The 113,687-nt window shown below is 72.5% G+C and carries 107 protein-coding genes and 2 pseudogenes (1 of these 109 running past the window's edge); 41 read left to right on the top strand and 68 right to left on the bottom strand.

Annotated elements, in window-relative coordinates:
• The 8 genes from QE359_RS00545 to QE359_RS00510 all read right to left on the bottom strand — a co-directional run.
• Positions 1-309, bottom strand: partial view of an isochorismatase family protein gene (locus QE359_RS00545; protein WP_071295724.1) — the 5' portion only. 315 nt of this gene lie to the left of the window's left edge; 309 of the gene's 624 nt are visible here — the first part of the coding sequence; it begins with the start codon at positions 307-309; its stop codon lies off the left edge, out of view.
• Positions 310-421: 112 nt separating this feature from the next.
• Complete coding sequence (locus tag QE359_RS00540) at positions 422-1,879, bottom strand: MFS transporter (protein ID WP_309776802.1); 1,458 nt, start codon at positions 1,877-1,879, stop codon at positions 422-424.
• A gap of 43 nt (positions 1,880-1,922) precedes the next feature.
• Positions 1,923-3,575, bottom strand: a complete 1,653-nt coding sequence (locus QE359_RS00535) for an amidase (protein ID WP_309776801.1) — start codon at positions 3,573-3,575, stop codon at positions 1,923-1,925.
• Positions 3,572-4,480 (bottom strand): carbon-nitrogen hydrolase family protein, encoded by a 909-nt coding sequence (locus QE359_RS00530; RefSeq protein ID WP_309776799.1) that lies wholly within the window; start codon positions 4,478-4,480, stop codon positions 3,572-3,574. Before QE359_RS00530 ends, QE359_RS00535 begins: the two co-directional genes overlap by 4 nt.
• Entirely contained in the window at positions 4,477-5,589 is a 1,113-nt protein-coding gene (gene rutA, locus QE359_RS00525) for a pyrimidine utilization protein A (RefSeq protein ID WP_309776797.1), read from the bottom strand. Before rutA ends, QE359_RS00530 begins: the two co-directional genes overlap by 4 nt.
• A gap of 31 nt (positions 5,590-5,620) precedes the next feature.
• Complete coding sequence (locus tag QE359_RS00520) at positions 5,621-6,658, bottom strand: ABC transporter permease (RefSeq protein WP_071303008.1); 1,038 nt, start codon at positions 6,656-6,658, stop codon at positions 5,621-5,623.
• Entirely contained in the window at positions 6,658-8,289 is a 1,632-nt protein-coding gene (locus QE359_RS00515; RefSeq protein ID WP_309776795.1) for a sugar ABC transporter ATP-binding protein, read from the bottom strand. Before QE359_RS00515 ends, QE359_RS00520 begins: the two co-directional genes overlap by 1 nt.
• Positions 8,286-9,467 (bottom strand): sugar ABC transporter substrate-binding protein, encoded by a 1,182-nt coding sequence (locus tag QE359_RS00510; protein ID WP_309776794.1) that lies wholly within the window; start codon positions 9,465-9,467, stop codon positions 8,286-8,288. Before QE359_RS00510 ends, QE359_RS00515 begins: the two co-directional genes overlap by 4 nt.
• 641 nt (positions 9,468-10,108) lie before the next feature.
• Between QE359_RS00510 and QE359_RS00505 the strand changes: the two genes are divergently transcribed.
• Entirely contained in the window at positions 10,109-10,624 is a 516-nt protein-coding gene (locus tag QE359_RS00505; protein ID WP_070418021.1) for an NADPH-dependent FMN reductase, read from the top strand.
• A complete protein-coding gene (locus tag QE359_RS00500; protein ID WP_070418022.1) occupies positions 10,621-11,124 on the top strand; it encodes a flavin reductase family protein in 504 nt (167 codons plus the stop codon). The genes QE359_RS00505 and QE359_RS00500 overlap by 4 nt, the downstream gene beginning before the upstream one ends.
• A 32-nt stretch (positions 11,125-11,156) precedes the next feature.
• Here the strand turns inward: QE359_RS00500 and QE359_RS00495 are convergent, their stop codons facing one another.
• Positions 11,157-11,906, bottom strand: a complete 750-nt coding sequence (locus tag QE359_RS00495; protein ID WP_309776791.1) for an SDR family oxidoreductase — start codon at positions 11,904-11,906, stop codon at positions 11,157-11,159.
• Between the two features lie 160 nt (positions 11,907-12,066).
• On the opposite strand from QE359_RS00495, the gene QE359_RS00490 reads away from it, so the two are divergent.
• Positions 12,067-12,657, top strand: a complete 591-nt coding sequence (locus tag QE359_RS00490; RefSeq protein WP_309776790.1) for a TetR/AcrR family transcriptional regulator — start codon at positions 12,067-12,069, stop codon at positions 12,655-12,657.
• 75 nt (positions 12,658-12,732) lie between these two features.
• Here the strand turns inward: QE359_RS00490 and QE359_RS00485 are convergent, their stop codons facing one another.
• The 4 genes from QE359_RS00485 to QE359_RS00470 form a co-directional block, all read right to left on the bottom strand.
• The gene (locus QE359_RS00485) at positions 12,733-13,809 is read right to left on the bottom strand and encodes an ABC transporter permease (RefSeq protein ID WP_309776788.1); all 1,077 of its coding nucleotides are present in this window, start codon (positions 13,807-13,809) and stop codon (positions 12,733-12,735) included.
• Positions 13,806-14,687 (bottom strand): ATP-binding cassette domain-containing protein, encoded by an 882-nt coding sequence (locus QE359_RS00480; protein ID WP_309776786.1) that lies wholly within the window; start codon positions 14,685-14,687, stop codon positions 13,806-13,808. The genes QE359_RS00485 and QE359_RS00480 overlap by 4 nt, the downstream gene beginning before the upstream one ends.
• Before the next feature lie 137 nt (positions 14,688-14,824).
• Positions 14,825-15,505 (bottom strand): response regulator transcription factor, encoded by a 681-nt coding sequence (locus QE359_RS00475; protein WP_309776784.1) that lies wholly within the window; start codon positions 15,503-15,505, stop codon positions 14,825-14,827.
• A complete protein-coding gene (locus tag QE359_RS00470; RefSeq protein WP_071295733.1) occupies positions 15,487-16,752 on the bottom strand; it encodes a sensor histidine kinase in 1,266 nt (421 codons plus the stop codon). Before QE359_RS00470 ends, QE359_RS00475 begins: the two co-directional genes overlap by 19 nt.
• 64 nt (positions 16,753-16,816) lie before the next feature.
• Here QE359_RS00470 and QE359_RS00465 point away from each other — a divergent pair, with 64 nt between their 5' ends.
• Positions 16,817-17,155, top strand: coding sequence for a hypothetical protein (locus QE359_RS00465; protein ID WP_309776780.1), 339 nt, complete (start codon positions 16,817-16,819; stop codon positions 17,153-17,155).
• Here QE359_RS00465 and QE359_RS00460 read toward each other — a convergent pair.
• Positions 17,061-18,272: an MFS transporter gene (locus QE359_RS00460; protein ID WP_309776777.1), complete on the bottom strand. Its 1,212-nt coding sequence runs from the start codon at positions 18,270-18,272 to the stop codon at positions 17,061-17,063. The two genes, QE359_RS00465 and QE359_RS00460, sit on opposite strands and share 95 nt — an antisense overlap.
• Positions 18,273-18,325: 53 nt before the next feature.
• Here QE359_RS00460 and QE359_RS00455 point away from each other — a divergent pair, with 53 nt between their 5' ends.
• Both QE359_RS00455 and QE359_RS00450 read left to right on the top strand, forming a co-directional pair.
• Positions 18,326-18,916 carry a TetR/AcrR family transcriptional regulator gene (locus QE359_RS00455; RefSeq protein WP_309776775.1) on the top strand — a complete coding sequence of 197 codons (591 nt, stop codon included), beginning with the start codon at positions 18,326-18,328 and terminating at the stop codon, positions 18,914-18,916.
• Positions 18,917-19,033: 117 nt separating this feature from the next.
• Complete coding sequence (locus QE359_RS00450) at positions 19,034-19,927, top strand: hypothetical protein (protein WP_309776773.1); 894 nt, start codon at positions 19,034-19,036, stop codon at positions 19,925-19,927.
• A 212-nt stretch (positions 19,928-20,139) separates the two neighbouring features.
• Here QE359_RS00450 and QE359_RS00445 read toward each other — a convergent pair whose 3' ends face one another.
• A complete protein-coding gene (locus tag QE359_RS00445) occupies positions 20,140-20,622 on the bottom strand; it encodes a RimK/LysX family protein (RefSeq protein WP_070418031.1) in 483 nt (160 codons plus the stop codon).
• Positions 20,623-20,686: 64 nt separating this feature from the next.
• Between QE359_RS00445 and rimK the strand changes: the two genes are divergently transcribed.
• Positions 20,687-21,880 (top strand): 30S ribosomal protein S6--L-glutamate ligase, encoded by a 1,194-nt coding sequence (gene rimK, locus QE359_RS00440; RefSeq protein ID WP_309776770.1) that lies wholly within the window; start codon positions 20,687-20,689, stop codon positions 21,878-21,880.
• 6 nt (positions 21,881-21,886) lie between these two features.
• Here the strand turns inward: rimK and QE359_RS00435 are convergent, their stop codons facing one another.
• Complete coding sequence (locus QE359_RS00435; RefSeq protein WP_309776769.1) at positions 21,887-22,714, bottom strand: hypothetical protein; 828 nt, start codon at positions 22,712-22,714, stop codon at positions 21,887-21,889.
• Positions 22,711-23,211 (bottom strand): sigma factor, encoded by a 501-nt coding sequence (locus QE359_RS00430; protein WP_309776767.1) that lies wholly within the window; start codon positions 23,209-23,211, stop codon positions 22,711-22,713. The genes QE359_RS00435 and QE359_RS00430 overlap by 4 nt, the downstream gene beginning before the upstream one ends.
• Before the next feature lie 160 nt (positions 23,212-23,371).
• On the opposite strand from QE359_RS00430, the gene QE359_RS00425 reads away from it, so the two are divergent.
• Genes QE359_RS00425 through QE359_RS00415 form a run of 3 tightly spaced genes read left to right on the top strand, consistent with a single transcriptional unit; the run spans position 23,372 to position 28,139 of the window.
• Positions 23,372-24,445, top strand: a complete 1,074-nt coding sequence (locus tag QE359_RS00425; RefSeq protein WP_070419407.1) for a 3-oxoacyl-ACP synthase III — start codon at positions 23,372-23,374, stop codon at positions 24,443-24,445.
• A complete protein-coding gene (locus tag QE359_RS00420; RefSeq protein ID WP_309776765.1) occupies positions 24,442-27,156 on the top strand; it encodes an alpha/beta fold hydrolase in 2,715 nt (904 codons plus the stop codon). Before QE359_RS00425 ends, QE359_RS00420 begins: the two co-directional genes overlap by 4 nt.
• Entirely contained in the window at positions 27,153-28,139 is a 987-nt protein-coding gene (locus tag QE359_RS00415; RefSeq protein ID WP_309776763.1) for an NAD-dependent epimerase/dehydratase family protein, read from the top strand. The genes QE359_RS00420 and QE359_RS00415 overlap by 4 nt, the downstream gene beginning before the upstream one ends.
• Here the strand turns inward: QE359_RS00415 and QE359_RS00410 are convergent.
• The 11 genes from QE359_RS00410 to QE359_RS00360 all read right to left on the bottom strand — a co-directional run bounded on the left by QE359_RS00410 (position 28,115) and on the right by QE359_RS00360 (position 34,413).
• A complete protein-coding gene (locus tag QE359_RS00410) occupies positions 28,115-28,762 on the bottom strand; it encodes a gamma-glutamylcyclotransferase family protein (protein WP_309776761.1) in 648 nt (215 codons plus the stop codon). The genes QE359_RS00415 and QE359_RS00410 overlap by 25 nt on opposite strands.
• Before the next feature lie 75 nt (positions 28,763-28,837).
• Positions 28,838-29,023, bottom strand: a complete 186-nt coding sequence (locus QE359_RS00405; protein WP_070418034.1) for a hypothetical protein — start codon at positions 29,021-29,023, stop codon at positions 28,838-28,840.
• A gap of 38 nt (positions 29,024-29,061) precedes the next feature.
• Positions 29,062-29,478 (bottom strand): MFS transporter permease, encoded by a 417-nt coding sequence (locus QE359_RS00400; protein ID WP_309776759.1) that lies wholly within the window; start codon positions 29,476-29,478, stop codon positions 29,062-29,064.
• On the bottom strand, positions 29,475-30,614 hold the full coding sequence (locus tag QE359_RS00395) for an Asp23/Gls24 family envelope stress response protein (protein ID WP_309776756.1): 1,140 nt from the start codon (positions 30,612-30,614) through the stop codon (positions 29,475-29,477). The genes QE359_RS00400 and QE359_RS00395 overlap by 4 nt, the downstream gene beginning before the upstream one ends.
• A gap of 76 nt (positions 30,615-30,690) precedes the next feature.
• On the bottom strand, positions 30,691-30,864 hold the full coding sequence (locus QE359_RS00390; protein WP_070418037.1) for a CsbD family protein: 174 nt from the start codon (positions 30,862-30,864) through the stop codon (positions 30,691-30,693).
• Positions 30,865-30,950: 86 nt separating this feature from the next.
• Positions 30,951-31,514 carry a hypothetical protein gene (locus tag QE359_RS00385; RefSeq protein ID WP_309776744.1) on the bottom strand — a complete coding sequence of 188 codons (564 nt, stop codon included), beginning with the start codon at positions 31,512-31,514 and terminating at the stop codon, positions 30,951-30,953.
• The gene (locus tag QE359_RS00380; protein WP_309776743.1) at positions 31,511-32,086 is read right to left on the bottom strand and encodes a DUF6286 domain-containing protein; all 576 of its coding nucleotides are present in this window, start codon (positions 32,084-32,086) and stop codon (positions 31,511-31,513) included. Before QE359_RS00380 ends, QE359_RS00385 begins: the two co-directional genes overlap by 4 nt.
• 9 nt (positions 32,087-32,095) lie before the next feature.
• A complete protein-coding gene (locus tag QE359_RS00375) occupies positions 32,096-32,410 on the bottom strand; it encodes a hypothetical protein (protein ID WP_309776741.1) in 315 nt (104 codons plus the stop codon).
• Positions 32,407-32,598 carry a DUF2273 domain-containing protein gene (locus tag QE359_RS00370; protein WP_070418041.1) on the bottom strand — a complete coding sequence of 64 codons (192 nt, stop codon included), beginning with the start codon at positions 32,596-32,598 and terminating at the stop codon, positions 32,407-32,409. The genes QE359_RS00375 and QE359_RS00370 overlap by 4 nt, the downstream gene beginning before the upstream one ends.
• Entirely contained in the window at positions 32,595-33,065 is a 471-nt protein-coding gene (locus QE359_RS00365) for an Asp23/Gls24 family envelope stress response protein (RefSeq protein ID WP_092385867.1), read from the bottom strand. Before QE359_RS00365 ends, QE359_RS00370 begins: the two co-directional genes overlap by 4 nt.
• A 160-nt stretch (positions 33,066-33,225) precedes the next feature.
• Positions 33,226-34,413, bottom strand: a complete 1,188-nt coding sequence (locus QE359_RS00360; RefSeq protein ID WP_309776739.1) for a helix-turn-helix domain-containing protein — start codon at positions 34,411-34,413, stop codon at positions 33,226-33,228.
• Between the two features lie 66 nt (positions 34,414-34,479).
• On the opposite strand from QE359_RS00360, the gene QE359_RS00355 reads away from it, so the two are divergent.
• The 4 genes from QE359_RS00355 to pgi all read left to right on the top strand — a co-directional run bounded on the left by QE359_RS00355 (position 34,480) and on the right by pgi (position 39,092).
• Positions 34,480-34,785 (top strand): metal-sensitive transcriptional regulator, encoded by a 306-nt coding sequence (locus QE359_RS00355; RefSeq protein WP_139199276.1) that lies wholly within the window; start codon positions 34,480-34,482, stop codon positions 34,783-34,785.
• 11 nt (positions 34,786-34,796) lie between these two features.
• A complete protein-coding gene (locus QE359_RS00350; RefSeq protein WP_070418044.1) occupies positions 34,797-35,015 on the top strand; it encodes a heavy-metal-associated domain-containing protein in 219 nt (72 codons plus the stop codon).
• Entirely contained in the window at positions 35,012-37,237 is a 2,226-nt protein-coding gene (locus QE359_RS00345) for a heavy metal translocating P-type ATPase (RefSeq protein WP_309776738.1), read from the top strand. Before QE359_RS00350 ends, QE359_RS00345 begins: the two co-directional genes overlap by 4 nt.
• A 145-nt stretch (positions 37,238-37,382) precedes the next feature.
• Positions 37,383-39,092: a glucose-6-phosphate isomerase gene (gene pgi / locus QE359_RS00340; protein ID WP_070418047.1), complete on the top strand. Its 1,710-nt coding sequence runs from the start codon at positions 37,383-37,385 to the stop codon at positions 39,090-39,092.
• Between the two features lie 97 nt (positions 39,093-39,189).
• On the opposite strand, the gene QE359_RS00335 is transcribed toward pgi, so the two are convergent.
• Positions 39,190-39,750, bottom strand: a complete 561-nt coding sequence (locus QE359_RS00335; RefSeq protein ID WP_309776737.1) for a DUF937 domain-containing protein — start codon at positions 39,748-39,750, stop codon at positions 39,190-39,192.
• A gap of 137 nt (positions 39,751-39,887) precedes the next feature.
• On the opposite strand from QE359_RS00335, the gene QE359_RS00330 reads away from it, so the two are divergent.
• Both QE359_RS00330 and QE359_RS00325 read left to right on the top strand, forming a co-directional pair.
• Positions 39,888-40,415 carry a hypothetical protein gene (locus tag QE359_RS00330; RefSeq protein ID WP_309776736.1) on the top strand — a complete coding sequence of 176 codons (528 nt, stop codon included), beginning with the start codon at positions 39,888-39,890 and terminating at the stop codon, positions 40,413-40,415.
• A gap of 129 nt (positions 40,416-40,544) precedes the next feature.
• Positions 40,545-42,002 carry a sugar porter family MFS transporter gene (locus QE359_RS00325; RefSeq protein WP_309776735.1) on the top strand — a complete coding sequence of 486 codons (1,458 nt, stop codon included), beginning with the start codon at positions 40,545-40,547 and terminating at the stop codon, positions 42,000-42,002.
• Between the two features lie 72 nt (positions 42,003-42,074).
• Here QE359_RS00325 and QE359_RS00320 read toward each other — a convergent pair whose 3' ends face one another.
• The 4 genes from QE359_RS00320 to QE359_RS00305 all read right to left on the bottom strand — a co-directional run bounded on the left by QE359_RS00320 (position 42,075) and on the right by QE359_RS00305 (position 44,682).
• Entirely contained in the window at positions 42,075-43,049 is a 975-nt protein-coding gene (locus QE359_RS00320; protein ID WP_071302910.1) for a zinc-binding dehydrogenase, read from the bottom strand.
• A gap of 24 nt (positions 43,050-43,073) precedes the next feature.
• Positions 43,074-43,496, bottom strand: coding sequence for an organic hydroperoxide resistance protein (locus QE359_RS00315; RefSeq protein WP_022905450.1), 423 nt, complete (start codon positions 43,494-43,496; stop codon positions 43,074-43,076).
• A 21-nt stretch (positions 43,497-43,517) separates the two neighbouring features.
• On the bottom strand, positions 43,518-43,973 hold the full coding sequence (locus tag QE359_RS00310) for a MarR family winged helix-turn-helix transcriptional regulator (RefSeq protein ID WP_175473692.1): 456 nt from the start codon (positions 43,971-43,973) through the stop codon (positions 43,518-43,520).
• A 229-nt stretch (positions 43,974-44,202) separates the two neighbouring features.
• The gene (locus tag QE359_RS00305; RefSeq protein ID WP_309776734.1) at positions 44,203-44,682 is read right to left on the bottom strand and encodes a hypothetical protein; all 480 of its coding nucleotides are present in this window, start codon (positions 44,680-44,682) and stop codon (positions 44,203-44,205) included.
• 102 nt (positions 44,683-44,784) lie between these two features.
• Between QE359_RS00305 and QE359_RS19020 the strand changes: the two are divergent.
• The 6 genes and pseudogenes from QE359_RS19020 to QE359_RS00275 all read left to right on the top strand — a co-directional run.
• A pseudogene (locus tag QE359_RS19020) lies at positions 44,785-45,147 on the top strand (mevalonate kinase); the annotation flags it as partial.
• A 217-nt stretch (positions 45,148-45,364) separates the two neighbouring features.
• On the top strand, positions 45,365-45,775 hold the full coding sequence (locus QE359_RS00295; RefSeq protein WP_309776732.1) for a hypothetical protein: 411 nt from the start codon (positions 45,365-45,367) through the stop codon (positions 45,773-45,775).
• Positions 45,775-46,794, top strand: a complete 1,020-nt coding sequence (mvaD, locus tag QE359_RS00290; RefSeq protein ID WP_309776731.1) for a diphosphomevalonate decarboxylase — start codon at positions 45,775-45,777, stop codon at positions 46,792-46,794. Before QE359_RS00295 ends, mvaD begins: the two co-directional genes overlap by 1 nt.
• On the top strand, positions 46,791-47,873 hold the full coding sequence (locus tag QE359_RS00285; RefSeq protein WP_070418054.1) for a phosphomevalonate kinase: 1,083 nt from the start codon (positions 46,791-46,793) through the stop codon (positions 47,871-47,873). Before mvaD ends, QE359_RS00285 begins: the two co-directional genes overlap by 4 nt.
• Positions 47,866-48,930, top strand: a complete 1,065-nt coding sequence (locus QE359_RS00280; protein ID WP_309776730.1) for a hydroxymethylglutaryl-CoA reductase — start codon at positions 47,866-47,868, stop codon at positions 48,928-48,930. The genes QE359_RS00285 and QE359_RS00280 overlap by 8 nt, the downstream gene beginning before the upstream one ends.
• Positions 48,927-50,084: a hydroxymethylglutaryl-CoA synthase gene (locus QE359_RS00275; protein WP_070418056.1), complete on the top strand. Its 1,158-nt coding sequence runs from the start codon at positions 48,927-48,929 to the stop codon at positions 50,082-50,084. The genes QE359_RS00280 and QE359_RS00275 overlap by 4 nt, the downstream gene beginning before the upstream one ends.
• An 83-nt stretch (positions 50,085-50,167) precedes the next feature.
• Here the strand turns inward: QE359_RS00275 and QE359_RS00270 are convergent, their stop codons facing one another.
• Together QE359_RS00270 and QE359_RS00265 are read right to left on the bottom strand one after the other, a co-directional pair.
• A complete protein-coding gene (locus QE359_RS00270) occupies positions 50,168-51,154 on the bottom strand; it encodes an SRPBCC family protein (RefSeq protein ID WP_309776728.1) in 987 nt (328 codons plus the stop codon).
• Positions 51,154-51,528: a metalloregulator ArsR/SmtB family transcription factor gene (locus QE359_RS00265; RefSeq protein ID WP_309776727.1), complete on the bottom strand. Its 375-nt coding sequence runs from the start codon at positions 51,526-51,528 to the stop codon at positions 51,154-51,156. The genes QE359_RS00270 and QE359_RS00265 overlap by 1 nt, the downstream gene beginning before the upstream one ends.
• 59 nt (positions 51,529-51,587) lie before the next feature.
• On the opposite strand from QE359_RS00265, the gene QE359_RS00260 reads away from it, so the two are divergent.
• Complete coding sequence (locus QE359_RS00260; protein ID WP_070418059.1) at positions 51,588-51,974, top strand: ATP-dependent DNA ligase; 387 nt, start codon at positions 51,588-51,590, stop codon at positions 51,972-51,974.
• 276 nt (positions 51,975-52,250) lie between these two features.
• Here the strand turns inward: QE359_RS00260 and QE359_RS00255 are convergent, their stop codons facing one another.
• From QE359_RS00255 to QE359_RS00245, 3 genes are all read right to left on the bottom strand, one after another.
• Entirely contained in the window at positions 52,251-54,035 is a 1,785-nt protein-coding gene (locus QE359_RS00255) for a sulfite reductase subunit alpha (RefSeq protein ID WP_309776726.1), read from the bottom strand.
• The gene (locus QE359_RS00250; RefSeq protein WP_309776725.1) at positions 54,032-59,602 is read right to left on the bottom strand and encodes a glutamate synthase-related protein; all 5,571 of its coding nucleotides are present in this window, start codon (positions 59,600-59,602) and stop codon (positions 54,032-54,034) included. The genes QE359_RS00255 and QE359_RS00250 overlap by 4 nt, the downstream gene beginning before the upstream one ends.
• Positions 59,603-59,916: 314 nt before the next feature.
• Positions 59,917-61,200, bottom strand: a complete 1,284-nt coding sequence (locus QE359_RS00245; protein WP_396127710.1) for a glycosyltransferase — start codon at positions 61,198-61,200, stop codon at positions 59,917-59,919.
• A 173-nt stretch (positions 61,201-61,373) separates the two neighbouring features.
• Between QE359_RS00245 and QE359_RS00240 the strand changes: the two genes are divergently transcribed.
• Positions 61,374-62,219, top strand: a complete 846-nt coding sequence (locus tag QE359_RS00240; RefSeq protein WP_309776723.1) for a helix-turn-helix transcriptional regulator — start codon at positions 61,374-61,376, stop codon at positions 62,217-62,219.
• A 37-nt stretch (positions 62,220-62,256) separates the two neighbouring features.
• Here the strand turns inward: QE359_RS00240 and QE359_RS00235 are convergent, their stop codons facing one another.
• The 8 genes and pseudogenes from QE359_RS00235 to QE359_RS00200 all read right to left on the bottom strand — a co-directional run bounded on the left by QE359_RS00235 (position 62,257) and on the right by QE359_RS00200 (position 71,070).
• Positions 62,257-62,772: a hypothetical protein gene (locus QE359_RS00235; protein ID WP_309776722.1), complete on the bottom strand. Its 516-nt coding sequence runs from the start codon at positions 62,770-62,772 to the stop codon at positions 62,257-62,259.
• A 183-nt stretch (positions 62,773-62,955) separates the two neighbouring features.
• Positions 62,956-63,225 carry a hypothetical protein gene (locus tag QE359_RS00230; protein WP_309776721.1) on the bottom strand — a complete coding sequence of 90 codons (270 nt, stop codon included), beginning with the start codon at positions 63,223-63,225 and terminating at the stop codon, positions 62,956-62,958.
• Between the two features lie 119 nt (positions 63,226-63,344).
• Positions 63,345-64,793, bottom strand: a complete 1,449-nt coding sequence (locus tag QE359_RS00225) for a glycosyltransferase family 39 protein (RefSeq protein ID WP_309776720.1) — start codon at positions 64,791-64,793, stop codon at positions 63,345-63,347.
• A gap of 45 nt (positions 64,794-64,838) precedes the next feature.
• Complete coding sequence (locus QE359_RS00220; RefSeq protein ID WP_309776719.1) at positions 64,839-66,377, bottom strand: HAMP domain-containing sensor histidine kinase; 1,539 nt, start codon at positions 66,375-66,377, stop codon at positions 64,839-64,841.
• Entirely contained in the window at positions 66,374-67,096 is a 723-nt protein-coding gene (locus QE359_RS00215) for a response regulator transcription factor (protein WP_309776717.1), read from the bottom strand. The genes QE359_RS00220 and QE359_RS00215 overlap by 4 nt, the downstream gene beginning before the upstream one ends.
• 35 nt (positions 67,097-67,131) lie before the next feature.
• Positions 67,132-69,282 carry a glycosyltransferase family 39 protein gene (locus QE359_RS00210; protein WP_309776716.1) on the bottom strand — a complete coding sequence of 717 codons (2,151 nt, stop codon included), beginning with the start codon at positions 69,280-69,282 and terminating at the stop codon, positions 67,132-67,134.
• 77 nt (positions 69,283-69,359) lie between these two features.
• A pseudogene (locus tag QE359_RS00205) lies at positions 69,360-70,199 on the bottom strand (fructosamine kinase family protein); the annotation flags it as partial.
• A 22-nt stretch (positions 70,200-70,221) separates the two neighbouring features.
• The gene (locus QE359_RS00200) at positions 70,222-71,070 is read right to left on the bottom strand and encodes a LysR family transcriptional regulator (RefSeq protein WP_309776714.1); all 849 of its coding nucleotides are present in this window, start codon (positions 71,068-71,070) and stop codon (positions 70,222-70,224) included.
• Positions 71,071-71,140: 70 nt separating this feature from the next.
• Between QE359_RS00200 and QE359_RS00195 the strand changes: the two genes are divergently transcribed.
• The 3 genes from QE359_RS00195 to QE359_RS00185 all read left to right on the top strand — a co-directional run bounded on the left by QE359_RS00195 (position 71,141) and on the right by QE359_RS00185 (position 74,594).
• Entirely contained in the window at positions 71,141-72,046 is a 906-nt protein-coding gene (locus QE359_RS00195) for a DMT family transporter (RefSeq protein ID WP_092385905.1), read from the top strand.
• 87 nt (positions 72,047-72,133) lie between these two features.
• A complete protein-coding gene (locus QE359_RS00190) occupies positions 72,134-73,699 on the top strand; it encodes a long-chain fatty acid--CoA ligase (RefSeq protein WP_309776713.1) in 1,566 nt (521 codons plus the stop codon).
• Positions 73,700-73,724: 25 nt separating this feature from the next.
• Positions 73,725-74,594 (top strand): UbiA family prenyltransferase, encoded by an 870-nt coding sequence (locus QE359_RS00185; protein ID WP_309776712.1) that lies wholly within the window; start codon positions 73,725-73,727, stop codon positions 74,592-74,594.
• 85 nt (positions 74,595-74,679) lie between these two features.
• Here the strand turns inward: QE359_RS00185 and QE359_RS00180 are convergent, their stop codons facing one another.
• A complete protein-coding gene (locus tag QE359_RS00180) occupies positions 74,680-75,846 on the bottom strand; it encodes an NAD(P)/FAD-dependent oxidoreductase (protein WP_309776711.1) in 1,167 nt (388 codons plus the stop codon).
• A gap of 107 nt (positions 75,847-75,953) precedes the next feature.
• On the opposite strand from QE359_RS00180, the gene QE359_RS00175 reads away from it, so the two are divergent.
• A complete protein-coding gene (locus QE359_RS00175) occupies positions 75,954-76,706 on the top strand; it encodes a DUF4184 family protein (protein ID WP_309776709.1) in 753 nt (250 codons plus the stop codon).
• A gap of 156 nt (positions 76,707-76,862) precedes the next feature.
• Here the strand turns inward: QE359_RS00175 and QE359_RS00170 are convergent, their stop codons facing one another.
• Together QE359_RS00170 and QE359_RS00165 are read right to left on the bottom strand one after the other, a co-directional pair.
• Positions 76,863-78,074, bottom strand: coding sequence for an acyltransferase (locus tag QE359_RS00170; protein WP_309776708.1), 1,212 nt, complete (start codon positions 78,072-78,074; stop codon positions 76,863-76,865).
• 91 nt (positions 78,075-78,165) lie between these two features.
• Complete coding sequence (locus tag QE359_RS00165) at positions 78,166-78,738, bottom strand: TetR/AcrR family transcriptional regulator (protein WP_070418073.1); 573 nt, start codon at positions 78,736-78,738, stop codon at positions 78,166-78,168.
• Positions 78,739-78,833: 95 nt separating this feature from the next.
• Between QE359_RS00165 and QE359_RS00160 the strand changes: the two genes are divergently transcribed.
• Positions 78,834-79,739 (top strand): SDR family oxidoreductase, encoded by a 906-nt coding sequence (locus QE359_RS00160; RefSeq protein WP_309776707.1) that lies wholly within the window; start codon positions 78,834-78,836, stop codon positions 79,737-79,739.
• A gap of 165 nt (positions 79,740-79,904) precedes the next feature.
• On the opposite strand, the gene QE359_RS00155 is transcribed toward QE359_RS00160, so the two are convergent.
• From QE359_RS00155 to QE359_RS00145, 3 genes are all read right to left on the bottom strand, one after another.
• Positions 79,905-81,239: an NAD(P)/FAD-dependent oxidoreductase gene (locus QE359_RS00155; protein WP_229086779.1), complete on the bottom strand. Its 1,335-nt coding sequence runs from the start codon at positions 81,237-81,239 to the stop codon at positions 79,905-79,907.
• A 61-nt stretch (positions 81,240-81,300) separates the two neighbouring features.
• Complete coding sequence (locus QE359_RS00150; RefSeq protein ID WP_309776706.1) at positions 81,301-81,849, bottom strand: dihydrofolate reductase family protein; 549 nt, start codon at positions 81,847-81,849, stop codon at positions 81,301-81,303.
• A gap of 16 nt (positions 81,850-81,865) precedes the next feature.
• Positions 81,866-82,405, bottom strand: a complete 540-nt coding sequence (locus tag QE359_RS00145; RefSeq protein ID WP_309776705.1) for a hypothetical protein — start codon at positions 82,403-82,405, stop codon at positions 81,866-81,868.
• 89 nt (positions 82,406-82,494) lie between these two features.
• On the opposite strand from QE359_RS00145, the gene QE359_RS00140 reads away from it, so the two are divergent.
• Together QE359_RS00140 and QE359_RS00135 are read left to right on the top strand one after the other, a co-directional pair.
• Complete coding sequence (locus tag QE359_RS00140) at positions 82,495-83,268, top strand: alpha/beta fold hydrolase (RefSeq protein WP_309776704.1); 774 nt, start codon at positions 82,495-82,497, stop codon at positions 83,266-83,268.
• A complete protein-coding gene (locus QE359_RS00135; protein WP_309776703.1) occupies positions 83,265-84,074 on the top strand; it encodes an alpha/beta hydrolase in 810 nt (269 codons plus the stop codon). Before QE359_RS00140 ends, QE359_RS00135 begins: the two co-directional genes overlap by 4 nt.
• A gap of 3 nt (positions 84,075-84,077) precedes the next feature.
• On the opposite strand, the gene QE359_RS00130 is transcribed toward QE359_RS00135, so the two are convergent.
• From QE359_RS00130 to QE359_RS00110, 5 genes are all read right to left on the bottom strand, one after another.
• Positions 84,078-84,464, bottom strand: coding sequence for a VOC family protein (locus QE359_RS00130; RefSeq protein ID WP_309776702.1), 387 nt, complete (start codon positions 84,462-84,464; stop codon positions 84,078-84,080).
• Positions 84,465-84,498: 34 nt separating this feature from the next.
• Positions 84,499-85,506, bottom strand: a complete 1,008-nt coding sequence (locus QE359_RS00125) for a LacI family DNA-binding transcriptional regulator (RefSeq protein ID WP_309776701.1) — start codon at positions 85,504-85,506, stop codon at positions 84,499-84,501.
• A gap of 26 nt (positions 85,507-85,532) precedes the next feature.
• On the bottom strand, positions 85,533-86,270 hold the full coding sequence (locus QE359_RS00120) for a class I SAM-dependent methyltransferase (RefSeq protein WP_309776700.1): 738 nt from the start codon (positions 86,268-86,270) through the stop codon (positions 85,533-85,535).
• A 154-nt stretch (positions 86,271-86,424) separates the two neighbouring features.
• Positions 86,425-87,450 carry a Gfo/Idh/MocA family oxidoreductase gene (locus QE359_RS00115; RefSeq protein ID WP_309776699.1) on the bottom strand — a complete coding sequence of 342 codons (1,026 nt, stop codon included), beginning with the start codon at positions 87,448-87,450 and terminating at the stop codon, positions 86,425-86,427.
• Positions 87,447-88,469, bottom strand: coding sequence for a Gfo/Idh/MocA family oxidoreductase (locus tag QE359_RS00110; RefSeq protein ID WP_309776698.1), 1,023 nt, complete (start codon positions 88,467-88,469; stop codon positions 87,447-87,449). The genes QE359_RS00115 and QE359_RS00110 overlap by 4 nt, the downstream gene beginning before the upstream one ends.
• Positions 88,470-88,626: 157 nt before the next feature.
• On the opposite strand from QE359_RS00110, the gene QE359_RS00105 reads away from it, so the two are divergent.
• The 5 genes from QE359_RS00105 to QE359_RS00085 all read left to right on the top strand — a co-directional run bounded on the left by QE359_RS00105 (position 88,627) and on the right by QE359_RS00085 (position 93,711).
• A complete protein-coding gene (locus QE359_RS00105; RefSeq protein WP_254790898.1) occupies positions 88,627-89,640 on the top strand; it encodes a sugar ABC transporter permease in 1,014 nt (337 codons plus the stop codon).
• A complete protein-coding gene (locus tag QE359_RS00100; protein ID WP_309776697.1) occupies positions 89,637-90,563 on the top strand; it encodes a carbohydrate ABC transporter permease in 927 nt (308 codons plus the stop codon). The genes QE359_RS00105 and QE359_RS00100 overlap by 4 nt, the downstream gene beginning before the upstream one ends.
• 2 nt (positions 90,564-90,565) lie before the next feature.
• Positions 90,566-92,185 carry a hypothetical protein gene (locus tag QE359_RS00095; protein WP_309776695.1) on the top strand — a complete coding sequence of 540 codons (1,620 nt, stop codon included), beginning with the start codon at positions 90,566-90,568 and terminating at the stop codon, positions 92,183-92,185.
• A 228-nt stretch (positions 92,186-92,413) separates the two neighbouring features.
• Positions 92,414-93,043: an SRPBCC family protein gene (locus QE359_RS00090; protein WP_309776694.1), complete on the top strand. Its 630-nt coding sequence runs from the start codon at positions 92,414-92,416 to the stop codon at positions 93,041-93,043.
• Complete coding sequence (locus QE359_RS00085; protein WP_309776692.1) at positions 93,040-93,711, top strand: DUF4166 domain-containing protein; 672 nt, start codon at positions 93,040-93,042, stop codon at positions 93,709-93,711. The genes QE359_RS00090 and QE359_RS00085 overlap by 4 nt, the downstream gene beginning before the upstream one ends.
• A 25-nt stretch (positions 93,712-93,736) precedes the next feature.
• Here QE359_RS00085 and QE359_RS00080 read toward each other — a convergent pair whose 3' ends face one another.
• The 10 genes from QE359_RS00080 to QE359_RS00035 all read right to left on the bottom strand — a co-directional run bounded on the left by QE359_RS00080 (position 93,737) and on the right by QE359_RS00035 (position 106,928).
• On the bottom strand, positions 93,737-94,393 hold the full coding sequence (locus QE359_RS00080) for a CatA-like O-acetyltransferase (protein ID WP_071296078.1): 657 nt from the start codon (positions 94,391-94,393) through the stop codon (positions 93,737-93,739).
• Positions 94,390-95,718 carry an HAD-IA family hydrolase gene (locus QE359_RS00075; RefSeq protein WP_309776691.1) on the bottom strand — a complete coding sequence of 443 codons (1,329 nt, stop codon included), beginning with the start codon at positions 95,716-95,718 and terminating at the stop codon, positions 94,390-94,392. Before QE359_RS00075 ends, QE359_RS00080 begins: the two co-directional genes overlap by 4 nt.
• A 6-nt stretch (positions 95,719-95,724) precedes the next feature.
• Positions 95,725-96,093, bottom strand: coding sequence for a VOC family protein (locus tag QE359_RS00070; protein WP_309776690.1), 369 nt, complete (start codon positions 96,091-96,093; stop codon positions 95,725-95,727).
• 19 nt (positions 96,094-96,112) lie between these two features.
• Positions 96,113-99,976 (bottom strand): ATP-dependent RNA helicase HrpA, encoded by a 3,864-nt coding sequence (gene hrpA / locus QE359_RS00065; RefSeq protein ID WP_309776688.1) that lies wholly within the window; start codon positions 99,974-99,976, stop codon positions 96,113-96,115.
• Between the two features lie 19 nt (positions 99,977-99,995).
• Positions 99,996-101,840, bottom strand: a complete 1,845-nt coding sequence (locus tag QE359_RS00060; RefSeq protein ID WP_309776687.1) for a DUF255 domain-containing protein — start codon at positions 101,838-101,840, stop codon at positions 99,996-99,998.
• A 38-nt stretch (positions 101,841-101,878) separates the two neighbouring features.
• Positions 101,879-102,451: an ATPase gene (locus QE359_RS00055; RefSeq protein ID WP_309776685.1), complete on the bottom strand. Its 573-nt coding sequence runs from the start codon at positions 102,449-102,451 to the stop codon at positions 101,879-101,881.
• A gap of 4 nt (positions 102,452-102,455) precedes the next feature.
• Complete coding sequence (locus QE359_RS00050; RefSeq protein ID WP_309776683.1) at positions 102,456-103,523, bottom strand: NAD-dependent epimerase/dehydratase family protein; 1,068 nt, start codon at positions 103,521-103,523, stop codon at positions 102,456-102,458.
• Between the two features lie 157 nt (positions 103,524-103,680).
• A complete protein-coding gene (locus QE359_RS00045) occupies positions 103,681-104,562 on the bottom strand; it encodes a rhodanese-like domain-containing protein (RefSeq protein WP_309776682.1) in 882 nt (293 codons plus the stop codon).
• 83 nt (positions 104,563-104,645) lie between these two features.
• The gene (locus tag QE359_RS00040) at positions 104,646-105,206 is read right to left on the bottom strand and encodes an MOSC domain-containing protein (RefSeq protein WP_070418093.1); all 561 of its coding nucleotides are present in this window, start codon (positions 105,204-105,206) and stop codon (positions 104,646-104,648) included.
• Between the two features lie 180 nt (positions 105,207-105,386).
• Complete coding sequence (locus tag QE359_RS00035; protein ID WP_309776680.1) at positions 105,387-106,928, bottom strand: MFS transporter; 1,542 nt, start codon at positions 106,926-106,928, stop codon at positions 105,387-105,389.
• A gap of 165 nt (positions 106,929-107,093) precedes the next feature.
• On the opposite strand from QE359_RS00035, the gene QE359_RS00030 reads away from it, so the two are divergent.
• Positions 107,094-107,741, top strand: a complete 648-nt coding sequence (locus QE359_RS00030) for a TetR/AcrR family transcriptional regulator (protein WP_070418094.1) — start codon at positions 107,094-107,096, stop codon at positions 107,739-107,741.
• Between the two features lie 57 nt (positions 107,742-107,798).
• Here the strand turns inward: QE359_RS00030 and QE359_RS00025 are convergent, their stop codons facing one another.
• Complete coding sequence (locus QE359_RS00025; protein WP_309776678.1) at positions 107,799-109,430, bottom strand: phospholipid carrier-dependent glycosyltransferase; 1,632 nt, start codon at positions 109,428-109,430, stop codon at positions 107,799-107,801.
• Between the two features lie 65 nt (positions 109,431-109,495).
• On the opposite strand from QE359_RS00025, the gene rsmI reads away from it, so the two are divergent.
• The 4 genes from rsmI to rsmA form a co-directional block, all read left to right on the top strand.
• On the top strand, positions 109,496-110,317 hold the full coding sequence (gene rsmI / locus QE359_RS00020; protein ID WP_070418096.1) for a 16S rRNA (cytidine(1402)-2'-O)-methyltransferase: 822 nt from the start codon (positions 109,496-109,498) through the stop codon (positions 110,315-110,317).
• Positions 110,318-110,438: 121 nt separating this feature from the next.
• Positions 110,439-112,016 (top strand): methionine--tRNA ligase, encoded by a 1,578-nt coding sequence (gene metG, locus QE359_RS00015; protein ID WP_309776669.1) that lies wholly within the window; start codon positions 110,439-110,441, stop codon positions 112,014-112,016.
• Positions 112,013-112,921, top strand: a complete 909-nt coding sequence (locus QE359_RS00010) for a TatD family hydrolase (protein WP_092385956.1) — start codon at positions 112,013-112,015, stop codon at positions 112,919-112,921. The genes metG and QE359_RS00010 overlap by 4 nt, the downstream gene beginning before the upstream one ends.
• Positions 112,921-113,687 (top strand): 16S rRNA (adenine(1518)-N(6)/adenine(1519)-N(6))-dimethyltransferase RsmA (gene rsmA, locus QE359_RS00005; RefSeq protein WP_309776667.1); only part of this gene is annotated, 767 nt, incomplete at its 3' end. The genes QE359_RS00010 and rsmA, both read left to right, overlap by 1 nt.

The raw sequence follows: 113,687 nt of genomic DNA, 5'->3' as shown, positions 1-113,687 counted from the left end.
GATGAACGCGCCGGTGGACGTGCCGGGCAGGTACGCCGCGAGGGCCGGCACCTTCCGGAAGAACACCCCCGCGTTGGAGCCGTCGGCCGACAGCGCCATGGTCGTGACGGCGACGTGCACGCCGGCCGCCCGGGCCGCGGCCGTGAGCTCGCGCATCCGCTCGACGGGTTCCTCGACGCCGGCGTACAGCCCGCACGCCGGGTCGACGTAGGCGTTCACCGGGTCGACGACGACGAGCGCCGCCCGTCGGCCCGGTTCGAGCGCACCGGTGTAGCCGGCCGAGACGTAGTCGTCGTGGTCGTCGGTCATGCGGTCCTGCTTCCGTCGTGGGGCTGGCTGGTGGGGGCCTGGAGGCGCGGCACGACCCCGGCACGTCGGCCGGCGGTCGGCCCGTGCGCGCGGTCGGTGCCCGTCGTGGCGGTCATGCGCTCGTCCCCGGCTCGGGCACCGGGCCGGACGTTTCCGGTCGGAGCGGTGCCTGGCGGTCCGGGGGGCCGAACGGACCGAACGCGACGATGAGCGCGCCGACGACCGCACACCCGGCGAACGTGAGCGCGGCGGTGCGCACGCCGTCGACGAAGGCCTGGACGTCGGTCGCGGGCAGGCCGAGCAGGCTGCCGTCGTACGCCGCGGCCTGCTGCGCGGCGGAGAGCCCGCTCGTGGCGATCGCCAGACCGAGCGCCGTGGAGAACAGGAAGCCCGCGTTCTGCAGCGCCGACCGGATGGCGTTCGCGATGCCCCGGCGGTGCTCCGGGACGCGGGTCATCAGGGCCGAGGTGCTCGGCGTCATGAACACGCCGACGCCGACGCCGACGGCACCGAGTCCGACGGCCGTCACGGCGTAGGCGCCGTCGTCGGCGAGCGACCCCGCGAGCACCGCTGCCCCGACCGCGATGAGCAGCATGCCGATGGTGGAGAGCGTGCGCGCGGGCACCCGGCGGGCGAGGACCCCGGCGCTCGCCGCGGCCACGGTCGTGCCGATCGGGGTGGGGAGCACCCAGAGCGCGGCCTCGACGGCGTCCTTGCCCGAGACGGCCTGGAACGACAGCGACGCCAGGAGCACGAGGGCGTAGCTCGACAGCGCGCAGAGGCCGGCGGCCGAGAAGAGCGTGATGGTCGCCCGGTCGCGGAAGATCGCCGGGTCGACGAGCGGGTGCGGGACCCGGCGCTGGGTCCACACGAACACCGCTCCGAGCAGCACCGCGCCGGAGGCCATCGCGACGACCGGGACGGCGGCCCAGCCCGCGGAACCGCCGACCGAGACGGCGCCGACCAGCAGCCCGACCGCGGCCACGGAGAGCACCGAGCCCGGGACGTCGAGGCGTTCGCCGGAGCGTGGCCGGGCGGTGCGGGGGATGAGTCGCAGCGACCAGACGAGCCCCGCGAGCGAGATCGGGACCCCGGCGAGGAAGATCCACCGCCAGCCGAACGACTCCGCGACGAGGCCGCCGACGACCGGACCGATGACCTGTCCGACGGCGGCGACGGTGGCGTTCAGTCCGAGGCCGAGCGACAGGATCGACTCCGGGAACACGTCGGTGAGGAGCGCCGTGGTGTTCGTGACGATGGCCGCCGCACCCACGCCCTGCACGAGTCGGGCGGCGAGCAGGACGGCGGCGTCCGGTGCTGCGCCGCACGCGAGCGAGGCGAGGAGGAAGACGAGGATGCCGGCGATGTACAGACGGCGACGCCCGACGAGGTCCGCGATCCGGCCGAAGACGAGGATGAGCGTCGTCGTCGTGAGCATGTAGCTGAGCAGGACCCAGCTGGACTGCAGGGCGGAGGCGTCGAGGTCACGGCTGACGTCGGGGAGCGCGACGAGCAGGGCGCTCGAGGAGATGAAGACGAGGACGACGCTCAGGCTCGACGCGCAGAGCACCTGCCACGCGCGTCGGCGGGCGCCGTCCTCGTCCGTGGTGCGGTTACTGATCGGTCGACCCTCTCGTGGCGGATGCCGGCGGCACCCGGTGGTGGTGGTCGGTGACCGCCTGGAACGCGGCGGCGGCGGACAGGACGAGTCGGTCGTCCCACGGGCGTGCGACGAGCTGCACGCCGACCGGCAGACCGTCCGGCGCGGTCCCGGCGGGCATCATGAGCGCCGGGAAGCCGACGTAGTCGAAGACCCGGGTGTTCCGGGGGATCACGTCGTGCAGGTTGTACGGCACGCCGTCGACCGTCATGGTGAGGTCGTCGAGTCGGGGCGCCGTGGCACCGATCCCCGGCGTGAGGACGACGTCGACCCCGGCCTCGTCCATCCGTGCGACCATCGCGGCCTGCACGAGCGGACGGCGTCGGAGGGACCGGAGGTAGTCCGCGGCCGTCGGCGTGAACGCGACGTCGAACCGCGCACGGGTGCCGGCGTCGAACAGGTCGGCGGTGGCGGCGTTGGCCTCCTGGTTGGCCGCGAGTTCGCCGTAGAAGACGGTCCAGCACTCGGCGTCGATCGCCTCGAGGTCGTCGAACTCGATCGGCGCGATCTCGGCCCCGAGTGCCGCGAACCGGTCGACCGCGGCCGCGTGCGCGTCGAGCACCGCACGGTCCACCCGCTCGGTGAACCAGACCCGGGGCACGCCGATGCGCATCCCCGCGATCCGTCCCGGTGCCGCCTCGACGAGCGGGACCGCGGTGTGCGTCGTGGGGTCCTGCCCGTCGCCACCGGCGATCACGGCGAGCACGAGCGCGAGGTCCTCGGCGGTGCGGGCCATCGGTCCGACGTGGTCGAGCGTCCACGACAGGCTCGCGACGCCCGTGCGCGGGACGAGGCCGTACGTCGGCTTGATGCCGGTCGTCCCGCACAGCGCCGACGGCACCCGGATCGATCCGCCGGTGTCCGACCCGAGCGCGAGCGGGACGATGCGTGCGGCGAGGGCGGAACCGGAGCCGGTCGACGACCCGCCCGTCCAGCGCTCGGGGTCCCACGGGTTGCGCACGGCGCCGTACCGGGCGTTGTGCGGGCCGCCGCAGGCGAACTCGGTCGTCGCTGCCGTGAACACCGGGATCGCCCCGGCAGCACGGAGCCGGGCGACCACGGTGGCGTCGGCGGGGGCCACGCGGTCACCGGTCTGCAGCGAGCCGCTCGTGACGACCGTGCCGGCCACGTCGATGATGTCCTTCACCGCGAACGGCACGCCCTCGAGCGCACGGGCCTCGCCCGCGGCCCAGCGCCGGGTCGACTCGGCCGCTGCCTGCTCGGCGCCGTCGACCAGGCGGAGGACGGCGTCGGACCACACGTCGTCGCTCGTCCAGTGCGGGGCGAGGGCTCCGACGACGGCGGTGGGGGTGGTGGAGCCGTCGCGGTAGGCCGCGAGCAGCTCGGTGACGCTCGCCGCGGCGGGGTCGGACGCCGTCGCGGCCGTGGACACCGTGGACGCCGGACCGGGGGCGACCGGTGCCGCGGGGGCCGGTGCCGCGTCGACCGCCGCCGCGAGGAGCCGGGCGAACAGCGCGTGGCTGTGGCTCGGCTCCGCCGGCAGGGACGACGGCGCGGCCGGCAGCGGGTTCGCACGGCTGTCCCGCAGCGCCTGGTCGAGCTGCGGCGCGATCGTCCCGCGCACGACCGCGAACACGTCCGTCACGCCGGCACCGCCGCGGCGTGGGCGTCCGCGAGGTACCGGAACACCCCGGGCTGCCGGTCTCGGCCGAGCGGGAAGTCCTCCCGCGCCGCGGCCACCTCGGCGACGTCGAGCGTCGCCCGGACGACCGGGCCGGCCTCGTGCGCCGGGGCGGAGACCACGAGCTCGCCGCGGGGCGACACGACCGACGAGCGGCCGAAGTAGCTCACGGTCTTGCCGTCCACGGTCTCCTCGCCGCCGCGGTTCGGGGCGACGACCCAGGTCTGCGTCTCGAGGGCGCGCACCTGCAGCTCCTGCGTGAAGAGCGTCTCGCGGAACCCCATCGAGGAGACGAGTACGAGCATCACCTCGGCACCCGCGGCCCGTGACGCGAGCCAGTACTCGGGGAAGCTCCGGTCGTAGCAGATGAGCATGCCGAACCGGGTGCCGAGCGCGTCGAACACGACCGGCCCCGACCCCGGCGCGAAGTAGTGCTTCTCGTCGACGTCGGAGATCGCGTTCGTCGGGATCGACGTCTTCCGGTACGCCGGCACGCGGTCGCCGTGCACGTCGGTGCCGTGGACGAGGGTGCCGTCGGCGTCGATGAGCACCGCGCTGTTGTACTGCGCGTCGCCGGCGTCCTCGTAGAGGCCGAAGACGACCGCCGTGCCGAGTCGCCGCGCGGCCTCGGCGAACCGGGCCGTCGCCGGACCGGGCACGGGCTGCGCCCAGGCCTTGCGGCTGTCGTTCCGGACGCCGCAGAAGTAGGGCGTCGTGGTGAGCTCGGGGAAGACGACGAGGTCGGCGCCCTCGGCGGCCTGCTCGAACAGCGCGATGAGGCCGTCGAGCGCGGCGTCGCCGTCGGCGGGGATCTGCCCGGCCTGGACGACCGCGACCTCGAGGGTCGGCGCCGTGCTGCCGGCCGTCATGCGGTGACCACGCTCGGGGTGACGGCGGGCGCCGACGACACGACGCCCTCGCGGGTGCGCATGAGCGGCTGGATGCGGGTGCCGAAGTCGTCCATGCCCTGCAGGAAGTCGTCGAACACGAGCATGATGCCCTTGGTGCCCGCGACGTCGGCGGCCTCGTCGAGCATCGCCGCGACGTGCTCGTAGGAGCCGACGAGCGTGCCCATGTTCATGTTCACGGCACCCTCCGGCAGCGAGATCCGCTTCGCTGTGTTGCCGTCCTCGCCGTTCGTGTCGGTGAGCGCCTGCCCGGTCATCCAGGCGATGGCCTCGACGTCAACGCCGTCGCTGTAGCGCTGCCACTTCTCCTGCGCGGCCTCGTCGGTCTCGTCGGCGATGACCATGAACAGCACGTAGGACCCGACGTCGCGCCCGGTCTTCTCCCGCGCGGCGAGGAGCGCCTCGTTCTGCTCGGCGTACGCGGTCGGGGTGTTCACGCCGACGCCCATCGAGAAGTTGTAGTCCGAGTACTCCGCCGCGAACGCCATGCCCTGCGAGGACTGCCCGGCCGAGACGATCGGGATGTGCGACGTCGGCTTCGGCAGCATCCGGCAGTCGTCCATCTGGAAGTACTCGCCCTGGAAGTTGCTGACGCCGTCCTCCCACAGCTCCTTCATGACCTGCATGTACTCGGTCTGGTAGGCGTACCGACGCTTGAAGTGCACCTCGTCGCCCGGCCAGAGCCCCATCTGGTCGTACTCCGCCTTCTGCCACCCGGCGACGAGGTTCAGCCCGAAGCGCCCGTGCGAGATCGAGTCGACCGTGGCGGCCATGCGTGCGGCGATCGCCGGCGGGATCGTGAGGACGGCCGTGGTGGCGAACAGGCGGATGCGCTCCGTCCGGGCAGCGAGGCCGGCCATCAGGGTGAAGGACTCGAGGTTCTCGTCCCAGAACCCGCTCGGGCCGCCGAAGCCGCGCAGCTTGATCATCGACAGGGCGAAGTCGAAGCCGTACGACTCGGCCTTCTGCACGATCTCGAGGTTGAGGTCGAACGAGGGCTTGTACTGCGGCGAGGTGGTGGAGATGAGCCAGCCGTTGCTGCCGATCGGGATGAAGACTCCGATGTCCATGGGGGACTCGCTTTCTGTGTGTGGAGGAGGGTCAGGACTGCTTGGCGGCGGCCTTGGCGGCGCTCGCGACGGAGTGCCGTCGGATCGTCTGGGAGACCGCGACGGCGACGATGAGCGCACCGCCGTAGAAGAGCTGCTGGACGAAGTTGTCGGCGCCGAGCATCTGGAGCCCGACGACGCCGGAGAACAGGAAGTAGACGGCGATGAAGGTGCCGATGGCGTTGAAGCGCCCGGGGATGATCGCGGTGGCCCCGAGGTAGCAGGCGGCGAACGCGGGGAGCAGGAACGACTGCCCGCTCGAGGGGTCCGCTCCGCCGAGCGTGCCGGCGTAGACGACCCCGGCCACCGCGGCGGTGAGGCCCGCGCCGACGAACGCGCCGACGCGGAGCCGGCGGACGTTCAGGCCGGAGAGCTCGGCGACGGTGCGACCGGTGCCCACGAACAGCAGCCGTCGACCGACCGGCGTGGCGCTGAGGACGACGAGGACGACCACGGTGGCGATCAGCCCGTAGACGAACGCCAGGGGCAGCCCGGCGAGCCCGCGCCACCCGACGGTCGCCTGGACGAGCGCCGGGTCGATGCCGGTCACCGACGAGGACGCGCTCATCCACTGGATGATCCCGATCATGAAGGTCGAGGTGCCGAGCGTCACGATGAACGAGTCGATCCGGAACGCGACCGTGAGCAGGCCGTTCACCAGGCCGACGACCACGCCGATCGCCAGGCCGACCAGGATCGCCGGCAGCAGCGGGATGTCCATCTTGGCGTTGAGGACGGCGATCGTCATGGCGGAGAGCGACATCGTCGAGGCGCCGGACAGGTCGAACTCACCCGCGGTCAGGGGGAACAGGAAGCCGAGCGCCAGGATGAGCAGCACCGACTGGGACCCGAGGATGTTCTGCAGGTTCCCGAGGGTCGGGTAGGTGTCGGGGAGCGCGATGCTGAACGCGATCACGATGACGAGCCAGGCGCCGAGCAGGGCGTAGCGCTCGGTGTGCCCCCACGAGAAGCGCGGGCGGGTGGGGCGGACGATCGACGTCTCGAGGGCGGGTTCGGCGGTGGTGGACATCAGGCGGTCTCCTTGACGGGGGAGGAGTCGGGGGAGGAGGGAGCGGGATCGACGAGGCTGGCGACGACGGCCGCCGCGATGACGTCGCGGTCGATCCGGTCGCCGGTGAGCACGTCGTGGACGCGGCCGTGGGCGAGGACCACGACCCGGTCGCACATCTGGGCGAGCTGGTCGTAGTCGGTGGAGGCGCAGACGATCGAGACGCCCTGGTCGGCGGTCCGGCGGAGCATCGAGAAGATCGCCGCACGGGCGCCGACGTCGATGCCCTGCGTCGGCTCCTGGAGCAGCACGAGCCGTGGGTCGTCCTGCATCCACTTCGCGAGGACGGCCTTCTGCTGGTTGCCGCCGGAGAGCGTGCCGAAGAGTGCGGAGGGGTCGGCGGGGCGGACGTCCCAGTCGCGGACGAGGCCCTCGACGTGCGACCGCTCCCGTGCCGGCGACAGCCCGAGCAGTCCGCGGAGCTTCCCGAGGACGGGCAGGGTCACGTTCTGCTCGACGGACAGGGTCAGGGCACCGCCCTCGCGCTTGCGGTCGGCGGGGACGTAGACGACCCCGCGGGCGATCGAGGTCGCCGGGCTGGTGGCGCCGAGGTCGACCGTGGCGTCCCGGACCGTGAGGGTCCCGGTCGCTGCCCGGGCGCCGTACAGGCCTGGAAGCACGTCCTCGACGCCCGAGCCGGCGAGCCCGGTGATGCCGACGACCTCGCCGTCCGCGACGTCGAACGAGAGCCCGTCGACGACACCGGCCCGGAGGTCCCGGACCGTCACGACCGCGTCGCCCGTGGTGGCGGGGCGGGCACTGCGTGCGGCCGCGCCGTCGAGCCCGCGTCCGACGATGAGCGAGACGAGCTCGTCCGCGGTCGTGGTCGCGGAGTCCCGGTGCGCCTGGACCCGACCGGCCCGGAGGACCGTCACGCGGTCGGCGTGCTCGAGGACCTCGGACATGTCGTGCGACACGAGGAGGGCCGACGTGCGGCCGTCGGACACGAGGTCCTTGACGACGCGGAAGAGCAGGTCCGCGTCCTCCTTCGGCAGGAACACCGTCGGTTCGTCGAGGACGATGAGCGCCCGGTCGTCGCCCAGCTCGGCGACGGCCCGCAGGATCGCGACGAGCGCCTTCTGTGTGTCGGTCAGTTCCTCGATCCGGGCCCGCGGGTCGATGTCCACGCCGTAGCGGGCGAAGAGCTCCGCGGCCGCCCGGTGCTCGGTGCCCCAGCGGACGAACGGACCGCGGCCGGCGACGACGGTGGCGAGCCGGAGGTTCTCGGTCACCCCGAGCGACGGCACGAGGGCCAGGTCCTGGTGGACGAAGCTGATGCCGACGCGGCGGAAGTACCCGGGAGGCACCGGTAGCGGGAGCCGGGAGCCGCGGACCTCGATCGTCGCTCCCGGGTCCGGCGCGTAGGTGCCGGACAGGATCTTGATGAGGGTCGACTTGCCGGAACCGTTCTCGCCGAGCAGCGCGTGCACCTGGCCCGGACGGACCTCGAGTTCGACGTCGTCGAGCGCGGTCAGTCCGCCGAACCGCTTGGTGAGCCCGCTGATCCGCAGGACCGGCGCGGTGGTCGCACCGGCCTCGACGACCGCAGCGGACGCTGCGGGGCTGCGCCGTGCCTCCCGGGTGGCGCTCACTTCGCCGGACCCCAGATCTCCTCGTACCCGGTCTTGTACGCGTCGCCGTAGCCCTTGCTCGGCGCCGGCGGGGTACCCGCCTCGTCGACGTTGTCCTTCGTGAACACCTTGAGCGGGGTCTGCTCGTCGCCGTCCTCGATGATCGGGGTGTCGGTCAGGACGCGACCGGCCTGGTCGAGCGTGGCGTAGGCGAGCCACTCCATGTTCTCGCCGATGTCCATCGTCATGACGTTGCCCTCCTGCAGGATCTTCATCACCGCGGGCGTCCCGTTGTACGAGGACGTGAAGACCTGGCCGGTCTTGCCGGCCGCCGTCACCCCGGCCTCGACGAAGAGGGCCATCGAGTCGTACACGGGCAGGACGTAGTCGAGGTTCGGGTCGGACTGGATCGCGGACTGGACGGTCGACGAGATCTTCGTCGCCCAGTCGGCGACCGGCACGTTCGTCACCTTCACCTTGCAGCCCGAGCAGTACTCGTCGAACTCCTCCTGCATGGCCTTGACGATGCCGTCCGACGGCGGGACCTCCGACGAGGTGATGATGAGCACGTCACCCGCGCCCTTCGTCTCCTTGATGGCCCAGTCGGCGTTGAGCTTCGCGGCCTCGTGGAAGGGCGCGGTCACCTGGGCGGCGACGAGGTCCTGCAGCTGGTCGGGGAGCGCCTCACCCGTCTGGTACGTGTGGCTGATGAGCACCGGGATGCCGGCGGCCTTCGCACGCTTGAGCGCCGGGACGATGAGCTCGCCGTTGACGCCCTGCGCGAGGACGATGATGTCGGCCTTCCGGCTGATCGCCTGGTCGATGCCGGCGGACTGCTCGGTCGGCGTGCCCTGGTTCGTGTACTCGATCCACTTCGCGCCGTACTCCTCGGCGAGCTGCTGCCCCGCCTCGTCGACGGACACGATGAACGGCACGGCGGACGAGTTCGGGATGTTGAAGATCGTCTTGCCCGCGATCTTCGACATGTCGAACGGCTTGCCCTCGAAGGTGAACTCCGGGTCGACGCTCGCCGCCGTGATCTGGCTGGTGGCGTGCTCGACCCCGGCGGAGTCGTCGGACGAGCCGCTCGAGGCCGTCGAGGTGGCGGAGCAGGCGGACAGGAACAGCACACCGCTGAGTGCGGCGGCCAGGAGCGCGGGACGTGCGAGCCGCGTTCGGGTGGGTGCGGGGGACGACATCGGTCGAGGACCTCCAGGACGTGGTGCGGGAACGGGGGACGGGTGCGGGTGCTGCCGGTGCTGCGGGTACGCCGAACACCCCGCGGCGCGGGGTGGGCGTGACGACGAGGGGCGTCGGTCACTTCGGGGTGTGGGAGAGCGCTCCGCCGGGGGCGATGCGTCGGGGATGACGGGGCCGCTCCGGTGGGGCTGATGCGAATGTAACGGGCTGCGGGCCGCAAGCGGGTGCCCGGCGGTAACGGTCCTGTTAGGCGTTTGTTTCGCCGGTGTTAGGCCACCGGCACCACGGCGTCGACGAGCCGCCGTGCCGCGCCGTTCCGGGGCGGGCGATCCCGCCGCCCCACCCCGGAGCGGTGCGGATCCGCGCGTCCGTGCGGCGGCGCCGCCCGGGCGAAACACCCCGGAAGCAATCGCGCCGACTTCCGGTAACGCGTCTCTCACAAGTCGGCGGTCGGCCGAGCGGACCCCGCTGGCGGAATGCGACGGACCCGCCCGGAGCGGCACCCGCTGACCAGGGCATTCCCCGCCGTGGCATCCGGCGCCCCCTGGCGTAACCCACCCGATACGGGCGCGCCACGGAGGCGAAACGAACGGCGGATGGACTGCAGTCGCACACCGTCCCCGACCGCAGGAGCAGATCGATGATCACCACCGTCGTCGCCGGCAACCCCAAGCCGGCATCGCGGACGCTCGACGCGGCCACGGTCGTGCTCGAACGCCTCACCGGTCGGGCACCCGACCACGTCGTCGACGTGATCGACCTCGGCCCGGGCCTGCTCGGCTGGGGCGACGACGCGGTGTCGGAAGCGGTGCGCACCGTCGCCGCGTCCGACCTCGTCGTCGTCGCCTCGCCCACGTTCAAAGCGACCTACACCGGCGTCCTCAAGCTCTTCCTCGACCAGTTCGCCACCGGGGACGGCCTCGCCGGTGTCGTCGCCGTCCCGCTCATGCTCGGCGCCGGCCCCGCGCACGCCCTCGCCCCCGAGGTCTTCCTCAAGCCCGTGCTCGTCGAGCTCGGTGCGACCGTCCCGGCTCCGGCCCTGTACCTCAACGACAAGCAGTACTCCGAGCCCGCATCGACCGAGGTCTGGCTCGCCCGGTGGCGCGACGTCGTCCTCGGCGCGACCGCGAGCCTCCAGGAAGGAACCCGCTCATGATCAGCCCCTACTCGCCCGAGGCCCCCGACCTCGGTGCCCTCCGTCAGGCGTTCTCCGGCTTCCCCTGCGGGGTCGCGGCGCTCGCCGCCGTCGTCGACGACGAGCCCACCGTGCTCGTCGCCTCGTCCTTCACCGTGGGGGTGTCGCAGGACCCGCCGCTCGTGATGTTCGCGGTGCAGCACACGTCGTCGACGTGGCCGGTGCTGCGTGCGGCCGGCACGATCGGGGTCTCGATCCTCGGCGAGGGGCACGCGCAGGTCACCCGGCAGCTCGCGTCGAAGGACAAGTCGGTCCGGTTCGTCGGGGTCGACACGACGGTGTCCGAGTCGGGGTCGGTCTTCCTCGAGGGCGCTCCGATCTGGCTCGAGTGCGCTGTCGAGCACACCTACCCGGCGGGTGACCACGACATCGTCGTGCTCCGGGTCCTCGGGCTCATGTCGGACTTCGCGCACAGCCCGCTGGTCTGGCACCGGTCCGCCTTCGCGACGCTGAGCGCCTGAGCGCCTGAGCGCCTGCGCGCGCCCGCGGCGGGTCAGATCTGGCTCGCGCCCCCGTCGACGTACAGCTCCGCACCCGTGACGTAGCTGCTGCGCGGTGAACCGAGGAAGAGCACGGCGTCCGCGACCTCGTCCTCGGTGCCCAGTCGCTGCATCGGCACCCCGGACGCGAGCCCGCCGAGCAGCGCCTCGGCGTCCTCGGGGCTGCCGGCCAGACCGGACAGGCCGGGCGTGCCGATCGGCCCGGGAGCGACGACGTTGACCCGCACGCCACGCTCGACGAGCTCGGCGGCCCAGCTCCGCGCGAGTGATCGGACCGCCGCCTTCGTCGCGGCGTAGATGCTGAACGCCGGGTTGCCCTTGACGTCGATGTTCGAGCCGGTCAGCACGATGGCCGAGCCCCGTGCCAGGTGCGGCAGCGCTCCCTGCACGGTGTTGACGACGCCACCGACGTTCGCGTTGAACGTCGTCGTGTAGTGGTCCCAGCTGATCTGGCCGAGCGGCGCGAACTCGCCGCCGCCGGCGTTCGCGAAGACGAGGCCGAGCTGTTCCCCGCGGGCGGCGATCGCCGCGGACACCCGCTCGACGTCGGCGGCGACCGCCACGTCGCCCTGCACGGTCGTGACCGCGTCGCCGAGTTCGTCGGACACCGCGTCGAGCGCGTGCTGACGACGTCCCGTCACGACGACGTGCGCGCCCTCGGCGACGAGTCGACGGACGACGGCCAGGCCGATGCCCGACGTCCCGCCCGTGACGAGTGCTGTGGTCCCGGTGAACTCACCCATGGTCGTTCCTCTCTCCAGCTCCCGCGGGAGCATTTGCGTACCGTTCGGTACAGATATGGAACCTAGACCCGATCTCACCGGTTGTCAAATCTGTACCGACTGGTACGGAACCGGCCATGGCGGTATTCTGGTCCCAGCGGTACAGATCGAGGGGTTCGGCATGGCGACACGAGGACGACCACGTGCGTTCGACACCGACGAGGCGCTCGAGCGCGCTGTCGAGGTGTTCTGGCGGCAGGGGTACGCCGGCACGAGCCTCGAGGACCTCACCACCGCGATGGGCATCAACCGGCCGAGTCTCTACGCAGCGTTCGGCAACAAGGAGGCCACGTTCCGCAAGGCTCTGGGACGCTACGCCGAGGTCGAGATGGCGTACGTCGGGGACGCGCTCGCCGAACCGACGGCGCGCGCGGTCGCCGAGCACTACCTCCGCAGCAACGTCGCCGCGGTCACGGCTCCGGGGCGGCCGGCCGGGTGCCTGTCCATCCAGGGTGGGCTCGCGTCCGGTGACGAGGACCGCCGGATCGTCGAGTTCCTCGAGGAGAGCCGCGCCGGCGGTGAGCGGCGGATCGCCGACCGGTTCCGCGCCGCACGGGACGCCGGGGACCTGGCAGTCGACGAGGACCCGGACGAACTCGCGAAGTACGTCGTCACGGTGTCGGCCGGGCTCGCCGTGCAGGCGAGCGGCGGCGCGAGCCGACGCGAGCTCGCGGCCGTCGTGGAACGTGCGCTGCGCGCGTTCCCGGCGTGACGCAGGGACGCCAGGCGCGGAGCGGGTGAGCAGATCCGCTCACCCGCACCGCGCCTCCCGTCCGGTCCTGCGGCGTCAGCCGCGCAGTGCCTCCGTCAGCTTCACCCGGCTGCCGGTGCGCAGCAGCGCGTTCTCGTAGATCCGGGCGCCGACGACCACGACGAGCACGACCGAGACCGCCACGATGACGAGGGACAGGATCGGCTCCCACCACTCGGCGGTCCCGAGGAAGATCCGCATCGGCATCCCGATCGGCGCGCTGAACGGCACGTAGGACATCACGCCGAGGATCGTCGGGTTGTTGTACGCGACGATGATGAGGATGTACGGGATCATCACGAGCATCATCACGGGGGTGGTGACGCTGCCGACGTCCTCCTGACGGGAGACGAGCACCGCGGCCGCCGCGAACAGCGAGGCGATGAGCACGAAGCCGATCGCGAAGAACCCGACGAACCAGAGCATGCTCGGGCCGAGCACCGTGAACATGTTGTCCTGCCCGGTGACCGCGAGCGTCACCGCCGCCGCGATCGCCACCGCGACGATCTGCGCGAAGGCCATCACGCTGTTGCCGAGGACCTTGCCGGCCAGGAGTGCCCGGGCCGGGATCGCCGCCATCAGGATCTCGACGACGCGGGTGGACTTCTCCTCGACGACGCTCTGCGCGATCGACTGACCGAAGGTCACGGCGGACGCGAAGTACACGACGCCGAAGGCCAGCGCCACGATGTAGATCAGGCCACCGGGGATCGCGTTCGGGTCGAGCAGCTCGATGCGGGGGGAGACGCTCAGCGCCTGGACGACGTCGGTCGGGGCGTCGTCGAGCCCCACGACCTTGTAGCCGAGCGGGTCGTCGGACGGCAGGACCGCCGCGTCGACGTCACCGTTCTCGACGAGTCGTTCGGCGGCTGCAGCGGTCGGCGCCTCGGTGACGTCGAGCCCCTTGCTGGTCGGCAGGCTGACCCCGTCGACGACCGCGACCGGGGTGGTGTCGCCCGCCGTGGCCTTGCCGACGATGCCGCCGACGACGATCGACGCGACGACCATGAGGATGAGGATGCCGGCGGACACGACGAACGCCTTGCTGCGGACGCGGGCCTGGATCTCGCGCGCGGCGACGAGCCGCACGGACTGGACGAACGAGCCGTTCATCGGACGACCTCCCGGAAGACCTCGCTGAGCCGCGGGACACGCGGCGAGAACGACCCGACGGTGCCGTGCTGGACGGCCCGCTGCAGGACGCGCTGCGCGGTGGCGTCGTCGGCCTCGAACACGGCGTACCCGCCGTCGAACTCGCGGACGGTGACGCCCGGTTCGTCGCGGAGCCAGGCGACGTCCCCGTCGACGAGGAGCTCCCACGCGGCGGGGCCGGCCTGCTTCCGCAGTTCGTCCTGCGGGCCGGCGGCGCGGATCGTGCCCCCGGCGATCACCACGACGTCGTCGCAGAGCCGCTCGACGACGTCCAGCTGGTGGCTCGAGAACAGCACGGGCACGCCACCCGCCGCTGCCTCGCGCAGGACGGCGAGCACGACGTCGACGGCCATCGGGTCGAGGCCGGAGAACGGCTCGTCGAGCACGAGGACCTCGGGGTCGTGGGCGAGCGCGGCGGCGACCTGCACGCGCTGCTGGTTGCCGAGGGACAGCTTCTCGACGGCGTCGGTGGCGTGCGGCGCCAGGCCGAGCCGGTCGAGCAGGTCGGTGGTGCGGCTCGCCGCGGTGCGCTTGTCGACGCCGTGCAGCCGGGCGAAGTACGTGATCTGCTCGGAGACCGGCATCTTCGGGTAGAGCCCGCGCTCCTCCGGCATGTAACCGAAGCGACCACGGTCGGCCGGGCCGATCGTGGTGCCGTCGATGGACACGGTGCCGGCGTCGGCCTGGAGCACGCCGAGCAGGATCCGCATCGTGGTGGTCTTGCCGGCGCCGTTGCCGCCGACGAACCCGGTCAGGCGTCCGTCGCCGACCGTGAACGTCACGTCGTCGAGCACGCGGCGGTCGCCGTACTGCTTGGTCACCCCGTCGATGGTGAGCATGTCGTTCCCCTCTCGCGGCGGTTCGCTCCGCCTGCGTCGACGCTATTGCGCGGGGTGCGACGGGCGCCTCCGGCTGGCGACGGGGATCGGGGCGCCGCGGGCTCCGCCGCGTGGGGGAGCGCAGGTCGGACGGCGGTCTAGGCGGGGGTTCCGGCCACGCCGTGCTCGAAGGCCCAGACGACCGCCTGGATGCGGTCGCGCAGACCGAGCTTCTGGAGGACGTTCGACACGTGGGTCTTCACGGTGGCCTCACCGACCCACAGCTCCGTCGCGATCTCGGCGTTGCTCAGCCCGCGGGCGAGCAGCCGGAGGACTTCGGTCTCACGCTCGGTCAGCCCCGCCGTGACGACCGCATCGTGGCCGTCCGGTGCCGCGGGCGCCCCGGACCCGGCGGTCGCGCGGCTGATCACCCGGCGGGTCACGTCCGGGGCGAGCAGCGCGTCGCCGGCCGCCACGGTGCGGACGGCGTCGATCAGCCGCTCGGGGGAGGCGTTCTTCAGCAGGAACCCGCTCGCCCCGGCCTCGAGCGCCTGGAAGAGGGCGTCGTCGTGGTCGAAGGTCGTCAGGACGAGCACGGCCGGGGGCTCCGGGAGCGCGGCGATCCGGCGCGCCGCCTCGAGCCCGTCGACGTTCGGCATCTGGACGTCGAGGCACACCACGTCCGGTCGGAGCGCCCGCACGGCCTCGACCGCCTCGGCGCCGTCAGCGGCCTCGCCGACGACCCGGAACCCCGGCTCGGACTCGAGGATGACGCGGAAGCCGGCCCGGACGAGGTCCTGGTCGTCCGCGAGCACGATGGTCAGGTCGTCGGCAGCCATGCCCGCACCAGCCAGCCTCCCCGGGCGCGCGGCCCGATCTCGATCCGTCCGCCCACCGCGGCGACGCGTTCGCGCATCCCCACGTGGCCGAGTCCGCTGCCCGCGGTGTTCCGCGGTGCCCGGTCGCCGTGTCCGTCGTCGGTGACCTCGACCTCGACGCCGTCGTCGAGGTACCGCACCCGGACGTCCGCCCGGGCCGTCGGGCCGGCGTGCTTGAGGACGTTCGTCACGGCCTCTTGCGCGATCCGGTACGCGACCGCCGAGACCGTGGGTGGGACGTCGCGGACGCTGCCCACCACGACGTACTCGGTCGGGTGCCCAGCGGTCCGGGCCGAGTCGGCGAGCTCGCCGATCCGGCCGAGCCCCTCGGTGCTCGGAGCGGCGCGGACGTCGTCGCCGCCGTCCTCGTCGGCGCGCAGGGTGCCGAGCATCCGGCGGAGCTCCTCGACGGCGGTCCGGGCGCTCTGCTCGACCACGCCGAGCGACGCCGTCGCCTGCTCGGGGTCGTGGCCGATCACGCGTCGAGCCGCGCCGGCCTGCACCCCCATGAGCGACACGTGGTGCGCCACGACGTCGTGGAGTTCGCGGGCGATGCGCACGCGCTCGATCGTCACCGCCTGGGCAGCGCTCCGCTCGCGTTCGGCGGCGAGCTCGGCGGTGCGGAGGTCGAGCTCGTGCTTCGCCACCGCCGACGCCCAGGCCCGGTTGCCGGCGTACCAGGCAGCGCCGAAGTAGATGACGTTGATCACGATGTTGAGCAGCGAGAGCGCGATGTACGGCGGGATGAGGCCGCCGTCGTCGTTCGGCAGCGCGTTCGGCACCGCCCAGCCGAAGGCGATCGCGACGAACAGCCAGGCGAACATGCCGCCGATGACCACCCAGCGCACGACCTCGGCGCGCACACGGTCCGAGCACCACGCACCGACCGTGTACAGGGCGATGAACAGCGTGAAGTTCACGAGGAAGACCTCGGGCACGTGCAGGATCTGCGTCGCCGCGAAGGCCAGCGCGGAGACGACCGCCATCGTCATCGGCCAGCGGCGGCGGAACGCGACCGGTGCGGCGTTCGCAACGACGAGCAGCGCCGAGACCCACCACGCTGCCTGGTCGTCGCCGTAGGTCCCGGCCGACCCGTAGAGCATCGTCGTGATCGCCAGTCCGGCGCCGAGGACGAGTGCGAGGAGGGCGTCCTGGCGGAACTCGCGGCGCCCCACCGGCAGCCGTGACCACTCCGCGGTCGTCCCCATGGTCACCACGGTAGCGGGTGCGGTGGTCGGAGTAGCCTGCCGCCAACCGAACAGGGGAGGCACCATGCAGTTCCTCGTCAACGTCATCGACGACGGGCAGGCCGAGGCCGCCGGTCGGACCGAGTCCGCGACACGGACCGAGGCGGACGCGGTCGACGCGCTCAACGAGCGGCTCGGCGACGCCGTCGTCTTCGCGGCCGGGGTGTCCGCACCGTCGGACGCCGTGGTGGTCGACGCCCGTCGTGCCGAGCCGACCACGACGCCCGGGCTCGTCGGGGACCCGGCCGAGTTCGTCGCCGGGTTCTGGGTCATGGACCTGCCGGACGCCGAGACCGCGCGGCGGGTCGCGCAGGAGGCGTCGGTGGCGTGCAACCGGAAGATCGAGCTGCGCCCGCTGCTCTGACCCGGGCGCCGAGCACCGCGCAGGCGGCCGTCACGAGCGCCCCGGCCCCGAAGGTGCCGAGCGAACCCAGCGGTTCGACGACCGCTCCCGCCGCCGCGGCACCGCCGGCCTGGCCGAGGACGAGCGCCACGAAGAGCACCGAGGTGCCGGCCGAGGACCGCTCCGTATCGACCTCGGTGGTCCACGCGATCAGGGCCCCGGTCGCCGCCGTGTACCCCCAGCCGAACACGGCGCAGGCGACGAGCGCCACAGGCGTCCACTGCGGCACCGTGCCGAGCGCCAGCACACCGAGGGCGACGGCGGCGGTGGTGAGCGTCCACTGCGTCCGGGCACGGAGCCGACTCGTCCACCGGGCGGTCGCCACGACGGCGGCACCACCCGCGCCGAGCGCGGTCCACGCGGACACCGAGACGGCGACCGGTGCGCCGGCGTCGACGAGCACCGAGCGGCCGTACGTCCACACGACCGCCGACCCTGCGCCGAAGAGCAGGGCGAGCACGAGGACCGCACGGTGCGCCGTCCACCACGCCCGGTCCGGGGCCGGTGCTCGCTTCGTGGGGGTCTGCCCGGCCGTCGCCGTCCGGCGGGGCGACCACGAGGACGCGAGCAGGACCACCCCGACGACCAGCGCCGCGATCCCGGACCACGTCCACGCGGTCCGCCAGTCGGGCAGGAGCACGAGCGCGAGCACGCCCGCGGCGACGAGGCCGGGGCCCGTCCCGGCGTTCACCACGGCCTGCGCCCGGCCCTGTGCCGGCTGCGGCACGAGGGTCGTCACGAGACTGACGAGTGCGGGCGAGGCCAGCCCCGCGCCCGCCGAACCGACGACCGATGCGATCGCGAACGCCGTGGGGTCGCCGGCCGCGGCCATGCCGAGTGCACCACCGCCCGCGACAGATGCGGCGACCGCCACGAGGACCCGGGGCACGCGGCCGGCACAGCGGTACCCGACCACGGCACCCACGCAGTACAGCGCCGAGGCTCCGGACGAGACCCACCCCGCAGTGTCGGCGCGCAGCCCGAGGTCCCGCTGGACGTCGGGCAGGAACAGCCCGTACGCCAGCCGGACCAGGCCGTACGTCGCGGCGATCAGGCCGAGGCCGCTCCCCAGGAACACCGACTGTCGTAACGAAAACGATCGTTTCACTTTTGAGAGCCTAGGGTGCTCTCATGGCGATGCGTCCAGGAACCGAGCAGAAGCTGCTCGACGCCGCCGAGGAGCTCTTCTTCACCCGGGGCATCGCCGCGACGCCGATCGACGCCGTCCTCGAGCGCGCGGGGATCTCGAGCGCCACGCTCTACCGCGGGTACGCCAGCAAGGAGTCACTCGTCGCCGCGGCACTCGCCCGTCGACACGACGACTGGCTCGCCACGTGGGACCGCGCCGTCGACGCCGCCGAGGACGACCGCGGCCGACTGCTGGCGGTGTTCGACGCCCTCGACGCGTACCGCTCCACGCCGTCGGGGTCGCGGTGGTGCGCGTTCCTCGGCACGGCGGCCGAGTACGTCGACGCCCCGTCCGTCGTCCGCGCGGTCCTCGACCGTGAGACGGACACCCTGCGGCGACGCCTGACCGAGTCGGCAGAGCCCCTGTTCGGCGCGCACGCCGGGGCACTCGCCGAGCAGCTGCTGCTCCTCGTCTCGGGGTACCTCGCGATGCGGCTCCGCGAACCCGGCCTCGGAACCGGTACCGCGCGTGCCGTCGCCGACGCGCTCCTCGGGGCGGCGGGGCGACCGGTTCCTGCGGGACTTCACACCTGACGTCCGCGTGTACCCGAGGTGCTCCGGTACCCGACTCGGTAGCTTGCCCGGTGTGCACCGGATCCCCTCGACCCTCGTGACGACGCGTGTGACCGCGGACGGCATCGTCCCCCTCGCATGACCAGCTCGCGCGCGGCCCGGATCACCCGCCGCTCCCTCCTCGCCGGCGGCGCCGCGGTCGTCGTGGCCGGTGCCGCTGCGGAGGCCGTGAACCTCCGGCTGCTCCCCGGCCGCTCGACGATGTACCGCGTGCTCGGCCTCGACGGACCGGCGGGCACCGTCCCCGACGTCACGCCGGTGCCGACGGCGTCCGGGTCGTTCACGTCCCGCGCTCGGAAGGGCATCGAGGTCGGCTGGACGATCGCCGCGCCGCACTCCGACGGCCCCCTGCCGATCGCCGTCGCCATGCACGGCTACGGCGACGACCACGCGGACTTCTTCGGCTCCCACCTCGGCTACGACCGGTTCCTCGCCGCGTACATCGCCGCGGGCGGAGCGCCGTTCGCGATCGCCGCGGTCGACGGCGGCAACCGCTACTGGCACCGCCGCGCGGACGGTGACGACCCCGCCGCGATGGTCGTCGACGAGTTCCTGCCGCTGCTCGCCCGCCGCGGGTTCGACACCGCGCGGCTCGCCTTCACCGGCTACTCGATGGGGGGCTACGGCGCACTCCACCTCGCCGGCGTGCTCGGCTCGGCGCGGGTGCGTGCGGTGTCCGCGATCAGCCCCGCGCTGTGGCGGTCGGCGGGGGAGACGGCACGTGGCGCCTTCGATGACCCCGCGGACTTCGCCGCGAACACAGTGCTCGGCCGACAGTCGTCCCTCGACGGCGTCGCGGTTCGCGTCGACTGCGGCACCGGCGACGGGTTCGAGCCCGCCGTCCGCGCGTACGTCGACGGCTTCGGGACCGCACCGGCCGGCGGGTTCGAGCCGGGCGGGCACACCACCGCCTACTGGCGGCGGCTCGCGCCGCAGCAGCTGCGGTTCCTGGGTCGGCACCTGCAGGCCTGACCCGCGCCGACGGCGGCCTGGAGGCGCGGGTCGGCCCCGCACCGTCCCTCCAGTCCGTCGGCTGGTCGAGCCGACGGCCGTTTACGGTTCCGTCGGTGACCGTTCCGGTTCACGATCCCCGGGATCCGCGAACCGGAACGGTCACGGCGTGGACGACTTCAGCGGATCCCGCGCGCGCCGCGCACCGCGTCGGCGGCGAGCTCGGCGAGCCGTCAGGCGCGACCGCGGTTGCGGCGGCGGATCTCCTTCGGCGCCCGGCCGGCCATGAACGAGCGAGCCGGGTCGACGAGGAACCCCTGGCGCAGTGCCTCGCGGCCGACGAGCATCCGGAAGCCCATCTGGTCGCGGTTGCTCAGCGTGACCTCGGCCTCGAAGACACGCCCGGCGAGGGACATCTCGGTGAGGACCACGATGCGCTCCTGGGTGTGCCCGGTGGAGCTCCGGACGATGCGCCGGTCGTGCACGTCGCACTCGATCGTGACGGCGTCGGCGTCGGTGTCCTGCCAGGGGTGCACCGAGAAGCGGACCCGGTCGCCGGGGAGTTCCTCGAGGTCGAACGCGTGCAGCGCCGAGCTGCGCGCACCGGTGTCGAGCTTCACCTTGATCCACGGGATGCCGAGGCTCGGCAGGGCCGCCCACTCCCGCCAGCCGGCGACCACGAGACCGCCGTTCGGGGACTTCGGTACTCGGGCCATGTGCCCATCCTGTCGCATGCTTGGATGGAGCGTCGCCGTCGATACCAACCCCGGAGCCTCCCCGATGAAACTCGCCATCCTGTCGCGTGCGCCGCACGCGTACTCGACGGAGCGCCTCCGGGCCGCCGCGATCGACCGCGGGCACGAGGTGAAGGTGCTCAACACGCTCCGGTTCGCGATCGACCTGACCGGCGACGACCCCGACCTGCAGTACCGCGGCAAACTCCTGTCCGACTACGACGCCGTGCTGCCGCGCATCGGGAACTCGATCACCTACTACGGCACCGCGGTGGTCCGGCAGTTCGAGCAGATGGACGTCTACACGCCGAACACCGCCAACGGGATCACGAACTCGCGCGACAAGCTGCGGGCGAACCAGATCCTCTCGCGGCACGACATCGGCATGCCCGCGACGACGTTCGTGAACGGCCGCGCCGACGTCCGCGGGGCGATCGAGCGCGTCGGCGGAGCGCCCGTCGTGATCAAGCTGCTCGAGGGCACGCAGGGCATCGGCGTGATCCTCGCTCCCGAGGCGAAGGTCGCCGAGTCGATCGTCGAGACCCTGCACTCCACGAAGCAGAACGTGCTCATCCAGAGCTTCATCTCGGAGAGCCGCGGCAAGGACATCCGCGCGCTCGTCGTCGGTGACCGCGTGGTCGCGGCGATGCGTCGGAGCGCTTCCGGCGACGAGTTCCGGTCGAACGTGCACCGCGGCGGGACCGTCGAGAAGGTCACGCTGACGCCCGAGTACGAAGAGGCCGCCGTCCGCTCGGCGCAGATCATGGGCCTGCGGGTCGCCGGCGTCGACATGCTCGAGGGCAACGACGGGCCGCTCGTGATGGAGGTCAACTCCTCCCCGGGGCTCGAGGGCATCGAGCGCGCCACCGGCCTCGACATCGCCGGCGCGATCATCGACTTCATCGCGAACCAGGTGGCCTTCCCCGAGATCGACGTCCGGCAGCGGCTCTCCGTCTCGACCGGCTACGGCGTCGCCGAGCTGCTCGTGCACACGAACGCCGACCTCGTCGGGAAGACCATCAAGGAGTCCGGTCTCTGGGACCGCGACATCACCGTCCTGACGCTGCACCGCGGCTCGGGCGTCATCCCGAACCCGCGCAGCGGCGTGGCCCTCGAGCCCGGTGACCGCCTGCTCTGCTTCGGCAAGCTCGAGGAGATGCGCTCGATGATCCCCGAGCGCCGGAAGCGCCGCGCGAAGGTGCGCAAGCTGCCCAAGGAGCCGCGTCAGCCCGACGCGTGACGCTCGTCAGACGAAGCCGCAGAGCGCGATCGGCTGGCTCGGGTCGGTGCTCGCCCACACGCTGCGGATGTGCTGTCCGTCGTCGCCCACGTCGAACAGCAGCACCCCTGCATCGTCCCGCACGGACCAGATCGTGTACGCGTCCGCGTCGGTCGGCTTGTAGTACGTGCCGAGCGTCGGGTACGCCGCACGCAACTCCGACAGGGTGGACCCGACGCCGATCCCGGCAGCCGTCGTCGGGCCGGGGACCGGACCGGACGGTGTGATCCCGCCGGGAGCGGCGACCATGACCCCGAACACGCTGGCGACGTCGTCCCCTTGGTCCTGACCCCACGAGAGCTCGATGGTCGTCCCGCCGTCGCGTCCCCAGAGCGTGGACGGCTCGCAGTTCGGGTACGGAGACTCGAGGTGCTCGTAGGCCGCAGCGAGGTCGTCACTCTCGGCATCGAGGGTGCCGCCGATCGCGACGGGCCCGACCTCCGCGGGCGTGATCGTCCACGTCGTCGGGTCGTCCAGGGCGAACGCCGCCCGGGTCGTGGTCGGCGTGGGTGTCGGCATCCCGACGATCGGGGCCGACGACGGTGTCGGCGTCGTGGTGGCAGGGGCCGTGGGGGACGCGCTCGGCGCCGCGGAGAACGGCTGCGGGATCATGCCGAGCGCGATGCTGCCGCTGGCGACGCCGATCCCGAGCAGGGCGACGACGCCGGCGACCACGCCGATGCGTCCGCGCGACCGAGATCGGCGGGGGCGGTCGGCCGCTCGCGAGAGGACCGTCTCCTTCATCGAGACGAGCATGCGCTGGAGGTCATCGCCGACCGGGGGCTCCGTGTTCATCGCGCACCACCTCCTGTCCCGGTGCGGGTGCGTCCGGTCCTCCGCGCGGCTCGGCTGCCCGGGACGACGGGGACGGGGGTGAGGTCGAGGGCGTCCGCGGCCTCGGTGTACGACGCGCCGTCGACCAGGCACCGCTCGACGATGCCGCGGTCGGCCGCCGACAGGGCGGTGAGGTCGTCCCGCAGCCAGCGGAGGTGCTCGGCAGCGCCTCGGGCGGGGGCGAACGGTTCCGACGCGTCCCGAGCGTGGTCGCGGCAGGTGACGAGCAACCAGGGGAGCAACGAGTCGGTCGCGAGACGGAGTGCGGTCGCCCGGTCCCAGAGAGCGACGAAGGTGTCCTGGACGGCCTCCGTGGCAGCCGCTGGCGACGCTGCGACGGCCCACGCGTACCTGGTGACCGCGGCCGCGTGACGATCGAACGCTTCGCCCAGCGCGGTCCGGTCGCCGCGGGCGAGTCGACCGGCCAGGTCGACGTCGCTGCCGTCGTTCGCGTCCACGGTTCCCCCTCTCACCCGGAAGTGTCGCGTGCGTCCCGACCCTGACAAACGAGTTCCACCCGGGCGTGTCGGGCACGATCGGAGTGCACTGTCCCCCGCCTGTCAGCGCATCCGGATCGCGTACCCAGGCCAGATGCGGAAGTATGTGTCGGTGACGATCATGACGGAACGGCCGGTCGACCAGGCGACGAGCACCGAAACGGAGCGGCCCGGCAACGCCACGGCCAAGCACGACAACGTCGCGCTGCTCTCGGTCGCGACGACCGTGGCGGAACGCGTGACCACCTCGGCCGACATCGAGGAGAAGCTCCGCGGGGTGCTGCGACGCCTGCGCCTGCCGATGGGACTCCTCGAGCGCGTGGCCGGGGTCAAGGAACGCCGGAACTGGGGCGAGGGCCAGTCCTTCCAGGACGCCGCCATCGACGCCGGACGCCGCGCCATGGCCGAGGCGGGCATCCGCCCCGAGGACGTCGGCCTGCTCATCAACACGTCGGTGACGCGCCCGCACCTCGAGCCGTCGGTCGCCGTGCGCCTGCACCACGGGCTCGGCCTGCCGTCGTCCGCGATCAACTTCGACATCGCGAACGCCTGCCTCGGGTTCGTCAACGCGATGAGCGTCGCCGCGGGCATGATCGACTCCGGTCAGATCAAGTACGCACTCGTGGTGGACGGCGAGGACGCCGACCAGGTGCAGCTCAACACCATCGAGCGCCTGAACCAGGGCGGCCGCAACCGCAAGGACTTCATGAGCGAGTTCGCCAGCCTGACGCTCGGGTCCGGCGCCGCCGCGGCCGTGCTCGGCCCGGCGGACATGCACCCGGGCGGCCACCGGATCGTCGGCGGCGTCACCCGCGCGGCGACCCAGTGGTACGACCTCTGCGTCGGCAGCGTCGACGGCATGTTCACCGACGCGAAGATGCTCCTCAAGGGCGGCATGGAACTCGTCGTCGCCGCCTGGAACGAGGCACGCTCCCACTTCGACTGGGCCGACATGGACCGCTACGTGCTCCACCAGGTCTCCGACGTGCACACGAACGCCTTCGTCGAGGCCATCGGCGTCCCGCGCGACAAGGTCCCGACGACGTACGAGCGCTTCGGCAACGTCGGTCCGGCGTCGATCCCGATCACCCTCGCGGACGAGGTCGCCCGCGGTGCCATCCGCCCCGGCGACCGGGTGTTCCTCGGCGGTGTCGGCTCCGGCATCAACACGGCGATGATGGAACTGCGCTGGTGAGGTCCGGCCTCCCGCGCGTCGCCGCTGCCACGGCTCCGGCGACGCCCCCGCCGCCCCTGCCCGGACTCGACCCCGCCTGGTCGCGCATCGTTACGGTCCCCGCCGCTGCGGATCCAGGAGGCACGGCTCGCCCCGAGCGCTCGTGGCACCTCCTCGACACGGCCGGTTCCCTGGCCGCGCTCGGCGTGGAACCCGTCGGCACCCTGCTGTGCGTGCACGGCAACCCGACCTGGTCGTACCTGTGGCGGTCGGTGCTCCGCACCTCGCTCGACGTCGCCGCCGCCGGTGGTCCGGCGTGGCGGGTCGTCGCGGTCGACCAGCTCGACATGGGCTTCTCGGAGCGCACCGGCGTGCAGCACGGGCTCGCGGACCGCGTGCGGGACCTCGGCGCGCTGACCGACGAACTCGAGCTGTCCGGCCCGGTGGTCACCCTCGGGCACGACTGGGGCGGTGTCGTCTCCCTCGGCTGGGCGGTCGACCACCCGGACCTCGTGGTGGCCGTCACGACGTGCAACACCGCGGTGCACCAGCCCGACGACGCCCCGATCCCCGCACCGCTGCGGCTCGCGCTCCGTCCGGAGCTCCTCGGCCGTGCCACGGTGCTGACGCCGGCGTTCCTCGAGACGACGCTCGCGATCGCCCACCCGCGGCTCGACCGTGCCACCGCCGATGCGTACCGCGCGCCCTACCGCGGAGCGGCCCGTCGTGGGGGCGTCGGTGGGTTCGTGGCCGACATCCCCGTCGACGGCGACCACCCGAGCGCACCCGAGCTCGACCGGATCGCCGCCGGCGTCGCCGCGCTCGAGGTCCCCGCCCTCGTGATGTGGGGGCCGCGCGACCCGGTGTTCCTGGAGCGCTACCTCGACGACCTCGCGGAGCGGTTGCCGCACGCGGACGTCCACCGCTTCGAGGGCGCTGGGCACCTGCTGCCGGACGACGCCGACGTCGCCGGGACGGTCGTCGAGTGGCTCGGCGACCACCTGCCGGACGGGCGCGTGCCCGTGGGGGCCGAGCCGTCCCTCCAGGCCCCCACCGACGACGATGCCGACGTGCGCCGCCCGCTCTGGACCGCACTGGACGAGCTGCGCGACAGCGACGAGGCCGCGCTCGTCGAGATGGCCGCCGCCGGCGGTCCCCGGACCGTCTCGTGGCGGTTGCTCGCCCGCCGGGTCGACGAGATCGCGGCCGGACTGGTCGACCTCGGCGTCCGCGCCGGTGACCGCGTCTCGCTCCTCGTCACCCCCGGCGCGGACCTGACCGCCGTCCTGTACGCCAGTGTGCGCATCGGGGCGGTCGTCGTCGTGGCCGATGCCGGGCTCGGCCTGCGCGGCCTGACCCGTGCGGTGCGCGGTGCCCGTCCCGACTGGATCATCGGCGCGCTGCCCGGTCTCGGGGCCGCACGCGCGCTCGGCTGGCCCGGTCGGCGCATCGCGACGGTGTCGTTGCCGGCGCCTGCTCGTCGGGCACTCCGGGTCGAGCACACGCTCGTCGAGGTCGCACGACGCGGAGCGCAGCGCCTCGCACGGGGCGCCGCGCTGCCCGGTGCGCCGTCGTCCGACGCGCCGGCCGCGGTCCTCTTCACGTCCGGGTCGACCGGGCCGGCCAAGGGTGTCGTGTACACGCACGGGCAGCTCGGCGCGGTCCGCGACACCCTCGCGGCGCAGTACGACATCGGCGTCGGCACCGGCCTCGTCGCCGGGTTCGCCCCGTTCGCGCTCCTCGGTCCCGCGCTCGGCGCCCGGTCGGTCGCACCCGACATGGACGTCACCGCGCCCCGGACCCTGACCGCTCGAGCGGTCGCCGACTCGGTCACCGCGGCGGACGCCACCGTCGTGTTCCTGTCACCAGCGGCCGTCGCGAACGTCGTGGCCACCGCCGGTGCGCTCACGGCAGCGGACCGTGCGGCGCTCGGTCGCGTACGGCTGTTCCTGTCGGCCGGTGCTCCGGTGTCGGCCGCGCTGCTGACCGCGGCCACCGAGCTCATGCCGAACGCGAGCGCCCACACGCCCTACGGGATGACCGAGGGGCTGCTGATGACCGACGTCGACCTCGACGGCGTGCGCGCCGCAGCCGCCGACGCCCCGGACGAGGACGGCATCTGCGTGGGCCGCACCGCCGCCGGCGTCCGCGTGCGGATCGCCCCGCTCGACGGCTCCGGTGAGCCGTCCGGAGCGCTGACCGAGGACCCGGGCGTCACGGGCGAGATCGTCGTCGCGGCGCCGCACGTCCGCGAGCGGTACGACCGGCTCTGGCGCCAGAACCGGGTGTCGCGACTCGGTGTGGCGGACCCGCGCGGGCACCGCACGGGTGACGTCGGCCACCTCGACGCCGCGGGTCGGCTCTGGGTCGAGGGACGCCTGCAGCACGTCCTCACCACGGCGGACGGGGTCGTCACGCCCGTCGGTCCCGAGCAGCGGATCGAGCGCGTCCCCGGCGTCGGGCGCGCCGGGCTCGCCGGCATCGGGCCCCGCGGCACGCAGCAGGCCGTCGCCGTCGTGGAGACGACCAGTGGGCGCCGGACTCGTCGGCCGGCACTCGCCGCCCCCGACCTCGCCCGGGCCGTCCGGGCCGCCGCGGGGATCCCCGTCGCCGCGGTGCTGACGGTGCCCGAGCTCCCGACCGACATCCGGCACAACTCGAAGGTCGACCGTGCACGGCTGTCCCGGTGGGCGGCCTCGGTGCTGTCCGGTGGACGGACGGTCCGGCCGTGAGGGTCCTCGTCACCGGTGCGAGCGGGTTCCTCGGGCAGGCGACCGCCGCGGCCGTGCGTGCTGCGGGACACGAGGTCCGGACGTTCCAGCGACGGCCCTCCGGGGTCGAGGGAGTGTCGGACGTGCTCGGCAGCATGACCGACCCCGCAGCCGTGGCCCGGGCCGTCGACGGCATCGAGGCGGTCGTGCACCTCGCCGCCAAGGTCTCGCTCGCCGGCGACCCGGACGACTTCGTCCGCGTGAACGTCGACGGCACCCGGACGCTCCTCGACGCTGCACGTGGCGCCGGGGTCGAGCGGTTCGTGTTCGTCTCCTCGCCCTCGGTCGCGCACACCGGGTCGTCCCTCGTCGGCGCGGACGCCGGACCCGCCGAGCCCGCGCGGGCCCGCGGCGACTACGCCCGCACGAAGGCCGCGGCCGAGCTGCTCGCTCTCGCCGCGGACGCCCCCGGGTTCGCCGTCGTCGCCGTCCGCCCGCACCTCGTGTGGGGCCCCGGTGACACGCAGCTCGTCGGCCGGATCGTCGACCGTGCCCGCACGGGGCGCTTGCCGCTGCTCGACTCCGGCGCTGCGCTCATCGACACGCTCTACGTCGACAACGCCGCGTCCGCGATGGTCGCCGCGCTCGACCACGCCGCCGACGACGGGGTGCACGGCAACGCGTACGTCGTGACGAACGGGGAACCCCGGCCCGTCGGGGACCTGCTCGCCGGGATCTGCACCGCGTCCGGGGTCCCGGCTCCGCGGGTGCACGTGCCGGCCTGGGTGGCCCGGTTCGCAGGGTCACTCGTCGAGGCGGTCTGGCGTGTGCGGCCGGGCGAGGACGAGCCGCCGATGACCCGGTTCCTCGCCGAGCAGCTGTCGACGGCGCACTGGTTCGACCAGCGGCGCACCCGTCGTGACCTGCAGTGGACGCCCGCGGTGTCGATCGACGAGGGGCTCGGCCGGCTCGCTGCCGCTCAGGCCTCGTCGGCGGCGACGTAGACCCAAGCCGTCGCGCCCGACCCGAGGGTCACCTCGACGCGCTGGTAGTCGGCGACCTCGTAGTCGTCGACGGCACGCATCTGCCACTCGTGGCCGAGCGTGAGGGACGCACCCTCGACACGGTCCTCCGGGGTGCCCCGGCGCAGGATCGGGTGCCGGTCCGAGCCGCTCGTCCGGATCACGCGGGGGTCGGTGATCGTCACCCAGTCGAGCCGCCAGCCGGGGAGCGAGTCCTCCGCGGTCGGCACCGGCCCGCCGAACAGGGTCTCCTGCACCTCGGGCTGCCGGAGGGTGCCGTACGAGAAGACGACGTTCACGCCGACGTTCGGCGCCGGGCGACGCGGACGTCGGGGAGCGATCGACGGCGCGGACGTCCACACGATCGCCCCCGCGAGTCCGGTCAGGCCGAGGTGGAGCAGTCCGACGACGCCGAGCACGCTGCCCCAGATGATGCCCGAGTCGTCGCCGGTGCAGCGGTACTCCGGCCAGGTCTCGTCCGCGCCGAGACATCCGTACCGGTTCGCGAGCCCGACGATCAGGCCGACGAGACCGACGACGAAGCAGAGCAGCGCGAACGCGCCGAGACCGATGACCCACCGCTGGGCAGGGGAGAGACGACGCACGGAGCGACCGTAGCGGACTGGAGGCGCGGTGCACGTGACCCAGATCGGGTCACGTGCACCGCGCCTCCGGTGGTGTCAGTGCTTGGTCGCCTTGGCGATCTTCTTGCCGAGCTTCTTGCGTGCCTTCCGCGAACGCGGGTCGTTCCACAGCTCGCGCGCGGTCTGCGTCTTCGACTTCTTGTTCACGGGGCGGGTGGCGCGCGCGCCGAACCAGAACCCGATGAAGACGATGGCGCCGATGAGGATGATGCGGTTGCGCATGGGGACTCCTTCGATGGTGGTGCGGGCGGCCGAGGACCTCAGCCGGTGAAGCGGTTCCAGAGCTCCGTGACGATCGGCCACACGTCTCCGGCACGGTCTGCCGAACCGACGGCCACCAGGACGACCGGGACCGCGGTCACGGCGATGCTGATCAGGACGGCGAGCACGACGGCGATCGTCGCCGTGGTGGTGTGCCGCCGGGTGAACGCCAGGAGCAGCAGCCCGAGGACCACGACGGCCCCGAGCAGCGCCACGATCGTCACCCGGACGAACGGGAACGGGACGAGTCCGGCGGTGGTGGCGGTCACCCCGCCGAGGAACCCGACGAGGGGGAGGAACGCACCGAGCAGCGTCCCGAGGACCAGGACGACGCCGATGCCGCTCGCGATCCAGACGCCGCGGGGGCGGGGCCGCCGGACCTTCGTCCGGCGGTTGCCCGACCACGCGGTGGTCACGAGCGGTCCTGGCGGTGCCGACCGGCCTGCGCGTCGGTGTCCGACACGGCCGGTGCGTCCGACCCGGCCGGTGCGTCCGACACGACCGGTGCGTCGTCAGCGGCCGCCTGTGCGGCTGCGTCGGCCGACTCGGCCGCTGCAGCGGCTGCGTCCTCCGCGGCGTCGGCAGCGTCCTCCGCTGCCTCGGCAGCCGCAGCCGCACGATCCGCGGGCGCCGCGGACTCGGTGGCAGCAGGTTCGGTCACGGTGTCGACGACGGCGTCACGGGCGCCGGCCGCGGCGTCCTTCGCCGAGTCGGCGGCGTCCGCTGCCAACTCGGAGGACCGGACGAGCGCCTCCGCTGCCGCGTCCCGGACGTTGCCGGTGGTCTCGGCTGCGCTGTCGACGGCGCGCTTCGTGGCGTCCGCGGTCACGTCGGCCGCACGGCGGGTGGCGTCGGCCGTGGCATCGGCAGCCTTGCCGGCCTGCTCGACGGTGGCCTCCGCGGCGACACGGGTGGCGTCGGCGGCCTGTCGAGCGACGTCGGCCGTCGCCTCGGCGGTGCGCTTCGTCACGTCGGCCGTGGCGGTCGCGGCGCGCTTCGTGGCGTCCGCGGTGACCGTCGCAGCCTCCTTGAGCGCCTCACCCGTGGCGTCGGTGGCCCGGTTGGTGGCGTCGGCGGTGGCGGTCGCGGCCTGCTTGACCGCGTCGCCGGTGGCCTCTGCCGCGCGGCCGAGCGGGGACTGCTCGTCGTCGAACGGGCCGTGCACGTCGAGCACCCGCACGTCGACCGACGTGGGGACGTCGGAGACCTGGCGCGTGGCCGCGGTCACCTGCTTGCGGACCTCGTCCGCGACGGCGATCACCGGGTGCGGGTAGCTGACGACGACGGAGACCCGCACGCCCAGGGCGCCGTCCTCGTCGTCGACCTGCACCCCAGCGGTGCCGGCGCTGCGGCCGAGCTGCTGCCGGAACTGGTCGGCGGCGCGGGCGGCGATCCCGCCGAGGTGGTGCACGCCGGGGACGCCCAGTGCGGTCTCCGCGGCGGTCCGGGCCACGATCGCCACGGTGCTCGCGTCGTCTGGGAGCGGCTGCGTGAGCTCCGCGGGCAGGGCCACCTCGGTGACCTGTGTGTGCGCATTCGGGTCGTGCTGCATGGTTCCTCCTCGTTCGGTCCGCCGGAACGCGTCGGGGCACTCGACCAGGCGAGTGCCCCGACACGGTTCGTGCGTCCTACTTCTTGAAGACGTCCTTGACGTCCTCGCCGGTCTGCTTGACGCTCGCGGCGGCCTGGTCCTTCTGGCCCTCGGCGACCTTCGAGTCGTCGTTCGTTGCCTTGCCGACCGCTTCCTTCGCCTTGCCGGCGAGGTCCTGCGCAGCGTTCTTGATCTTGTCGTCGAGTCCCATGACGGGTCCTTTCTTCGGTCGGGCGCGTGCCCGGTGGGTGGTGATCTGGTGGACCGGGAGGCCCGTTCACGTCCGCCTGACGGCTGTCAGTGGACGCGGGTGGGTTTGGCGAGGGTGGAGCGGGTGCCGCCGGTGAGGTGGACGAGGACGGGGACTTGCCGGCCGAGGGTGCGGTCCAGGACGGTGATGGCCTGGTCGACGGCGGTGAGGACGGTGACGGCGTCGCCGCCGCGGCGGACCGCGACGCGGATGCGTGCGGCGCGTTGGCGTCGGACGAGGTACGTGTCGACGCGGGCGCTGATGACGTCGCGGACGCCGTCGAGTTCGTGGTCGACGACGTCGCGGACGAGGGCGACGTTGACGGTGACCTGGTCGTCGCCGGAGCGTTCCCGGACGGCGACGGACGTGCCGCCACCACCACGGGTGAACACCCACACCAACGCCAGGACGATCACCACGGCACAGACCGCGACGATGATCCACAGCGACGACGCCGGCACGCTCAGGTTCCGGGGCAGCTGGATGGTGCCGGAGATCGCGTCGCGGACGGCGGGCAGGACGCCCGCGCCGATGGTGATGCCGACGATGACCGCGACGAGGCCGAGGACGAACAGGATGATCCGGTTCAGGGTCCGGTTGCTCTTGGTCATGCGAGGGTTCCCTTCTCCTCGACCGTGACGCTCACGCGTCGGCCGAAGCGTTCGTCCAGCCCCGACAGGCGGTCCCGGACGGCGTCGCGGATGACCGCGTCGTCGACGGGGATCCCGCTGACGGGAACCACACGGACCTTGGTGGAGCGTCCGCGGGCGGTCGCGGAGGCGTTGCCCTCCGGGACACCGGCGGCCATCCCCGCGGCGTTCGCGGCGGTGGAAGCGAGGATGCGGGTGTCGATGACGACGGCACCACGGTCGTGGTCGATGACGGAGCGGTGCTGCCGGCCGGGCTTCAGGGCCAGGACGATCAGGACCACACCGAGGACCACGAGGACCACGGCGATGACCTCGGCGATCGTGACGAACGCGGCGTCCGGGCGGAGCGCGGCGTCGACGACGGTCTGCGGGTCGGCGATCAGCGGGGGCCGGCCGATGGCGGCGAGGACCGCTTCGATGCCGATCCACGCAGCGACCAGGGCGAGCACCACGAGCGACACCGCCACGGCGGTCGAGCGGGAGCGGTGCACGCTCCGGCGACGGATGCGTCGTTCGACGGAACCGTTGCTCATGATGGCCTCCTAGGCGATCCGGGACCGGTGCTCGCGCACGATCCCGGTGAGTTCGATGTGGGCACTGCCGACGCGGCGGCCGGTGAGTTCCCCGACACGGCCCTTGACCTCGTCCGCGACCCGGGCGGTGCGGGTGACGATGTCGTCGCCCGCGGCGATGGGGCCGGTGATGTCGAGCGCGAGCGCGCCGGAGGTGTCGCCGAGACCGACGCGCACCCGCTTGGCGGGGGCGCCGAGCCGTTCGGCTGCGACGGCCCGCGCCAGCGAGGTCAGTGCGCGAGCGGTGATCTCGACGCGGCCCGGGACGTCCGGGCCGGCGTTCACCGGGAGCTCCGGCGTCCGGTCAGCACGTCGGCGAGGGCACCCCGGTCGATGCGGCCGGTGACGAGCGCGGCCACGAGGGCCCCGACGGCACCGAACACGACCACGAGCACGAAGCCCCAGAACCCGAACTGCAGCGCCACGACGGCGAGGATCGCCCCGATGAGGGCTCCGATCAGTGTGTTGCTCATGCGACTCGCGCTTCCTTCTTCTCGTCGTCCTTGTCGTCGTCGTCACCCGGGATGAACACGTCCTGCACGGTCACGTTCACCTCGGCGACCTCCATGCCCACGATCTGCTCCAGCGCACGGGCGACACCGGCGCGGACGCCGTCGGCGACTTGCTGCAGTGCGACGGGGTACTCCGCGACGATCACGATGTCCGCGGCGACCTGCTTCTCGCCGACCTCGACCTTGACGCCCTGACCGAAGTCACGCTGGCCGATCGCGTCACGGATCGCGCCGATCGCACGCGCGGCGCCGTTGCCGAGGGAGTGCACCCCGTTGACCTCACGCGCAGCGATCCCGGCGACCTTCGACACGACGGTGTCGTCGATGACGGTCTTGCCCGTGACGCCGCCGGTGTGGGTGCCCGTGTTCCGAGCGACCGCCGAAGCCGTCGCAGCCGAAGCAGTCGTGGTGGTCGTGGTGTCAGCCATGTTCGTTCCTTCCGTTGACCCGCCGGGCGTTCCCAGCGGTTGCTGTTCACGGATGAGACGGGGCCCACCAGACGTTCGTCACACGGGGGTGATCGGATTCAGGAACTTTTCAGAGACACCGCCGGATGCCTGTGTTTCCGTACCCCGGCTGGTGGGACGTTCAGTGGACCGCGCTGATTCCGTCCGACCGGTTGCGCCCTGCAGCACCACGGATCGACCGTACGGCCGCCATCGGGGACTCGCCCCGTTCCTCCCGGAAGAGCTGCTGGAGCCGGCGCGGACGCACGCCCGCCGCATCGGCGATCGCCTGCAGCGTCACCGGTTCGTCGGGGTGCGACTCGATGAACTCGACGGCTCGGCGGAGCCGCCAGGAGGCGCGGCCCGGCTTGGCGGCGCGCGCCGAGCGGAGCGTCGTGGCAGGGTCCTCGCCGTACCGGTCGCGGTACGCGCCGGCGAGGCGACCGTGGTTCGTGAAGCCCCAGCGTCGGGCGATCTCGGTGACGCTCTCGTCGCCGTCCGAGTGCAGGAGCTCGCGTCGGACGCGGTCGAGCCGGTGGTCGCGGAGGAACCGGTGCGGGGTCGAGTCGAGCGTTCTCGCGAAGACGTCCTGCAGCCCCCGCTGGCTGAGCCCGCACGCGGCGGCGATCTCGGGGACCGAGGGACGTTCGGCGGCGTGCTCCTCGATGAACCGCACCGCGTCCCGCAGGCGGTTCGCCACCGGGACGTCCGATCCGCGGTTCCGGATCGGGAAGGTGTCGAGGACGACGACGGCGAGCCGCCGGTTGAGCGCGGTCCGCATCGGTCCGAGCACGCGGTCGTCGACCAGCATCGGGCCGATCTCGCGGACGAGGTGGCGGAGGGGCTCCTGGCGCGCGACGGCCTCGTCCTGCTGCTCGAACAGGAGCGGGCCGTCGGGGAGCGCGAAGCCGAGGTCCCGCCCGACCGTGCGGAGGAACCGGTCGGCGATGTGCACGCCGTTGTAGACCGTGCCCGTGGACTCGAAGCGGTAGGCCTCGGACGCCGAGGCGATGTACGGGCTCCCGGGCTCCACCACGCGGGAGCGGTCCGCGAAGTGCATCTCGAGCTGGCCCCTGGTGAGCCAGAACACGACGTGGTCGTCCCGCGGGCCGATGACGCCACCGCGCTTCCCGCCCTCGGCGCGCATCGTGCGGAGCGTCAGGTCGTCGTCGCCCACGACCGTGTACTCGTAGCGGGCGTCCTCGGTCGCGAACGTGTCCGAGGCGAAGTCCGAGCCGTGGTACTCGGCCTCGAAGATGTCGGAGTAGTCCGAGCCGTCGGCGTCCGCGAACCGCAGCCTGCGGAAGCCGTTCGTCGCCGCCTCGGTCATGGGCGCATCCTGCCACGGTTGCATCCTCTGTGCTCGGGAATACCCTAGGGGGGTACCGTATTGACCATGACGGAGGCCAGCATGCACGAACACGTCGGCTACATCGGCGACAAGGACGACCTGCTCAAGCGACTCCGCCGAGCCGAGGGTCAGGTCCGCGGCATCGCCCGCATGGTCGAGGACGAGACGTACTGCATCGACGTCCTCACCCAGATCTCCGCAGCGAACCGGGCGCTCGAGCGTGTCGCCCTGTCGCTGCTCGAGGACCACCTCAAGCACTGCGTCGCCGAGGCCGTCGCCGAGGGCGGCGAGGCTGCCGACGCCAAGGTCCGCGAAGCCAGCGAGGCCATCGCCCGACTCGTCCGCTCCTGAAGGGAACCACCATGAACACCGAACTGCTGCTCGTCGAGGGCATGACCTGCGACCACTGCGTGATGAGCGTCACCGAGGAACTCACCGAGCTCGACGGCGTGTCCGACGTCCGGGTGCGACTCGTGCCCGGCGGTGCGTCCGAGGTCACGGTGACGTCCGACGCCCCGGTGCCGTCCGACGCGCTCCGCGCCGCGGTCACCGAGGCCGGCTACGAGGTCGTGCGGTCGTGACGGACGGCGGGGTCGAACTCGACATCACGGGGATGACGTGCGCCTCGTGCGCGACCCGCATCGAACGGAAGCTCGGCAAGCTCCCCGGCGTCACGGCGACCGTGAACTACGCGACCGAGAAGGCCACGGTCTCCGGCAGCTCGGACACCGGCGCGCTCATCGCGGCCGTGGAGTCGGCGGGGTACGGGGCGTCCGTGCCCGCTCCGCCCGCACCGGACGACTCCGGCACTCCGCGCGAGGACGATGCGTCCGCGGCGCTCCGCCAGCGCCTGGTCGTCTCCGCCGTCCTCGCCGTCCCCGTGGTCGTCCTGTCGATGGTGCCCGTGCTGCAGTTCCCGAACTGGCAGTGGCTGGCCCTCGCACTCGCCGCCCCCGTGGCCGTCTGGGGCGCCCTGCCCTTCCACCGCGCTGCGTGGGTGAACGCCCGGCACGGTGCCGCGACGATGGACACCCTCGTGAGCGTCGGCGTCCTCGCGGCGTTCGGGTGGTCGCTGTACGCGCTGTTCCTCGGTGACGCCGGGATGCCCGGCATGCACATGACCTTCTCGTGGTTCGCCACCGACCCCGAGGCGAGCGACCTGTACCTCGAGGTCGCATCCGCCGTGACCGTGTTCATCCTCGCCGGGCGGTACATGGAGGCCCGCGCGAAGCAGCAGTCCGGGGCCGCGCTCCGCGCCCTGCTCGAACTCGGGGCGAAGGACGCGACGGTGCTCCGCGACGGATCCGAGTCCCGCGTGCCCGCCGCCTCGCTCGTCGTCGGCGACGTGGTCGTCGTGCGGCCGGGGGAGCGGATCCCGAGCGACGGCACCGTGCGCGAGGGCTCGTCGGCCGTCGACCTCAGCATGCTCACCGGCGAGTCCGTGCCGGTCGAGGTCCGTCCGGGCGACGACGTCACCGGCGCCACGATCAACGTCGGCGGGCGGCTCGTCGTCACGATCACCCGGGTCGGCGCCGACACCGAACTCGCCCGCATGGGTCGTCTCATCGAGGACGCGCAGACCGGGAAGGCCGAGGTCCAGCGCCTCGCCGACCGGGTGTCCGGCGTCTTCGTCCCGATCGTCATCGGGCTCGCGGTGCTGGCCTTCGTCGGGTGGCTCGTCCTCGGCGGCTCCCTGACGGCGGCCTTCACCGCGGCGGTGGCCACGCTCATCATCGCGTGCCCCTGCGCGCTCGGACTCGCGACCCCCACCGCGTTGCTCGTCGGGACCGGCCGGGGATCGCAGCTCGGGATCCTCATCGGCGGTCCGCAGGTCCTCGAACAGACCCGCGGCGTCGACACGATCGTCCTCGACAAGACCGGCACGGTCACCACCGGGTCGATGGCCCTCCGCTCGGTCACCGGCACGCCGGACACCGACGACGCGGCCGTCCTCCGACTCGCCGCCACGGTCGAGGACGGCTCCGAGCACCCGGTCGCGCGCGCGATCGTCACGGCCGCACGAGCCCGTGGGCTCGGCCTCGCCGGTGCGACGCAGTTCACCGCGACGCCCGGCGCCGGCGTCCAGGCGGTCGTCGACGGCGAGGTCGTCCTCGTCGGAACCGTCGCGTGGCTCGAGGAGTCGTGGGCGATCACGGTGCCCGACGCCGTGGCGCAGACGGTCCGGGATGCCGAGGCGGACGGCGGCACGGCGGTCGTCGTCGCGACGGACGGACGCGCGCTCGGCGTGGTCGTCGTCGCGGACACGGTCAAGCCCGAGGCAGCGGACGCCGTCCGGCGCTTCGTGGAGCTCGGCCTGCACCCGGTGCTGCTCACCGGCGACAACGAGGGCGCTGCCCGTGCCGTCGCCGCCGCGGTCGGCATCGACGAGGTGCACGCCCGCGCCACCCCGGCCTCGAAGCTCGAGACCGTCCGTCGCCTGCAGGCCGAGGGGCGCAGTGTGGCGATGGTCGGCGACGGCGTGAACGACGCCGCGGCCCTCGCCGCTGCCGACCTCGGCATCGCGATGGGGGCCGGCACGGACGCGGCGATCGCAGCGAGCGACATCACGGTGGTCAGCGGCCGCCTGACGGTCGTGGCCGAGGCGATCCGGCTGTCCCGGGCCACCCTGCGCACGATCAAGGGGAACCTGTTCTGGGCGTTCGCGTACAACGTGGCGGCGATCCCGCTCGCGATGGCGGGGCTGCTCAACCCGGTGCTCGCCGGTGCCGCGATGGCGTTCTCGTCGGTGTTCGTCGTGACGAACAGCCTGCGCCTGCGCCGCTTCACCCCGCTGCCCGGGTGACGCGCGCAGCGAACGCACCCCGCGCCTCCCGTCCGGCGGTGCGCGCCACCCGTCGGACGGCGCTACGCTCGAAGACGGTCCGCGACGCAGCGCTGCGGTGACCCGCGGGCTTGTACGTCTTGAAGGTGATCCCAGGAGGACCCAAGTGACCGAATCCGCTCCCGTCGACCCCACATCGACCGACGGCTGGAAGAAGCTCGCCGGCATCGCCGACGGCTTCACCCCGGACCTGCGAGGGTGGTTCGACACCGACCCCGGTCGTGCCGAGCGCTACACGTTCCAGGCCGCTGACCTGACCGTGGACCTGTCGAAGGGCCTCGTCACCGACGAGATCCTCCAGGACCTGCTGCAGGTCGCGAAGGACACCGGCGTCGCCGAGCGCTTCCAGGCGATGCTCGCCGGTGAGCACATCAACGCCACCGAGGACCGCGCCGTCCTGCACACCGCCCTCCGCCGCCCGAAGGGTGCCTCGCCGGCGCTCGTCGTCGACGGCCAGGACGTCGACGCCGACGTGCACGCCACGCTCGACAAGGTCTACGCCTTCGCCACGAAGGTCCGCGACGGGTCCTGGACCGGTGTCACCGGCAAGCGCATCGAGACCGTCGTGAACATCGGCATCGGTGGCTCGGACCTCGGCCCGGTCATGGTCTACGAAGCCCTGAAGCCGTACGTGCAGCCCGGGCTCGAGGCGCGCTTCGTCTCGAACATCGACCCCGCGGACATCTACGAGAAGACCGCGGACCTCGACCCCGAGACCACGCTCTTCATCGTTGCCTCGAAGACCTTCGGCACGCTCGAGACCCTCACGAACGCCCGCCTCGCACGGCAGTGGCTCTGGGAGCGGCTCGGCCTCACCGACGCCTCCGACGACGAGAAGTCGAACGCCGTCGCGAAGCACTTCGTGGCCGTCTCGACCGCGCTCGACAAGGTCGCCGCGTTCGGCATCGACCCGGAGAACGCCTTCGGCTTCTGGGACTGGGTGGGCGGCCGCTACTCGGTCGACTCCGCCATCGGCACGAGCGTCGTCATCGCCATCGGCCCGGAGAACTGGGAGCAGTTCCTCGCGGGCTTCCACGCCATCGACGAGCACGTCCGCACGACGCCGCTCGAGCAGAACGTCCCCGTCCTGATGGGCCTGCTCAACGTCTGGTACTCGAACTTCCTCGGCGCGCAGAGCCACGCGGTCCTGCCGTACACGCAGTACCTGCACCGCTTCGCCGCGTACCTGCAGCAGCTCACCATGGAGTCGAACGGCAAGCGCGTCCGCTGGGACGGCTCGCCCGTCACCACCGAGACCGGCGAGGTCTTCTGGGGCGAGCCGGGCACGAACGGCCAGCACGCGTTCTACCAGCTCATCCACCAGGGCACGCGACTCATCCCGACGGACTTCATCACGGTCGCGAAGCCCGCTCGTCCGCTCAAGGACGAGACCGGCGACGGCGGGGCCGTGCAGCCCGGGCAGGACGTGCACGCGCTGTTCCTCGCGAACTTCTTCGCGCAGACGAAGGCGCTCGCGTTCGGCAAGACCGCGGACGAGGTCCGCGCCGAGGGCACCACGGACGAGGCCATCGTCTCCGCCCGCACGTTCACCGGCAACAAGCCGTCGACGTCGATCCTCGCGCCGGAGCTCACCCCGAGCGTCCTCGGCCAGCTCATCGCGCTGTACGAGCACATCGTGTTCACCGAGGGCACCATCTGGGGCATCGACTCGTTCGACCAGTGGGGCGTCGAGCTCGGCAAGCAGCTGGCGCTGCAGATCGCTCCGGCGGTCGACGGTGACCAGGCTGCGCTGGACGCGCAGGACTCCTCGACGAAGGCGCTCATCGCCAAGTACCTGGAGCTGCGCGGCGAGTAACGCACGCACCTGACTGACGGGAGGCGCGGTGCGGGCTGGCACCGCGCCTCCCGTCCGTCTGCTGGTCGCCCTGCGGCCGGCGGCCGTCGCTGCCGCGCTACTTCTTGCCGCCGCCGAGCAGGCCGCCCAGGCTGCCGAGGACGCCGCCGACGTCGAGGCCGCCGCCACCCTTGCCGCCGCCCCCCGCGCCGCCCGCACCGGAGCCGCCACCGAGGAAGCCCCCGAGCAGCCCGCCGATGTCGAACCCGCCACCGCCCGACTGCGTCGCCGCCTTCTGGTTCCCGAGCTTGCTCAGCACGATCGGCGCGACGAGCGGGAGCACCTTGCCGATGATCCCGCCGAGGTCCACGCCGCCGCCGGTGCTGCCGAGCGCCGCCGCCACGTCCTGCTGCTTGCCGCCGAAGACGTTGGCGACGATCTTGTTGCCGTCCTCCTCGTCGACGTCGTCGATCGTGCTGGGGTCCGGCTTCGCGGCGTGCTTGTCGAGGGCCTTGTCGAGCGAGGCCGCGCCACCGTTCTCCACGTTCTTCTGCAGCCCGCCGACGAGCGCCGGGACCGCCCGGCTGACGGCGTTCCTCGCGGTCGCCTCGTCGATGCCGAGCCTCTTCGCGATGTCGCCGATCGGGATCGCCCCGAGGAGGTCGTCGAGTCCTGCCATGGTCGTCCACTTCCGTTCGTGGTCGTCGGCTGACCGTGCGGGAGCGCACGAGGTGCCGCTGCTGGCTGGAGGCTATCCGGAACCCGTTCGCGCGGTTCGTGTGCGGCGCTGTCGGCCGCACGGGTTACCGTCGGAGCATGGAGCGTTCGGAGATCCTCGCCGCGGCGGCTGCCGCGCACGCCGCCCGCATCGCCGAAGCCGGTGGTGACGACGCCGCCGCCCGCGAGCGGGCCGAACTCGTCCGGAAGCGGGCGGACGGGCTCGTCGACCGGATCGAGCGGAGCGAAGCCGCGGACGACGCCGCGCGCGACGCCGACCGTCGGCGGGCGGGAGAGGCCGACCGTGCCGCCTCCCGGACCGAGGGCTCGCTCTCGGACTGGCACCGGATGGGCACGCGGCGCGGGGTCACGCCCGACGAACAGGTCCGCACGGCGTGGACGGTCACGGGTGTGCCGGAACCGGGTGACGCGCGGGCCCTGGCGAACATCCTGCTGTCGACCGCGGGGCACGCCGGACGCGTCGCCGACGCCGCACGGAAGAACCCACGACTCTCGGGTGCCGCGAGCGCCGCGGCGCGGCGGACGGTCCGGCGCTACACGGACCACGGTGCGGACATGGCGTCGTTGGGGGACGTGCTGGACGAGCCGACCAACGACGACGAATGATCGCTGACCAGGACTTTCGTGGAGCGATCCAATCGTCATGTTGTCTTCATGACCGATTGACAGGACATGGATTCGGGTTACGATCCTTCCAAGCGATGCAGCCTGATCACTGACGAAGGAGTCACCCGCATGGTCGACATCAAACCGACAGCCCCGAGCGTCCCGCTCCCGCCCGTCGGACAGGGTCCGCACGTCCGCCGCCTCGGCGTCCTCGCGCTCGTCGCCACCTTCGGCGGGCTGCTCTTCGGCTACGACACCGGCGTGATCAACGGCGCGCTCCTGCCGATGAAGCAGGAGCTCGGCCTGACGAACCTCACCGAGGGCGTCGTCACGAGTTCGCTCCTCTTCGGTGCCGCGATCGGCGCCATGCTCGGCGGTCGGATCGCGGACGGCTGGGGTCGCCGTAAGACGATCATCCTGCTCGCGGTCACGTTCTTCGTCGGCACGCTGATCTGCGTCTTCGCGCCGGTGTTCGGCGTGATGGTGGTCGGTCGTGTCCTGCTCGGTCTGGCGGTCGGCGGTGCGTCCACGGTCGTCCCGGTGTTCCTCGCCGAACTCGCCCCCTACGAGATCCGCGGGTCGCTCTCCGGCCGCAACGAGCTCATGATCGTCATCGGGCAGCTCGCCGCCTTCGTCGTGAACGCGATCATCGGCAACCTCTGGGGTGAGGGCAACGGCGTCTGGCGCGTCATGCTCGCCGTCTGCGCGCTCCCCGCGATCGCGCTGTTCATCGGCATGCTGCGCGTCCCCGAGTCCCCGCGCTGGCTCGCGTCGAAGGGTCGCAACGCCGAGGCGCTCGAGGTGCTCGGACAGATCCGCTCGAAGGAACGCGCCGAGGCCGAGCTCGAGGACATCAAGCGCTCGAACGAGTTCGAGGCGAAGGTCCAGCAGCAGAGCGGCTGGCGCACCCTGCTCGGCAACAAGTGGCTGATCCGCATCGTGCTCATCGGCGCCGGCATCGGTGTCGCCCAGCAGCTCACCGGCATCAACTCGATCATGTACTACGGCCAGACCGTGCTCATCGAGTCGGGCTTCCAGCAGTCGGCGGCACTCATCGCGAACATCGCCCCCGGGATCATCGCCGTCATCGGTGGCGTGATCGCGATCTACAACATGGAGAAGATCAACCGGCGCACGACGCTCATCCTGGGCTACTCGCTGACGACGGTCTGCCACTTCCTCATCGGCATCGCGTCGATGACGCTCGTCGAGGGCAACCCGGCCCGCCCGTGGGTCATCCTGTTCCTCGTCGTCGCGTTCGTGGGTTCGATGCAGACGTTCCTCAACATCGCCACGTGGGTGATCCTGTCCGAGATCTTCCCGACGCAGATCCGTGCGCTCGGCATGGGCATCGCGGTGTTCTGCCTCTGGATCGCGAACGCGTTCCTCGGGCTGTACTTCCCGACCATCGTCGCCGCGACCGGCATCACCGGGACCTTCTTCGGATTCGCGATCGTCGGCGTGCTCGCCCTGCTCTTCATCTGGAAGTTCGTCCCGGAGAGCCGCGGCCGCACCCTCGAAGAGGTGGAGGAGGGCGTCACCACCGGCAACATCTTCACGGTCCCCGCGAAGCAGGCACGGCGGTAGACAGACCACCACAACGGACCGGAGGCGCGGTGCCAGCTGGCACCGCGCCTCCAGTCCGTTGTGCTGTCGCGTCTACGGGCGCAGGAGCACCTTGCCGACGCGGCCGGCGGTGTCCGAGGCGCGGACCGCGTCGCGGACGTCCTCGAAGGCGAACGTCTCCGCGACGGGGAGCGTCAGCGAACCGTCGAGCACGCGGGTGATGAGCTCGCCGAAGAGCTGCCCCTTCGTCTCGGCCGGCATCGTCTTGCTGACGACGCTGCCCCAGAAGCCCTTCACCGTGAGCTGGCCGAAGATGACCTTGCCGGACGGGATCTCGAGCGTGGGGGAGGCCATCGCGCCGAACACGACGAGGGTGGCGTTCTCGCCGAGCACGCTCGCGATGTCGCCGGCGGCCTTGCCACCGACGGACTCGACGCCCGCGACGATCGGCGCGCCGCCGGTGATCGCGGCGACCTGGTCCTTCCAGTCGTCCGCGTCGGTGGCGACGATGCGCTCGATGCCCTGCTCGCGGAGCTCCTCGACGCCGGCGGCGCGGCGGACGAGCCCGATGACGTTGATGCCACGCGCGGCGCCGAGCTGAGCGACCATGCGGCCGACCGCACCGTTCGCGGCGTTCTGGATCAGCCAGTCGCCCTCGTGCAGGTCGAGCGAGTGCAGCAGGCTGATCGCGCTGAACGGCATCGAGACGAGCTGGGCCGCGGCCTCGTCGGGCATCGCGTCGGGCACCGGGACCAGCCCGGCGGCGTTCGCGGTGTAGTACTCGGCCCAGACGCCGAACGCCCCGCCGGCGACGCGCTGGCCGACCTGCAGGTTCGTGACGCCCTCGCCGAGGGCCTCGACCACGCCGAGCGCCTCGGTGCCGGAGGCCGCGGGCAGTTCGGGCTTGAAGCCGTAGGTGCCGCGGACGGTCCAGAGGTCGTGGTTGTGGATGGGGGAGAGGACCGTGCGGACGAGGACCTCGCCGGCGCCGGGGGTGGGGACCGGGCGCTCCTGCACGCCGAGGACCTCGGCCGGCTCGGCGAAGGTCTCGTGGACGACGGCGCGCATGGTGGTGGGGGTGGTGCTCATGGACTAGTCCTCCGAGACGGTGATGGTGACGTCGATGTTGCCGCGGGTCGCGTTCGAGTAGGGGCAGACCTGGTGCGCGGCGTCCGCGAGGGCCTGTGCCTGGTCGTGCTCGAGCCCGGGCAGGACGACCTCGAGCAGCACGGCCAGCTGGTAGCCGCCCTCGCCGTTCGGGCCGATCTGCACGCGGCCACCGACGGAGGAGTCGGCGATCTTCACCTTCTGGCTGCGGGCGACACCCTGCAGTGCCGAGTGGAAGCACGCGGCGTACCCGGCGGCGAAGAGCTGCTCGGGGTTGGTGCCGGCGCCGGAGCCACCCATCTCCTTCGGGATAGCGAGGTCGAGCGCGAACGAGCCGTCGCTGGTGGCGACGCGGCCGTCGCGGCCGGCGCCGGTGGAGAGGGCCTCGGCGGTGTAGAGGGCTTCCATGGTGTTCCTTCCTTCGTGGGGTCAGTGGTCCGCGGCGGCGCGGTTCGGCGTCGCAGCGGCGTGCATGGTCTCGGTCAGCCGGTGCAGCGTCGCGATGAGTTCCGTCGCCGCGTGCTCGTCGGGCAGGCCCATCCCGGCGGCGATCGTCGACGGGATGTGGGCCAGTTCGCCGCGGATCGAGCGGCCGCGGTCGCCGAGCGTGATCGTGACGACCCGCTCGTCGGTGCTGCGACGTTCGCGACGGACGAGGTCCGACTGCTCCATGCGGCGCAGGAGCGGCGAGAGGGTGCCGGAGTCGAGCTGCAGGTGGTCGCCGAGACCGGAGACGGTCTGGTCACCCTCGATCCACAGCGTCACGAGGACGAGGTACTGCGGGTAGGTGAGCCCCCACGGTTCCAGCAGGGTCCGGTACGCCTGCGTGGTCGCACGGCTCGCCGCGTAGAGGGAGAAGCACACCATCTCGTCGGTCACGGGCATGGCACAAGCATTGCACGCAACTCAGTTGTGCACAACCGTATCTGAGACGCCCGTTGCCGATCTGTCTCGGTCACGCCCCGGTCGACCGCCCATGGTCACCGCCGTCCCGACCGCGGCGAGGACGAGGCCGATGCCCACGACCTGCGCGGACGAGAGTGTCTCCCCCGGCGTGGGGTCCGGTGCGGCTGACGGGAGGCGCGGGGCGGGGCCGACCCGCGCCTCCCGTCCGTCAGTCGGTCGCGTCGGCGGTCGCCGGGGCGGCGTCCGGTCCGGCCTCCTCGGTGTTGTCCGGGCGGCTGCGCAGGCGCAGGGTCGCCGCGAGGCCGAGCACCAGGAAGCCCGCAGCCGACCAGGCGGCCGCGCGCGTGCCGTCACTGAACGCCTCGGCCGCAGCGGCTCCCGCAGTCGGACTCCGCTCGGTGAGTGCCGCGATCGACCCGCCGGAGGACGCGACCACGGCGTCCGCGATCTGCGACGCGGACGCGCTCGAGGCCCCGGCGTCCTCGAGCCGGTGCTGCAGCAGCGTGCCGGTCGACGTGAACAGCACCGTGCCGAGCACCGCGATGCCGAGCGCCGACCCGATCTGCCGGGCGGTGCTCTGGGCGCCGGGGGCCTCGCCGCTGCGCTCGACCGGGACGTCCCGCAGCACGACCCTCGTGAGCTGCGCGGTCGCGAGCCCGACACCGAACCCGTAGACGAACCGGCACACCGTACGCCCGGAACGGCGACCTCGTGGAGCGGGCTCACGGGCGGGGTACGGACACCGTCGAGCGCGCGCATGGCCGGGACGGTTAGGCTGACGTGACCCACGATGACCACCAACGACCTCGACAACTCAGCGACCACTGGAGCCGGCCCCACCCGCCGCACCGGTAGGGCGTCGTCCCACGGCAAGACGATCCTGATCGGGGAGCACGCCGTGGTCTACGGCGCACCCGCGCTCGTCCTGCCGGTCATCGACGCCGTGGTGGTCGCGACGGTCACGCCGATCGACGACGCCGAGGGGCACCACCTCGAGTCGACCGTGCACACCGGCCCGCTCGACCTCGCACCCGCCGCCGTGATGCCGACCGTCACCGCGGTCACCGCCACGCTGCGGCACTTCGGCGTGACGGACCGCCGCTTCCACGTGCGCGTCGACAGCGAGGTCCCCACCGCTCGCGGCATGGGATCGAGCGCGGCGGTGGCAGCGGCGGTGACCGCGGCGGTCGCGGGACGCACTCGGCGAGACGCTCGACGCCGAGGCGCACCACGGACTCATCCAGGAGTGCGAGCGGGTCGCCCACGGTCGACCGTCCGGACTCGACGCCCGCGGGGTCGTCGCCGACGCACCGGTCTGGTTCGAGGGCGGCCGCATCGAGCCGGTCGAGCTCGGCGCCCGGTTCGCCTTCGTGGTCGCCGACACCGGGGTCCCGGGCCACACGCGCGAGGCGGTCTCCGCCGTCCGTGCCCGTCACGACGCCGACCCGGACGGCACCGGCGCCGTGATCGACCGGATCGGCGCCCTCGCCCGACGCGCGCGGGCGACGCTCGTGGACGGCGACGCACAGGCGCTCGGTGCCACGATGGACGCCGCGCACGAGCTGCTCAGCGACCTCGACGTGTCGAGCGACGACCTGGACCGGCTCGTCGGCGCCGCACGGGCGGCCGACGCCCTCGGCGCGAAGCTCACGGGCGGGGGCCGCGGCGGATGCGTCATCGCGCTCGCCACGGACGTCGACCACGCGGACCGCATCGCGGCCGCACTGCGCGGCGCAGGTGCCGCAGCCACCTGGACCACCACGATCGGAGACCGCGCTTGATGACCGCCACCGCCGTCGCGCACCCCAACATCGCCCTCGTCAAGTACTGGGGCAAGGCAGACGCCGCACTCGCCCTGCCGGCGACCGGCAGCGTCTCGATGGGACTCGACGTGTTCCCGACGACGACGTCGGTGACCGTCGGCGACACGGCGGACGACACCCTCACCCTCAACGGCTCGGTCTCGACCGACGGGGCGCTCGTGCGGGTCACGCAGTTCCTCGACCTCGTGCGCGAGCTCGCCGGGTCCTCGGCGCGTGCGTCGGTGGTGTCCGAGAACACCGTGCCGACCGGAGCCGGACTGGCCTCGAGCGCCTCGGGGTTCGCGGCGCTCGCGACCGCGGCCGCGGCGGCGTACGGTCTCGACCTCTCCGCGCGCGACCTGTCCCGGCTCGCCCGACGCGGCTCGGGTTCGGCCACCCGGTCGATCCCCGGTGGCGTGGCGGTCTGGCACGCCGGCGACGACGAGGGCTCCTACGCCGAGCCGATCCCCGCGCCGCCGATGGCCATGGTCGTCGTGACGATCGACGCCGGCCCGAAGGCGATCGGCTCGCGCGAGGCGATGCGGCGCACCATCGCGACGTCGCCGTTCTACCCCGCCTGGGTGACCTCGACCACCGAGACCGTCGGGGACATGCTCACCGCCTGCGCCGCGGGGGACTTCACCCGCATCGGCGAGCTGACCGAGAGCAACGCCCTCCGCATGCACGCCACGATCGAGGGCGCCTTCCCGCCCATCCGCTACCTCAACGCCCGCAGCGTCGCCGTGTTCGACGCCGTGGCCGAACTCCGTGCCGCCGGGGTCGAGGCGTACGCCACCGCCGACGCCGGCCCGAACGTCGTCGTGCTCACGAAGCCCGAGGACCGGGGCGCCGTCGCGTCCGCGCTCGCGGGCTTCGGCGACGTGATCGAGTCCGGTACCGGACCAGGCGCGCGCCTGCTCGGCTCCGAAGTCCCTGCGACGCAGGACCCGGAGGCACCCGCACCGGGTGTCGTCCGACCAGAGGAGTCCGCCGAGTGATCGAGTTCCGTGCCCACGGCAAGCTGTTCGTGGCGGGCGAGTACGCCGTCGTCGAGCCGGGCCAGCCGTCCGTCATCATCGCCCTCGACCGCGCCATCACCGCGCGCGTGCGCGAGGGCCACGGCGCCGGCAGCGTGCACTCCGAGGAGTACGGACACCTCCCGCTCACCTGGACCCGCGCCGAGGACGGCATCGCACTCGACACCGAGCACCACCCGTACGACTACGTGATGGCGACGATCGACCTCGTCGAGAAGCTCCGCGCCGAGCAGGGCATCGCGCCGCGGTTCCACGACCTCCGCATCCACAGCCAGCTCGACGACGCGAGCGGCCGGAAGTTCGGGCTCGGGTCCTCGGCGGCGGTGACCGTCGCCACGGTGGGGGCCCTCGACCGCTTCTACGGGCTCGGGCTCTCGCAGCGGAAGCGCTTCCAGGTCGCCCTGCTCGCCACGATCCGGGTGAACCCGCGCGCATCCGGCGGGGACCTCGCCGCGAGCACCTTCGGCGGCTGGCTCCGCTACAGCGCACCGGACCGCGAACGGCTCGCGGCGCAGCTCGACACCCGCACCGTGACCGAGATCCTCGGCGACGCGGACGCGTGGGAGGGCTTCGACGTCCAGCGGCTGCCCGCCCCCGAGAACCTCGAGCTGCTCGTCGGCTGGACCGGTTCGCCGGCCTCGACCACGAAGCTCGTCGGTGTCGTCCGTCGGCACCGCAACGGCGGCTACCAGGCGTTCCTCGACGAGAGTCGCACCTGCGTCGACGACCTCACCGTCGGTCTGCAGACCGGCGACGCCGAGCGCACCCTCGGGGCACTCCGGCGCGCCCGTGGGCTGCTCCAGCGCCTCGGCACGTCGGTCGGCTCGCAGATCGAGACCGAGCGACTCGCGACCCTGTGCGACGTCGTCGAAGCCGCGGGCGGGGCGGCCAAGCCGTCCGGTGCCGGCGGCGGCGACTGCGGCATCGCGCTCGTCCCGGCGGACACCGACCTCGCCGGCATCCACCGCGCCTGGGAGGCGCACGACATCAGACACCTCAGCGTCGCGGTGCAAGCGCCCGAAGGGAGCGTCGATGACTGACCTGCTGACCCCGATCCCCACGAAGTGGGTGGGGCCGATCCGCATCAGCGGCAACGCGGTGGAGGGCGAGCACGAGGTGCCGCTCGCCACGTACGAGTCGCCGCTCTGGCCGTCCGTCGGCCGCGGTGCCCGCATCTCGCGCATGGTCGAGGGCGGCATCGTCGCGACCGTCGTCGACGAGCGCATGACCCGTTCGGTCGTGGTCCGTGCCGACAGCGCGGCCGCGGCGCACCTCGCCACCGGGCGCATCCTCGCCCGGCAGGACGAGCTCGAGCAGATCGTCGCCGGCCAGAGCCGCTTCGCGAAGCTCATCGAGGTGCACCCGGAGATCGTCGGGGACCTGCTGTTCCTGCGCTTCGCGTTCACCACCGGCGACGCCTCGGGGCACAACATGGTCACGCAGGCGGCGGACAGGCTCCTGCCGGCGATCCTCGCGTGGGAGCCGGGCCTGCGGTACGTCAGCGTCTCGGGCAACTTCTGCACCGACAAGAAGGCCACCGCGGTGAACGGCATCCGCGGACGCGGCCGGAACACCGTCGCCGAGATCGTGATCCCGGGCGAGGTCGTCGAGAAGCGGCTCCGGTCGAGCGCGGCACGCATCGCCGAGCTCAACGTCGCGAAGAACCTCGTCGGGTCGACCATCGCCGGGGCCATCCGTTCCGCGAACGCCCACTACGCGAACATGCTCCTCGGCTTCTACCTGGCCACGGGGCAGGACGCGGCGAACATCGTCGAGGGGTCCCAGGGCATCACGAGCGCCGAGGACCGCGACGGCGACCTGTACTTCGCCACCTCGCTCCCGCACCTCATCGTCGGCACGGTCGGCAACGGCAAGGGCGGGGACCTGCCCGTCGTCGAGGACGCCCTCGTACGCCTCGGCTGCCGCGAGGACCGCGAGCCCGGTGCGAACGCCCGCCGGCTCGCCGCCCTCTGCGCCGCGACCGTCCTGTGCGGGGAGCTCTCCCTGCTCGCCGCGCAGACCAACCCGGGCGAGCTGATGGCCGCCCACGTCGCGATGGAGCGTCGCGGCACGAAGCCCGCCGGAGGTGCAGCGTGACCCGCATCGGCATCCACGACCTCGCCGTCGCGACCGGGCACCACGTGCTCGAGCTGGACGACCTCGCCGAGCGCCTCGGGGTGGACCCCGCGAAGTACCACGTCGGCATCGGGCAGGACGCGTTCAGCGTGCCCGCTCCCGACGAGGACATCGTCACGATGGGCGCCGCCGCCGCGAAGGAGCTCATCGACCGGCACGGTGCCGACGGCATCCGCACGGTGCTCTTCGCCACCGAGTCCGGTGTGGACCAGTCGAAGGCCGCCGGGGTGTTCGTGCACGGCCTGCTCGGGCTGCCGCAGAACGTCCGTGTCGTCGAGCTGAAGCAGGCCTGCTACGGCGGGACCGCTGCCGTCCAGCTCGCCCTCGGCATCGTCGCGCGTGCTCCGCGGGAGCGCGTGCTCGTCATCGCCGCCGACGTCGCGCGCTACGACGTCGACACGGCCGCCGAGCCGACGCAGGGTGCCGGCGCCGCCGCGATCCTGATCGCCGCCGACCCCGACCTCATCGAGATCGAGCCGGCCGCGGGTGTGTTCACCGCCGACGTCGACGACTTCTGGCGGCCGAACGACCGCTCCACCGCGCTCGTCGACGGCCGCCTGTCCGTGAGCGCCTACGTCGACGCGTTCGTCGGGGCGTGGGACGACCTCGCGGCGCAGGGGGGCCCGGCGTACGAGGACATCGTGCGCTTCGTCCACCACCAGCCGTTCACGAAGATGGCGCTCAAGGCGCACCGGAAGCTCACGCAGCACGTCGGGGTGCCCTTCGACGAGTCCGAGCTCGCTCTCGGGTTCACGTACAACAAGCAGACCGGCAACACCTACACGGCGTCGCTCTGGATCGGGCTGGCCGCACTGCTCGACCTCGACGACGACCTCGCCGGGGAGCGCATCGGCCTGTTCAGCTACGGGTCCGGCAGCGTCGGGGAGCTCATCACCGGCATCGTGCAGCCGGCGTACCGCGAGCACCGCCGTGTGGGTCGGGTCCGCGAGCTCCTCGCAGCCCGGGTGCCGCTCTCGGTCGACGCCTACCGCGAGCTGCACGCCGCGGGTGCCGCGACGAGCGAGGACGTCGAGCGTCCGCGGGTCACGGCTGCGCCGTACCGCTTCGCCGGGGTGCGCGGTGGCGCACGCCGCTACGAGGCGACCCGTCCCTGACGTGACCGCGCGTTCCTGACGTGACCGGCTGACGGACGGGAGGCGCGGTGCCGGCCGGCACCGCGCCTCCCGTCCGTCACGACTCACGCCGCTGCGGACAGGACCTCGCGTTCCAGACGCTGGTAGCTCGTCTCCATGCCGTCCGTCATGCCGGTCGCGAGGATCATGTCCCGCTGCTCCCGGTCGGGGTAGGTGATGCGGAGCGTCAAGAGCGTGACGCCGTCGGCCTCGTCGAACTGCAGGTCGTTGACGTTGGCCGGGAACGGCGCACCGGTCATCCGTTCGGTCGTGACCATGCGACGTTCCGGCTCGATGACGAGGTTCTCGCCCTCGAACCCGAACGCCTCGCCCTCGGTGTCCCCGACGGGCGCCCAGGCCTGCCGGAACGAGCCCCCGACGACCAGGTCGTTCTCGCACACCGTCATCTCCCACCCGTCCGGGCCGAGCAGCCAGCGGCGCATCAGCTCCGGCTCCGTGTGCGCTCGCCAGAGCAGGTGCCGCGGCGCCGCGAACGCGCGGGTGATGGCCACGTGGGTGTCGTCCACGATCTCGGTGACCGTGCCCCGGCCGAGGGCGTACTCACGGAGGTCGGCCAGCACCGTGTCGAGCTGCCCGAAGGCCTGCTCGTAGCCGTCGAGCATGCCCATCTCGAGCATGGCGTCGAGGTCGGCGGAGGACGCGAACGACGTCAGCACCGTCACCCGTGACCCGCTGTCGACGGTGTCGAACGACAGCACGGTCTCGCTCGCGGGCAGCGAGTCGTCGACCGTGCCGTCGGCGTCGGAGAACAGGTCGCGGAAGGCGATCCGGCGGGGTTCGTCGACCTCGGACACCTGCCAGAGTGCGTGGAACCGTTCGTTCTCGGGCGAGGTCATCCGGTAGTGGGCGACGCCGCCGGGACGGAGGTCGAACGACGTGAACGTGGCGGGGAACCCGGGCGGGCCCCAGAAGCGTTCGAGCTGTCGGGGATCCGCGAACGCTGCCCAGAGGCGTTCGACGGGGACGGGGAACTCGGCCACGAGGGTCATGGTGAGCTCCTCGGGGTCGGTGTGGACGGACGTGGTCGGCATCAGTGGCTCCCTTGCGTTCGGTCGTCGCCGCGCGGCGCGCGGTCTGCTCCCAGCAGTGCGTCGAGCCGGTCGATCCGGCCGCGCCAGAGGTCCGCGTAGCCGTCGAGCAGCCCACGGACGCGATCGATCTGTCCCGGCTCGGCGCGCACGATGCGGGTGCGGCCCCGGGGTTCCTTGGTCACGAGTCCTGCTCCTTCGAGGACGGCGACGTGCTTCTGGACGGCGGCGAACGACATCGCGTAGGCGTCCGCGAGCGCGCTCACGGACGCCTCGCCGACCAGGGTGCGACGGACGATGTCGCGTCTGGTCGCATCGGCCAGGGCGTGGAAGACCCGGTCGACCTCGGCATCGCTCAGTTCGATTCGTGCAACCATTTGGTTGTACGTTACGACGGTCCTGCCCGCCGCACAACCCCCGCGGTGTACAAGGACGCATGGGTCAGCTCATCTACGACGGAGAGCCGCTCGACCTCCGGATCGACGACCGAGCGCTCACACACCTGCAGATCGTCATCGTGAACATGCTCCGGCGGGAGCACCGGTTCGCGTTCTCGTGGAAGGACGACGCCGTCCACGGCAACGGGCGCAGCACCATCTGGATGCACCCGAACGTGAGCCTGCACTTCAAGTTCTCCGGCAGCCGGGTGCCCCGGATCAACCGCAGCTGGCTCGAGGACCTCTACGCCGCCGCCACCTCGGGCTCCGGTCTTGTGCTCACCCCGGAGCCGTCGGACACGAGCACGGCGGACGACTCGGCGTGGTCCCGCGCGGTGGTGCCGGGCGACGCGGACGACGACTCCGGTACCGACGACGCGGGGTAGCACACTGCCCGTGAACGGTCAACGGGTCGCGCACGTCCGTGCAGTCTGAGTACGGTGGGCGTACCGCGCGAGTGATCGACTCCGGCCCAGGGAGCCGGTGACGGTGGCTCCGCGGTCGGAGGGGGGAACCACGCGACGTGCGAGGAGTCCCGGATCAGGGGCCTCCCGGCCCACAGCGCCCCCTCGCCGTCGCCCCGGTCGTGGATTCGGGTTTCCGCACCGGGGCGACGGGCGTGGCACCGGCCGCGCGCGCCGCTCGCCGGCCGCGCGCGCCGCTCAGTACACGTCGCGGACGTAGCGCTTGCCGCGCCGCATGTCGGCGAGGTACGCCTGCGCGTCGTCCTCGCCCTTGCCCCGCTGGCTCGCGATGACGGCCAGGAGCGCCTGCTCGACGTCCTTCGCCATCCGTGAGGCGTCACCGCACACGTACAGGTGCCCGCCGTCCTCGAGCCACGAGTAGAGCTCCGGCGCCTGTTCGAGCATCCGGGTCTGCACGTAGACCTTCTCGGCCTGTTCGCGCGAGAACGCCAGGTCGAGGCGGTCCAGCACGCCCTGCTCCTGCAGCTCGGTGAGTTCGTCCTCGTAGACGAAGTCGGTGTCGCGGTGCTGGTCGCCGAAGAACAGCCAGTTCCGTCCCGTCGCCCCGGAGACCGCACGCTCGTGCAGGAACCCGCGGAACGGGGCGATGCCGGTCCCCGGGCCGACCATGATCATCGGCGCGGACGGGTCGGCGGGGACCCCGAACGACGCGTTCGGCTGCAGGTAGACGTCCACGGTGCCGTCGGGGGCGACCCGGTCGGCGAGGAACGTCGACGCGACGCCGGCGTACATGCGGTGCGGGTCCCCGTACCGGACGGACGCGATCGTCAGGTGGATGCGGTCCGGGTGCGCGAGCGGGCTCGACGAGATCGAGTACTGGCGCGCCTGCAGCGGCCGGAGGTTCGGCAGGAGTTCGTCGAGTCCGGGTGCCGCGGGTCCGGCGTCGCGGAGCAGGTCGAGTACGTCGCGACCCCACAGCCAGCGGTCGAGCTCGTGCTTGTCACCGTGCGAGACGACGGCGGCGAGCTCCGACGACGGTGCGCGCTGGACGAGGTCCGCGATGAGGTCCTTCGAGGGCGTCCGGATCTCGCGGTCGGTCCGCAGGACCTCGGTGACCGGGCGGCCGTCGAGCGTCTCGGAGCCGTTCGCGCCGACCTGCTCGAGCAGCTCGCCGACGAACACCTCGTCGTTGACCGGCACGACCGCGAGCGCGTCGCCCGCCGAGTACTCGATCCCGGAGTCGCCGAGGTCGAACTCGTAGTGCCGGATCTCCTTCGCGCTGCGCGGCGAGGAGAGCAGCCGGTTCTCGACCAGCGTCGACGGGTACGGGTTGCGCTTGTTCCACTGGGCACCGGGCCTGGAGGCACGGCTCGCGCTCGCCCCGCCGGCCGCGGTCGTCGTACCGGTCGCCGCCACCGCCGTGGTCGCGCCGGGCTGCACGCCCGCCTCCGCCGCCAGACGGTCGAGCACCGCGGCCGTCCAGAGCGCGGCCGGGTCCTCGTAGTCCACGTCGCAGTCGACGCGGTCGTGGATGCGGGTGGCGCCGAGCTGCTCGAACCGGGTGTCGAGGAGCTTGCCGGCCTGGCAGAACTCGTCGTAGCTCGTGTCGCCGAGCCCGAGGACGGCGTACTGCAGTCCCTCGAGCCGCGGCACGGTGGTCGCCTGGATCGCGTCCCAGAACAGTCCGGCGTTGTCGGGCATCTCGCCCTCGCCGTACGTCGAGGTGACCACGAGCACGTGCGACATCCCGGCGAGCTGCTCCGGCGTGACGGCGTCGAGCGCGGTGGCACGACCGCCGAGCCCGCGGGCCTTCGCGCCGGAGACCAGCTCGTCGGCGAGGAACTCCGCGTTGCCGGTCTGCGTGCCGAACAGCACGTCGATCGTCGTCGTCGGGGCGCCGCCGGAGGCCCGCTTGCCCGCGGCCGCGATGCCGGCGATGAACCCGGCGAGCCAGGACTCCTGGGCCTGCGAGAACGGTGCGTCGACCGGGATCAGCGATCCGGTCGGGGGGAGCAGGCTCACGCGGACACCGCCTCGGTCGGCGCCTGCGGTGCACGGCGGGCGATGTCCTCGAGCGCCGCGTTCGCGAGCAGCTCGTCGAAGCGGGCCTCGCGGACGCGGCCGTCGTTCTTGGCGTTCTGGTGCATGATCCACCCGGTGGTGCCCGGCGCGTCCATGCTGCGGTTGTTCCGCTGCGTGAGCGCGCGCTTGTAGTCGTCGAGGCGCTTGATCGCGATGAGGGTCGCGAGCTCGTCGTCCGCGAAGCGGTCCAGCGTGCCGCGCAGGTACTTCACGACGCGCTGCTTCACGAAGAAGTCCTCGGTGAGGATGAGGTTCTTGACCGCCTCGGTCACCCGGGGGTCGTTCGGGCCGGCCGCGCCGGGGACCCGCTCGAGCGCGAGGTCCTGGGCGACGCCGAGCACCGTGTACGAGGACAGGAGCGAGAACATGTCGTCGCCCTGGTCGCCGAGCGACGGGGCACGGCCACCGAGGACGGCGCGCTGGTCGCGGTAGTCGACCTTGAACGCGCGGAGCTTGTCCGTCGCGATCGAGGTCGCCAGCTCGTCGAGCAGTTCGTTCCGGCTCGCTGCGGCCAGGATCTCGCCGGCGTCCTGGGTGAGCAGGAGCGCCCGGGGCATGCCGACGAAGACGTGCTGGCGGGTGGTCTCCCACTCGGCCAGCAGACGCTCGGCCAGCGCCGAGCCCGTCGCCTCGAGGTGCCACTCGAGCAGCAGGCGCGCCGCCGCCTCGTGGAAGGCCCCGCGCTCGGTGTCGGTGACCGGGAACACGAGGAGCGAGTCGGTGCTCGCGCGTTCGGTGACCTCGCCGGAGGGGTCGTACTGGTACAGGAACCCGCCGGACATGCCGTTGCCGAGGCCCTTGCCGAAGGTGCCGAGGTTGAACACGGCACCGCCCGTCATGTACTCGCAGCCGAAGTCCCCGACGCCCTCGACCACGGCCGTCGCGCCGGAGTTGCGCACGGCGAACCGGTCGCCGGCCTCGCCCTCGACGAAGGTGCGGCCGCCGGTCGCCCCGAACAGCGCGAAGTTGCCGACGAGGACGTTGCCGCCCTGTCCGGCACTGCCGCCACCGGGGGCGCGGACGATGATCCGGCCACCGCTCTGGCTCTTGCCGACGCCGTCGTTCGCGGTGCCGGTGTGCTCGAGCACGATGCCGTCGTTGTTGAACACGCCGTACGACTGCCCGGCCGACCCGAGCGTGCGGATCGTGACCGCGCCGTCGACGAGCCGGCGGCGTCCGCGGTCGTCCGTGGTGATCGCCGGGTGCCCGGACAGGTCGGTGTCGCGCAGCTCGTGGTTGAGCAGGCGCTCCACGTCGATGCCGAGCTGGCCGCCGACGGACTTGTCGCTGTTGCCGAGCAGCACGCCGTGCACGAGCACGTGCGCCTGCTCGTGGTCGACGAGGGCCGTGCGGACCCGCTCGAGTAGCGCGTCGTCAGTGTGGAAGTCCTTCTCGAGGTACTCCGGGTCCTCGACGAGCTTCTCGGGGACCTGCGCGAGGAGCGCCCGGACGTCGAGGCGCCCGACGCTCGCCGGGTGGTCGAGGAGCTGCAGCAGGTCGGTGCGACCGCGGGCCTCGCGCAGGGAGCGCAGGCCGAGGCGTGCGAGGATCTGCCGCACGTCGTGGGCGATGTTGAGCAGGTACTGCGCGAGCGCGCGGGGGTCGCCCTCGAACGCCTCGGCGTTCGTGGTGAGACCAGCCGGGCACTTCACGTTGCAGTTCTTCGCCATCACGCAGCCGAGCATCATGAGCGCGGTCGTGCCGAACTCGAAGCTGTCGCCGCCGAGCAGCGCGCTCGTGACCACGTCGGAACCGGTCTGGTGCGCGCCCGAACAGCGGAGCGTGACCTTCTGGCGGAGGCCGTTCGCGACGAGCGCCTGGTGCACCTCGGCGACGCCGATCTCCGCCGAGCGGCCGGCGTACTTCAGGCTCGTGACGGCCGCGGCGCCGGTGCCACCGGTGTTGCCCGCGACGTTGATGACGTCCGCGCCGGCCTTGGCGACGCCGACCGCGATGGTGCCGATGCCCTCGGAGGACACGAGCTTCACGATCACCCGGACGCGGGCGGCCTTGCAGTCGTGGATGAGCTGCGCGAGGTCCTCGATCGAGTACGTGTCGTGGTGCGGCGGCGGCGAGATGAGCTCGACACCGGGGGTGCCACCACGGGCCGCGGCGATGTCCACCGTGACCTTCGGCGCGGGCAGCTGGCCGCCCTCGCCCGGCTTCGCGCCCTGGCCGATCTTGATCTCGAGCTCCTCGAGCATCGGGTCGGCGAGGTAGCCCGCCCAGATGCCGAAGCGTCCCGAGGCGAACTGCTTGATGCGCGAGCCGCGGATCGTGCCGTAGCGGGAGTGGTGCTCGCCGCCCTCACCGCTGTTCGACATGCCGCCGACCATGTTCGTGCCGTGCGCCACCGCCTCGTGCGCGGTCGCGACGAGCGCGCCGTGGCTCATCGCGCCGGACGCCAGGGTCCGGGTGATCTCGTGCGCCGGCTGGACCTCGTCGAGCGAGACGCTCGCCGGGGCGTGGTCGAGCAGTGCGAGCAGCTCGACGGCGGAGCCGGTGGCGCGGAGCGTCACCTGGGTCTCGTCGACGGAGTCGACGTCGACCTGGCCGGGGTGCAGCAGCGCGAGGCCGTCCGCGAGGGCCGCGTGGCGCAGTGCACCCGTGGTCCCCGTCGACGTGAGCTCGAGGCGGAAGCGAGCCGTGCCTCCTGGAAGGTCCCCGTCGTCGGCCGGACGCGAGCCGGAGAGCCCACGCACCGTGACGCTCGCGTTGCCGGTGGTCGAGAAGCGGCCGAGCTCGCGGGCGAAGTCCTCTGCCGTGTCGATGCCGGTGACGTCCGCGGGCAGTGCGAGGACGTCTCGGAGGGCGGCGGGACGGCGCGACCGCTCGTCGTGCGTCGTCTGCAGGAACGTGACGTAGCCCGGGGTGATCCGGTGCGCGTCGATCTCGGCGTCGCTGAGCCGGTCGTAGCCCGTGTTGCGGTAGGCGGTGTCGGTGATGCCGAACGCGTCGTCGAGCTGCCCGAGCGTGAGGAGCCGCAGTGCCTCGGAGTCGCCGGAGCGCTCGAAGGCCGGACGTTCCTCGGTCATGCCGCCGAAACCGCGCACGCTCGCGACGCCGAACGAGTGCCCGGCGCCGTCCGAGCGCTCCTTGAAGAGGCCGAGCATGGGCACCTGGCCCTCGGACTCGACCGTACGGGCGCGCTCGTGCCAGTCCGTCGCGGCCTGTGCGATGCGGGCGAACCCGACGCCGCCGACCGGGGCCTGCATGTGCGGGAAGACCCGGGCGAGCAGGTCGTCGCGGGTGTCGAGGTAGTTCGGCTCGAAGAACTCGCCGCCGATGTAGCTCTCGGCCGTGCAGAGTCCGACGCGGCCCATCGTCTTCGCGAGGGCCTTCTCGGCCGCCTTCCGGAAGCGCTTGAGGGCGAGGTCGGTCGCGGTCAGTTCGCCGGCCGGAGCGGGCGCTGCGGGGTACTTCTCCTCCGCACGGAGACGTGCGGAGAGGCTGTACACCGCCGCGGCACCGAAACCGAGCGCCGTCGCCACGTGGTGTGACGATGGCAGCTGACCGGACTCGGCGACGACGGAGATCCGCAGGCGCAGACCGGTCTCGATGAGCCGCTGGTTGACGGCGGCCACGGCGAGGATGACGGGGAGGGGCGCGTGCGTCGACGACACGTTGCGGTCGGTGAGCACGGCGATGCCGCCGGTGCGCTCGGCGAAGGCGGCGACGGCGTCGGCGAGGTGCTCGGTCGCGGTGCGGACCGCGTCGGCGTTCGCCTGCTCGTCGCCGAGCACCGGCACGTAGAGCATGTCGAAGCGCTCGAGCGGCACGATGTCCTGCTCGCGCAGGCGCACCATGTCGAGGTGCCCGAGGATCGGGGACTCCACGACGAGCTGCCGCGTCGCCGAACCCGTCCCGTCGGGCTTCGCGCCGAGGGCGACGCGCATCGACATGCCGTCGGCCTCGCGGATCGAGTCGAGTGGCGGGTTCGTCACCTGGGCGAAGCGCTGCGAGAAGTACTTCGCCATGCCGCCCTCGGTGTCGCTCAGGGCGTTGATGGCGTTGCCGTAGCCCATCGCCGAGATCCGCTCCGAGCCGTTCTGCAGCATCGGGTCGAGCATGAACCGGAAGCTCTCCTGGTTCAGCGAGTACGCCACGTAGCGGCCCGCGAGCGACAGGTCGCCCTCGTAGCCGAGCGTGGTCGTCGTGCGCTGGTACTCCGGCGCCGGGACGTCGTCCAGGTTGACGCGCGCGGCGTCGAGGAGCGTCCCGTACGGCTTCCGCGCGGCGAGCATCTCGAGCACCTCACGCGTGCGCATGAGCGTGCCGGTGCGGTGGTCGACGACGAGCATGCCGCCCGCCTCGATGCGGCCGCGGTGCACGACGTCCTCCGGCTCGAACTCGACCTGACCGGCCTCGGACGACACCATCAGGTACTCGGCGGTCTGCACCGAGCGCAGCGGGCGCAATCCCAGTCGGTCGAGCCGTGCGCCGACCACGTCGCCGTCGCTGAAGATCACGGCGGCCGGGCCGTCGTTCTTCTCCTCGTACAGCGAGAAGAACTCGAGCATGTCCCGCACCGCCGGGGTCAGGGTGCGGTCGTTCTCCCACGCCGGGGGCATGAGCGAGACCACGGCCTCGACGATCTCGAGGCCGTCGTCGAACACCCGGCTCTGCAGGGTCTGGTCGAGGCGGCTCGAGTCGGACTGGCCGGGCGGGCGGACGATGCTGCGAGTCCGTGCACGGGCGAGGGCCTCGTCGGACAGCCGGTTCTTCCGGTCGGTGTTCAGCTCGCCGTTGTGCGCCATCAGGCGGAACGGCTGCGCCATCGTCGGGTGCGGCTCGGTGTTCGTCGAGAACCGGGTGTGGAAGTAGAGCGTCCGGACCGAGTGGCGCGGGTCACGCAGGTCGGTGAAGTAGCCGATGACCTCGCCGGAGTTCAGCCGCCCCTTGAGGATCTGGGTCCGGGCGCTGAGCGACAGCGGGTACAGGGCGGCGTGCTCGGCACGGTCGGCGGCGGCCTGACCGTACGACACCGCCTCGATCGCGAGGAGGGCGCGGTTGGCGGCGGCGTCGACCTCGGCGCGGGTCCAGGCCTCGGGGGCGCGGAAGACCCACTGCACGATCGGCAGCTGGTACTGCTCGGCCTCGGGACGGGCGACGGAGTGGTCCACCGGGACGTCACGGACGAGCAGGAGCTCGAAGCCCTGCTGCTCGATGGCCTCCGTGACGGTCTGCTGCGCACGGGCGCGCTCGGCGTCCGCAGCCGGGCCTGCGCCGCTCGGCACGAAGCAGTTCGCGACGCCGAAGTGGCCCGCGCGGAGCTCCTCGCCGGTGATCGCGCTGAAGAACTCCACCGACAGGTCGATGCTCACGCCCGCGCCGTCAGCGACACCCTCGGCGGACTTGCCGCCGCGGTGGGGGATGGCGCACAGCGCTTCGTCGCCCTTGCGGATGACGTCGTGGCTCGGCGTCCCGTCGAGTCGGGTGATGAAACCGACGCCGCAGTCGCTCGATTCGCGGGCAGGGTCGTAGAGACCGAAGGAGGAGGGGTTCACGTGTGCAGGTCCAGTGGGGCGTTGCCGGCAGCGGACGGCCAGGCTGCATCAGTGGAGCGCTCGCCGCGGGCAGACCGATGGTGGCAGTCGGGCCCTGTGGGGTTGTGGTGCGGTGAGGCGATGCTACGGCGCGGTATACCGCCCGCGCAACACCGTGGGGCCGGGGTGCGCGGCGCGGGCGCGGTGGGGGTGTGCGGCGCGGTTCGCTTCCGCACAACGAAAGTCACTCCGCGCCGCGGCTCCCCGTGGCGCGGAGTGACTTCCGTTGTGCGAACGCCCGGCCCGGCCGCCGGCCGGGCCGCCGGCCGCCGGCGTCAGGCGGCGTGGCGCTCGTCGACCGCGATCGGCTCGGTCGCCGCCGTGCTCGCGTCCGCCGCCGGGGTCGTGCCCGGGCGGATGAGCTCCGGACGACGCCGGGACCGGAACACCCACGCCTTGAACAGGACGAAGCGGACCAGCGTCGCCACGAGGTTCGCGGCCGTGAGCACCACGATCTCCGCACCGTGCGACGATCCCGGTGCCGCCGAGTGCAGGATCACCAGCGACCCGGACGTGATCGCCCACGCGATCCCGAACACCACCAGCCCCTGCACGTGGTGCCGCCCCGCGCCGGCACGTCCCCGAACCCCGAACGTGAAGCGTCGGTTGAGCGCCGTGTTGCCGATCGCGGTGACCAGGAGCGCCAGGAAGTCCGCCGTCTGGGCACCGATCGCCGGGCGGAACAGGGCGTAGAGCACGGCGAACGCGATCGTCGACAGCACGCCGATCGTCCCGAAGCGCAGCACCTGCCCGACGATCCCGACGTGCGGCGGCGTGAACGGACGGCGGCCGATGGCGTCGTACACGGCGCCGATCGGCACCCGTCCGGTCGCGAGCCCGCGGGAGACCCGCCACATCCCCTTGAGGTCCTCGGTCGCGGTCGAGGCGATGTGCACCGACGAGTTCACGTCGTCCACCCAGTCGACCGGGACCTCGTGGATCCGCAGTCCGGCGTGCTCGGCCAGCACGAGCAGCTCGGTGTCGAAGAACCACGCGTCGTCCTCGCACAGTGGCAGGACGTGTTCCGCGGCCTGCCGGGTGATCGCCTTGAAGCCGCACTGCGCGTCCGAGAAGGACACCCCCATCGTGGTGCGGAGCAGCAGGTTGTACGAGCGGGAGATGAACTCGCGCTTCCCGCCACGCACCACACGTGACGAACCTGCCAACCGGGTGCCGATCGCCACGTCCGAGTGCCCGGACAGCAGCGGGGCGACGAGGGGCTCGAGCGCGGCGAGGTCGGTGGAGAGGTCCTCGTCGACGTACACCAGCACGGTGGCCGGCGACGCTGCCCAGACGGCCTTGAGCGCACGGCCCCGGCCCTTCTCCGGCAGGTGCACCGCCTGCACGTCGGGCAGCATCGCGGCGAGGTCGTCGGCGATCCGCGCGGTGTCGTCGGTCGAGGCGTTGTCCGCGATCGTGATGCGCCAGGTGTTCCGGAGCGACGTCCGGCAGAAGGTGTGCAAGCGGCGGACGTGGGCGGCGAGCGTGTCCTGCTCGTTGAAGCAGGGGACGACGATGTCGATGTCGAGGGTGTGGTTCGTCTCCGTCATGGTGCTCATGCTCGGGACCGGGCATACGGGGACCGCAGCAGCCCGCTGTGCCGCGGCTAAGAACGCTGGAGGGTGTTCGGCGACCATTCACGTCCGACGGCGAACCGATCGCGACGTGCATCGGTACCGTCAGGAGCGCGACACCCGTCGGTCAGGGCGACGGGTGCTGACGAGGAGGCGCCGTGGCCGCACAGGACGACCCGCACCGGACCGCAGCGTTGCTGCCGGGGGAACGGTTGGGCCTGGCGCTCGACGAACGGTGCGAGGAGTTCCAGGAGCTCCTGCTCGCTCCGCCGCTCCACGGCATCCGGCCGGCCGGACACGACTGGCTCCGACAGCGCTACGAGCAGATCGTCCCGCTCGTGCTCCCCGCCGCGCTCCGGGCGGTCGAGCACGGGGAGCCCGTCGATGCCGGGTGCCTCGCGCGGCTGCGGGCGGTGGCGGCGGCGAGCGCCGAGGACCCGCGGGTGGACGTCTCCGTCGTGCTCCGGGGAGCGCTGCCCGCGATCCGCGTGTTCGCCGTCGTCATGCACTCGGTGGTGCGCGACGGCGGGGTGACCGTCGACCACGCCGGCCGAACGATGCTCGCGATGAGTCGTGCGTCGCTCGTGGCGCACGAGCTCGGCTCCTGCTGGGCGGAGGCCTGGGCACACGAACGGCGTCGGGCGTCCGCACCCGTGGCCTCGGCGGCGGAGGAGACCTCGCTCGCCCCGGAGATCACGACCGGTGAGATCGACCTCGTCGCGCAGGTCCCGGGGCTCGACGAGACCGAGGAGACCATGCTCGCCCTCGCCGCGCGAGGTCTGTCGAACGACGAGATCGCACGCGAGACGTCCTACAGCAGGCAGGCCGTGGCGTGGCACCTCGGTCGGCTGATGCGCTCGTGGAGGGCACCGAACCGCACGGCGATGGTGTCCGTCGCCTTCATGAAGGGCTGGATCCGGTCCCGCTGCGAGGTGCGTGGCGTCGCTCGTACGGTTCGCGGGTCCCGGGAACTCGGCGCCGCCGCGCACGACGACGCCCCCTGAGACCGAGGTCCCAGGGGGCGTCGAACGGGAGGGGGGATCAGCCGCCGTTCACGCTGATGACGTTGTCGATGCGCTCGATGTTGCCGAACGCACCCCAGTTCAGCCAGCCGCCGTCACCGTTGTTGGTGATGCGGCCGGGACCCTTGAACCAGTAGATGACGTAGTTTCCGCCCTTGATGTCGATGGACTGGGCGTCCGCGACGTCGCCCTCGACCGAGATGTCCTGGTTCTTGTTCACGACCGCGACGGTGAGGCGGTCCGGGTTGCCGGCGTTCCAGTAGCCGACGTCGAGTGCCGCCTGGACGGCACCGCCGCGGTCGCTCTGGTCGTTCACCGCGTCGCGGATCGCGTTGACGATCGCGACCGGGTCGAGGTTGACGTTGACGTTCCCGCTGCCGTCGACGCTGCTCGACTGCGAGGCTGTCGGGGCGGGGGTGGCCGCCTGGGCCGGAGCGGCGACGAGCGCTCCGGCGAGGACGGCGCCGCCGAGGGCGGTGCCGGCGAGGGTCTTCACGGTCTTGGACTTGAAGGACTTCATGGTCTTCGATCCCATCTCTGCAGTGGTGACCCGTTCGGGTCGTCTTGCTCGGACGTGGACCAGCCTGCGACGGTCGCCGCTCGATCGCACGCGATCGGGCGGGACGTTGGACGATCGTCTGACGATCGGGACACCCTCGGCGCGGACGAGGCAAGCTCCCGCCGAGTGCCGAGCTCGGCGTCCTGGCGTCCCGACGCCTCAGCGCGCGAACAGCACCTGCACGACCGCGATGACCGCGAGCACCGCGATGGGGACGCCCGCGATCCAGACCCCGGCGCGCACCTGCGTCCGCCGGATCGTGGCCGGCGCGTGCGAGGTCCGGGCGAACTCGGTCGCCGCGACGAGCTCCGGGGCCGCGGCCGGCGGCGCGGGCTCGGGCTGGGGCCGGTCGTCCTCGAACGCGGGCACCTCGACCACGAGGTCGTCGGCGCGCGGCCGCTCCGGCAGTCGTGCGAAGTCGTTCGGCATGCGGGCCCCCGTCCGTTCCCGTCCAGCGTGCCAGACGGCGCGGACGGCCTCAGCGCTGGCCGCGCACCCACCGGCGGCCGAGCTGCTGGCCGCGAGCCCACCGGCGGCCGAGCTGCGGGTCAGCCCTGGACGGTGAGCGCTCCCGACTGCAGGACGACCCGCCCGTCCTTCGGCAGCCACACCTGGAGTCCGCCGACTTCGTCGACCGAGAACCGCGACCGCTCCGAGTCGAACAGCTGCGTCACGGCCCCGGACGGCGGGAAGCGTCGGTCGTTCCCGACCACGATCGCGACGTACGGTCCCTGGTCGGCCCGGGTGGTGCCGCGCTCGGCGACGTACGGCACGAAGAGCCCCGGGGTCGCCGACACGAACAGGATCTTGCCGTCGGGCACGTGTTGTTCCTCGAGGTAGTCCCCGAGCAGCGCGATGCCCGTCGGGTGCTGGCGTGCGATGTCCTGGCTGAGCCGGACGGACGGCACGACGAGTGAGACGACCAGCACGAGCGACAGCGCCGTCGCGACCGGGGCCGCCGGCAGCACCGGCACACGCGGCAGTCGCGCCAGGCCGATCGCGGCCAGGACGAGCAGGAACGGCATCCACGCCGAGTAGTACGTGGGCAGCGCGATCTTCGCGACGACCACGTAGAAGCCCACGAGCAGCGCCAGGGCGATGCCGACGTACGCGACGAGCCGGTCGGCCCGGATCGCCAGCGCCGCGACGACCCCGACCGCGAGGACGACGAGCAGCAGCACCCCCGTGCCGGCCTCCATGAAGTGCAGGTTCGCCCACCACGGCGCGAACCGGTAGACGGTGCCGCCGATGGTGATCGGGTGGCCGGTGGTGTTCTGCCCCTCCTGGAACTCGATCATGTACCGGATCGCGGACCGGATCCCCATCGGCACGTACGACACGACGAACACCAGCCCGAACGCGGCCGCCCACATCGCGCCGCCGACGAGCAGTCGACGCCAGGCCCGGAACAGCACCGGCAGCAGCAGGAACACCGGCAGCAGCACCACGGTGGAGACCTTCGACGTCACCGACAGGGCCATCAGCGCACCGGACACGGGCGCGAGCCACCACCGGTCGCCGCGCATCCACACCCACGCCGTGGCCACTGCGAGCACCGCGAACGCGGTCATCACCGGGTCGAGCAGTGCCAGACGGTCGACGCGCGGACCCGCACCGCCGCGCGGCGTCAGCCACCAGAGGGCGGCGGCGAGCAGGGCGCCCCAGTACCCGATCTCGCGCCGCAGCCACCAGTACAGCGCGACGCCGACGCCGAAGGTCAGCAGGGCGACGAGCACGCGCGGACCGATCGGCCCCTGGCCGGCGACGAGCTGGGCGAGACCGAACAGGTACTTCGCGGTCGGGGGATGCTCGCGGTTGAACGAGAAGTCGCCGTGCACGTACTGCCACCCGGCGCGGAGGTAGATGTCCTCGTCGCCGGTGATGTTGGGCCCGCCGATGTTCCAGAAGCACTGGTAGAGGGCCCAGAGGAGGACCACGGCCGCCACTCCTGCCCGGATGCGGAGGTCACCGGCGAGTGCGGACAGTCGTGAGGGCACCGTCCGAACCTAGTTGCTCGGCCGCTCCCGAGCGAACCGGCCCGGTCAGCCGACGTCCGGTGTCCGACCCGGCAGATCGACCGTGAACGCCGTCCGTCCCGGCTCCGAGGCGACCCGGACGAGCCCGTCGTGCGCGGTCACGACGGCCCGGACGATCGCCAGCCCGAGGCCGCTCGTGCCGTGCTCGCGGGACCGGGACGCCTCGCCGCGGGTGAACCGGTCGAACAGCGTCGGGAGCACCTCGGCGGGGATGACTGGTCCGTCGTTCGCGACCACGAGACGCACGACGTCGCCGGTCCGCTGCAGGGAGACCACCACGGACGTGCCCTCCGGCGTGTGCGTCCGCGCGTTCGCCAACAGGTTCGTCACGACCCGCCGCAGCTGCGTCGCGTCCCCGGACACCACGAGCGGGTGGTCGTCCAGCACCTGCAGCGTCCACCGGTGCCCGGGTGCGGTCGCGCGCGCGTCCATCGTCGCCTCGACGACGATCGACGTCAGGTCGACCGGCTCGCGCGCCGGTGCCGGGCCGGACGCCAGGGCGACGGCGTCGAGCCGCGCGAGCAGGAGCAGCTCCTCCACGAGGTCGCCCATCCGCACCGCCTCGCGCCCGATCCGGTCGACGTTGCGGCGGACCGCGTCCGGGTCGTCCGACGACGTCGAGAGCTCGGCGTACGCCCGCACGGTCGCGATCGGGGTCCGCAGCTCGTGCGACGCGTCGGCGACGAACGTCCGCATGCCCGTCTCGGCCTCGCGTCGGACCGTGAGCGCCCGGGCGACGTGTCCGAGGAGGCGGTTGAGCGCGGTGCCGACCTGCTCGACCTCGCGGTTCGCCGCGAGGTCCCCGGCCGAGACCCGCACCGGGATGTCCGTGTCCCCGCGCTCCAGGTCGAGCTCGGTGACGTCGGATGCCACGGCCGCCACCCGTTCGAGCGGGCGGAGCGATCGCCGGACGAGCAGGGTCAGCGCCCAGGCCGCGACGAGCAGCCCGACGACCGTCACCACACCGATGACGAGCAGGAGGCGGCCGATGGCGGCGTCGAGGTCGCCGAGCGGCAGCGCGGTCACGAAGACGTCGCCGTCGTCGCCGACGGCCTGCGCCCGGTAGGTGCCGAGCTTCCCCAGGTCGACCGTCACGGGGTCGCCGTCGCTGGCGATGCGCGACAGGGTCGCCTCCTGCGCCGACGACAGCCCGTGCTGCCGGCCGCTGCTGTCCGTGTACCCGCCGAGGACGGTCGCGCCGTCGCGCAGGATCGCGACGACGGTGCCGGCGGACTGTCCGGGAGCGCCGATGAACGCGTTGTCCGGGTCCGAGCCGGAGCCGGTACCGGTCGACGGGGGCGGTGGCCGTTCGCCGTCCGGTCCGCCGACGGTCCGCTCGGCCGCGGTCGCGAGTTCCGCGTCGAGCCGGTCGACCAGGTACCCGCGGAACGCGACGACCGTCACCGCTCCGACGACGACGTTGGTCGCGACGAGCAGGAGCGCCACGGCCGCCACGATCCGCCACCGCAGCGACGGCACGCGCCGCCGACGGTCGGTGCCGTTCCGGGCCCGGGAGGCGCGGCTCGCCGTCCGCGGTCGGCTCACGTCGTCGGCCGGAGCACGTACCCGGCTCCGCGGACGGTCTGCAGCATCGGCTCGCGTCCGGCGTCGAGCTTCTTGCGCAGGTACGAGACGTACATGTCCACGAGGTTGGACGACGTGCCGAAGTCCATCCCCCAGACGTTCGCCAGGAGTTGCTCCCGGGAGAGCACGCGGTTGGCGTTCCGCGCGAGGTGCCGCAGCAGCTCGTACTCGGTCGGGGTGAGGTCGATCGGTTCACCGGCGCGCGTGACCGTCCTGGCGTCCTCGTCGAGCCGGAGGTCGCCGACGCTCGTCGCGGCCGGACTCCCGACGGCCGCGACCCGGGGCGACGTCCGGGCCAGGATCCGCGCCCGGGCGAGCAGCTCGTCGATGCCGAAGGGCTTGGTCAGGTAGTCGTCGCCGCCGCCCGTGAGTCCGGCGAGCCGGTCCTCGGGGGCGTCCCGCGCCGTGAGGAACAGCACCCGCACGTCGTCCCGGGCGTCCCGGAGGCGTTCGAGCACCTCGAACCCGTCGATGTCCGGCAGCATCACGTCGAGGACGACCACGTCGGGTCGGAAGTCCCGGGCGGCGAACAGCACGTCACGCCCGCGGTGCACGGCCCGCACCTCCCACCCGTCGCCCGCGAACGCGAGGGCGACGGCGTCCGCGAGGGCGTGCTCGTCGTCGACGACGAGGGCGCGGACGGGCGAGCCGTCGGTGCGCTGCAGCGGTTGCCCGGTCACGCCCGCGAGCCTATCCACCGCGCCCTGGTCGTCGATCACTTCGTGCTGCTGAGGTCGTAGACGGTCTGGCCGCCGACGGTCGTGGACTCGTAGTTCGCCGCGACCCACTCCTGGATGGCCGACGCCGTGGACGATCCGCCGCCCATGCCGCCGCCGCCCGAGCCGGAGGACACGTAGTACCCGATGTCCCCGTCGGCGACGTACGCCTGGAACTCGGCGAGCGTCGGTGCCGGGTCGCTCGACCAGCCGCCGATCGCCATGACGGCGGTGTCGGTGTCGAGTTCGAGCTGCGCGGCCGACTGCGAGCCGTTGACAGCCGCTGCCCACTTCGCGTCGGACGCCTCGAGGAGCTTCTGCAACGCCGACGAGGTCGTCGAGCCGCCACCGCCCACGCCGCTCGGGGCGCCGTCGGTCGATCCCTCGGTGGTCCCGGAGGCGCCACCGGGCGCCGTCCCGTCGGCACCCTCCGGCGCCTCGCCGTTCATGCCCTCCGGCGGGGTCCCGCCGGGACCCTGCTGGGAGCCGCCGTCGGCGGTGGAGCCGCCCGTCTCGGAGTCGGAGGTCGATCCGCCCGGACCACCCGCGCCTCCTGGCATGCCACCCGTGCCACCGCCGCCCATCCCACCGGAGCTGCTGCCCGCCGGACCGACGCTCGGGATCGAGCCGGAGTGCGCGACGGTCGTCGTGGCGAGGGCGTAGGCCGTGGTGCCGCTGAGCCCGAACAGGGTGCCCGCGAGGACACCGATCGTGACGAGCCTGCGGAGCGACGGCACGCTGCCCATCACGACGAGCGCTGCCGAGAGCAGGCCGCCGGCCAGCATCACCCAGCGGAGCCAGGGCAGCCACGTCGGGTTCTCGTTGAGCAGGCACCAGCCCCAGAAGGCCGTGACGCCGATCATGGCGGCGAGGCCGATGCGGCCGGTGAAGCGCTCGCGGGCGTGCCAGAGCAGCGCTCCGCCGGTGCCGACGAGTCCGGCGATCGCCGGGGCCAGCGCGACCGTGTAGTACGGGTGGATCGTGCCGGACATGTACGAGAAGACGAGTCCGGTGACGAGCAGCCAGCCACCCCAGAGCACGAGTCCGGCGCGGGCCGGGTCGGCCAGGTGACGGCGGCCGACGACGACCAGGCCGATGACCAGCGCGATGAGCGCGGCGGGGAGGAGCCACGAGATCTCGAGGCCCATCTCGGACGAGAACAGCCGGTTCAGACCCGTTGACCCGCCGAACGAACCGCCCGCGGTGCCGCCGGTCATGCCGCCGCCTCCGCCGCCGTTGCCCGAGCCGCCGAAGATCCGACCGAGGCCGTTGTAGCCGAACACGAGGTCGAGCACGGTGTTGTTCGTCGAGCCGCCGATGTAGGGGCGGGACTCGGCGGGCCACAGCCACACGGCGACCACCCACCAGCCGGCTGCGACGACGAGGGACCCGGCGGCGACGAGCAGGCCGACGACGCGCCTGCCCCAGGTGGTGCGAGCGGCGAACAGGTACACGAGGCCGAACGCCGGCAGGACGAGCAGCCCCTGCAGCATCTTCGTCAGGAAGGCGAACCCGAGGGCGACCCCGGCGAGGGCGATCCACTTCCAGCTGCCCCTCGGGAGCGCCCGCACGGTGCAGTACGCGCCCGCGGTCATGAGGAGGACGAGCAGCGCGTCCGGGTTGTCGAACCGGAACATCAGCGCGGCGGCCGGGGTCGCCGCGACGACGAAGCCCGCGAGCAGCGCGCCGACGTTCGCCGTGGTGGCCCCGAGCCGGGCGAGTGTGCGGCGGACCGTGCCCCACACGAGCGCGACGGAGCCGACGGCCATGAGGGCCTGGGGGAGCAGGAGGCTGAAGCTCGAGAAGCCGAACAGCCGGGCGGACAGCACCATCACCCACAGCGAGGCCGGGGGCTTGTCCACCGTGATGAAGTTCGACGAGTCGAGGGAGCCGAAGAAGAACGCCTCCCACGACTTCGTGCCGGCCTGCACGGCGGCGGCGTAGAAGCTGTTCGCGTACCCGGAGACGCTGAGGTCCCAGAGGTACACCACGGCGGTCACGGCGAGGAGCGCCCAGAACGCGGGCCGGAGCCAGCGGGCGTCCTCGCGCTCGCCGAGGAACAGGCGGGCGACGGGCTTGCGGCGCCGATCCCGCGCGTCGGTGCGCGCGGTCTCGCGTCGATCGGTCACGGGTATCGGGTACGTGGTCATGGCAGTGAGGATTCCGGGCGTTCCCCGACTGTCACCCTGCGTCGGCTATGCGCGCCCTAAGACGCGCGGCGCGCAGTTCACGCGTACCGCTGCGCCGCGTGCAGGGCCGCGCCGGTGTACGAGCCGCCGAACAGGAACACGTGCAGGAGCAGCGGCGCGAGCTGGTGCAGCTCGACCCGCTCCTGCCACCCGGCGGCGAGCGGGGACTCGGCGTCGTAGGCGGCGAGCACGGCCTCGAGTCGGGGGAGTCCGAAGAGCCCGAGGAGCGCCAGGTCCGTCTCGGCGTGCCCACCGTGCGCGATGGGGTCGATGAGCACCGCTCCCGTGGGCGTCGTCCCGTCGATCGGCTCCGCGTCCGTCGGCCAGAGCACGTTGCCCGCCCAGAGGTCGCCGTGCAGCCTCGCCGGCCGGTCACCGACGAGCTTCGGCTGCGGTGACCCGAGCGTCCCGTCCTGGACCCGGTCGGCGACCCGGTCGAACACGCCTGCCTGGGCGTGGTCGAACCCGCCGGCGTCGACGATGCGGCGGACGAAATCGCGGATCCGGTACTCCGCGAAGAACTCGCCCCAGGTGGCCGGCGCGTCCGCCGCGGCGACGAACGGCGTGCGGGAGCGTCCCATCCGCAGGGGTGTGTCCGTCGGCCAGCCGGAGGGCGGCGCGCCCCAGTGCTCGGCGCCCGCGGCGTGGGTGTGCGCCAGGGACCGCCCGAACCGCTCGGCCTGCCGCGTCGACGGCGAACCGTCCGGGATCAGCTCGAGGTCGAGGACCGTCGGGCGGGGTCGACCGAGCACGCGGGCGATCCGGGTGCCGCCGTCGGGTTCGGCCTCGGCGAGCCAGTCCAGACCGGCTGCCTCGGCGGCGGCCTCGTCGGGGGAGGCGAAGGTCTTCACGTGGGTCTCGGCCATCGCCCCATCCTGCCGACGCCACCTCGGTACCGGGTCAGACCGCGTCGACGAGGGCCTTCGCCAGCGGGTGCCACTCGCGGGACGTCGGTCCGCTCAGCACGAGCGTCCGTGACAGCCGTCGGGCCATCGGCACCATGACGAGGTCCGGCGGCAGCATCACCCGCCCGAGCGTCGGCACGATGGACACGCCCTCGCCCCGCTCGATCATCCCGAACATGGTGCTCATCTCCCGCACCCGGTGGGCGTAGCGGAACGGCTGCCCGTCGAGTTCGTGCAGTCGCTGGATCTGGTGCTCGCACCCGCCACCGCCCGCGACGAGCCCGTCCTCGTGCAGGTCGTCGAGCGTCAGCGCGGGGAGGTCGGCGAGCGGGTGGTCGCGGCGGACCACCGCGGCCATCTCGTCCTGCGCGACGACCACACCGCCCGGTGGCACCGGCGTCGGGTCGACGAGCACGGCGGCGTCGACCGTGCCGGCCTCGAGCCACTCGGGCATCTCGTCGTCGTCTCCTTCGTAGACCTGCACGTCGACGTCCGGCAGCGTCACCGCCCACAGCTCGCGGAGCCGCGGCAGCAGGCCCTGGCAGACGGTGGGGACGGCCGCGAGGCGCACGGTGCCGCGCGCCGTGGCGGGCCGGACCACTGCCTCCAGGGCCTCGACGGAGGCGAGCACGCTGCGGGCGTGGGCCAGCAGACGGTCGCCGAGAGGCGTCGTGACGGCGGCCGCCCCGCGCCGGACCACCGGACCGCCCACCTCGCGCTCGAGCCCGGCGAGGGCGTGCGACACGGCGGACTGCCCGACGCCGAGCGTGGACGCCGCGCCCGTGAAGGAGCCGGCGTCGACGGTGGCGACGAACGCGCGCAGCTGGGGCACCGAGACGGTCATGCGTCTTCCTCATCCGTTCATGAGCGACATGCGTTTGCCGCATGCGCCGAGGATGTCGACACTAGGCGACATGAACGCGGTCCTCTACCTCCTCGTGGCACTGACCTGGGGCTCGAGCTTCCTGTTCGCGAAGATCGGGCTCGACGGGCTCGCACCGCAGCAGGTCGCGACGGTGCGCACGGTCCTCGGCGCGCTCACGCTCGTCGCGGTCCTGCTCGCGACCCGCCGGCGCTGGCCGCGGGAGCCACGGGTCTGGGGACACCTGCTCGTGGTGTCGGTGTTCCTCAACGCGGTGCCGTCGTCGCTCATGGCGTGGGCGGAGCAGACCGTGCCGTCCGGTCTCGCGAGCATCTACAACGCGACGACGCCGATCATGACGTTGGCAGCCCTCGCGGTGCTCGTGCCGTCCGAGCGGCTCCGCGGACGGCAGGTCGCGGGCATCGTGCTCGGGATCGTCGGCGTCCTGGTGCTGGTCGGTCCGTGGAACGTCATCGGGGACCCGGAGGTCCTGGCGAGCGTGCCGGGGCAGGTCGCGCTGCTCGGGATGACCGCGTGCTACGGCATCGGCCTCGCGTACCTGCGCCGGGTGGCGGTCGGCAGCGCGTACGACCCGGTCACGCTCGCGACGGTGCAGCTGACGCTGGCCTCCGGACTGCTCCTGCTGGTCGCGCCCGTCATCGCCACGGGTCCGGTACGGCTGGACTGGAGGATCGTGGGGGCGATGGTCGCACTCGGTTGCGTGGGCACGGGGCTGGCCTACGCCTGGAACACGCGGCTGGTGCAGGCGTGGGGAGCGGGTCGCGCCTCGACGGTCACCTACCTGACGCCCGTCGTCGGGGTGGTGCTCGGCGTGCTGGTCCTCGGCGAGCACGTCCGGTGGAACGAGCCGGTCGGGGGACTCGTGGTGCTGCTCGGCATCGCGCTGGCGTCGGGCGTGGTGGGCAGGCGGCGTCTGGGCGTGCGGGCTCCAGCCTGAACGGGGGCCGGATCCGAGAGCGACCGCGGCCGTAGGATCGGGCCGAGAAGTCGTCCACGGAGTCGTCGACGGAGACGGAGACCGGTCATGACCGCCACCCACCACACCAGCGCCACCGCCTCGGTCGCAGCGATCCTCGCCGAGTCCGCAGCGCGGTACCCGGACGACGTCGCCGTCATCGTCGGCGACCGGCACACCACCTACGCCGAGCTCTGGAGCCAGACGCTCGCGTACGCCGGTGCGCTGCGGGCCCGCGGCGTGGGACCGGGCGACCGTGTGGCGATGCTCGTCCCGAACGTCGAGGACTTCCCGCGGGTCTACTACGCGACCCTCGCGCTCGGCGCCGTGGCGGTCCCCGTGCACGCGCTGCTCAAGCGACGCGAGATCGAGTACGTCCTGCGTGACAGCGGCGCCTCGCTGCTCGTCTGCGCCGCACCGCTGCTCGGCGAGGGCGCGGCCGGTGCCGAGCTCGCCGAGGTCGACGTGGTGACGGTGCTCGCCCCGGCCGACTCGCCGGATCGACTCGAAGCGCTCGCGGAGCAGGCCGAACCACTCGACACCTACGTCCCCCGGCACCCGTTCGACACCGCGACGATCCTCTACACGAGCGGCACCACCGGCAAGCCCAAGGGCGCGGAGGGGTCGCACTTCTCGCTGCTCGAACAGGTCAACACGAACCTGATGACGACGTTCGACATGCACCGCGGGGACGTCCTGCTCGGCGCCCTGCCGCTGTTCCACACCTTCGGGCAGACCTGCACGATGAACACCGGCTTCCGGGTCGGCGCGACGATCGTCATGCTGCCGAAGTTCGACGGCGACACGGCGCTCGCCGCGATGGTCGCGCACGGGTGCGGCATCTTCATGGGCGTCCCGACGATGTACATGGCGCTGCTCGACGCGGCGACCCGTTCCGATGCCCGTCCGACGCTGCGGTACGCGATCTCCGGCGGCGCCTCGCTGCCACTGGCGGTCCTCGAGCGGTTCCAGGACGTCTACGACGCGCCGATCCACGAGGGCTACGGCCTCACCGAGACCTCGCCGGTCGCGACCTTCAACCACGTCGGACGGCCGCCGCGCCCCGGCACGATCGGCACCCCGGTGTGGGGCGTCGACGTCGAGATCGCCGACCCGGAGCAGCACGACGCGATCGTGATGCTGCCCCACGGCGAGATCGGCGAGCTCGTCATCCGCGGGCACAACCTCATGAACGGGTACCTCGACCGTCCCGAGGACACCGCCGCCGCGATCGTCGACGGGTGGTTCCGGACGGGCGACCTCGGGACGAAGGACGACGACGGCTACCTGACGATCGTCGACCGGACGAAGGACATGATCATCCGCAACGGCTACAACGTGTACCCGCGGCAGGTGGAGGAGGTCCTCGCGACCCACCCCGACGTCACGATGGCCGCGGTGTTCGGTGTGCCGCACGAGCTGCACGGGCAGGAGATCGAGGCCGCCGTGGTGCTCCGTGCCGAGGCGACGGCGACGCCGCAGGAGCTGATCGACTTCGTCGCCGCCGAGATCGCCGCCTACAAGTACCCCCGGGCGGTGCACGTCCTCGACGCGCTGCCCCTCGGCCCGAGCGGCAAGGTGCTCAAGCGCGAGCTCGTCGAGCGCTTCGGCGCGGAGGTGCCGGCACGCTCCTGAAGCCGGCCCTGCGTACGCTGACGACGTGAGCGACACCGGCGGGGCCTCGACCGCACGGTTGCTGTTCGCGTCGTCGCACCCGGGGCCCACCGTCACCGTGACCGTGCTCGCGACGGTGATCGCCGTGGCGGTCGGGCACGCGTGGTGGACGGTCGTCCTCGTCGCCCTGACCGTCGTCGCCGGGCAGCTCTCGATCGGGCTCGCGAACGACTGGATCGACGCCGACCGCGACCGGGCGGTCGGCAGGACGGACAAGCCCGTGGCGCAGGGGTCGATCGCCGTCGGCACGGTCCGTCGCGCGGCGTTCGGCACCGCCGGGGCGTCCGTCGTCCTGTCGGTGTTCCTCGGGCCGGTCGCCGCCGTCGCGCACCTCGTGCTCGTGGCCGCGGGGTGGGCGTACGACGCGGGGCTCAAGCGCACGGTCTGGTCCGTCGTGCCGTTCGTGGTCGCGTTCGGGCTGCTCCCGGTCGTGGCGGTCTCAGCCGGGCGGGACGGCGACTGGCCGGCGTGGTGGGCGATCGCGACAGGCGCGGTGTTCGGGGTGGCGATCCACTGCACGAACGTGTTGCCGGACCTGGTCGACGACGCGGCCACCGGGGTCCGGGGCTTCCCGCACCGGCTCGGGCTCCGGGGCGCGGGCGTCACGGCGTTCGGATCGCTCGTCGTGGCGGCGCTGCTCGTGCTCGGTGGTCAGGTGCTGGGGGACGGTCCGGTCCGGGGCGTGGGGGTGGTGCTCGCGGTGCTCGGGACCGTCGTGGTCGTAGCGCTCGCCGGGGTCGGGGTGCGGCTCGTGCTGGCCGGTCGGGCATCGCGGGTGCTGTTCCGACTCGTCATCGCGTCGTCGCTCGTGCTCGTCGTCGAGCTCGGCCTCGCCGGCGCCCGCCTGGTCGCCTGACCCGGCGCCCGCGCCCCGCCCGCGCGCCCCGCCCGCGCGACCTGCCACCGCGCACGCACCAGCGCCCGCGCGCCCCCGCGACCCGTCACGCCCACCGCATCGCGTACACACCGGCCAGCGCATCCGCGGTCGGGAGGGACAGGACCGTCCGGAGCAGCGCCTCCCGTCCGGCCGCCCCCACCCTGCCGAGCGGACGGCCGAACGGACGGCCGAGCGCCATGTTCACCTCCGCCTGCCGCGCCGCCCGCCGCGCGACCGCCTGCCGCCGCCGCGCGTACTCCGGCCACGGGCCGGCGCTGCCCGAGGCGACCGCCTCCGCGAGGAGCGGCGCGAGCTCGGCCGCGTCGAGCCACCCGAGGTTCATGCCCTGCCCGCCGATCGGGCTGATCTCGTGCGCCGCGTCCCCGGCGAGGACGACCCGGCCGACGCCGACCCGCTCGGCCTCCCGGCGTCGGACTCCGAACCCGCTGCGCATGCTGCAGGACGTCGGGTCCGGCCGGACACCGGTGCGTGCCGCCACGATCGCCGCGAGGTCCGCGGCACTCGGCGACGGATCGTCCGAGGACGCCAGGAGCACGACGTACCGACGACGGTCGCCGGGCAACGGGAAGGACTCCACCACGCCGGCCGGTCCGACGTCGACGAGCGCGTCCGTCCGGGCAGCGGGGTCCTCGACGTCGGCGAAGTCCCCCATCGCGTAGCGGTCCGGGTAGTCGCGACCGGTGGTGGCGATGCCGAGCAGGTCCCGCACGGTGCTCCGCGAGCCGTCCGCCCCGATGACGAACCGGGCCCGCACGGCCACCGCGCCGTCGGGGCCGGTCCCGACCGCGTCGACGTGGTCCGGGTGCCGCTCGAGCGCCGAGAGCACCGTGCCGGTCCGGAGCGCGTCCGGCGCTGCCGCGGCGAGACGTTCCCGCAGCAGGGCCTCGGTCCGGTGCTGGTCGAGCGTCGCGACGTACGGGTGCGTGGCCGACGCGTGGTCGAACGTCAGGGCGCCGAGCTCCCGTCCACGGCTGCGCGCGACCCCGCGGCGGACCCGGACGGCCTCGGCGAGGACCGGCCCGTCCAGCCCGATCGCCGCGAACGCGTCGAGGGACGGCGGGTGGATCCCGATCGCGCGGGACCCGGTCGGCGCACTCTCGCGCCGTTCCCACACCACGACCTCGAGCCCGCGGGCCGCGAGGAGCGCCGCGGCGAAGAGGCCGACGGGCCCACCGCCGACGACGAGGACGTCGACGCGCTCCGTGGTCACGGCCCGAGCCTACGGACGGTCCGCGCGGCGCCCACCCAGCCGCTCGGCACCCGGGGTCATCCGCTCGACCGAAGCGCTCCACCGGGACCGTCCGCGATGCTGGGGTCGTGCCCTTCACCGTCAGCCACGCGGTCGTCGCCCTGGCCGCCCGCCGCACCCCGCTGCCCGTCGCGGCGGTCGCCGTCGGAGCCATGGCGCCGGACGCCGTCCTGTTCGCGCCGTTCCTGCCGCCCTACGTCGTGGCGCACTCGTGGGTGGGCGTCGTGACGATCGACCTGGTGGTCGCGCTGGTCGTCCTCGTGGCCTGGTGGTACCTGGTGCGGCCGGCGTGGGCGGCGGCGGTGCCGGGCGTCCGCGAGCGGCTTCCGGCGAGCTGGTCGGCCCCTCCGCGTGCCGGGGACCGGCCGGTCCGCCGGGCGATCGCGGTCGTCGTCGCCTGTCTCGTCGGGAGCGTGACGCACGTCATGTGGGACGCGTTCTCGCACGAGGCCGGGTGGGCGGTGCAGGCGATCCGGCTCCTCCGCGAAGGCCCGGCGGCCTACCCGGTCTGGGCCGGCGTGCAGGACGGTTCGAGCGTGCTCGGGTTGCTCGGGCTCGTCGTCGCGGCCGTGGTGTGGTGGCGACGGAGCACGCCGCGTCGGATGCCGCCGCCCGCTCGGTGGGAGGCCGCGGTCGTGGTGGCCGCGGGCGCGATCGTCGTCCTCGCCGTGCTCGGGATCGCCGGTCGGGTGCTCCTCGGCGGCGGTGGCGTTGCCGGGATCGTCACCGAGCTCGCCTTCCGGTTGCCGGTGGTCGTCGCGCTGGTGCTCGTGGTCGGCGCCGTCGGACTGCTGGTCGGACGCAGCCGTCGCACCCGCTGACGCGGACCCCGGAGGCGCGGTGCGGCCGCCGTCGGCCGTGTCGCGTCCGGCAGGCCGCGGGTCGGGAGGCGCGGTGCGCGCGCCGTCGGTCGTGTCGCGTCCGGCAGACCGTGGTTCGGGAGGCGCGGTGCGGGGCCGACCCGCGCCTCCCGTCCGTCAGGCGGTCGCGTCCGCCGTCTCGCGAGCGGACCGGTCCGCGGCGACCAGCCGCCGGGCTTCACGGAACCGCTTCCGCAACCGCTCGACCGGCACCTCGACCGCGTAGGCCGCCCCGACCGCGACCAGCAGGGCCGCCCCCACGAGCCACACCTTGCCCCACGCCCCGATCGCGAACGTGCCGAGCAGCGCGATGACCACGGGGTGCCAGAGGTACGCCGAGTACGACACGCGACGACCGAACCACGACACGGGCGTCCACGCGAGCGCTGCCGACAGCGGCGACCGCACCGACACCAGCCCACCGATGAGCAGCGCCGAGATCAGCCCGGTCACCGGGAGCACGACGCCGAACGACCAGGCGTGCTGCGTCCAGTCGTCGTCGATCCAGAACTGCACCGCGGCGAGCAGCCCGATGCCGAGCCAGGTGCCGACGTGGCCGGCGATCCCGGAGGCCCACGTCCGGAAGCGCTCGTCGTCGAGGAGCAGTGCGAGCAGACACCCGGTCGCCAGCGGCACGACGCCGAGCACGGGGGAGAAGTACACGTCCGGGGTCGCGCCGCTGTTCGGCGTCCGGTAGCTCAGCCACGACGCCGCTGCGGCACCGACGATCACGACGCCGAGCCCGGTCATCAGCCAGCGCCGACGCGACCGCAGTGCGAACAGGAGCACGAGGACGGGCGGCCAGACGAGGTAGAACTGCTCCTCCATCGACAGGCTCCACGTGTGCGCGAAGACGCCCTGCGTGGTGTCCCAGTACGAGCGGAAGAGGTTGCCGGTGTAGCTCAGCGCGATGAACGCCGCCTCGCCGGGGGAGAACGAGGCGCCCTTGTAGTCGCCGACCCAGTTCCACAGCGCGAGCCCGACGATGACGAGCGCGAGCAGGGCCGGGTAGAGGCGGAGGAGCCGCTTCGTCCAGAACGAGCCGAGCCGGATGCGCCCGGTGCGGCGGTGCTCGCCGAGGAGCAGCGTCGAGATGAGGAACCCGGAGAGCACGAAGAACACCGTCACGCCGATGAACCCGCCCTCGAACTGCGGCACGTGCAGGTGGTAGAGGATCACGATGAGGATCGCGACCGTCCGGAGCCCGTCGAGCGCCGGAGCACGGTTCGTGAGCGGCGGCGGGGGCGTGGGTCGTGCGTGCCTGCCGTCGGTGTCGGCCGGTGCGGATGTCGTGCGGGTCCGCTCCGGCGAGGTCGTGGTGATGGCCACGGACGCCTCCTGCGCGATGCTGTCGATGGGGTCACGGGCCGTCGGGCGTGACCGGATCGTTACATGATGCTCGCGGAAGGTAAGAGCCGTCTCAACGACCGGGGTGCACCAGGGTCGTCAGGGCGTCGAGCCGTTCGTGGGCGATGGTGGCGAACGGGCGGTCCTCGTCGTCGGCGATCCACTGCGCGAACGACAGGTGGAACACGGTGACGGCGGTCTCGGCGGCGATGGTCGCGGCGGGCTCCGGGACGCCGCGGTCGCGCAGGACCTCACCCAGTCGGACCTTCAGGGTCGCGAGCTTCCCGAGCTCCCGTTCGCCGAGTGCGGGGTTGCCGTCGATGATGCCCTGGCGTGCGCGCGACCACGGGCGGCGCTCGTCGGGGAAGAACGCGCCGCTGGCGTCGAGCGCGAGCCGGACGAGGTCGAAGGGCGGGGTGCCGGCGGGTGCGGCCTCGATCGGGGTGGTGAACATGCCGAGGAAGTCGTCCTGCCCGGCGAACAGCACTTCACGCTTGTCGGCGAAGTGTCGGAAGAAGGTGCGCTCGGTGACCTCGGCCGCGGCGGCGATCTCGGCGACCGTCGTCTCGTCGTACCCCTGCTCCGCGAAGAGCTGCAGGGCCGTGGCCTGCAGTCGCTCACGGGTCCCGGGTTGCCATCTCGCCATGTCCGCAGTCTACTGATGACAGCGACTGACATCGAGTGCTACGGTGATGTCAGTTCATGACATCACCGCCGTGGACACCTGCGAAGGGAAAGCACATGCACGTGTTCGTCACCGGGGCCTCCGGATGGATCGGCTCCCACACCGTCGACGAGCTCCTCGCCGCCGGACACACCGTCACCGGCCTCGCCCGCTCCGACTCGTCGGCCGCCGCGCTCGAGGCGAAGGGCGTCGCCGTCGTCCGCGGTGACCTCGACGACCTCGACGCCATCCGCCGCGGGGCCGCCGCGTCCGAGGGGGTCCTGCACCTCGCGAACAAGCACGACTGGGCGAACCCGGCCGCCACGAACGCCAGCGAACGCGCCGCGGTCGAGACCATCGGCGAGGCACTCGTCGGCACCGACCGGCCGTTCGTCGTCGCCTCGGGCGTCGCCGGCCTCGCCCCGGGTCGCCCGTCGACCGAAGCAGACCCGAGCCCGTTCGTCGGCCCCGACAGCATGCGCGGCGGCAGCGAGAACCGCGGGTTCGACTTCGTCGACCAGGGCGTGCGCACCATCGCGGCCCGCTTCAGCCCGACCACACACGGCACCGGCGACCACGGGTTCATCGCCGCGATCGTCGCCGCCGCCCAGGAGCGGGGCGAGTCCGGCTACGTCGGCGACGGCACCAACAGCTGGGCGGCCGTGCACGTCACGGACGCCGCGCGGCTCGTCCGGCTCGGGCTCGAGCAGGCACCCGCGGGCACGAAGCTGCACGCCGTCGCCGAGACCGCGATCCCGACCCGCGCGATCGCCGAGGCCATCGGCGTCGCCCTCGGGCTGCCGGTGACCTCGATCGATCCGCAGGACGCGCTGTCGCACTTCGGGTTCATCGGGCAGTTCTTCGGCATGGAGATGTCGGCGACGTCCGAGGCCACGCGCGAGCTCCTCGGGTGGGAGCCCACCGGGCCGGGGCTGCTCGAGGACATCGCCGCCGGCGCCTACTCCGACGTGCGGGTGGCGTAGCGCGACCGACCACCGGCCTGGAGGCGCGTGGCGGCCCTGCCCCGCGCCTCCAGGCCGTCGCCGGTCCGGACCACCGCGCTTGGTGAGCAGAAATGGTCGGGTCCCGTCTCCGGACCCGACCATTCCTGCTCACCAAGTGGGCGCCCGCGCGGCGGCCGCGCGCGCCTACTCCGCCTTCTGCATCTGCCAGGGCTCGGGCTCGCGGTCGCCGTTCGGCCGCACGGGCCGGACGTCGCCGACGATCGGGATCGCCCGCTTCCGCATGAACCAGAGGTACCGCACGAAGAAGTGCGACAGCGTCGAGAGCCGGTTGCCGTTGCCGAGCAGCGACGCGATGTGCACGGCCACCCACGCCGCCCAGGCGACGGGCCCGACCATCGTGATGCCCCCGCGGAGCTGGGCCACCGCGGCGTTCGTGCCGATCGTCGCCATCGTGCCCTTGTCGAAGTACTTGAAGTGCTCGGTCGGCTTGCCCGCCATGAGCCGCACGATCTGCCGCGCCGAGTGCCGTCCGCCCTGCAGTGCCGGCTGGGCGAGCTGCGCGAGGGCGTCGTCCTGCGCGGCGATGTCACCGGCGGAGAAGATCCGCTCGACGCCCTTCACGCTGAGGTCGTCGTTCACCTGTATGCGTCCGCCGTGGGTCTGCGGCATGCCCCAGCCGGAGACCTCCTTGTGCGCGGCCACACCGGTCGCCCAGATGACCTGCGACGCCGGGATGAACTCGCCCTCGGCCGTCATCACGCCGTCGGGCTTGACCTCGGAGACGCCGGTGTTGAGGCGCAGGACCACACCGCGCTTGCGGAGGACCTTGGCCGCGTAGCGACGCAGCCGCGGGGCGAAGGGCTTGAGGAGCTCGCCGCTGCGGTGCACGAGGGTGATCGAGATGTTGCCCCGCTCGATCTCCGGGTACGCGCCGACGAGGGCCTGGTCGCGGAGTTCGGCGAGCGCACCGGCCATCTCCACGCCGGTCGCGCCACCGCCCACGATGACGATCTTGATCTCGTCGGGGCCCTGGTTGGCGGCGGCTTCCTCGAGGCGGGTGAACAGCTCGTCGCGGATGCGGAGCGCCTGCGAGCGGGAGTACATCGAGTAGGCGTACTCGTACGCGCCGGGCGTGCCGAAGTAGCTCGTGTTCACGCCGTTCGCGAGGATCAGCCAGTCGTAGTGCAGGTGCTCGCCGTCGGACATCTCGGCGACCCGCTCGACCGGGTCGATGCCGGTGAGCAGCCCGTGCCGGAACTCGGCGTTGCTCTGCTTCGCGCGGAGGCTCCGGAGGAAGTACGTCACGTCGCCGGCGTTCAGCCCACCGGTCGCCACCTGGTACATGAGCGGCTGGAACATGTTGTAGACGTGGCGGTCGACCAGGGTGACCCGCACCGGTGCGTCGGCGAGCTCGCGCATGGCCGCGACACCGGCGAATCCACCGCCGACGATGACGACGTGCGGGCGGGTGTCCTGGGGCATGCTGACTCCGGCTTCCTCGGATGGTGAGATGGTCACCACCGAGGGTACGCGCGGTTCGGACAGTCGTTCGACGGCCTGGAGGCGCTGCGCACCTCCGTCAGGCGTCGCGCGGCGCGTAGGTGCTCACGACGTTGCCCTTGCTCGTCACGGTGCTGTCGACCAAGCGCAGGCGCGTGGGCGGGTCGGTCGGTTCGAAGAGCCTGCGGCCCGAGCCGGCGATCGCCGGGTGCACCATGAGCTGCAGTTCGTCGAGGACTCCCGCGAACAACAGGCTGCGGACGAGCGTGACGCTGCCGCACACCGCGATGTCGGCGCCGTCCCGCTGCTGCAGCCCGCGGACGAACTCCGGCACGTCGCCCGTGATCCGGGTGCTGTTCTCCCACGCCAGGTCGTCGCCGAGCGTGGTGGACGCCACGTGCTTCTCGATCGGGTTGATCCACTGGCCGAAGGGTTCGTCGGGGTGGGCGGGCCACCACTCGGACCACTCCAGGTAGCTGTTCCTGCCGAGGAGGACGGTGTCGGTGCGGGCCATGAACGCGCCCATGCCCGCACCGAGCTCGTCGTCGAAGGAGTCGTACTGGAAGGTGTACGGGTCCTGCACGACGCCGTCGACCGACGTGAAGAGTCCAGCGGTGACCTTGCGCATGGTCGGAGCGTAGCCCTCAGCTGTTCGCGGAGGAACCGCTCGTGTCCGACCCGGTGCCGGTGCCGGTGCCGCTCCCGGTGCCGCCCTGCGTGCCGTTGCCCGGGAACTGTCCGGTGCCGCCGCCGGGGAACTGGTTCGTGCCGCCGTTCGTGCCCGGCACCTGCGTCGTGGACTGACTCGTGCTGCCGCCGATCGCGTGTCCGATGGCGAAGCCGATGCCGCCACCGACGAGCAGTGCCGCGAGGCCGACCCCGACGGCCAGCACCTGCCAGAACCACGGCGGTCGCGGGCCGCGCCCGCGCCGGGGCGTCGCCGCGGACCCGTACCAGGGCGTCGCGCCGTTCGGGGCGCCCGGGTTCCACGAGCCCGCGGAGGGTGCCGGTGTCGCGTACGGGTGCTCGGGCGCCGGCGCCGGGGCGTCGAGCGTCGCGGTCGAGGTGGGCGTCGGTGCGGCGCCCCAGCCGGCCGGGCTGGCGGGGTACGGCGTGGTGGGCTGGTGGGCAGCGGGGTCCACGCCGTCGCGGGACTCGGGGTTCACGGGGGTGCGCTCGGTCATGAGGACGAGTACAGACCGGTCGCCTATGCGTGGGCGATGACGACGCTGGTGCGTCACTGTGCACAGCGCCGTCCGCGTAGCCTCGCATCGTGCGCGCGAGAGTCGAGACCGTCCGGATCTACGGACTCCCCGTGCGCCTGCACACCCTCGCGCCGGCCGGCAGGGTGCACGACGCCGTCGCCCCGACGGTCGTGCTCGTGCACGGCATCGGGATGTCGCACCGGTCGTTCGCACGATCGCAGCGGGCGCTCGCCGCGACGCACCGGACCGTGAGCGTCGACCTGCCGGGCTTCGGCGGGCTCCCGGCGTCCGGCCGGCGCCTCACCATGACGGAACTCGGGGACCTCGTCGTCCGCGCCGTGCGGTCCCGCGGGGCCGGGGACCTCGTGCTCGTCGGGCAGTCGATGGGGACGCAGGTCGTCGCCGAGGCGGCCCGTCGGCACCCGGACGCCGTCGCCTCGGTCGTGCTCGTCGGTCCGGTCATCGCCGCCGGTCGTCGCCGACTGCTCACGCAGGCGCTCGACCTCGGGCGGGACGGCTTCGTCGAGGGCGCCCGGATGAACGCCGTCCTCGTGACCGACTACCTGCGGAGCGTGCGGCAGTACGTGCCCGAACTCCGACCGATGCTCCGCTACCGCCTCGAGGACACCGTCGCCGAGCTCGCGCAGCCGGTGCTCGTCGTCCGTGGCACCGAGGACCCGATCGCACGCCACGACTGGTCCGCCCGGGTCGCCGCCACCGCCCCGCGCGGCGCGTTCGTCGAGCTGCCGGGGCCGCACCACGTGCAGGAGCGCCATCCGGTGGCGTTCGCGCGGCTCGTGGGGGAGTTCCGCCGCGTGCAGACCCTCGAGGGGCTGCGGTGACCGACGCGACCACGTCGGGGATGGACGGGACGCGCACGGACCGCACCGCGCCTCCCGTCCGCGTCTCCCTGCTCCGCCGCACCCGGTGGGCCGTCCTCGACTGGTGGTACGCGATCCGCTGGCAGGTGCGGAGCCTCGGGCCGACCACCGCCGACGACTACCGGAGCGGCGACGGCCAGCCCGTCGTCGTCGTGCCCGGCGTCTACGAGACCTGGCACTTCATGCGTCCGCTCATGGACGCCCTGCACGACCGCGGACACCCCGTGCACGTGCTGCCGGTGCTGCGGCACAACCTGCGACCGGTGCCGGAGTCCGCGGCGGAGGTGCTCGCCTACCTCGACGAGCACGACCTCCGCGACGTCCTGCTCGTCGCGCACAGCAAGGGCGGGCTGATCGGGAAGTACGCGATGACGCGCCTCGACGACCACGCGCGGATCGACCGCATGGTGGCGGTGTCGACGCCGTTCGCGGGCTCCGGGTACGCGCGGCTCGCACCCGTCCGGCACCTGCGGGCCTTCCGGTCGAGCGACCCGGTGCTCGCCGGCCTCGCACGGGAGCTCGACGCGAACGCCCGGATCACCAGCGTGTACGGCGTCTTCGACACGCTCATCCCCGAGGGCAGTGCGCTCGCCGGCGCGACGAACGTGCGGGTCCCGGTCGGCGGGCACTTCCGCATCCTCGGCGACCCGCGGACGCGTGCGGCGGTGCTGGCGGCGGCGGATCCGGACCACCAGGCCCCGGTCGAGCCCCGGCCGAGCTCCGGCCCGACCCCGGCCGAGCCCCTGCCTGGCCCGACCCCGGCCTGAGCCCTAGGCGCCCGGCAGGAACAGGCAGAACGGGTGTCCGTCGGGGTCGAGCAGCACGCGGACGTCCTCCTGCGGCTGGAACGCCGCCTGACGAGCGCCGAGTCCCTCCGCCCGGGTCACCGCCGCCGGCAGGTCCTCCACCTGGAAGTCGAGGTGCAGCTGCATGCCGGGGGCGTCCTCGGTGCCGGGCCACGTGGGCGCCACGTAGGCGGGTTCGAACTGCACGGAGAGGCCCGGGCCGTCCTCGGGGCGGATGCGGGCCCAGGTCGGGTCGTCCTCGTGGACGGTCCAGCCGGTCAGCGCGCCGTAGAACCGGGCGAGCGCGAGGGGGTCCGGCGACTGCAGCACGGTGGCGGCGAGCGTCGGCATCGACGGGTCAGCAGCGGTCATGCGGCGGAGCGTACGCCCGCGCCGCGCGCCCCGGTCAGCGCGTGGCCACGCTCGCGCGCTCGACGATCCGGTGCGGCACCACGACGGTCTCGGGCGGAGCCTCGCGGTCCTCGATCCGCCGGGTGAGCAGGTCGAGCGCCGCCGTCGCGAACGCCCGTCGGTCGAACGACACCGTGCTCAGCGCGGGGATCGCGTACGCGGCCCCGTCGACGTCGTCGAACCCGATCACGCTCACCTGCTCGGGGACCCGCACACCACGCGCGGCGAGGACGTGCAGCACCCCGAACGCGATCGAGTCGGTGAAGGCGAACACCGCGTCGGGCAGCGAGTGCTCGTCGAGCCACGCCGCGAACGCCGACGCCGCTGCACTGGTCGACCACGCCGGCAGCGGGACCCGCAGCTCCGGGTCCGCACCGATGCCCGCTGCCGCGAGGCCCGCGAGGTACCCGCGCTCCCGCAGCTCGCTCGTCGCGGTGGCCTCGACGTCACGGGCGGCACCGACGATCGCGATCCGACGGTGGCCCCGTCCGACGAGGTACGACGTCACCTGCTCGGCCGCGGCACGGCTGTCGACGTGCACCTGGTCGACGTGCTCGGGCTCCACCTCGCCGATGACGACGGTCGGGGGCAGCCCCTCGGTCGAGGCGAGGACGCTCGCGCTGAGCGACACCGGGTTGAGGATCAGCCCGTCGACGAGGTGCGCCCGGGCACGCGAGACGAGGTCACGCTCGCGGGCGGGGTCGTTCGCGGTCTGGTCGAGCTGCACGGTCCAGCCGCGCTCCCGCGAGAGCTCGACGAACCACTGCGCGAGCTCGGCCGAGTAGGCGCTGGCCATCTCGGGGAGCGTCAGGGCGATCGCACCCGAGCGTCCGTTGCGCAGCCCCCGGGCGGACAGGTTCGGTACGTAGTCGAGCTCGGCGAGTGCCTGCTCGACCCGTGCGCGGGTCTCCGGGCGCACCACGACACCGCCGTTGATGACGTTGGAGACGGTCTTCGGCGACACCCCGGCGAGGGCAGCCACGTCCCGCACGGTCGCGCGCATCGCCACGAGCGTAGCGCGGCTGCGGCTCAGGGACGCACGTACCGGTGCACGTACGTGGTGTAGCCGACGGGGACGGTCTCGCTCCCGGCGGTCTCCGGATCGTCGTCGAGCACGCGCCGCACCCGGTCGAGGAGGGCGGTGCGCTCGTTCGGCGGCAGCACGATGACGTAGCTGCGGGAGGCGACCATGTCGAGGAACGCCGACCGGTCCTGCTCGTGCACCCACGGGAACCGCTCGTGCTCGACGGCGCCGTCGTCGAACGGTGCTCCGACGACCGGCGCGCTCTGGACGCTCGCCCGCGACTCGGGCTGGGACAGGATCGCGCTGATCCGGGCGGACCAGGGCCGGGTCTCGTCGCGGACGTTCCACACCAGGCCGAGGACGCCGCCGGGGCGGAGGACCCGGGCCGCCTCCTGCGACCCCCGCACCGGGTCGACCCAGTGCCACGCCTGCGCGAAGGTCACGGCGTCGGCGCTCCCGTCGGCCAGGGGGATCGACTCGCCGGTCCCCGCGAGCGCCCGCACGTCGGGCAGCACCGCGGTGAGCCGGTCGCGCATCGCCGGGTCCGGTTCGACGGCGACGACCTCGGCGGCGCGTCCGACGAGGCTCCGCGTGAACTTGCCGGTCCCCGCGCCGACGTCGGCCACGAGTCGGGCGTCCGCCGGCAGGAGCCAGTCGACCGCCGCGTCCGGGTACCCCGGCCGTCCGCGCTCGTACGCATCGGCAGCGGCTCCGAACGAGTTGGCGTACTCCTCGAGCGTCATGCGTCCAGCATGCCCCGCCCGGCCGGGTGGCGGACCGGAGGGGCGGGTCGGGCCGGTCGCGCGCCTCCCGGCCGGCCGTGTGACGGACTGGAGGCGCGGGTCGGGGCCGCCACGCGCCTCCCGTCCGCAGTGGGGTCGCCGGGCGACGCGTCGCTCACGCCGTCGGGACGGGCACCGTCCTGCCGGTCCGCACCGACTCCTGCGCCGCGAGGACGATCGACAGCGTCCGCAACCCGACCTGCACGTCGGGCTGGGGCTGCGCGCCGTCCCGCACCGCGTCGAGGAACGTCCGCAGCATCGGCACGTCGTGGTCCGCCCCGTACCGCAGTTCGATCGGCCGGCCGCCCACCGCGTCGAGCCCCCTGGCCGCCGCGCCGAAGAAGTCGACCGACACCGTGCCGCCCGTCCCCGCGACGTCGAGCGTCAGGCCGCCCCACGCCGGCGCCGTGTCCGGGCGGCTCCACGAGCAGTCGATCGCGACGACCATCCCGGTGTCGTAGGTCACCGTCACGAGCCCGGCCGTCTCGGCCCGTGCGCGCTCGGCGTGCAGCACGCGGTTCGCGACGGCGGTGACGGACACCGGTCGCGCGCCGGTCAGCCCGTCGACGAGGTCGGCGACGTGCACGACGTGGTCGACGATCGCACCGCCGCCGCTCAGCGCCGGGTCGGTGAACCAGTCGCGCGTGAGCGGCAGCATGCCGTTGTTCGCGCCGCGGACCGAGAACACCGTGCCGAGCGCACCCGACGCGTGCGTGGCCCGCAACCGGTCGAACGCCGACGCGAACCGCACCGGGTAGGCCATCATCAGCGTGACCCCGGCGCGCTGCACGGCGTCGCGGATCGCGAGGCCGTCCTCCCACGAGGTGGCGAGCGGCTTCTCGCAGAGCACGTGTGCGCCGGCGGCGGCTGCGCGTTCGACGAACTCGCGGTGCCGCGCGTTCTCGCTGGTGACCACGACGGCGTCCGGTCCCCAGGCGAGGAGGTCGTCGACCGTGTCGGCGTGGTCGACGCCGAGCGCTCCGGTGAGGTCGGCGCCGCGGAGTTCGCCGAGGGTCGTGCCGGTCGAGACGCCGCCGGGGTCCGTCCCGCGCACCTCGACGTCGGGCATCGCGGCGAGCGCCGAGAGGTACCCGATAGCGTGCGTGTGGGCGAAGGACAGGACGCCGACGCGGAGGGTCACAGCGTCACCTCCACGGGTTGCCCGGACTCGATCGACGCCAGGGCGGCGTTCGCGAGGCGCACCGCGACGGCACCGTCCGCCGCACTGACGCGGGGGAACGGCCCGCCGTCGAACGCGGCGACGAAGTCCGCGAGCTCGAGGGCGTACGGGTCCTCCGCGGGGTCGACGGCCGGAAGGAACCCGTCGACGGCGGTCGGGGTCGCGAGGTCGGCGTGGGTGTCCTCCTCGGCGAGGGACGAGTGCGACAGGCTGCCGAGCGTGCCGGTCACCGAGTACTCCGTGCTGAAGGCCAGGTGCGGTGGTCCCCAGAGTCCGGCGACGTGGCTGATCGCGCCGGACGCGTGCGTGAGGAGGACGTGCGCGGCCTCGACCGGGTGCTCGTCGTCGCCCGTGCGGACGGTGACGGCGGACACCCGGGTGACCGGGCCGGCGACCCAGCGGGCGATGTCGAGGTCGTGGATCATCTGGTCCATCACGATGCCGCCGGACTGCGCCCGGTCGCCGAACCACGCGACTCTGGTCGGGAACGCCCCGGAGCGGGAGAAGCGCAGGACGGCGAGGTCGCCCAGGAGGCCCGTGGTGACGGCCTCGTGCAGGCGCCGGTACGCGGGGAACCAGCGGACGACGTGCGCCGGGTAGAGCTGCAGGCCCGCGTCCGCCGCCCGGGCGACGAGGTCGTCGGCGTCGGCGTCGGTGCGGGCGAGGGGCTTCTCGGAGACGACGTGCCTGCCCGCCGCGAGTGCCGCGCGGACGACGGTGGCGTGGGCCGGTGTCGGGACGACCACGTCGACGACGTCGACCGCGGCGAGCAGCTCGTCGAGCGAGTCGGCGACGGTGATCGTGCTGCCGACCCGTGCGGCCTCGGCCGCGAAGGCGGCGGCGAGCGCGGGCGCACCGTCCTTCGAGTGCACGACGAGGTCGCCCAGGCGGAGGAGCCCGGGGACGTGCGCGACCGCGATGCCGCCGGCGCCAACGAGTCCGATCCGCCGGCGTGGTCGGGGTGCTGACTGCAGCGTCATGGAGCCAGCGTAGAGGTCCGCCGAACGCAGTGCGGCGATGCGACCCGGCTTCGTCCCGATGGACCGTTACAACGATGGAAACGTTTGGCAACGGGTTGCCGCACGGTTGCCGTCACCGCCAGGGTCGCTCCAGGAATCCAACGGAGGGGGCCACCGAGTGACGAAGCTCGACGACCGTGCGACGAACCGCACGAGGACCGCTGCACAGCGCGACCCGGGAGCGGCACCACCACCCGACCCCGGGCTCCGTCGGCGCAGCACGTGGCAGCGGATCCGCCGTGACCGCGTCCTCCTGCTCATGGGCCTGCCCGGCGTCGCGCTCCTGCTCGGGTTCCACTACCTGCCGCTGCTCGGGAACCTCATCGCGTTCCAGGAGTACCTGCCCTTCGTGCCGCTCGGCCGCAGCCCCTGGGTCGGCGTCGAGAACTTCTCCGTCATCTTCGACGGCGACCCCGAGTTCCTCCGCGCCCTCGGCAACACGCTGCTCATCACGCTCGTGCAGGTCGTGTTCGTCTTCCCCGCGCCGATCATCCTCGCGCTCATGCTCAACTCGCTGCTCTCCGAGCGGATCAAGCAGGTCGTGCAGTCGGTGCTGTACCTGCCGCACTTCCTGTCGTGGGTGATCGTGGTCGCGGTGTTCCAGCAGATCCTCGGCGGCTCCGGACTCGTGAACAACGCCATCCGCGCGGCCGGCGGTGACGCGATCGACTTCCTCGGCAACCCGAACGGGTTCATCGCCCTGCTGACCAGCCAGGTGATCTGGAAGGACACCGGGTGGGCGACGATCCTGTTCCTCGCGGTCCTCAGCCAGATCGACGCGAGCCTGTACGAGGCCGCGAAGATGGACGGCGCGAGTCGCTGGCGGCAGCTCTGGCACGTCACGCTGCCCGGCATGCGCGGCATCATCATCCTGCTGCTCATCCTCCGGCTCGGCGACTCCCTGACCGTCGGGTTCGAGCAGATCCTCCTGCAGCAGCAGGCCGTCGGCCGGGCCGCGAGCGAGGTCCTCGACACCTACGTCTACAACAACGGCGTGCTCGGCGGGCAGTGGGGCGTCGCCGCAGCGGTCGGGCTCGTGAAGGGCGTCGTCGGCGTCCTGCTCGTCCTCGGCGCCAACAAGCTCGCGCACGTCTTCGGCGAAGCGGGCGTCTACCAGAAGGAGGCGAAGTGACCGCCACGCACACCGTGACCGTCCCCCGGACGAAGAAGCGCCGCCGCGGTGGCCCGGACGTGCCCCCGCTGCCCGGACGGCTGCTCACCGGGTTCGTCCTGCTCGTGATCTGCCTCGTCGTCATCCTGCCGTTCGTCGGCATCGTGTCGACCAGCCTCGCGCCCGTCGCCCAGGTGAACGACGCCGGCGGGTTCGTGATGTGGCCGCAGGGACTCGACCTCGGCGCGTACCAGAGCATCTTCGCCGGCGGCGTCGTCACCCGCGCGATGCTCGTCAGCATCGGGATCACCGTCGTCGGGACGCTCATCAGCCTGTTCGTCAGCGCGATGCTCGCCTACGCCCTGAGCCGTCCGGGGTCGTACGGCTCCGGGATCGTCCTGAGCCTCGTGCTGGTCAGCCTGCTGTTCGCGCCCGGGCTCATCCCGAACTACCTCGTCGTGAAGGAGTTCGGGCTGCTCGACTCGTACTGGGCGCTGATCCTCCCGACGGCCCTCAGCGCGTTCAACGTCATCGTGATGCGGTCGTTCTTCATGGCGATCCCGAAAGAGCTCATCGAGTCCGCCCGCATCGACGGCGCCGGCGACTTCCAGGTCTTCTGGCGGATCGTGCTCCCGCTGTCCAAGGCCGTCCTCGCCGTGATCGGCCTGTTCTACGCGGTCGGCTACTGGAACGCCTTCTTCAACGCGCTGCTCTACATCAACGACACCGCGAAGTGGCCGCTCCAGCTCGTGCTGCGCACCTACGTCATCAACAACGCGCAGCTCGGCGGCGCCGACCTCGGCACGTCCTCCGACGCGCTGCCCCCGCAGGCCTCGATCCAGATGGCGATCCTCGTCGTCTCGATCGTGCCGATCCTCATCGTCTACCCGTTCCTGCAGCGGCACTTCGCCAAGGGTGTCCTGACCGGCGCGGTGAAGGGCTGACCATGACCACCTCCATCAGCCGCCGCGCGCTCGTCGCGGGCGGACTCGGGATCGCCGCCACGACCCTCCTGGCCAGCTGCTCGACCGTGACCCGGTCCACCGACGTCCGGGCCATCAACAAGGCCGTCCAGCTGCCGGACTACGTCCCGTGGACCGGCGGCCCCGAGCCCGTCCTGCCGAAGACGAGCCCGCTCATGCCGAGCGCCTTCCGGAAGATCCCGGCGACGCTCGTGCCGACCAGGGGCAAGCCCGGTGACGGTTCGACCGTGCACGGCAGCGTGCCCACCAACTCGCCCGTCCCGCCGCCGAAGGGGAGCAACCCGTACTGGCAGGGCCTCGACGAGCGGATGGGGATCGACCTCGACCTGACGATCACCCCGAACGCGGACTTCGGCAACAAGTTCGCCACCCAGGTCGCGGGCGACACCCTCGGCGACGTCTTCACGATCAACCAGGCGTTCTCGTACCTGCCGCAGTTCCTCGAGGCGAAGGCCGCCGACCTCAGCCCGTACCTCTCCGGCAGCGGCGTCCGCGACTACCCGTACCTGGCGAACCTGCCGACCGCGTCGTGGCGCGGGACGGTGTTCTCGGGCGGCATCTACGGCGTCCCGGTGCCGCGGGGGCCGCTGACCTCGCAGGCGCTGCACCGCCGCCAGGACCGCTTCGAGCGGCTCGGCGTCGACCCGTCGTTCTCGAGCGTCGACGAGTTCGTGCAGCTCTGCCGGCAGGTCTCCGACCCGCACGCGAACCGCTGGGCCCTGGCCTCGGTGCCGACGAGCATCCTCGCGCCGATGCTCGGCCTGCCGAACCAGTGGCAGGAGCAGGGCGGGCGGCTCACCCACATGTACGAGCTCGAGGAGTACGTGGAGCTCCTCGACGTGTCGCGCCGGCTCATCGCCGAGGACCTCGTCCACCCCGACAGCGTCACGGCCTACAACGGCAAGGTCTGGTTCGTGCAGGGCTCCGCGCTGATGCTGTCCGACACGTACAGCGCGATCCCGGGACTCCTGCAGCAGGCCACGCCCGGCTCCGGGTTCGAGCTGACGATCGCCCCGTTCGTCGGACCGTCCGGAGGCGCTGCGAAGCCCTGGTTGGGCGATCCGAACAACACGATCACGTCCGTGGCCGCCGGCTCCGAGTCCCGGGTGCGGATGCTCCTCGAGGTCCTGAACTGGTGCGCCTCCCCGTTCGGCACCGAGGCCTGGACGTACCGCAAGTTCGGCATCGAGGGGCGCGACTTCGAGTACCGCGACGGCGCCCCGGTCCTGACGAAGACCGGCAACAGCGAGACCGCGCTCGGCGAGTTCCCGCTGCAGTACTTCACCGAGTGCCCGCTGCCGCTCTACTACGCGGGCAACCCGACCATGACCGACACCGTGTACGAATCGCTGGCGTCCTGGCTCGACCGCGGCCTGCCGAACCCCGCCTACGGCCTGTACTCGCCGACGAACTCGACGAAGGGACCGGCGGTCGGCACGTTCGCGACGAACGCGATCAACGACGTGCTGCTCGGGCGGGCGAAGGTCTCGTCGTGGCGGGCGACCGTGCGCGACTGGCGCCGCCGGGGCGGCGACGCGATCCGCCGCGAGTACGAGCAGGCGCTGGAGGCGCGCGCCGCCTGACGCAGCTGCTGACGGACGGGAGGCGCGGGTCGGCCCCGCCCCGCGCCTCCCGTCCCGCAAACCGGCGCGCCCACCCCCGACCGGACCCCGCGCCGGGCCACGGACGTCCGCATCCGCCTCCGGTCGTGACCGTTCCGGTCCGCGGAACCCGGGGATCACGAACCGGAACGGTCACAGGTCGCGCGGATTGCCCGAACCCGGCGCGCTCCGTGCCCTACGCTCAGCCCTGTGGGGAAGCGCGGCATCTCCGTCGAGACGGTCATCGACGCCGACGTCGACCGGGTGTGGGCGGCGACGCAGGACCCCGAGCAGCACGTCCGGTGGGACGTCCGCTTCTCCGAGATCGTCCCGGAACCGGCGGACACCGACGGTGCCGCCCGCTTCACGTACGTCCGGCGCTCCCCGGTGCACGACGTGCACGGCACCGGCGTGAGCATCGGCGAGCGACGGCGGGCGGACGGCACCCGCACGTCGGCACTGCGGTTCGCGACCGACGACCGGCTGTCGCCGATCCGCGCCGGCCGCGGCTACTGGCGGTACGTCCCGACCGACGACGGGCGCACCCGGTTCGTCACCGGCTACGACTACGACTCCGGCTGGGGGCCGCTCGACCTGGTGGTCCGGCCGCTCCTCGGCTGGGCGACCGCGTGGAGCTTCGACCGGCTCCGGATCTGGCTGGAAGGCGGGGCCGAGCCGGAGGCCTGGCCGCTCACCTCGGTGCTGCAGCCGTGGCGGCGGGACCGGCCCCGCGCCTCCAGGACCCGCCGCGCACCCGTCGGGGGCACCCGGCGAGGCGACCAGCTGCACGACGCGCCCGCCACCCTGGCAGCGCTGCCCGACCCGGGAGGCGACCGATGAGCTCGGTGTTCGAGGAGGCGCTCGGCGCCGACTTCCAGCGGCTGCACCCGCAGATGCGCCGCAGGTTCGGCGTCGGTCTCGATGCCGCCGAGGCGTGCACCGGCCGCGGCGTCATGACGTCGATCCGCCGGGGACCGTGGTGGACCGTGCCGTTCCTGCAGATCGGGCGACTGCGGAACATCCTCGTCCCGGACGTCGGGACGGACGTGCCGTTCACGATCGAGAACTACCCCTACCGTGACCGGTACGGCCGCGAGACGGTGACGTTCGTCCGGACCTACACGACGAAGCCCGGGCGGACCGCTCGGTTCGACGCCACGATGGTGCTCGTCGACGGCAAGGTGCTCGACTACCTCGGTTCTCACCAGCACCTCGCGGTGGACCTCGACCTCACCGTCGACGACCGTGGCGGCCTCGTGCTGACCTCGGACGCGCAGCGGTTCTACGAGGGGCCGATCGCGTTCCGTTTCCCGATGCTGTTCAGCGGTCGCGCGACCCTCCACGAGTGGTGGTCGGACGACGACCAGGCGTTCCACGTCGACCTCGAGGTGCACAACCGCGTCTTCGGGTTCCTGTTCGGCTACCGCGGGACGTTCACTTGCGAGTGGACGCCGGCGACTGACGCCCCCGAGCGGTTGAAGCCGCGGCGGACCGAACTCCGGACCTGACCGCGGCGGCGGGCACCAGGGGCGTTCAGCGCCGGAGCCACCCCGCCTCGGCGAGCACCGTCTGGAGCTCGTCGACGAACCGGGACCCGTGGAAGCCGTCCGTGACCGCGTGGTTCACCTGGAGCGCGAGCGGCATCAGGGTGCGCCCCTCGACGAAGCGGTACCGGCCGATGGTGAAGATCGGCAGCAGGTGGTCCCAGCCGTCCCGCACGTGCAGGGCGAACCCGGTGAAGGACGCCCCGGGCAGGGTCGAGATGTCGAACACGTTCCGCGGGCGGTCCTCCTGCGGGAACATCCGGTGGTCGTCCCGGTAGCGCTCCATCGTGGCGACCGCGGCCTCGTGGAAGCGTGCCGGATCGTCGTCGTACGGCACGGTCAGCACCGAGAACGTCTCGGTGTCGGGGTGGAACACGGTGAACATCGGGTGCACCACGTCCCAGACGGCGGGCGACCCGTCGTCGAGCAGCTGCATCCGGAACTCGGCGTGCCGGTTCACCACCGACGCGATCGCCCAGATCTGCGACGCGTACGTGCGGCGGTCCGTGGCGCGCACGGTCTCGGCGAAGTCCGTGACGTCGAGCTCGACGGTCATCTCCCACGTGCAGGGCACCCGGTCGCGGTAGTGCTCGAAGTGTTCGCGTCGGGGCCAGCGGTCGAGGTCGACGGGGCGGAGCTCGGTCATGGGACCAGTTTCGTCGCGAGCGCCTGGTCGAGTGCCGAACGGTCCCCGTCGATCGTCACGGCGACCGTGTCGAGCGGGCGTCGGCCCCAGAGGACGAGCAGCAGGTCCTCCGCCCGCCCCGTCACCCGGACCGCCGGTCCGGCACCCGCCGTCCCGACGAGCTCCGCCTCGCCGTCGGCGTCCGGGAACCGGAACACGACGGTCTCCGACAACGCATCGACGCGGCCGAGGCGCACCTGGCGCGGGTACAGGTCGCCGACCACCTCGCGCACGCCGTCGGCCGCGGTGTCGGCCCGGAGGCGCGGCTCGCCCCCGACCGCCTGCTGCGCGTCCCACAGGTGGATCGTCGTCTCGTGCAGCTGCCGTCGTGCCCACGTGCCGGCGGTGTCGGGTGGGTCGATCGCGCTGCACGCGGCGTCCGCGGGGCGCGCGCGGAGCGCGGCCACGAGGCGGTCCGCGCCGGCACGGAACCGGTCGGCGAGGTCGGCGGGCTCCGGCGCTTCCGGGTCGTCGGGGTCGTCTGGGTCGTCCGGCTCGGTTCCGGTGAGCTGGCCGAGGGCCCAGCGGTGGATGTCGGTCAGGTGCCCGGCGAGGTCCGCCAGCGTCCACCCCGGGCAGGACGGCACCACGGCGCTGTGGTCGCCGGACCGGAGCACCGCCTCGAACCCGTCGATCGCCTCCTCGAGCAGGTCGATGCGGGCCCGATGGCTGGACCTGTCGGCGAAGCCTGCGACGTCGACGCCGCTCGAGCGCAGGGCAGCCCGGAGTCCGTCGACCCCGGTGAAGTGGTGGACCCGCATGCCGAGTTCGACGGCCCCGGCCAGCTTCCGCTCCGAGTCGTCCGTGAAGAACACCTCGGGTCCGTCCAACCCGAGCGCGTCGAGCACGTGCCGGAAGGCCCGGACATCGGGCTTCGCGAACCCGATCTCGTGCGAGCTGAACACGGCGTCGACCCGGTCGTGCAGGCCGAACGAGGCCACCTCGGCCGGGATGCCGTCCGTGCCGTTCGTGAGCACCGCCGTCGTGTACCCGGCGGCGCGGAGCTCGTCCGCGAGGGCCAGCACGTCGGCGTCGGGGGTGAACGGGTGTCGGCCCCAGGCCTCGGCGGCGGCCTGGTCGCCGATGCGCTCACCGATGGCCCGGACCCACTCGGCTCGGGTGATCCGACCGGTCGTCACCTCGTCGATCAGGGGTGCGGCGAACGCCACCGCCTCGATCGTTCCCGGGGACAGGTCGTGCGCGCGTTCGATGGTCTCGACGTGCTCCGGGTGGAAGTGTCGGATGACGCCGTCCAGGTCGAACAGGACCGCGCGGATGCCCGTCACGAGCCGTCAGTCGTTCGGACGGATGAGGCAGAACGGGTGCCCGGCCGGGTCGAGGTACACGCGGAACGTGTCCGTCCCCGAGCCCGTCGCCGTCGCCCCGATGGCCAGGACCGCGGTCTCGCCGGCGTCGAGGTCGTCGACCTTCACGTCGAGGTGGCTCTGCTGCGGGACGTCCTGGCCGGGCCACTCGGGGGCGCGGTACGCGGCCACCTGCTGGAAGGCGAGGATCGGCCGGTGGTCCGTGAAGGGCAGGGCCACTTCGGCCCACTCCTCGTCGTAGCCGACGATCTCGCCGCCGAGCAGTTCGGAGTAGAAGCGGGCGAGTGCCCGGGGGGCCGCGCAGTCGAGGACGATGACGTCGAGTGTGCCGATCATGGCCGCCACGCTAGCCCGATCAGCGGGCGGCGGCCAGCGCCTTCGTGATGCGCTGCAGCGAGACCGTCTCGGCGGTGCCGAGCCCCTGCGCGAAGAGACTGAGCCGGAACTCCTCGAGCATCCAGCGGGCGTGCACGAGTTCGGGGTGCGCTCCGACGGACGGCGGGAAGGTGCCGCCCGCGTCGACGTACCGGTCGGTCGCGACGGTGACCTCGCGCATCCACGTGGCGTCTCGGCCGGGGTTGTGCAGGAGCTTCTGCACGCGTGCGTCGACACCCTGCAGGTACACCCGGATGCGCCGGAGACGATCGAGTCCGGCGACCGAGACGAACCCCGGGAAGACGAGCCGCTCCATCTGCTGCCGCATGTCCGTGAGCGCCGGCAGGAGCGACATCGAGTTCGCCTGCTTGAGCGACCGTTCCGCGGCCCGGTGCGCGGCGAGGACCGCGGCCACCTCGGACACGGCGGTGAACATCGTGTCGACGACGGTCGCGGACACGGTGTCGCGCACGGACTCGAAGTCGGTCTTCGTGAACACCAGCCCGTCGGGGTGCGCCCGGCGGATCCCGGCGTCCACGACCGCCGCGAGGACGTCGTCGAAGAGCGCCGCGGTGGAGGGGTACGGACTGGCGGCGAGCGCGAGCTTCTCCTGCGCGGTCAGGTGGGACTGGATGTAGGAGACCGGCGAGGGCACCGCGTGCATGACCAGCCGCCGGACACCCGCGGGCATCCGCACGGCCCGGTCGGACGGCGTCGCGAGCAGCTGGACGCCGACCGTCGCCTTCGGGCCGTCGCCCTCCTCCACGAGGGACGGGTACGCGCGGATCACGCCACCCGCCTGCTTCGTGTCGAGCACCTGCGGCAGGTCGTCGGACGGCCAGGTGGTGAGCCCTGACCGCTCCACGGCGCCACCGGAGGCGGCGGACGCGACGCGAGCCGCGCCTCCTGGACGCCCTGCGGCGCGCGTCGTCGCCGAGGCGACGCTCTGCTGCGTCCGGTCCTTGAGCTTCGTCTGCAGGGCCGAGAGGTCCTTGCCGGCCTCGACCCGACGGCCGCGTTCGTCGACGACGGCCCACGTCGGCAGGAGGTGGGCCGGTACCCGCGAGAGGTCGAAGTCCGACTCCGACACCGGCACGTACGTCATGCGCTGGATCGCCTTGGCGAGGGTGGCGCGGAACGACTCGGTCGGCTCGGTCGGGGCGTCGTCGGGGAGCTCGGCGACGATCTTCTCGGCCCAGTCGGCAGCGGGGACGACGTTCTTCCGGATCTGCTTCGGCAGGGACTTGATGAGCGCCGTGACGAGCTCCTTGCGGAGGCCGCGGACCTGCCAGTCGAAGCCCTCTTCGCGCATGCGCGGGAGCAGTGCGAGCGGCACCTGCACGCTCACGCCGTCGTCCTGCGCGCCGGGTTCGAACCGGTACTTGATCGCGAGGCGCTGGTCGCCGCTCCGCCACTGGGTCGGGTACTCCTGCTGGTCCTGTGCGGCCTCGGCCGCGTCTTCGTCCAGCAGGTCCGACCGGCGCATCGTGAGCAGGTCCGGCTGCTCGCGCCTCGTCTGCCGCCACCAGCCCTCGAAGTCGCGCGTGGTCGCGATGTCGGCCGGGATGCGGGCGTCGTAGAACTCGAAGACCCGCTCGTCGTCGAAGAGGATGTCGCGGCGACGCGTGCGCTCCTCGAGCTGTTCGAGTTCGCGCCGCAGCTTGCGGTTGTCGCGGTCGAACGCCTGCTGCGCGTCCCACTCGCCCTCGACGAGCGCGTGCCGGATGAAGAGCTCACGCGAGTGCTCCGGGTCGACGCGCTTGTACTGCACGCGGCGGCGCTGGACGATCGGGACGCCGAACAGGGTGACCCGTTCGTAGGCGACGGCCGCCCCCTGCTTCTTCTCCCAGTGGGGCTCACCGTACGTGCGCTTCAGGAGGTCCCCGGCGAGCGGCTCGACCCACGCCGGGTCGATCCGACCGACCGTCCGGGCGAAGAGCCGACTCGTCTCGACGAGTTCGGCGGCCATCACCGCGTCCGGCTGCTTCTTGGCGAGGACACTGCCGGGGAACACCACGAACCGGGTGTTCCGCGAGCCGAGGTAGTCGCGCTTCTCACGGTCGCGCAGGCCGATCTGGCTGAGGAGTCCGGCCAGCAGGGAACGGTGCACCGCGTCGCCGTCGTCGGAGCGCGCCTGCCCGATGCGGACGTCGACCTGCTTCGCCGCGCGGGAGAGCTGCCGGTACAGGTCCTGCCACTCGCGGATGCGGAGGTAGTTCAGGAACTCGGCCTTGCACAGGCGGCGGAACGCACTGGACGAGAGCTCGTCCTGCTTGTCCTCGATGTGGTTCCAGAGGTTGAGCAGGGTGAGGAAGTCGCTCGTCGGATCGGCGAACCGGGAGTGCAGCTGATCGGCGTGCGCGCGCTTCTCGAGGGGGCGCTCGCGCGGGTCCTGGATGCTCAGGGCGCTCACGACGGCGATGACCTCGCGCCCGACGCCCTGCCGACCGGCCTCGAGCACCATGCGTCCGAGCCGGGGGTCGATGGGCAACCGGGTGAGCTGCTTGCCGGTCTTCGTGATCGTGCCCGCGGCGTCGACGGCTCGGAGCTCGCGGAGCAGGTCGAGGCCGTCCTTCACACCCCGGGAGTCCGGCGGCTGCAGGAACGGGAACGCCTCGATGTCACCGAACCCCAGCGAGATCATCTGCAGGATCACCGCCGCGAGGTTCGTCCGCAGGATCTCGGGGTCGGTGAACTCCGGGCGGCGTTCGAAGTCGTCCTCGGAGTAGAGCCGGATCGCGATGCCGGCGCTCGTGCGGCCCGCGCGACCGGAGCGCTGGTTCGCGCTCGCCTGCGAGATCGCCTCGATCGGCAGTCGCTGCACCTTGGCCCGCGGCGAGTAGCGCGAGATGCGGGCGGTTCCGACGTCGATCACGTACTTGATGCCGGGGACCGTCAGACTCGTCTCCGCCACGTTGGTCGCGAGGACCACTCGGCGTCGGATGCCCGGTGTGGTGCGCCGCTCGAAGACCCGGTGCTGGTCGGCGGCGGACAGACGGCCGTAGAGCGGGAGGACCTCGGTACCGGGGTAGCGCTTGCCCTCGATGGCGTCCTGGGCGTCGCGGATCTCGTTCTCGCCGGAGAGGAACACGAGGACGTCGCCCGGGTCCTCCTGCGCGAGTTCGTCGAGCGCGTCGGTGATGCCCTGCATCGTGTCGCGGTCGTCGGCCGTGCGCCCGCCGTGGTCGTCCGTCCGCGGATCGTCCTCGTCGCCTTCGTCGTCGCGGTCGGCGTCGTCGGCGTCCTCCGCGACGAGCGGGCGGTACCGGATCTCGACCGGGTAGGTGCGGCCGGACACCTCGATGATCGGTGCGCCGCCGAAGTGCTGCGAGAACGACTCGGGGTCGATCGTCGCACTCGTGATGATGAGCTTGAGGTCCGGCCGACGGGGGAGCAGCCGCTTGAGGTAGCCGAGCAGGAAGTCGATGGTGAGGGACCGCTCGTGCGCCTCGTCGATGATGATCGTGTCGTACCGCTTGAGGTCGCGGTCGAAGTGGATCTCGTTGAGCAGGATGCCGTCGGTCATCAATTTGACCCGGGTGTCGGAGGACACCTTGTCGGTGAAGCGGACCTGGTACCCGACGAGGCCGCCGAGCTCGCCCCCGAGTTCCTCGGACACGCGCTCGGCGATGGTCCGGGCAGCGATCCGTCGGGGCTGGGTGTGCCCGATGTGCTCACGTCCGAGCTCGAGGCAGATCTTCGGCAGCTGGGTGGTCTTGCCCGAACCCGTGGCACCGGCGACGATCACGACCTGGTTGTCGCGGATGGCGGCAGCGATGTCGTCCCGCCGCTGCGACACCGGCAGTTCGGGCGGGTACGTGATGACGGGCAGCGTGGTCGACATGAGCATTCCAGGATACCCGTCAGGCGTCCGGGGCGCTGAGCTGTGCCGTCAGCTCGCCGACCGACCGCGCGGGCAGGGCGCACACGCGGTCGTGGCAGACGTACCCGGCGGGGTCGAGCCCGTCGCGGGACTCGAAGAGCGTGAAGCCCGCGGTGGACCAGTCGGTCGCCTGCGCCGGGGTCACCGTGGCGACGACGGTCCCCGGACGCCGAGCGCCGCGGGCCGCCGCACGGATCGGGTCATCCGGGTCCGAGGCGACCACGACGACCTCGCGCGAGGGACGCTGCAGCGCGAGCGCGACCCCGAGGGCATCGGCGTGCCCGAGCGGCCGTTCCGTCCCGGTGACGGCCCGGTCGGTCACGAGCGACACCGCCGCCGCCCGGTACGACTCGTCGCCGGTCAGTGCGGCGAGCGTCGCGGCGGCCGCGGCGAGTGCGACTGTGCCGGAGCGCATGGCGGTCTGCGGCTGCTCGCCCGTGGCGGTGCCGGCTGCGGCGAGCACCAGATCGGCGTCGAACCGCCCGGCCAGGCCGTCGTCGACCAGCGTGCGCGCGACGTCGGCGTAGGGGAGCTCCCCGGTGACGAGGGCGAGTTCGAGGAGCCCTTCGGCGAGGAGTCCCACGTCCTCGATGGTGGACGCCGCCGTCGACGCGCCGCGCGGAGTACTCGACCGCACCGACGCGTGTCCGTCCGTGAGGTGCCCGGCGACGATCGCGTCGGCCGCACCCCGTGCGAGCGCGATCATCTCGGCGTCCCCGTGGCGGGCCCCGGCGATGGCGAGCCCCCGGATCGCCAGGCCGTTCCACCCGGTGAGCACCTGGTCGTCGAGCGGCGGGGGATCGAGCCGCCCGCGCTCGTCGAGCGGGAGTCGGTACCACTCGCCCTCGACCCGCCGGCCGTCGATGGTGGACTCGCTGTCCTGCGCCGCGACGAACGCGCCGTCCGCACGCCGGAGCGTGTCCCGCAGGAAGTCGGCGATCCCCCGGGCCTGCTCCGCCCCGGCCACCGCGAGCAGTCCCGCGTTGTCGTAGAGCATCCGCTCGTAGTGCGGCACCGACCAGTCGCGCTTGGTCGCGTACCGGAAGACCCCGCCGTCGGCGTCGGTCAGCTCGCTCGCGCGGATCGCGTGCAGGGAACGTTCGAGCAGTGCGGACGCCCGAGCGTCGCCGTCTGCGGCGACGTCCGACAGGAACTCGAGCAGCGGCGCGCTCGGGAACTTGGGGGCACCGCCGAAACCGCCGTGGGTGGTGTCCTCGGCCTGTGCCAGTTGGTCGACGACGGCTCGGACGTCGTCGACGCTCGGGAGGCGCGGCTCGTCCCCGCCACCGTCCGCGCCACCGCGGGCGGTCCGGTCCGCCTCGGCACCCTGCCGGATCGCCGCCGCGATCGCACTCGCGTTCGCGTCCACCTCGTGCCGGCGCTCGGTCCACGCGTCGAGCACCGCCGCCAGGATCTGCCGGAACGCCGGCACCTGCCCGACGGGCGACGGCGGGAAGTACGTCCCCGCGAAGAACACGTGCCCGTCCGGTGTGAGGAACGTCGTCAGGGGCCAGCCGAGCTGCTGCGTGAAGGCACTCGCCGAGGCCATCAGGCTGGCGTCCACGTCCGGCCGCTCTTCGCGGTCGACCTTCACCGCGACGAAGTCCTGGCGGAGCAGCTCGCCGATGCCCGGGTCGGAGAAGCTCTCGCGTGCCATGACGTGGCACCAGTGGCACGTGGCGTAGCCGACCGACACGAGCACGGGGACGTCGCGTTCGCGGGCCTCGGCGAAGGCTTCCGGGCCCCACTCACGCCAGTCCACCGGGTTGTCGGCGTGCTGGCGGAGGTACGGGCTGACGGCGGAGCCGAGGCGGTTGTCGGTCATGCGTCCAGCCTGCCTCGACCGTCCTGGGTGCGCTGCCCTCAGCCGCGATCTGTGGACGGATCCGCGGTGTCCACAGGCTGCCGCAGACCGACCCAGCCCACGAGCGACGCGAGCTGCGCGGCCACGTCGACCGGCGACCGGGAGTCGGTGTCCACCCGGGTGACGTCGCCTCGGACAGCCGAGTCGAGCCTCCTGGCCGTCCGCGTGCTGTGCGCCAGCTGCGCCTCGGGGAGGTGCCCACCGGAACGACGGCGCAGCCGGTCGGCGGTCGTCGTGTCGCCGGCGCGGAGCAGCACGGCGGTCACGACGGGATCGTCGCCCATCGCCTCGGCCAACGCGTCCCGCTCCAGCACCGACACGGTGTTCGTGTACACGAGCCGGTGGTGACCGAGTTCGCGGTACCGGGCCCACATCGCGGCGAGGTTCCGTTCGGCGAGGCGGGCCTCCGGGTGCTCGACGTGCGGGGCGGGGTGGGCGAGGTCGAGGAAGTCGCCCTCGATGACGGCGTGCCGGACGTCGGCGGCGACGAGCAGGTCGTGCAGTGCCTCTGCCGCGGTCGACTTGCCCACGCCGGACCTGCCCCCGATGAAGAGGACCTCGGAGCGGGGCACGGCGTCATTCCCGGCTGAGCGACAGGAGGGCGAGGGCGGCGTCCTCGGGGCCGTAGTCGAACAGCCGGTCCCAGAACGGGTCGTCGGCCCACGGGACGTCGCTGCCGACCGGGACCGCGTGCGCCGTCTCGACGAGCCAGTCGAGCTCCGGCCGGACCGCCGTCGCGAACACGGGCGGCTCCCACCCGAGGGAGCGTGCGGCGGTGGTGTCGAGGACGAACGGCGTCGGCGTGGTCCATGGGGTGGTGCCCACGAACGCGGGGGCGTCGGCGTCGAGCAGGACCTCGTCGAACGGGTGGTCGAGGTGGCCGGCGATGGCCCGGACGATCTCGAGCACGCTCGGCGCGGTGTCGTCGGCGACGTTGAGGATGCGGCGGTCAGGTGCGTCGGCGACGAGGCGGACGAGGGAACCGATGCCGCTGGCAGCCGTGGTGTGGTCGACGCTGCGGCCGTGGTCGGCGAGGAGGATGCGCTCCCGACCGTCCAGCGCCCGACGGACGACGAACCACTCGCGAGGCCGACCGATGCCGACGCCGTACACCTTCGAGGGCCGGACCACGGTGACCGGGGCGCCGTGGTCGAGCAGCACCTGTTCTGCGGCGACCTTGGCGGCGCCGTAGCCGTCACGACCGGTGGGGTCGCCGTCGCCCGCCGCGACGGTCGGCTGCAGCTCGGTCACCGCGCCGCCGAACACGGGCTTGTCCAGCGAGTTCGCGTGCCGACCCTGCTCGTCGGCGTACACGGCCTTCGACGACACGAACACGGTCGAGCCGACGTCCTCGAGGAAGGGCAGGAGCTGCCGGGCGTCGTCGCGGGTGACGCCGACCGTGTCCACCAGCAGGTCGGCGCCGGGGCGGAGGAGGTCGCGGAGGACGGCGGTGTCGCGACGGTCGCCCGGGGTGAACGTCGCTCCCGCCGCGGTGAGTTCGTCGGCGACGGGGCCACCGCGGCGGGCGACCACGTCCACCTGCCAGTCGTCGCCGCCGCGTCCGGAGGCGTCGAGGAGCGCACGCGCGACGGCCGAACCGATCCCGCCGGTACCGCCGAGGACGACCGCGCGTCTGGTGCTCATGGGTCAACGGTAGTCGGCGCGGGCGCGGGCGCGGGCGCGGGCGCGGAGTCACCCGAGACGGCCGCCGGTGTCGGCTGCCGGTGTCGTCGGTGTCGGCCGCCGGTGTCACCGGCGTCGGGCGCCGGTGTGACGGGCGTCGGCGGCCGGTGTCGTCGGGCTAGAAGGCCAGTGCCTCGGGCTCGCGCCGCCACCAGTCGAGCAGGGACCCGTCGTAGACCCGGACCTTCTCGTGGCCGAGCACCGTCAGCGCGAGGGCGTCGACGCACGCGGCACTGCCGACACCGCAGTAGGTCACGATCTCGTCGGCGTCGAGCACCGATGCGAAGGCCTGCTCGAGGGCGGGACGGCGCAGGTACGCGTTCGTCGTGGGGTCCACCAGCGTGTCCACGGTGATCGGGGTGCTGCCGGGGACGATCGGCGGGTGCTCGGCGCCGAGGGCGGACTCGGGCGCGGCGCACACCAGCGACGCGGGCTGCTCGCCCGAGACGGCACGGAGAACTCGTTCGTGGTCGGCCCAGAGCGGACGCTCCTCGCCCGCGAGGAAGGTCGTGGTCGCCGTCGCGTCGCCCACGTGCGACGCAGGCTTCGGCGCCGATCGGAGCGCGCCGACGCGCACCGGGCGGCCCTCGTCCCGCCACTTGGTGAAGCCCCCGTCGAGCACAGCGACGGAGTCGAAGCCGAACGAGCGGAAGATCCACCAGAGCCGCGCCGACCACTCGCCGACGCTGTCGTCGTAGACCACGACCGTCGAGGTGTTCGTCACGCCGAGGTCGCCGGCGGTGGACTCGAACCGCTCGGCGCCGGGTCGGGTGAACGGGACGTCGGCGTCGGGCGTGGAGAACGCCTCGACGAGGTCGGCGTACCGGGCGCCGGGGACGTGTCCGCGCTGCTCGTAGGAGTCCCGCGCCGTCTGCCACGTCGTCTCGAGACCGGTCCCCGCGGTGTGCACGGACGCGTCGAGCACGACGAGCTCGTCAGCACCGAGGTGGTCTGCGAGCCACTGCGTCGACACGAGCGGCGAGGTCAGGACGGGGGCCATGCCGAAAAGGGTAATCGGCACCCCTGACGTGTGCGAGGGAAACCGACACACTGCGAAACCGGGCCGCGTCCTGCGGCGGATCGTCAGACCGGACGGAGCGGTTCCGGCGTGCCGGCGGGGACCTCGACGCGGATGCGGTCTCCGGGGCGGACCACCCCTCCGGTGACGACGACGGCCATCACGCCGCCCTTGCGTTCGACCGAGCCGTCCTCGGCGCGACCGAGCACGGCGCGCAGGAGCCCGGGCTCGAAGTCGTTGATCTGCTGGCACGGGTTCCGCAGGCCGGTCACGCGGACGCACGCGTCGTCGCCGAGGTGCAGGAGCGTGTCGGTCGGCAACCCGAGCAGGTCGACGCCGCGGGTGGTGACGTTCTCGCCCATCTGGCCCGGGGCGACCTCGTACCCGGCCTCGGCGACCTCGTCGAAGAGTTCGGTGTGCAGCAGGTGGACCTGCCGCAGGTTCGGCTGCGAGGGGTCCCGCGCGACCCGGGACCGGTGCTGGACGGTGGTACCGGCGTGTGCGTCGCCCTCGATGCCCCAGCCGGCGACGAGCACGACCTCGTCCACGACCGGCTTGCTGAACCGGTGGTCGGTGTCGCGGCTGACGGAGACGACGGCGGCGTGGTCTTCCTGGTGTTCGGTCACCCCTCGATCCTGGCGCGGATCGGGTCGGGGCGCGAGGGGGTCCCGCGCGGAGTGCGACGTTCCGCGAGTCGATCCACCCGCGGGTTGTCGAAGACCGCGTGCAACCCAGGGCGAGCCCGCGAGCGACGAACGGCCCGCCCCGGGGAACCGGGACGGGCCGTTCGTGTCGAGCGGGGTGGGTCAGTGCGCCGCGGTCGGGATGCTGCCCGTCGTCGCCGCGCTGGCGTGCTCGAGCTTCGCGAGCCGCACCGACTGGCGGTTGATGAGGAGCCCACCGGCCAGGGCGACCAGGACGAGCACGCCCGCCGAGATGCCGAACGCCACGTGGTACCCGTCGAGCACGGCCTGCGCCTGCTGGAGTTTCGTCGGCGCCGCGGAGAGCCCGGAGAGGCTGTTCGCCACGACGTCGGCGAAGATCGTCGACAGGAGCGCGGTGCCGATCGAGCCGCCGATCTGCTGCATCGTGTTCACCGTCGCCGAGGCCACGCCCGCGTCGGCACGGGCGACCCCGGTCGTCGCGGTGTTCATCGCGGACGAGAAGATCGTGCCCATGCCGAGGCCGATCACGATGAGCGCCGGCAGGACGGTGCCCGCGTAGGAGCTGTCGAGGTCCGTGCGGAGGAGCAGCAGCAGGCCGATCGACGCGACGAGACCACCGGCGAAGATGAGCACCTTCGGCCCGACGCGGGGGAGCAGGCGACCGCCGATCTGCGTCGCCGAGATCATGATCGACAGCGGCATCGGCAGGAACGCCAGACCCGTCTGCAGCGAGCTGAACCCGAGGGTCTGCTCGAGGTAGTAGGTCAGGAACAGGAAGATGCCGAACATGCCGATCGCCACCAGGCCGATCGCGATGAACGAGCCACCGCGGTCACGGTCGAGCACGACCCGGAGCGGCAGCAGCGGGTGCGCGACACGGGTCTCGATGAACACGAACGCCGCGATGAGCACCACGCCGGCCGCGAGCATGACGATCGTGAGCGGGGAGTCCCAGCCGTTCGTCTCGGCGTTCGAGAAGCCGTAGACGACGCCGACGAGGCCAGCCGTGATCGTGAGGACGCCGGCGACGTCGATGCGCGGACGCTCGACCTTCGGCGGCTTCGCCATGAAGACCAGGGCGCCGATCACGCCGAGGACGGCGAACACGACGTTCACGTAGAGGCACCAGCGCCACGACGCGTACTCGGTGAGCACGCCACCGAGGAGGAGGCCGATCGCGGCACCGGAGCCGGCGATCGACCCGAAGATGCCGAACGCACGGCCGCGTTCCTTTGGGTCGCGGAAGGTCGTCGTCAGCATGCCCAGCGCGGAGGGGGCGAGCAGCGCGCCGAACACGCCCTGCAGTGCACGAGCGGCGACGAGCAGGCCGAACGAGTCCGCCAGGCCGCCGAGCACGGACGCCACGGCGAAGCCGACGAGCCCGATGATGAAGGTGTTCTTCCGGCCAAAGAGGTCGCCGAGCCGCCCGCCGAGGAGCAGCAGCGAACCGAACGCGAGCGAGTACGCCGTGACGATCCACTGGCGCTGGTCGGTGCCGAAGTCGAGGTCGGCCTGGGCCGAGGGCAGTGCGATGTTGACGATCGTCGCGTCGAGCACGACCATCAGCTGCGCGAGGGCGATGACCGCCAGGGCGATCCAACGGTGGTTGCTCTTGTCGGGCGTGGAGCCGGAAGTCGTGGGTGCTGTCCCGGTGGGGGTCGGCACGGTCTGTTCTGCCGTCACGGCAGCCTCCTTCGAGAAGGTGGAGGGATGGTGGAGCACGCGCCGTCGGGCGCTCCGGGAGAGGGAGGATGAAGCGGATGCGATGCATCCGCTTGTGACCAGTGTAGACCGAAACGGAAGGTCCGCATCCGCTTATTCCCAGAAAGTTCAACTAGCGTCGAGGCCGTGAGCACCACCGACCTCGAGCGCCCCCTCCGCGCCGACGCAGCACGCAACCGCGAGCTGATCCTGCAGACGGCACGCAAGTGCTTCGCGGAACGCGGGTTGTCGGTCACGCTGAACGACATCGCGCACGAGGCCGGGGTCGGCGTCGGCACGGTCTACCGCCGCTTCGCCGACAAGGACTCCCTGATCGAGGCGCTGCTCGCCACCAAGTTCGAGGCGATGAACGACGCCGCGGCACGTGCAGCGGACGAGTCCGATCCGCGCGAGTCCCTGCGGGTGTACCTGATGGGCGTGTTCGAGTTCCGGGCACGCGACCGGGCCCTCGCCGACGCCATCGTGCGTGCCGGCAAGTCGCGTCCGTCGATCGTGCAGGAACGCGATCGACTCGAGACCCAGGTCTCCGAGATCATCCGCCGTGCGCGGGACGCCGGCGTCGTGCGGGTCGGGTTCGACTACCGCGACCTGCCGATGCTCACCTCGATGGTCGGCGCCGTCGCGGACACCACCCGCGCGCACGACCCGAACGCGTGGCGCCGCTACGCCGAGGTCCTCATCGAGGGCGTGCTCCCGGGCGAACGGGAAGCGCCCATGCTCGGCGAGCCGCTCGACCGCGAATCGATCGAGCGAGCACTGCACGCGCAGTCCTGACGGCGCACACGCGCAGTCCTGACGGCGCACACGCGCAGTCCTGACACCGCGCACGCGCTACAACCAGCTCGGCACCCAGTAGTGCGACCGCACGAAGTCCCACGGCATCTGCATGCCGGTCCACATCGGGAACCAGTACGCCGACGCGAGCACGACGACCCCGAGGTACACGCCGACCCAGGCGACCGCTCGGGTCCGGCGTGGCCTGGGATCGTCCCGTGACCCGAGCACCAACCCGATCGCCGCGGCGAGCGCCATCACCATGAAGGGCTCGAACGAGACCGTGTAGAACTGGAACACCGTTCGGTTCACGTAGAGCAGCCACGGCAGGTACCCCGCCGCGACACCCATCAGGACGAAGGCGTACTCCCACCGGCGGCGCAGGATCCAGAGCACCAGCAGCGCCACGGTCGCGATGACCGCCGCGTACCAGATGAACGGGTTCGCGATGCCGGTGATGGCCTCCCCGCAGCGGGTCGCCGTGCAGCCGTCCTGACCGGCGTTCGTGCCGACGTAGTACATCGACGTGGGTCGCTGCATGAGCAGCCAGAGCAGTGGGTTCGCCTGGTACGAGTGCGGGGTGTGCAGGCCGATGTTGAAGCCGTAGATCTCGGACTGGTAGTGCCACCAGTTCTGCAGGCTGTCCGGCACCCACGACAGCGCGCCGGTCCAGCGCTGCCCGCCCGTGGCGATCCAGTCGCGGTCCCAGCCGTCCTTCGACACGAACCACCCGGTCCACGACGCGACGTAGGTGACCGCGGCGATCGGCACCGTGAGCAGGAACGACGCCGGTCCCTGCTGCAGCCAGGCGCTCGAGGACCAGAACTCGATGCCGGCCCGCTTCCGCAGCATCATGTCGGTCAGCACGGAGTACACCGCGAAGAACGCGAGGAAGTACATGCCGGACCACTTCGTCGCGGTCGCGAGTCCGAGCGCCACCCCCATCGCGATCAGCCACGGACGCCACCAGAGCACCGGCCCCCAGAGCGTGTCGCGGCCGGCTGCCGTGCGTCGGGCGACCCAGGCGTCGAGCCGCCTGGACGTCCAGCGACGGTCGAGCAGCAGCGCGCCGAAGCCGAGCACCACGAAGAACGTCAGGATCCCGTCGAGCAGGCTCACACGGGACAGCACGATCGCCTGCCCGTCGATCGCGAGCAGGAAGCCGGCGAGGGTGCCGACCAGCGTCGAGCGGAAGAGCGACCGGGCGATGACCGCCGTGAGGAACACGGTCGCGATGCCGAGCACCGCCACGGCGAACCGCCAGCCGAACGAGTTGTCCGCGCCGAACAGGAGCATCCCGAGGCCGATGAGGTACTTGCCGAGCGGCGGGTGCGCGATGAACTCCGCAGCGCTGGTGAACAGCGAGGTCTCACCGGACGCGAACCGCTGGTCCGTCGTCGGCTGGGAGCTGTCGGCGGGGTTGCCCGGCCAGGTGCCCTCGTACCCGAGGTGCACGATCGACCAGCCGTCCTTGACGTAGTACGTCTCGTCGAACACGAGCGAGTGCGGGTGTCCGAGGGCGACGAGCCGCAGCACCGCGGCCAGCAGCGTGACGGCCAGGGGCCCGGCCCATCGCCAGACGGCGACGCGCCTGGCGGTGGAGAGCGTGCGCCCCCACCAGTCGTCGAGACGGGAGCCGACCGGCCCGTCGGGGACGGCGGTGCGGTCGTCGGTCAGCTCGCTGGTCATCGGAGAGCATCCTACGGATCGGCGCCATGTCCCCGCAGCCGCGCACAGGCGACCACAATGGTCCCGTGATCGTGCTCGCAGCAACGCCCATCGGCAACCTCGGAGACGCCTCCCGGAGGTTGGTCGAGACCCTCTCGAACGCGAGTGTGGTCGCCGCCGAGGACACCCGCACCGCGATCCACCTCATGCGGGCGCTCGGCATCGAGAACCGCCCGCGCCTCATCGCACTGCACGAGCACAACGAACGGGCGAAGGCGGCCGAGGTCGTCGAGCTCGCGCGGGACGAGGACGTCGTCGTCCTCACCGACGCCGGCATGCCCGCCATCAGCGACCCGGGCTTCCCCCTCGTCGAGGCCGCTGCGGCCGCCGGGGTCACGGTGACCGCGCTGCCGGGCCCCTCGGCGGTGCTCATGGCGCTCGCCGTGTCGGGGCTGCCGACCGACCGCTTCAGCTTCGAGGGATTCCCGACGCGGAAGGGCGGGGAACGTCGGCGGCTCTTCGCGTCGCTCGCCGGGGAGCAGCGGACGATGGTGTTCTTCGAGTCGCCGCACCGGTTGGGCGACACGCTCGCGGACATGGCCGCGGGCTTCGGGGACGACCGGCGCGCGGTCGTCTGCCGCGAGCTGACGAAGCTGCACGAGGAGGTCCGGCGCGGGTCCCTCGCGGAGCTCGCGGCGTGGGCAGCCGACGGGGTGCGCGGTGAGATCTGCGTGGTCGTGGAGGGGTCGACCGGTGCGCTCGACGACACGACGATCGAGGACGGCGTCCGGCTCGTGCTGGAGCGGGTGGCCGCCGGGTCGCGCATGAAGGAGGCGGCCGCGGCCGTCGCGGACGCGACGGGGCTGTCGAAGCGCGACCTCTACGAGGGCGCGCTGGCGGCGCGGTAGACGCGAGCGTCACCGGACTGGAGGCGCGGCTCCGGACACGCACCGCGCCTCCCGTCCGGTTCTCCACAGGTGGCGCGCGGGGCGCGTCATGCGGCTCCCGCCCGCCCGTAGGATGGTCCGCATGTCCGACGGGTCCTCGTTCAGCATCACCACGCCGATCTTCTACGTGAACGACGTGCCCCACATCGGGCACGCGTACACCGAGGTCGCCGCGGACGTCCTCGCGCGCTGGCACCGGCAGCGCGGCGACGACACGTGGCTGCTCACCGGCACCGACGAGCACGGGCAGAAGATCCTGCGGACGGCCTCGGCCAACGACGTCACGCCCAAGGAGTGGGCCGACCGGCTCGTGACCGATGCGTGGAAGCCGCTCCTCGACACGGTCGACGTGGCGAACGACGACTTCATCCGCACCACGGACGAGCGCCACGAGCGCGGCGTGACGGCGTTCCTGCAGAAGCTGTACGACGACGGCTACATCTACGCGGGCGAGTTCGAGGGCTTCTACTGCGTGGGCTGCGAGGAGTACAAGCAGCCGAGCGACCTCGTCCCCGGCACCGGTGCGTACGAGGGGCAGCAGGTCTGCGCGATCCACTCGATCCCGGTCGAGGTGCTGTCCGAGCGCAACTACTTCTTCCGGATGTCCGACTTCGAGCAGCGCCTGCTCGACCTGTACGAGTCGAACCCGCTGTTCATCCAGCCGGAGAGCGTCCGCAACGAGATCATCTCGTTCGTCAAGCAGGGGCTGCGCGACCTGTCGATCTCGCGGTCGAGCTTCGACTGGGGCATCCAGATCCCGTGGGACCACGACCACGTCCTCTACGTGTGGTTCGACGCCCTGCTCAACTACGTCACGGCGCTCGGGTACGGCACCGACGACGACGAGGCCTTCCAGCGCCTCTGGCCGAGCGTGCACATCGTCGGCAAGGACATCGCCCGGTTCCACGCGGTGATCTGGCCGGCGATGCTCATGGCCGCCGGGCTGCCCGTCCCCGAGCGCGTGTTCGGCCACGGCTGGCTGCTCGTCGGCGGCGAGAAGATGTCGAAGTCGAAGCTGACCGGCATCGCGCCGTCGGAGATCACCGACACGTTCGGGTCCGACGCCTTCCGCTACTACTTCCTCCGCGCCATCACCTTCGGGCAGGACGGCAACTTCAGCTGGGAGGACATCTCCGCCCGCTACCAGGCCGAGCTCGCGAACGGCTTCGGCAACCTCGCCTCCCGACTCGTCGCGATGCTGCAGAAGTACTTCGACGGTGCGGTGCCCGAGCGTGGGTCGCTGACCTCGTCCGACGAAGCGATCGACGCGCTCGCGGTCTCCGTCACCGAGCGCGCCGACGCCGCCATCGCCGCGTTCGCCCCGCACGAGGCCATCGCCGCGGTGTGGGAGCTCGTCGACGCGCTGAACGGGTACATCACCGAGCAGCAGCCGTGGGCGCTGGCGAAGGACGACGCGCAGCGCGAGCGGCTCGGCACCGTCCTGGCCACCGCGCTCCGTGGGCTCGGTACCGTCGCCGTCCTGCTCTCGCCGGTCATGCCGAAGGCGACCGAGAAGCTCTGGGCCTCGATCGGTGCCGGCGGATCGATCGCCGAGCAGCGGGTGGACCGTGCCTGGGAGTGGCAGGGTGCCTCGACCGTGGTCCCGCTCGAGTCCGGGTTGTTCCCGCGCATCGATCAGTCGGAGCAGGGCGCAGCGTGACCGACGCCCACCTCCGCGCCCGTGGTGACGGCGACGGGTCCAAGCGGGACCTGACCTACCCGCCCCTGCCCGAGGCGCTCGTCGTCCCGGTCTACGACAACCACACCCACATGGAGATCGCCGACGGCGGCGACGGCGCGCTCGACTACCGGGAACACCTCGACCGCGCGTCGAGCGTCGGTGTCCGCGGTGTCGTGCAGGTCGGCACCGACCTGGCCACCTCGGAGTGGTCGGCGGCCATCGCCGCACGGGAACCCCGGGTCCTCGCCGCGGTGGCGCTGCACCCGAACGAGGCGCCGTCGCTGCAGGAACAGGGTCTGCTCGACGAGCACCTCGCCGGCATCGAACGGCTCGCGGCACTGCCGCGGGTCCGGGCGATCGGTGAGACCGGTCTCGATTTCTTCCGCACCGGCGAGGACGGCCGCGACGCCCAGGTCCGCTCGTTCGAGGAGCACATCCGCATCGCGAAGGCGCACGACCTCGCGCTGACGATCCACGACCGCGACGCGCACGACGCCGTGGTCGAGGTCCTCGACCGTGTCGGCGCTCCCGAGAAGACCGTGTTCCACTGCTTCTCCGGCGGTCCCGACCTCGCCCGGCTCTGCGCGGAGCGCGGCTGGTACATGTCGTTCGCCGGCACCGTGACGTTCAAGAACGCGGCCCCCCTTCGTGCCGCGCTCGAGGTCGCACCCCGTCACCTGATCATGGTCGAGACCGACGCCCCGTACCTCACGCCGACGCCGTTCCGCGGCCGCCCGAACGCGCCGTACCTCATCCCGCTCACCCTCCGGTCGATGGCCGAGACCCTCGGGACCGACGCCTCGATGCTCGCGGCACAGATCGCCTCGAACACCGAGCTCGTCTACGGCGCGTGGGACGCCGAGCCCGTGACGGTGGAGCAGTAGTGGCATCGCTCCTCGGCCCGGCGGAGATCCGGGACCTCGCGGCCCAGCTCGACGTCACGCCGACGAAGAAGCTCGGCCAGAACTTCGTGCACGACGCGAACACGGTCCGTCGCATCGTGGCGTCGGGTCGGGTCACCGCCGACTCGAAGGTGCTCGAGATCGGTCCCGGTCTCGGCTCGCTGACGCTCGGGTTGACCGAGACGGGCGCGTCCGTCACCGCGGTGGAGATCGACGGCCGGCTCGCCGCCCAGCTGCCGAACACGGTCGCCACGATGCAACCGGCGGCCCGGCTCGAGGTCATCCACCAGGACGCCCTCACCGTCGCCGCGACGGACCTGCCCGAGGCGCCCACGCACGTCGTCGCGAACCTGCCCTACAACGTCTCCGTCCCGGTGCTGCTCCACCTGCTCGCGACCTTCCCGTCGATCGAACGGGCGCTCGTCATGGTGCAGGCCGAAGTCGGCTACCGTATCGCCGCGGGTCCCGGCAGCAAGGTCTACGGGGCGCCGAGCGTGAAGGCCGCCTGGTACGGGTCGTGGTCGATCGCCGGACAGGTCAGCCGGCAGGTGTTCTGGCCGGTGCCGAACGTCGACAGTGTCCTCGTCGGGTTCGACCGGCATGACCCGCCCGGGGACGAAGCACTGCGGGCGCAGGTCTTCGCGCTCGTCGACGGGGCGTTCCAGCAGCGGCGGAAGATGCTCCGCCAGAGCCTCTCCGGTGTCCTCGGCAGCAGTGCCCGGGCGTCGGAACTCCTCACCGCCGGTGG

The sequence above is a fragment of the Curtobacterium sp. SORGH_AS_0776 genome (assembly GCF_031453355.1).
Taxonomy (GTDB): Bacteria; Actinomycetota; Actinomycetes; order Actinomycetales; family Microbacteriaceae; genus Curtobacterium.
Note: the sequence above shows the minus strand (reverse complement) of the source record. Positions and strands in the feature narration are given on the sequence as shown.

What these genes read in the sequence shown, in the direction of transcription:
- QE359_RS00050 (WP_309776683.1), bottom strand. Translation starts at nt 103,523, where the DNA reads ATGAGCACCAGACGCGCGGTCGTCCTCGGCGGTACCGGCGGGATCGGT.
- QE359_RS00195 (WP_092385905.1), top strand. Translation starts at nt 71,141, where the DNA reads ATGAACGCGGTCCTCTACCTCCTCGTGGCACTGACCTGGGGCTCGAGC.
- QE359_RS00500 (WP_070418022.1), top strand. Translation starts at nt 10,621, where the DNA reads ATGATCAGCCCCTACTCGCCCGAGGCCCCCGACCTCGGTGCCCTCCGT.
- QE359_RS00520 (WP_071303008.1), bottom strand. Translation starts at nt 6,658, where the DNA reads ATGTCCACCACCGCCGAACCCGCCCTCGAGACGTCGATCGTCCGCCCC.
- QE359_RS00395 (WP_309776756.1), bottom strand. Translation starts at nt 30,614, where the DNA reads ATGCAGCACGACCCGAATGCGCACACACAGGTCACCGAGGTGGCCCTG.
- QE359_RS00320 (WP_071302910.1), bottom strand. Translation starts at nt 43,049, where the DNA reads ATGCGCGCCGTCGTCCACGAGACCTTCGCCGAGCCGGCCGAGGTCCTC.
- QE359_RS00190 (WP_309776713.1), top strand. Translation starts at nt 72,134, where the DNA reads ATGACCGCCACCCACCACACCAGCGCCACCGCCTCGGTCGCAGCGATC.
- hrpA (WP_309776688.1), bottom strand. Translation starts at nt 99,976, where the DNA reads ATGTCGACCACGCTGCCCGTCATCACGTACCCGCCCGAACTGCCGGTG.
- QE359_RS00310 (WP_175473692.1), bottom strand. Translation starts at nt 43,973, where the DNA reads ATGCCCGTGACCGACGAGATGGTGTGCTTCTCCCTCTACGCGGCGAGC.
- QE359_RS00435 (WP_309776769.1), bottom strand. Translation starts at nt 22,714, where the DNA reads ATGAACACGGAGCCCCCGGTCGGCGATGACCTCCAGCGCATGCTCGTC.
- QE359_RS00355 (WP_139199276.1), top strand. Translation starts at nt 34,480, where the DNA reads ATGACGGAGGCCAGCATGCACGAACACGTCGGCTACATCGGCGACAAG.
- QE359_RS00365 (WP_092385867.1), bottom strand. Translation starts at nt 33,065, where the DNA reads ATGGCTGACACCACGACCACCACGACTGCTTCGGCTGCGACGGCTTCG.
- QE359_RS00025 (WP_309776678.1), bottom strand. Translation starts at nt 109,430, where the DNA reads ATGACCAGCGAGCTGACCGACGACCGCACCGCCGTCCCCGACGGGCCG.
- rutA (WP_309776797.1), bottom strand. Translation starts at nt 5,589, where the DNA reads ATGGACATCGGAGTCTTCATCCCGATCGGCAGCAACGGCTGGCTCATC.
- QE359_RS00390 (WP_070418037.1), bottom strand. Translation starts at nt 30,864, where the DNA reads ATGGGACTCGACGACAAGATCAAGAACGCTGCGCAGGACCTCGCCGGC.
- QE359_RS00405 (WP_070418034.1), bottom strand. Translation starts at nt 29,023, where the DNA reads ATGCGCAACCGCATCATCCTCATCGGCGCCATCGTCTTCATCGGGTTC.
- QE359_RS00145 (WP_309776705.1), bottom strand. Translation starts at nt 82,405, where the DNA reads ATGACCGAGCGCACCCCCGTGAACCCCGAGTCCCGCGACGGCGTGGAC.
- QE359_RS00475 (WP_309776784.1), bottom strand. Translation starts at nt 15,505, where the DNA reads ATGGCTGCCGACGACCTGACCATCGTGCTCGCGGACGACCAGGACCTC.
- QE359_RS00445 (WP_070418031.1), bottom strand. Translation starts at nt 20,622, where the DNA reads ATGGCCCGAGTACCGAAGTCCCCGAACGGCGGTCTCGTGGTCGCCGGC.
- QE359_RS00210 (WP_309776716.1), bottom strand. Translation starts at nt 69,282, where the DNA reads ATGACCACGTACCCGATACCCGTGACCGATCGACGCGAGACCGCGCGC.
- QE359_RS00480 (WP_309776786.1), bottom strand. Translation starts at nt 14,687, where the DNA reads ATGCTCACCATCGACGGGGTGACCAAGCAGTACGGCGACCGCCGCGTG.
- QE359_RS00260 (WP_070418059.1), top strand. Translation starts at nt 51,588, where the DNA reads ATGGGTCAGCTCATCTACGACGGAGAGCCGCTCGACCTCCGGATCGAC.
- QE359_RS00280 (WP_309776730.1), top strand. Translation starts at nt 47,866, where the DNA reads ATGACTGACCTGCTGACCCCGATCCCCACGAAGTGGGTGGGGCCGATC.
- QE359_RS00455 (WP_309776775.1), top strand. Translation starts at nt 18,326, where the DNA reads ATGGCGATGCGTCCAGGAACCGAGCAGAAGCTGCTCGACGCCGCCGAG.
- QE359_RS00495 (WP_309776791.1), bottom strand. Translation starts at nt 11,906, where the DNA reads ATGGGTGAGTTCACCGGGACCACAGCACTCGTCACGGGCGGGACGTCG.
- QE359_RS00330 (WP_309776736.1), top strand. Translation starts at nt 39,888, where the DNA reads ATGGAGCGTTCGGAGATCCTCGCCGCGGCGGCTGCCGCGCACGCCGCC.
- QE359_RS00270 (WP_309776728.1), bottom strand. Translation starts at nt 51,154, where the DNA reads ATGCCGACCACGTCCGTCCACACCGACCCCGAGGAGCTCACCATGACC.
- QE359_RS00505 (WP_070418021.1), top strand. Translation starts at nt 10,109, where the DNA reads ATGATCACCACCGTCGTCGCCGGCAACCCCAAGCCGGCATCGCGGACG.
- QE359_RS00160 (WP_309776707.1), top strand. Translation starts at nt 78,834, where the DNA reads ATGCACGTGTTCGTCACCGGGGCCTCCGGATGGATCGGCTCCCACACC.
- rimK (WP_309776770.1), top strand. Translation starts at nt 20,687, where the DNA reads ATGAAACTCGCCATCCTGTCGCGTGCGCCGCACGCGTACTCGACGGAG.
- QE359_RS00370 (WP_070418041.1), bottom strand. Translation starts at nt 32,598, where the DNA reads ATGAGCAACACACTGATCGGAGCCCTCATCGGGGCGATCCTCGCCGTC.
- QE359_RS00080 (WP_071296078.1), bottom strand. Translation starts at nt 94,393, where the DNA reads ATGACCGAGCTCCGCCCCGTCGACCTCGACCGCTGGCCCCGACGCGAA.
- QE359_RS00530 (WP_309776799.1), bottom strand. Translation starts at nt 4,480, where the DNA reads ATGACGGCCGGCAGCACGGCGCCGACCCTCGAGGTCGCGGTCGTCCAG.
- QE359_RS00045 (WP_309776682.1), bottom strand. Translation starts at nt 104,562, where the DNA reads ATGGCCCCCGTCCTGACCTCGCCGCTCGTGTCGACGCAGTGGCTCGCA.
- QE359_RS00315 (WP_022905450.1), bottom strand. Translation starts at nt 43,496, where the DNA reads ATGGAAGCCCTCTACACCGCCGAGGCCCTCTCCACCGGCGCCGGCCGC.
- mvaD (WP_309776731.1), top strand. Translation starts at nt 45,775, where the DNA reads ATGACCGCCACCGCCGTCGCGCACCCCAACATCGCCCTCGTCAAGTAC.
- QE359_RS00200 (WP_309776714.1), bottom strand. Translation starts at nt 71,070, where the DNA reads ATGACCGTCTCGGTGCCCCAGCTGCGCGCGTTCGTCGCCACCGTCGAC.
- QE359_RS00325 (WP_309776735.1), top strand. Translation starts at nt 40,545, where the DNA reads ATGGTCGACATCAAACCGACAGCCCCGAGCGTCCCGCTCCCGCCCGTC.
- QE359_RS00120 (WP_309776700.1), bottom strand. Translation starts at nt 86,270, where the DNA reads ATGACGCTCGAGGAGTACGCCAACTCGTTCGGAGCCGCTGCCGATGCG.
- QE359_RS00335 (WP_309776737.1), bottom strand. Translation starts at nt 39,750, where the DNA reads ATGGCAGGACTCGACGACCTCCTCGGGGCGATCCCGATCGGCGACATC.
- QE359_RS00060 (WP_309776687.1), bottom strand. Translation starts at nt 101,840, where the DNA reads ATGACCGACAACCGCCTCGGCTCCGCCGTCAGCCCGTACCTCCGCCAG.
- QE359_RS00510 (WP_309776794.1), bottom strand. Translation starts at nt 9,467, where the DNA reads ATGTCGTCCCCCGCACCCACCCGAACGCGGCTCGCACGTCCCGCGCTC.
- QE359_RS00070 (WP_309776690.1), bottom strand. Translation starts at nt 96,093, where the DNA reads ATGATCGGCACACTCGACGTCATCGTCCTCGACTGCGCGGCCCCCCGG.
- QE359_RS00350 (WP_070418044.1), top strand. Translation starts at nt 34,797, where the DNA reads ATGAACACCGAACTGCTGCTCGTCGAGGGCATGACCTGCGACCACTGC.
- QE359_RS00165 (WP_070418073.1), bottom strand. Translation starts at nt 78,738, where the DNA reads ATGGCGAGATGGCAACCCGGGACCCGTGAGCGACTGCAGGCCACGGCC.
- QE359_RS00230 (WP_309776721.1), bottom strand. Translation starts at nt 63,225, where the DNA reads ATGCCGAACGACTTCGCACGACTGCCGGAGCGGCCGCGCGCCGACGAC.
- QE359_RS00150 (WP_309776706.1), bottom strand. Translation starts at nt 81,849, where the DNA reads ATGCGCAAGGTCACCGCTGGACTCTTCACGTCGGTCGACGGCGTCGTG.
- QE359_RS00490 (WP_309776790.1), top strand. Translation starts at nt 12,067, where the DNA reads ATGGCGACACGAGGACGACCACGTGCGTTCGACACCGACGAGGCGCTC.
- QE359_RS00095 (WP_309776695.1), top strand. Translation starts at nt 90,566, where the DNA reads ATGACCACCTCCATCAGCCGCCGCGCGCTCGTCGCGGGCGGACTCGGG.
- QE359_RS00130 (WP_309776702.1), bottom strand. Translation starts at nt 84,464, where the DNA reads ATGACCGCTGCTGACCCGTCGATGCCGACGCTCGCCGCCACCGTGCTG.
- QE359_RS00245 (WP_396127710.1), bottom strand. Translation starts at nt 61,200, where the DNA reads ATGAGCACCATGACGGAGACGAACCACACCCTCGACATCGACATCGTC.
- QE359_RS00380 (WP_309776743.1), bottom strand. Translation starts at nt 32,086, where the DNA reads ATGAGCAACGGTTCCGTCGAACGACGCATCCGTCGCCGGAGCGTGCAC.
- QE359_RS00265 (WP_309776727.1), bottom strand. Translation starts at nt 51,528, where the DNA reads ATGGTTGCACGAATCGAACTGAGCGATGCCGAGGTCGACCGGGTCTTC.
- QE359_RS00485 (WP_309776788.1), bottom strand. Translation starts at nt 13,809, where the DNA reads ATGAACGGCTCGTTCGTCCAGTCCGTGCGGCTCGTCGCCGCGCGCGAG.
- QE359_RS00110 (WP_309776698.1), bottom strand. Translation starts at nt 88,469, where the DNA reads ATGACGCTGCAGTCAGCACCCCGACCACGCCGGCGGATCGGACTCGTT.
- QE359_RS00235 (WP_309776722.1), bottom strand. Translation starts at nt 62,772, where the DNA reads ATGGGATCGAAGACCATGAAGTCCTTCAAGTCCAAGACCGTGAAGACC.
- metG (WP_309776669.1), top strand. Translation starts at nt 110,439, where the DNA reads ATGTCCGACGGGTCCTCGTTCAGCATCACCACGCCGATCTTCTACGTG.
- QE359_RS00385 (WP_309776744.1), bottom strand. Translation starts at nt 31,514, where the DNA reads ATGACCAAGAGCAACCGGACCCTGAACCGGATCATCCTGTTCGTCCTC.
- QE359_RS00450 (WP_309776773.1), top strand. Translation starts at nt 19,034, where the DNA reads ATGACCAGCTCGCGCGCGGCCCGGATCACCCGCCGCTCCCTCCTCGCC.
- QE359_RS00085 (WP_309776692.1), top strand. Translation starts at nt 93,040, where the DNA reads ATGAGCTCGGTGTTCGAGGAGGCGCTCGGCGCCGACTTCCAGCGGCTG.
- QE359_RS00125 (WP_309776701.1), bottom strand. Translation starts at nt 85,506, where the DNA reads ATGCGCGCGACCGTGCGGGACGTGGCTGCCCTCGCCGGGGTGTCGCCG.
- QE359_RS00470 (WP_071295733.1), bottom strand. Translation starts at nt 16,752, where the DNA reads ATGGGGACGACCGCGGAGTGGTCACGGCTGCCGGTGGGGCGCCGCGAG.
- QE359_RS00465 (WP_309776780.1), top strand. Translation starts at nt 16,817, where the DNA reads ATGCAGTTCCTCGTCAACGTCATCGACGACGGGCAGGCCGAGGCCGCC.
- QE359_RS00360 (WP_309776739.1), bottom strand. Translation starts at nt 34,413, where the DNA reads ATGACCGAGGCGGCGACGAACGGCTTCCGCAGGCTGCGGTTCGCGGAC.
- QE359_RS00425 (WP_070419407.1), top strand. Translation starts at nt 23,372, where the DNA reads ATGACGGAACGGCCGGTCGACCAGGCGACGAGCACCGAAACGGAGCGG.